The 84,884-nt window shown below is 67.3% G+C and carries 68 protein-coding genes and 2 pseudogenes; 45 read left to right on the top strand and 25 right to left on the bottom strand.

Annotated features, from left to right (window positions below; all coding sequences use genetic code 11):
* Nucleotides 1-111 precede the first annotated feature (111 nt).
* Both AC07PA_RS29695 and AC07PA_RS29690 read right to left on the bottom strand, forming a co-directional pair.
* Nucleotides 112-969, bottom strand: a complete 858-nt coding sequence (locus AC07PA_RS29695) for a type IV pili methyl-accepting chemotaxis transducer N-terminal domain-containing protein (protein WP_494609610.1) — start codon at nucleotides 967-969, stop codon at nucleotides 112-114.
* A gap of 68 nt (nucleotides 970-1,037) precedes the next feature.
* A pseudogene (locus AC07PA_RS29690) lies at nucleotides 1,038-2,249 on the bottom strand (NAD(P)/FAD-dependent oxidoreductase); the annotation flags it as partial.
* A gap of 373 nt (nucleotides 2,250-2,622) precedes the next feature.
* Between AC07PA_RS29690 and AC07PA_RS29685 the strand changes: the two are divergent.
* Nucleotides 2,623-4,380 (top strand): bifunctional protein-serine/threonine kinase/phosphatase, encoded by a 1,758-nt coding sequence (locus tag AC07PA_RS29685; protein WP_494609611.1) that lies wholly within the window; start codon nucleotides 2,623-2,625, stop codon nucleotides 4,378-4,380.
* A gap of 165 nt (nucleotides 4,381-4,545) precedes the next feature.
* Here the strand turns inward: AC07PA_RS29685 and AC07PA_RS29680 are convergent, their stop codons facing one another.
* Nucleotides 4,546-5,760: an MFS transporter gene (locus tag AC07PA_RS29680; protein WP_494609612.1), complete on the bottom strand. Its 1,215-nt coding sequence runs from the start codon at nucleotides 5,758-5,760 to the stop codon at nucleotides 4,546-4,548.
* Between the two features lie 554 nt (nucleotides 5,761-6,314).
* Here AC07PA_RS29680 and AC07PA_RS29675 point away from each other — a divergent pair.
* Nucleotides 6,315-7,964, top strand: coding sequence for a methyl-accepting chemotaxis protein (locus AC07PA_RS29675; RefSeq protein ID WP_145695416.1), 1,650 nt, complete (start codon nucleotides 6,315-6,317; stop codon nucleotides 7,962-7,964).
* A 385-nt stretch (nucleotides 7,965-8,349) separates the two neighbouring features.
* On the opposite strand, the gene AC07PA_RS29670 is transcribed toward AC07PA_RS29675, so the two are convergent.
* Entirely contained in the window at nucleotides 8,350-8,502 is a 153-nt protein-coding gene (locus AC07PA_RS29670) for a hypothetical protein (RefSeq protein WP_494609613.1), read from the bottom strand.
* Here AC07PA_RS29670 and AC07PA_RS29665 point away from each other — a divergent pair.
* Nucleotides 8,501-9,448, top strand: coding sequence for a DUF6279 family lipoprotein (locus tag AC07PA_RS29665; RefSeq protein WP_494609614.1), 948 nt, complete (start codon nucleotides 8,501-8,503; stop codon nucleotides 9,446-9,448). The two genes, AC07PA_RS29670 and AC07PA_RS29665, sit on opposite strands and share 2 nt — an antisense overlap.
* A 133-nt stretch (nucleotides 9,449-9,581) precedes the next feature.
* Here the strand turns inward: AC07PA_RS29665 and gntR are convergent, their stop codons facing one another.
* Complete coding sequence (gene gntR / locus AC07PA_RS29660; protein ID WP_007855914.1) at nucleotides 9,582-10,607, bottom strand: HTH-type transcriptional regulator GntR; 1,026 nt, start codon at nucleotides 10,605-10,607, stop codon at nucleotides 9,582-9,584.
* Between the two features lie 204 nt (nucleotides 10,608-10,811).
* On the opposite strand from gntR, the gene AC07PA_RS29655 reads away from it, so the two are divergent.
* The 4 genes from AC07PA_RS29655 to AC07PA_RS29640 are packed head-to-tail and all read left to right on the top strand — an operon-like array spanning nucleotide 10,812 to nucleotide 14,210.
* Entirely contained in the window at nucleotides 10,812-11,306 is a 495-nt protein-coding gene (locus AC07PA_RS29655) for a gluconokinase (protein ID WP_494609659.1), read from the top strand.
* Nucleotides 11,303-11,836, top strand: a complete 534-nt coding sequence (locus AC07PA_RS29650; RefSeq protein ID WP_494609615.1) for a TRAP transporter small permease — start codon at nucleotides 11,303-11,305, stop codon at nucleotides 11,834-11,836. Before AC07PA_RS29655 ends, AC07PA_RS29650 begins: the two co-directional genes overlap by 4 nt.
* Before the next feature lie 5 nt (nucleotides 11,837-11,841).
* Nucleotides 11,842-13,137 (top strand): TRAP transporter large permease, encoded by a 1,296-nt coding sequence (locus tag AC07PA_RS29645; RefSeq protein ID WP_007855909.1) that lies wholly within the window; start codon nucleotides 11,842-11,844, stop codon nucleotides 13,135-13,137.
* 59 nt (nucleotides 13,138-13,196) lie between these two features.
* Nucleotides 13,197-14,210, top strand: coding sequence for a TRAP transporter substrate-binding protein (locus AC07PA_RS29640; RefSeq protein WP_494609616.1), 1,014 nt, complete (start codon nucleotides 13,197-13,199; stop codon nucleotides 14,208-14,210).
* 98 nt (nucleotides 14,211-14,308) lie between these two features.
* Here AC07PA_RS29640 and AC07PA_RS29635 read toward each other — a convergent pair whose 3' ends face one another.
* The 3 genes from AC07PA_RS29635 to AC07PA_RS29625 form a co-directional block, all read right to left on the bottom strand.
* Entirely contained in the window at nucleotides 14,309-14,602 is a 294-nt protein-coding gene (locus AC07PA_RS29635; protein ID WP_494609617.1) for a DUF4148 domain-containing protein, read from the bottom strand.
* Nucleotides 14,603-14,679: 77 nt separating this feature from the next.
* Nucleotides 14,680-14,973 (bottom strand): DUF4148 domain-containing protein, encoded by a 294-nt coding sequence (locus AC07PA_RS29630; RefSeq protein WP_494609618.1) that lies wholly within the window; start codon nucleotides 14,971-14,973, stop codon nucleotides 14,680-14,682.
* Between the two features lie 30 nt (nucleotides 14,974-15,003).
* Nucleotides 15,004-15,222 carry a hypothetical protein gene (locus AC07PA_RS29625; protein WP_494655409.1) on the bottom strand — a complete coding sequence of 73 codons (219 nt, stop codon included), beginning with the start codon at nucleotides 15,220-15,222 and terminating at the stop codon, nucleotides 15,004-15,006.
* 198 nt (nucleotides 15,223-15,420) lie between these two features.
* On the opposite strand from AC07PA_RS29625, the gene AC07PA_RS29620 reads away from it, so the two are divergent.
* Entirely contained in the window at nucleotides 15,421-15,858 is a 438-nt protein-coding gene (locus AC07PA_RS29620) for a CBS domain-containing protein (RefSeq protein ID WP_494609619.1), read from the top strand.
* Nucleotides 15,859-15,929: 71 nt separating this feature from the next.
* Here AC07PA_RS29620 and AC07PA_RS29615 read toward each other — a convergent pair whose 3' ends face one another.
* The 4 genes from AC07PA_RS29615 to AC07PA_RS29600 form a co-directional block, all read right to left on the bottom strand.
* The gene (locus AC07PA_RS29615; RefSeq protein ID WP_145695422.1) at nucleotides 15,930-16,751 is read right to left on the bottom strand and encodes an ABC transporter ATP-binding protein; all 822 of its coding nucleotides are present in this window, start codon (nucleotides 16,749-16,751) and stop codon (nucleotides 15,930-15,932) included.
* Entirely contained in the window at nucleotides 16,748-17,680 is a 933-nt protein-coding gene (ntrB, locus tag AC07PA_RS29610) for a nitrate ABC transporter permease (protein WP_145695423.1), read from the bottom strand. The genes AC07PA_RS29615 and ntrB overlap by 4 nt, the downstream gene beginning before the upstream one ends.
* Before the next feature lie 51 nt (nucleotides 17,681-17,731).
* Entirely contained in the window at nucleotides 17,732-18,976 is a 1,245-nt protein-coding gene (locus AC07PA_RS29605) for a CmpA/NrtA family ABC transporter substrate-binding protein (protein WP_007855897.1), read from the bottom strand.
* Nucleotides 18,977-19,414: 438 nt separating this feature from the next.
* Nucleotides 19,415-20,041, bottom strand: a complete 627-nt coding sequence (locus AC07PA_RS29600; RefSeq protein ID WP_007855895.1) for an ANTAR domain-containing response regulator — start codon at nucleotides 20,039-20,041, stop codon at nucleotides 19,415-19,417.
* A gap of 206 nt (nucleotides 20,042-20,247) precedes the next feature.
* Between AC07PA_RS29600 and AC07PA_RS29595 the strand changes: the two genes are divergently transcribed.
* From AC07PA_RS29595 to AC07PA_RS29580, 4 genes are all read left to right on the top strand, one after another.
* On the top strand, nucleotides 20,248-21,408 hold the full coding sequence (locus AC07PA_RS29595; protein WP_007855894.1) for a branched-chain amino acid ABC transporter substrate-binding protein: 1,161 nt from the start codon (nucleotides 20,248-20,250) through the stop codon (nucleotides 21,406-21,408).
* A gap of 61 nt (nucleotides 21,409-21,469) precedes the next feature.
* On the top strand, nucleotides 21,470-22,006 hold the full coding sequence (cysC, locus tag AC07PA_RS29590; protein WP_494609620.1) for an adenylyl-sulfate kinase: 537 nt from the start codon (nucleotides 21,470-21,472) through the stop codon (nucleotides 22,004-22,006).
* A 128-nt stretch (nucleotides 22,007-22,134) separates the two neighbouring features.
* The gene (locus tag AC07PA_RS29585; RefSeq protein WP_494609621.1) at nucleotides 22,135-23,997 is read left to right on the top strand and encodes a fibronectin type III domain-containing protein; all 1,863 of its coding nucleotides are present in this window, start codon (nucleotides 22,135-22,137) and stop codon (nucleotides 23,995-23,997) included.
* Between the two features lie 309 nt (nucleotides 23,998-24,306).
* Nucleotides 24,307-25,455: a hypothetical protein gene (locus AC07PA_RS29580; protein WP_494609622.1), complete on the top strand. Its 1,149-nt coding sequence runs from the start codon at nucleotides 24,307-24,309 to the stop codon at nucleotides 25,453-25,455.
* 1 nt (nucleotide 25,456) lies between these two features.
* Here AC07PA_RS29580 and AC07PA_RS29575 read toward each other — a convergent pair whose 3' ends face one another.
* On the bottom strand, nucleotides 25,457-26,794 hold the full coding sequence (locus tag AC07PA_RS29575; protein ID WP_494609623.1) for a phenylacetate--CoA ligase family protein: 1,338 nt from the start codon (nucleotides 26,792-26,794) through the stop codon (nucleotides 25,457-25,459).
* Between the two features lie 79 nt (nucleotides 26,795-26,873).
* Between AC07PA_RS29575 and tsaD the strand changes: the two genes are divergently transcribed.
* The 10 genes from tsaD to AC07PA_RS29525 all read left to right on the top strand — a co-directional run bounded on the left by tsaD (nucleotide 26,874) and on the right by AC07PA_RS29525 (nucleotide 42,231).
* On the top strand, nucleotides 26,874-27,926 hold the full coding sequence (gene tsaD / locus AC07PA_RS29570) for a tRNA (adenosine(37)-N6)-threonylcarbamoyltransferase complex transferase subunit TsaD (RefSeq protein WP_494609624.1): 1,053 nt from the start codon (nucleotides 26,874-26,876) through the stop codon (nucleotides 27,924-27,926).
* Between the two features lie 138 nt (nucleotides 27,927-28,064).
* On the top strand, nucleotides 28,065-29,648 hold the full coding sequence (locus AC07PA_RS29565; RefSeq protein WP_494609625.1) for a bluetail domain-containing putative surface protein: 1,584 nt from the start codon (nucleotides 28,065-28,067) through the stop codon (nucleotides 29,646-29,648).
* 326 nt (nucleotides 29,649-29,974) lie between these two features.
* The gene (locus AC07PA_RS29560; protein WP_494655408.1) at nucleotides 29,975-31,492 is read left to right on the top strand and encodes a bluetail domain-containing putative surface protein; all 1,518 of its coding nucleotides are present in this window, start codon (nucleotides 29,975-29,977) and stop codon (nucleotides 31,490-31,492) included.
* Between the two features lie 22 nt (nucleotides 31,493-31,514).
* Nucleotides 31,515-33,092, top strand: a complete 1,578-nt coding sequence (locus AC07PA_RS29555; RefSeq protein WP_494609660.1) for a bluetail domain-containing putative surface protein — start codon at nucleotides 31,515-31,517, stop codon at nucleotides 33,090-33,092.
* A 21-nt stretch (nucleotides 33,093-33,113) separates the two neighbouring features.
* Nucleotides 33,114-33,332, top strand: a complete 219-nt coding sequence (locus AC07PA_RS29550) for a hypothetical protein (RefSeq protein ID WP_494609627.1) — start codon at nucleotides 33,114-33,116, stop codon at nucleotides 33,330-33,332.
* Nucleotides 33,333-33,393: 61 nt separating this feature from the next.
* Nucleotides 33,394-35,043, top strand: a complete 1,650-nt coding sequence (locus AC07PA_RS29545; RefSeq protein WP_494609628.1) for a bluetail domain-containing putative surface protein — start codon at nucleotides 33,394-33,396, stop codon at nucleotides 35,041-35,043.
* Between the two features lie 113 nt (nucleotides 35,044-35,156).
* Entirely contained in the window at nucleotides 35,157-36,728 is a 1,572-nt protein-coding gene (locus tag AC07PA_RS29540) for a bluetail domain-containing putative surface protein (protein ID WP_494609629.1), read from the top strand.
* 120 nt (nucleotides 36,729-36,848) lie between these two features.
* The gene (locus tag AC07PA_RS29535; RefSeq protein WP_494609630.1) at nucleotides 36,849-38,504 is read left to right on the top strand and encodes a bluetail domain-containing putative surface protein; all 1,656 of its coding nucleotides are present in this window, start codon (nucleotides 36,849-36,851) and stop codon (nucleotides 38,502-38,504) included.
* A 236-nt stretch (nucleotides 38,505-38,740) separates the two neighbouring features.
* Nucleotides 38,741-40,357 carry a bluetail domain-containing putative surface protein gene (locus AC07PA_RS29530; protein ID WP_494655407.1) on the top strand — a complete coding sequence of 539 codons (1,617 nt, stop codon included), beginning with the start codon at nucleotides 38,741-38,743 and terminating at the stop codon, nucleotides 40,355-40,357.
* A gap of 197 nt (nucleotides 40,358-40,554) precedes the next feature.
* The gene (locus AC07PA_RS29525) at nucleotides 40,555-42,231 is read left to right on the top strand and encodes a bluetail domain-containing putative surface protein (RefSeq protein WP_494609632.1); all 1,677 of its coding nucleotides are present in this window, start codon (nucleotides 40,555-40,557) and stop codon (nucleotides 42,229-42,231) included.
* A gap of 803 nt (nucleotides 42,232-43,034) precedes the next feature.
* On the opposite strand, the gene AC07PA_RS29520 is transcribed toward AC07PA_RS29525, so the two are convergent.
* Genes AC07PA_RS29520 through AC07PA_RS29495 form a run of 6 tightly spaced genes read right to left on the bottom strand, consistent with a single transcriptional unit; the run spans nucleotide 43,035 to nucleotide 49,025 of the window.
* The gene (locus AC07PA_RS29520) at nucleotides 43,035-44,486 is read right to left on the bottom strand and encodes an aldehyde dehydrogenase (protein ID WP_494609633.1); all 1,452 of its coding nucleotides are present in this window, start codon (nucleotides 44,484-44,486) and stop codon (nucleotides 43,035-43,037) included.
* Between the two features lie 58 nt (nucleotides 44,487-44,544).
* Nucleotides 44,545-45,255, bottom strand: coding sequence for an ABC transporter ATP-binding protein (locus AC07PA_RS29515; protein WP_494609634.1), 711 nt, complete (start codon nucleotides 45,253-45,255; stop codon nucleotides 44,545-44,547).
* Nucleotides 45,252-46,016: an ABC transporter ATP-binding protein gene (locus AC07PA_RS29510; protein WP_494609635.1), complete on the bottom strand. Its 765-nt coding sequence runs from the start codon at nucleotides 46,014-46,016 to the stop codon at nucleotides 45,252-45,254. Before AC07PA_RS29510 ends, AC07PA_RS29515 begins: the two co-directional genes overlap by 4 nt.
* A complete protein-coding gene (locus AC07PA_RS29505; protein ID WP_494609636.1) occupies nucleotides 46,009-46,950 on the bottom strand; it encodes a branched-chain amino acid ABC transporter permease in 942 nt (313 codons plus the stop codon). Before AC07PA_RS29505 ends, AC07PA_RS29510 begins: the two co-directional genes overlap by 8 nt.
* Nucleotides 46,947-47,825 (bottom strand): branched-chain amino acid ABC transporter permease, encoded by an 879-nt coding sequence (locus AC07PA_RS29500; protein ID WP_007857639.1) that lies wholly within the window; start codon nucleotides 47,823-47,825, stop codon nucleotides 46,947-46,949. The genes AC07PA_RS29505 and AC07PA_RS29500 overlap by 4 nt, the downstream gene beginning before the upstream one ends.
* 6 nt (nucleotides 47,826-47,831) lie before the next feature.
* Nucleotides 47,832-49,025, bottom strand: a complete 1,194-nt coding sequence (locus AC07PA_RS29495; RefSeq protein WP_494609637.1) for an amino acid ABC transporter substrate-binding protein — start codon at nucleotides 49,023-49,025, stop codon at nucleotides 47,832-47,834.
* A 218-nt stretch (nucleotides 49,026-49,243) separates the two neighbouring features.
* On the opposite strand from AC07PA_RS29495, the gene AC07PA_RS29490 reads away from it, so the two are divergent.
* From AC07PA_RS29490 to AC07PA_RS29445, 10 genes are all read left to right on the top strand, one after another.
* A complete protein-coding gene (locus AC07PA_RS29490) occupies nucleotides 49,244-50,224 on the top strand; it encodes an AraC-like ligand-binding domain-containing protein (RefSeq protein WP_145695440.1) in 981 nt (326 codons plus the stop codon).
* Nucleotides 50,225-50,356: 132 nt separating this feature from the next.
* The gene (locus AC07PA_RS29485; RefSeq protein WP_494609638.1) at nucleotides 50,357-51,787 is read left to right on the top strand and encodes an efflux transporter outer membrane subunit; all 1,431 of its coding nucleotides are present in this window, start codon (nucleotides 50,357-50,359) and stop codon (nucleotides 51,785-51,787) included.
* Between the two features lie 148 nt (nucleotides 51,788-51,935).
* A complete protein-coding gene (locus AC07PA_RS29480) occupies nucleotides 51,936-53,318 on the top strand; it encodes an efflux RND transporter periplasmic adaptor subunit (protein ID WP_494609639.1) in 1,383 nt (460 codons plus the stop codon).
* The gene (locus tag AC07PA_RS29475; RefSeq protein WP_494609640.1) at nucleotides 53,315-54,091 is read left to right on the top strand and encodes an ABC transporter ATP-binding protein; all 777 of its coding nucleotides are present in this window, start codon (nucleotides 53,315-53,317) and stop codon (nucleotides 54,089-54,091) included. Before AC07PA_RS29480 ends, AC07PA_RS29475 begins: the two co-directional genes overlap by 4 nt.
* Entirely contained in the window at nucleotides 54,091-55,296 is a 1,206-nt protein-coding gene (locus AC07PA_RS29470) for an ABC transporter permease (RefSeq protein ID WP_007857645.1), read from the top strand. The genes AC07PA_RS29475 and AC07PA_RS29470 overlap by 1 nt, the downstream gene beginning before the upstream one ends.
* Nucleotides 55,297-55,669: 373 nt before the next feature.
* The gene (gene nirB / locus AC07PA_RS29465) at nucleotides 55,670-58,213 is read left to right on the top strand and encodes a nitrite reductase large subunit NirB (RefSeq protein WP_494609641.1); all 2,544 of its coding nucleotides are present in this window, start codon (nucleotides 55,670-55,672) and stop codon (nucleotides 58,211-58,213) included.
* A gap of 20 nt (nucleotides 58,214-58,233) precedes the next feature.
* Nucleotides 58,234-58,593 carry a nitrite reductase small subunit NirD gene (gene nirD / locus AC07PA_RS29460; RefSeq protein WP_007857647.1) on the top strand — a complete coding sequence of 120 codons (360 nt, stop codon included), beginning with the start codon at nucleotides 58,234-58,236 and terminating at the stop codon, nucleotides 58,591-58,593.
* 61 nt (nucleotides 58,594-58,654) lie between these two features.
* Nucleotides 58,655-59,968, top strand: a complete 1,314-nt coding sequence (locus tag AC07PA_RS29455; protein ID WP_494609642.1) for a nitrate- and nitrite sensing domain-containing protein — start codon at nucleotides 58,655-58,657, stop codon at nucleotides 59,966-59,968.
* 342 nt (nucleotides 59,969-60,310) lie between these two features.
* Nucleotides 60,311-61,123, top strand: coding sequence for a formate/nitrite transporter family protein (locus tag AC07PA_RS29450; RefSeq protein WP_494609643.1), 813 nt, complete (start codon nucleotides 60,311-60,313; stop codon nucleotides 61,121-61,123).
* 178 nt (nucleotides 61,124-61,301) lie between these two features.
* Nucleotides 61,302-63,047 carry a bifunctional protein-serine/threonine kinase/phosphatase gene (locus tag AC07PA_RS29445; protein WP_494609644.1) on the top strand — a complete coding sequence of 582 codons (1,746 nt, stop codon included), beginning with the start codon at nucleotides 61,302-61,304 and terminating at the stop codon, nucleotides 63,045-63,047.
* Between the two features lie 150 nt (nucleotides 63,048-63,197).
* On the opposite strand, the gene AC07PA_RS29440 is transcribed toward AC07PA_RS29445, so the two are convergent.
* A complete protein-coding gene (locus AC07PA_RS29440; RefSeq protein ID WP_494609645.1) occupies nucleotides 63,198-63,584 on the bottom strand; it encodes an Hsp20/alpha crystallin family protein in 387 nt (128 codons plus the stop codon).
* Nucleotides 63,585-63,679: 95 nt separating this feature from the next.
* On the opposite strand from AC07PA_RS29440, the gene AC07PA_RS29435 reads away from it, so the two are divergent.
* The 9 genes from AC07PA_RS29435 to AC07PA_RS29395 all read left to right on the top strand — a co-directional run bounded on the left by AC07PA_RS29435 (nucleotide 63,680) and on the right by AC07PA_RS29395 (nucleotide 74,410).
* On the top strand, nucleotides 63,680-65,026 hold the full coding sequence (locus tag AC07PA_RS29435; protein ID WP_494609646.1) for a branched-chain amino acid ABC transporter substrate-binding protein: 1,347 nt from the start codon (nucleotides 63,680-63,682) through the stop codon (nucleotides 65,024-65,026).
* Nucleotides 65,027-65,180: 154 nt separating this feature from the next.
* Nucleotides 65,181-66,182 (top strand): LLM class flavin-dependent oxidoreductase, encoded by a 1,002-nt coding sequence (locus tag AC07PA_RS29430; RefSeq protein WP_494609647.1) that lies wholly within the window; start codon nucleotides 65,181-65,183, stop codon nucleotides 66,180-66,182.
* A gap of 25 nt (nucleotides 66,183-66,207) precedes the next feature.
* Nucleotides 66,208-67,569, top strand: a complete 1,362-nt coding sequence (locus AC07PA_RS29425) for an LLM class flavin-dependent oxidoreductase (RefSeq protein ID WP_494609648.1) — start codon at nucleotides 66,208-66,210, stop codon at nucleotides 67,567-67,569.
* Nucleotides 67,569-68,774: a M20 aminoacylase family protein gene (locus AC07PA_RS29420; protein WP_494609649.1), complete on the top strand. Its 1,206-nt coding sequence runs from the start codon at nucleotides 67,569-67,571 to the stop codon at nucleotides 68,772-68,774. Before AC07PA_RS29425 ends, AC07PA_RS29420 begins: the two co-directional genes overlap by 1 nt.
* Before the next feature lie 40 nt (nucleotides 68,775-68,814).
* The gene (locus AC07PA_RS29415) at nucleotides 68,815-69,330 is read left to right on the top strand and encodes a GNAT family N-acetyltransferase (protein ID WP_145695450.1); all 516 of its coding nucleotides are present in this window, start codon (nucleotides 68,815-68,817) and stop codon (nucleotides 69,328-69,330) included.
* Between the two features lie 28 nt (nucleotides 69,331-69,358).
* Nucleotides 69,359-71,212 carry an amino acid ABC transporter permease/ATP-binding protein gene (locus tag AC07PA_RS29410; protein WP_494609650.1) on the top strand — a complete coding sequence of 618 codons (1,854 nt, stop codon included), beginning with the start codon at nucleotides 69,359-69,361 and terminating at the stop codon, nucleotides 71,210-71,212.
* A gap of 103 nt (nucleotides 71,213-71,315) precedes the next feature.
* Nucleotides 71,316-72,245: an ABC transporter substrate-binding protein gene (locus AC07PA_RS29405; RefSeq protein WP_494609651.1), complete on the top strand. Its 930-nt coding sequence runs from the start codon at nucleotides 71,316-71,318 to the stop codon at nucleotides 72,243-72,245.
* Nucleotides 72,246-72,253: 8 nt separating this feature from the next.
* Complete coding sequence (locus AC07PA_RS29400) at nucleotides 72,254-73,189, top strand: ABC transporter substrate-binding protein (RefSeq protein WP_494609652.1); 936 nt, start codon at nucleotides 72,254-72,256, stop codon at nucleotides 73,187-73,189.
* Nucleotides 73,190-73,345: 156 nt separating this feature from the next.
* Nucleotides 73,346-74,410 (top strand): LLM class flavin-dependent oxidoreductase, encoded by a 1,065-nt coding sequence (locus tag AC07PA_RS29395; RefSeq protein WP_494609653.1) that lies wholly within the window; start codon nucleotides 73,346-73,348, stop codon nucleotides 74,408-74,410.
* A gap of 24 nt (nucleotides 74,411-74,434) precedes the next feature.
* Here AC07PA_RS29395 and AC07PA_RS29390 read toward each other — a convergent pair whose 3' ends face one another.
* The 5 genes from AC07PA_RS29390 to AC07PA_RS29370 form a co-directional block, all read right to left on the bottom strand.
* Complete coding sequence (locus tag AC07PA_RS29390; protein ID WP_494609655.1) at nucleotides 74,435-75,484, bottom strand: DUF2059 domain-containing protein; 1,050 nt, start codon at nucleotides 75,482-75,484, stop codon at nucleotides 74,435-74,437.
* Nucleotides 75,485-75,538: 54 nt separating this feature from the next.
* Nucleotides 75,539-76,615: a lytic murein transglycosylase B gene (gene mltB, locus AC07PA_RS29385; protein WP_007857663.1), complete on the bottom strand. Its 1,077-nt coding sequence runs from the start codon at nucleotides 76,613-76,615 to the stop codon at nucleotides 75,539-75,541.
* A 10-nt stretch (nucleotides 76,616-76,625) separates the two neighbouring features.
* Nucleotides 76,626-78,662: a transglutaminase TgpA family protein gene (locus AC07PA_RS29380; protein WP_494609656.1), complete on the bottom strand. Its 2,037-nt coding sequence runs from the start codon at nucleotides 78,660-78,662 to the stop codon at nucleotides 76,626-76,628.
* A 70-nt stretch (nucleotides 78,663-78,732) separates the two neighbouring features.
* Complete coding sequence (locus AC07PA_RS29375) at nucleotides 78,733-79,782, bottom strand: DUF58 domain-containing protein (protein WP_494609657.1); 1,050 nt, start codon at nucleotides 79,780-79,782, stop codon at nucleotides 78,733-78,735.
* A gap of 11 nt (nucleotides 79,783-79,793) precedes the next feature.
* Entirely contained in the window at nucleotides 79,794-80,714 is a 921-nt protein-coding gene (locus AC07PA_RS29370) for an AAA family ATPase (RefSeq protein ID WP_035205112.1), read from the bottom strand.
* A gap of 48 nt (nucleotides 80,715-80,762) precedes the next feature.
* Between AC07PA_RS29370 and AC07PA_RS29365 the strand changes: the two genes are divergently transcribed.
* The 4 genes and pseudogenes from AC07PA_RS29365 to AC07PA_RS29350 form a co-directional block, all read left to right on the top strand.
* Nucleotides 80,763-81,716 carry a histone deacetylase family protein gene (locus tag AC07PA_RS29365; protein ID WP_035205114.1) on the top strand — a complete coding sequence of 318 codons (954 nt, stop codon included), beginning with the start codon at nucleotides 80,763-80,765 and terminating at the stop codon, nucleotides 81,714-81,716.
* 19 nt (nucleotides 81,717-81,735) lie between these two features.
* A complete protein-coding gene (locus tag AC07PA_RS29360) occupies nucleotides 81,736-82,521 on the top strand; it encodes an enoyl-CoA hydratase (RefSeq protein WP_494609658.1) in 786 nt (261 codons plus the stop codon).
* Nucleotides 82,522-83,342: 821 nt separating this feature from the next.
* On the top strand, nucleotides 83,343-84,653 hold the full coding sequence (locus AC07PA_RS29355) for a mechanosensitive ion channel family protein (protein ID WP_494609661.1): 1,311 nt from the start codon (nucleotides 83,343-83,345) through the stop codon (nucleotides 84,651-84,653).
* Nucleotides 84,654-84,789: 136 nt separating this feature from the next.
* Nucleotides 84,790-84,884, top strand: a pseudogene (locus AC07PA_RS29350) (electron transfer flavoprotein subunit beta/FixA family protein); the annotation flags it as partial.

Here is an 84,884-nt window from a genome sequence, read left to right as displayed (position 1 = left end):
TTTCTTTGCCTTCTTTCTTTTGGCGACGCAAAAGAAAGAAGGTGCGCCGCCGGGCGCACATCCCGGCCTCCGCCCTCGGCAAAGCAAATGAAGCAACCAGGCACAGCGACCTCAACCTGCCAGAGCCGCATAAAGCCCCGTCACCCGATCCATGCTCGACAGCAAATTCTCACTCGCCACAAACACCTCCGACACCTGCCGCGCCGTGCTGCCAGCCACCCCACCCGCCTGCATCCGCTGCAAGGCCGCATCAAAGAACACCCACTGCCCGTCGGCCAGCAGCAACTCCTGCCGGATCCGGTCATTCGCCTCAGGCGCCTTGCGCAGCACCTCGGTCGCTGCGACGAACTCCGTGCGCGCCTTGGCAATCTCGGCTGCGGCCACAGCCGCATCCACCGGCAGCTGCGCGGCCAGGTAGAACTTGGCCATGCGCTGGCTCAGCATGCGCTGGCGGCCGGCCACGTTGACCAGGTGGCCCACGGGCTTGCCCGAGGCCGACTCGTACTGCACCGTGCCCTGGTGGGCCAGGGCCAGCACCTTGGCGTCGGCCTGCAGCATCGCGGTGGCGCCGGCCAGGGCGGGCGTGCCGCCGAGCAGCGTGGCCTTGTGCGTGGCCCAGGCGGCGTCGAGCTGGCCGTAGGTATCGCGGATGCCGGCATTGGGCGCGTACGACTTGAGCTCGGCGAGCTGGCGCTCGAACAGGGCCACGGACTGCTCCAGCACCTGGCGCGCGGCCGGCTCCTGCACCTTGTGGGCCAGGGCCAGCCAGGCCTTGCCCATGCGCTGGCTCAGCATGCGCTGGCGTCCGGCCTTGTTGATGGCATCGTTGAGGTTGGCCACCTGGGCGTGGGCCGGCCGGGCCGCCACCAGGGCCAGGGTGCCGGCCACGGTGGCGGCGCCTGCGGCGGCACCGGCCTTCAGCAGCAAGGCCCTGCGCTGCAGGGCGGGCGACAAGGTCGTGGTGGTCATGGGCGTGTCCTTTCTGGTGGTCATGGCTGCTGCTGCTGAAACAGGTTCATTCATTCGGTGGCGGCCGGGCCGAACATCAGCTGGTCGCGGATCTCGTCCACCGTGCGGCCTTCGCGCAGCAGCTCGAAGTACCAGCTGCCGTCCACCGTGTCGCCGTAGAGGCAGGCGCCCACGAGCTTGTCGTCCTTGATCACGAGCTTCTTGTACGAGCCGGTCACCGGGTCGCTCATGACGATCTCCTCGGTGCCCTCGCCACCCTGGAAATCGCCGGCGCTGAACAGGTCGATGCCCGTCACCTTGAGCTTGGTGGAGGTGAGCGAGCCCTGATAGCGGTCGATGCCCATCTCGGCCAGGTGGTTGGCCAGCACCTTGCCCTGCTCGAACAGCGGGGCCACCAGGCCGTAGGCGATGCCGCGGTGCGCGGCGCACTCGCCCACGGCGTAGATGCGTGCGTCGGTGATGGTCTGCAGCGTGTCGCTGACCACGATGCCCCGGTTCACATGCAGGCGCATCTTCTCGGCCAGCGCCGTGTTCGGGCGGATGCCCACGGCCATCACCACCAGGTCGGCCGGCACTTCGCTGCCGTCCTTGAACTTCACGGCGGTCACGCGGCCCGCGGGGCCGCCCACCAGTTCCGCGGTCTGGGCGTTGAGCAGGAACTGCATGCCGCGCTCCTGCAGCGACTGCTGCAGCATGCCGCCCGCCACCTCGTCGAGCTGGCGCTCCATGAGCGTGTTACCCACATGCACCACGCTCACCTGCATGCCGCGCTTGACGAGGCCGTTGGCCACCTCCAGCCCCAGCAGGCCTCCGCCGATGACCACCGCATGCCGGTAGGTGGCCGCGGCGGCGATCATGGCCTCGGTGTCGGCGATGTCGCGGTAGGCGAGCACGCCCTCGAGGTCCTTGCCCGGCACGGGCAGGATGAAGGGGTTGGAGCCCGTGGCCAGGATCAGGCGGTCGTACTCGGTGCTGATGGTCTCGCCGGTCGCGCTGGTGGCATGCACCACGCGGCGCACGCGGTCCACGTCCGTCACGGTGAAGCCGGTGTGCAGCGTGATCTGGTGGTCTTCGTACCAGGACCAGTCGTTGAGGATGATCTCGTCGATGGTCTGCTCGCCCGCCAGCACGGGCGACAGCAGGATGCGGTTGTAGTTGGGGTGTGGCTCGGCACCGAACACCGTGATGTCGTAGAGGTCCGGGGCGATCTTGAGCAGCTCTTCCAGGGTGCGCACGCCGGCCATGCCATTGCCCACCATCACCAGCCTGGATTTTTTCATCGCAGCCCCCCACAGCACTTGTCGAAACACAAAACAAAAAAGGCGCCCACACCATGCTGCATCGAGAAAATCGCTCGACACCGCATGTGGGGACGCCTTCGTCCTTGCCGGCCGGGGTGCGCCATTGCACCGGGGGCCCGCGGGGCCCTTGCGGGCCGTGCTGTCGAATAAGCAATGCGTGTGCCAACGCGGCGCCCCGATCCGGGGCACGCCTGCCGGTGGGCGCGTTCGTGGGGGCGGCCCCAGGGCGGTGCCCGTTGCACCATGCTGCACCGCACCATAATGGGGATGGAAAGCGGTATCGCCTTGCGGGAGTGCATGGGCAGGCCTGGTTTGCACCAGCTTGGGCATGAAAGATGCTTGCCCGTGGTGCATGAGCTTTGAACTGGATTTCGGCTGCGTTTCGCAGGCCGGCCGCAAGGACGGCAACGAGGATTTCGCCGCCCTGGTCGAGGGCCGTGGGCGTGACCATGCGCGCGGCGCGATCGCGGCCCTGGCCGATGGCGTGAGCGCCGGGGGCAATGGGCGCGAAGCGGCGCAGACCACGGTGCGCACGCTGCTGTCCGACTACTTCGCCACGCCCGAGACCTGGGACACCACGGTGGCCCTGGACCGCATCCTCTGCGCCCACAACGCCTGGCTGGCGGCCATGAACCGGCGGCGCCAGCCCGCCGTGGGCCTGACCACGCTCACGGCCCTGGTGCTGCGCGGCCAGTCCTTCACCGTGGCCCACGTGGGCGATACGCGCGCCTACCTGCTGCGCGACGGGCGGCTGCAGCAGCTCACGGCCGACCACGTGATCGCGCAGCGCGACCTGGCCCACCAGCTCACGCGCGCCCTGGGGCTCGACGACCATGTGGTGGTGGACTACAGCCAGGGGGAGCTGCAGACCGGTGACCTATTTTTGCTGCTGTCCGACGGCGTGCATGGCAGCCTGCCCGAGCGTGAACTGCGCAGCCTGATGCGCCAGGGCCCGGCGCCGCAGGCGCTGTGCGAAGAACTGGTGCGCACCGCCTTGCGCCGGGGCAGCAGCGACAACGTGACCGCGATGGCGGTGCAGGTGCGCGGCGTGCTCGAGGCCACCTTGCAGGACGAGTCGCGGCGCGCGCAGGAACTGCCGGTGCTGCCCCTGCTCAAGGTGGGCGACGCGGTCGATGGCCTGGTGGTCACGGCGCTGGTGGCCGACAGCGGCATCCACCGCATCTACCAGGTGCGCGACCCCGGCACCCAGCGCCTGTACGCCCTCAAGACCCTGAACCCGCAGCGTGCCCACGATGCCGAGGAGCGCGCCACGCTGGCACACGAGGCCTGGGTGGCGCGGCGCATGCAGTCGGGCAGCGCTGCGGCCCACCTGGCCTGCCTGAACGACTGGCCTGCCGCATCCTCGGGTGCCAGCAGCAGCTTCTTTTACCTGCTCTACGACTGGCACCGCGGCGAAACCCTGGGCCAGCAGCTGCGCCGGCGCCAGCCCTTTGGCGTGGCGCGCACGGTGGGCGTGGTCACCCAGGCCGTGCGCGTGCTGGGCCTGCTGCACCGCCAGGGCGTGGTGCACCGTGACATCAAGCCCGACAACCTGCACCTGGGGGACGATGGCGTGCTGCGCGTACTCGACCTGGGCGTGGCGCTGAGCGGCCGTGAACCCGAGGCCACGCGCCAGCTGCATGCCGGCACGCCGAGCTACATGAATCCCGAGCAATGGCCCGGCTACGAGCGCGCTGCCGACGGCGAGACGGGGCAGTTGCCCGATGCCGGCAGCGATCTGTTCGCGCTGGGGGTGACCCTGTACCAGTTGCTCAGCCACGGCCGCCTGCCCTATGGCGAGGTGGTGCCCTACCAGATCGGGCGCTACCACCGCGATCCCGTGGCCCCCAGCCGCCACAACCCCGAGGTGCCGATCTGGCTGGACCAGATTGCCTTGAAGGCCGTGGCGCGCCAGCGCGCCCAGCGCTTCGAGACGGCCGAGGAACTGCTGCTGGCGCTGGAGCGGGGCGCCTCGCGGCCCCTGCATGCACACGCACCGCTGGCACCGCTGATGCAACGCGATGCCACGGCGATCTGGAAGATCGCGCTGGCGGTGAGCGTGCTGGTGAATCTGCTGCTGGTGTATTGGGTGTTGTTCTTGCCGAGGTAGGGGGCAAGCCTTGGCAGGTCGGGCGGCCTACGCGCACGACCGCCCTTTTAGCTGCAGCGAGGGCAACGCTGCGCGTTGGTTGGCTCGCGCCAACTCAGGCGCTGCGCGCCACCTCTCTTTCGCTGGAAATGGGGCAAGCGCTGACGCGCTTACCGGCTACGCCGGTCACGCGCTGCGCGCGCGGCCCCCTTTCTCTGCCCACGTGCGTGTCCAGCGGATCTGCATCACGCGCAGCAGCACCAGCATGGCCGCGGCGCAGACGGCGATGGAGACGAAGCCCCAGAGGTAGGTGCCGCTGTACTGGCGCGACAGGCCCATGGCATTGGGGATCAGGCCGCCGCCCAGGGCGCCGATCTCGCCGATCATCGAGCCGGCCACGGCGGTGGACAGGGGCCAGCGCAGCGGCACCAGCTGGAACAGTGCGCCGTTGCCCGCGCCCAGTGCGGCAAAGCAGACCAGGAACAGCAGCATGGTGACCGGCAGGGACTTCTCGGCCAGGCCGCACAGCACCAGGCTGACGGTGGTGATGGCCAGCACGCCGGTGAGCGTGTTCACGCCGCCCCACAGGTCCGACAGCCAGCCGCCGAGCACGCGCAGCGCGGCGCCCAGGAAGGCGGCCATCATGGTCAGCTGGCCGGCCTGCACCTTGCTCACGCCGAACTGGTCGTAGAAGTAGGTGGGCATGAAGGCGATGAGGCCGATGAAGCCGCCGAAGGTGACCGCGTAGATCAGGCTGAAGGCCCAGCCGTCCTTCTCGAACAGGCAGGCGATGTGCTCGCGGAAGGAGGCGTGGGGCGCCCGGTCGGGTGGCTCCTTGGCGTAGACGGCCATCACGATGGCGGGCAGGGCCACGCCCACGGCGGCAAAGCCGTAGACCGACTGCCAGCCGAACTTCTGCGCCAGCACCGGGGCCAGCAGGGCGGACACGGCCGTGCCCACATTGCCGGCGCCCACGATGCCCATGGCCAGGCCCTTGTAGCGCGGCGGGAAGGACCCCGAGCCCAGCGACAGCGCCACGCCGAAGCTGGCCCCCGCCACGCCCAGCAGCACGCCCATGGCCAGCAGGTCGTTGTAGTCGTTGACGAACAGGTAGCCGAAGCCCATGGCGATGAAGATGCCGGCCATCTCCACCAGCGTGGCGTTCTTGCGCCCGATGTACTGGGCCAGTATGCCCAGCGGGAAGCGCATCAGCGCGCCTGCGAAGATCGGGATGGACAGCATGATCCCCATCTGCGTGGGGGTGAGTTTCAGGCTCTCGGTGATGAACGGCGCCATCGCACCGTTGATGACCCACACGGCGCACGAAAAGGCGAAGTAGAGGAACGCGGACCACAGCGTGGGGGCGTGGCCGGATTTGAGGAAGTCCCGAAATTGAAGCATGGATGTCTCGCGTGGAATAGGGCGTTGGCAGGCAGGGGCGGCGGGGCCGGCCTGCCCGCAGCGCTGCTCTGTACCGTGGCTTGCTGCGCAAAAATGGAAAAACAAAAAGGCGTCCGCACGGAGTGCGCCGGCCGATGGGCCAACGACTCTCCATGGGGACGCCTGCGTCCTGTGCCCGCCGGATGCGCCTTTGCATCTGGCAACACGAACGGCCAACTTCGGCCGTGCTCCACTTTCCAAGCAAGGCGTGTGCCAAATGTTGGTGCGTCGGGTCTGGCATGCGGGAATCGCCCGCAAGTGGCCGAATTCATTGCGCTGGGCGCTATGAAATTTGAATGCTGTGCAGAGCCTGTGGGCCGCCATGGTGCGCTGCAATGCCTCCCGTGTGCCGGCATGCACCAGGGCCTGCACCAGGCTGGGGATGCCCGCATTGCGCAAATGTTGTTTGCGCGATCGGGACATTCTTCCTAGGATGTTTTTACCGCTGCAGGCCATGCGCCTGGTTCCACGGCCGAAGACAGCGGGGACGAGATGCCATCCTTGGAGGGATTCCCATGCGCGTGAATCTGCCGGTCAGCACCCAAGAGTACGTTTTTCCCAAAGGCGAAACCCTGGTCTCCACGACCGATCTCAAGGGCCGCATCCTCTACTGCAACCCGATGTTCATCGAGGTCAGTGGTTACGAGAGAGAGGAACTCCTAGGCCAGCCCCACAACATGATCCGCCACCCGGAGATGCCCGAGGAGGCCTTTCGCGACATGTGGGAGACCATCGGCAACGGCCACCCGTGGTCGGCTGCGGTCAAGAACCGGCGAAAGGACGGCAGCTTCTACTGGGTGATGGCCAACGTCACGCCGCTGATGCAGGGCGACCATCCCACGGGCTACATGTCGGTGCGCACCGAGGCCACGCGCGAGCAGATCCAGGCGGCCGACCGGCTCTACGCCACCATGCGTGCCGAAAAGGAGCGCGGCAGCCTGGTGCACGTGCTGCGCAACGGGCGCCTGGTCAGGAACACCGCCTGGGGGGCGCTGGCCTCGCGGTTCAAGCTCGGCCCGCTGGGCAAGATGTGCATGTGCCTGCTGGTGCTGGTGCTGGCGGCCTGGGGCGCTGCCGACCTGGGCGGGCATGATTTCTCATTCGGCTCGGGCCTGGCCTGGGTGGGTGTGCTGGCACTGGCCATGGGCATGGCCTGGTACCTGCACAGTGCCACGGTGGCGCCGCTGTTCCAGATGCTGGGCTGGGCCAACCGCATGGCGGCGGGCGACCTCACGCAGAAGATCGAGGTCTCGCGCGACGACACCGTGGGCAACCTGCAGAAGGCGCTGTCGCAGCTCAACGTGAACCTGCTGTCCATCGTGCGCGATGCGCGCCAGGAGAGCGAGCGCATGCAGGTCTCCACGCGCGAGATCGCGCAGGGCAACCAGGACCTTTCCTCGCGCACCGAGACCCAGGCCAGCAACCTGCAGCAGACGGCGGCATCGATGGAGGAGATCACCGGCACCGTCAAGCACACGGCCGAATCGGCGCGCCAGGCCACGGTGCTGGCCACGCAGGCGACTTCGGTGGCCGAGCGCAGCAACCAGGCGGTGGACGGCGTGGCCGAGACCATGAAGCAGATCCAGACCGCCTCGGGCCGCATCGGCGAGATCACGCAGCTCATCGACAGCATCGCCTTCCAGACCAACATCCTGGCGCTCAATGCCGCCGTGGAGGCGGCGCGCGCAGGCGACCAGGGGCGGGGCTTCGCGGTGGTGGCCTCCGAGGTGCGCAGCCTCTCGCACCGCACGCTGTCGGCCGCCAAGGAGATCCGCCAGCTCATCGACGACTCGGCCACCAAGGTGGAAGAGGGCCACCAGAAGACCGACACGGCGCAAAAGACCATGAGCGAATCGCTGGAGCTGGTGCGCCGCGTGAACACGCTGATCGGCGAGATCCACAACGCCTCCAACGAGCAACTCACGGGCATCTCGCAGGTCAATGCCGCCGTGGCCCAGCTCGACACCATCACCCAGCAGAACGCTGCGCTGGTGGAGGAGAACGCGGCCTCGGCCATGGAGCTGCAGGGCCAGGCCCAGTCCGTCACCGAGACGGTGGCGGTGTTCCGCCTCGATGCGTCGGCGCCCGCCCAGGCCCAGGACGCGGTGGCCTTGCGCAAGGCCATGAAGTCGTCGTCTTCGCAAAGGGCGCTCGCCTCGGCTTAAAGCGACGAGAAAAACTGCCGCACCTTTGTCAACTCGCGTGTTGGCCGCCTGAGCTACCGGATATTCCACCAGCGCGGCCTGCATGATCTTTTGCGGGGTCAGTTGGGTTTTTTGGCGGGTAGCCAAGCGCACAGGTTGGGCGATCGGCTCGTCTGGCGGCCCTATTGTGGCGTCCACTCATGTTTGCCCCCTTCCCGTCTTGGGATGCGGGCCGCTTTGGTGTCAGCGCGCGGGCCAGGCGCTGCATTGCGCCTACGGGCTCGGCGCACGCGCTGCGGCAGTTGCAAGATCGGAGACTTGCATTTATGTCAACAACGGCGCAGCACCATGGCCGGGATCGTGCTTCGACCTTGCAAGCCGCCGGAACTCACGCGCGTCAACCTGGTCAGAAAGTAAAGCCACCGGGCTCATCAGCGTAGGTTGTATTTTTTGCCTGCAGCGAGGCGGTGGCATCGAACGCACGTTGCAGCTGGCCGGGTGAATCGGAGGCCATGCGGGTTTCCTGGCCCGCAGCCACCAGGACCATGTGGAGAATCATGCGCGAATCGTTCTGTGTAATGCCATTGCGAATGGGGGCGCGGATAGTCGGCGCAAGCCTGCTGGCACTCGCTCTCGCCGGCTGCACTGTGGTGCGGCTGGCCTACAACCAGGCCCCGAACTGGGCCTCCGTGTGGATCGACAACTACGCCGACCTGGACGACGAGCAGGGCCCCCGCACCCGCGACGCCGTCGGCGCCTGGTTCCGCTGGCACCGCAGCACGCAACTTTCGGAGTATGCAGGGATGTTGGCACGCATGCAGGCGCAGGTGATGGACAACACCACCGGCGCCGCGCTGTGCCGCTGGGAGCCCGAATTTCTCCTGCGGACCGAGGCCGCGCTGGCGCAAGCTGTGGTGCCCGCGACCGAGCTGGTGGTGTCGCTGAGGCCACAGCAACTGCGCCATATCGAGAAGCGCTACGAGCGCAGCAACAAGGAGTTCCGCGACGATTACCTGCAGCCCGACCTGAATGAGCGCCGAGAGGAGCGGCACAAGCGTACCGTCGAGCGGCTTGAAACGCTCTATGGCCGGCTGGACGATGCGCAACGAGAGCGCTTGTCCAAGGCGCTGGCCGCGTCGCCCTACGACGCTGAGGTGTGGCAGCAGGAGCGCCTGGCCCGCCAGCGTGACACGCTGCAAACGCTGCGTTCGCTCACCGGTGACGGTCGCGCCTTGGCGGCGTCGGTCGCCCAGGCGCAGGTCAAGGCCTTGATGGGCAGCTGGCTGCGCTCGCCGCGTCCGGCTTATGCAGCCTATCAGCGCAAGGTGGTGGAGAACAACTGCGCCTGGCTGGCCGAGCTGCACAACAGCACCACACCCGAGCAACGCCGCCATGCTCGCGACAAACTGCGCGGCTGGGAGGCCGACGCCAGAGCGCTGGGGGCTGCAACCAGCGCTGTCTCGGCAGGTCCTGAAACTTCGGCATCGCCTTCCACGAGTCGCTGAATGCGACCAGGCTTGTCGACGCAGTCGTCTCATCCATCTCACGTGTAGAAACTCTGTCCAGGAGGCAGTTGGGCTTGAGGCGTGTCGGCTGCAAAACCGCCGCAGCGGTCCATTTTCACCGTCTTTTGGTCCTTCAGGTGCTCTCGCGCACGGTCAGCTCGAACCCCAGGTTCACCGAGTTGTGCTCGGGCGCCTCGCCGCGCATCAGCGCCAGCAGCATGCGCGCGCTGGCCTCGCCGATGGATGAGCGCGGGGTGCGCACCGTGGTCAGTGTGGGCAGCATCTGGTCGCTGCCCGCCAGATCGTTGAAACCCGCCACCGCCACCTGGGCGGGCACGGCCACCCCCAGGCGCTGCGCGGCCAGCAGGCCGCCCTGGGCCAGGTCGTCGTTGCAAAAGAAGATCGCGTCCACGTCGGGCTGGGTGCGCAGCACCTGCTCGAACAACTCGGCCCCCAGGCGGATGGACGAGGGCTGGGCGCTCAGCAGCTCCAGGCGGGGGTCGTGCAGGCCGGCTTCCTTGAGGCAGCGGCGGTAGCCCTCGGCACGCTGCATGGTGCGCGGATCGAGCTGTGCGGCGACGAAGGCCACGCGGCGGCGGCCGCGTTCCAGCAGGTGGGCGGTGATGTGGTGGCCCGCGTCCTGCTGTGAAAAGCCGACGCAGTACACGCCGGGCGCCGTGGTCATCTCCATCAGGTGCACGCAGGGCACGCCGCTGGCGGCAATCATCTGGCGTGCGGATTCCGTGCGGTCGAAGCCCGTGACCAGCAGGCCCGCCGGGCGGTGCGCGAGGTAGGTGCGCAGCAACTGCTCCTCTTCATCGGGGTCGTAGTGGGTCACGCCGATCAGGGCCTGGTAGCCATGCGGGAACAAGGTGCGGTGCACGGCATCGAGCACGTCCACGAACAGGGCGTTGGACAACAGGGGCACCAGCACCGGCACCTGCACACTGCGCTGCGAGGCCAGGGCGCGGGCCGCGGGATCGGGCACATAGCCCAGCTGCGCGGCGGCGGCCTTCACGCGCTGCACCAGCTCGTCGGCCACGCCGCGCTCGCCACGCAGTGCGCGCGACGCGGTGATGGGGCTCACGCTGGCCGCCTCGGCAACATGGCTGAGCGTCACGCGGCCGCTGGAACGGCGCCGGGGTTCGGATCTGGACAAGGGTTTTCCCTCGGGTGGTTGCGGCCTGATGGATTTAGGATAGCGCTGTCCAGAAGCCGAGGCAAGGCCAGCATGCGCAATAGTGTGGCATTTTCCTCTGTGCTGGCTGAATTTTCCCCTCATCCCGCCGGGATGTTTTTTTGAAATTTGTTGGATAGCGCTACCAATATGAACCGTCCACCGTCACCGGTATTCCTCGTGGTCATGGGCGTGGCCGGCTGCGGCAAGTCCAGCCTGGGCGCCGCCGTGGCACAGGCCCAGGCCCTGCCCCTGATCGAAGGGGACGACCACCACAGTCCCGCCAGCCGCGAGAAGATGCGCCAGGGCATTGCCCTGACCGACGCCGACCGCGAAGGCTGGCTGGCCACGCTGGGCCAGTTGCTGCAGGACCACCCCGAGGGCGCGGTGCTCACCTGCTCGGCCCTCAAGAAGGCCTACCGCGAGCGCCTGCGCACTGCCTGCCCCGGCGTGCGCTTCGCCTTTCTGGAGATCGACCGGGCCCATGCCGGCGAGCGCGTGGCGGCCCGGGTGAACACCCACTTCTTTTCCACCACACTGGTGGACAGCCAGTTCGCCACGCTGGAATCGCCCGTGGGCGAGCCCGGCGTGCTGCGCCTCGATGCGCTGCTGCCCATCGCCACCCTGCAGGACCAGGTCTGTGCCTGGCTTGCCGCCGCCCACCAGGAAACCACCCCATGAGCGCCGACAACTCCCTTCCCGATCCCCAGCCCGGTGGCGATGCTGCCAAGGGCGGTCTTGAACGCACGGCCGAGATGCTGATGGCCGCCTGCCTGGGCGTGATGGCCGTGGCCGTGTTCGTCAACGTGGTGCTGCGCTATGGCTTTGGCAGCGGCGTGGCCGCCAGCGAGGAACTCTCGCGCCTGCTCTTCGTCTGGATGGTGTTCATCGGTGCCGCCGCGGCCTACCCGCGCGGCGAGCACATGGCCTTCACCACGCTGGCCGGCATGCTGGCCAAGCGGCCGCTGGCCTTCGGCCTGCTCACAGCCCTGATCCGCCTGCTGGTGATCGCCGCCTGCGGCATGCTGGCCTGGGGCGCCTGGCAGCAGGTGGTGGTGGGCATGGACAGCCACTCCGTGGTGCTCGGCTACTCGTCGGCGCTGCTGCCGCTGCCGGCCCTGCTGTGCTCGGCCGCCATCGCCGTGATGGCGCTGGTGGAACTGGTTCGCCGCACGCCGCTGGACCTCGGCCACGGCGCGGAACTGGAGTGATGGCCATGGGTGCAGAAGCGCAAGCCTTCCTCGTCTTTTCCGTCGGCATGCTGGCCCTCATGGCCACCGGCATGAACATGGGCCTGGCCCTGGTGCTCACCGGGGCCGGCATGGCCTGGGTGCTCGATTTCTGGGACACGCAGTTGCTGGCCCAGAACCTCGTGGCCGGTGTCGACAGCTTTCCGCTGCTGGCCGTGCCGTTCTTCATCCTCGCGGGCGAGTTGATGAACACCGGCGGCATCAGCCGGCGCATCATCGACATGGCGCAGGCCTGGGTGGGCCACATCCGCGGCGGCCTGGGCTATGTGGCCATCGGCGCAGCGGTGCTGCTGTCGGCCATGTCGGGATCGGCGCTGGCCGATGCCGCGGCCATGTCCTCGATCCTGCTGCCCATGATGCGCAAGAACGGCTACCCGGTGGATTCATCGGCCGGCCTGATCGCCGCGGGCAGCGTGATCGGGCCCATCATCCCGCCGTCCATGGCCTTCGTGATCTACGGCGTGACCACCAACACCTCGATCTCGGCGCTGTTCGTCTCGGGCGTGGTACCCGGGCTCATCATGGGCGCGGGCCTCATCGTCGCCTGGCGCTGGGTGCTGCGCGGCATGGAGCTGCCCCCCGGGCCCGCACCGTTGCCCATGCGCGAGAAGTTGCGTACCACGGGCAAGGCCTTCTGGGCGCTGCTCATGCCGGTGATCATCATTGGCGGCATGAAGTCGGGCATCTTCACGCCCACCGAAGCCGCCGTCGTGGCCGCCTTCTATGCCCTGGTGGTGGCGCTGTTCGTGCACCGCGAGATCCGCGTTGCCGACATCTACGGCGTGCTGGTGCGCGCCGCCAAGACCACGGCCATCGTGATGTTCCTGTGCGCCGGTGCCCAGGTGGCCAGCTACATGATCACGCTGGCCGACCTGCCCAGCGTGCTGACCGGCTGGCTCGGCCCGCTGGTGGAGAACCCGCGCCTCTTGATGACGGTGATGATGGTCGTGCTGGTCCTCATCGGCACGGCGCTGGACCTCACGCCCACCATCCTGATCTTCGCGCCGGTGATGCTGCCCATCGCCGTCAAGGCGGGGATCGATCCGGTCTACTTCGGCCTGATGTTCGTGCTCAACGGCTCCATCGGCCTGGTCACGCCGCCCGTGGGCACCGTGCTCAACGTGGTGGCCGGCGTGGGGCGCATCTCCATGCCCACGGTGATCCGCGGCGTGAACCCGTTCCTCTTGACCTATGTGCTGATCATGGCGCTGCTGGTGGTGTTCCCGCAGATCGTGACGGCCCCTGTGGCCTGGATGCGCTGACCCGGCATCCCACATCCCTTTTCCCCGTGCCTTTCATTCCCTTGCCAATGGAGACAACCATGAAGACTTTCCGCCGTACCCTGCTGGCCGCCCTGTCGGTCGCCGCTGTCGCCGCCTCGTTCCAGGCCGCCGCCCAGGACTTCAAGCCGCGCATCATCCGCTTCGGCTATGGCCTCAACGAGGTGTCCAACCAGGGCCGCGCCACCAAGCTGTTCGCCCAGGAGGTCGAAAAGGCCTCGGGTGGCAAGATGAAGGTGCGCGCCATCGGCGCCGCCGCGCTGGGCTCGGACCTGCAGATGCAGCAGGCGCTGATCGGTGGCGCGCAGGAGATGATGGTCGGCTCCACCGCCACGCTGGTGGGCATCACCAAGGAAATGGCGATCTGGGACACGCCCTTCCTGTTCAACAACGCCAAGGAGGCCGACGTGGTGCTCGACGGCCCCGTGGGCCAGAAGGTGATGGACAAGCTGCAGGAAAAAGGCCTGGTGGGCCTGGTGTACTGGGAGAACGGTTTTCGCAACCTGACCAACAGCAAGCGCCCCGTGGCCAAGCTCGAGGACATGAACGGCATCAAGCTGCGCGTGATGCAGAACAACGTGTTCCTCGACAGCTTCAAGACCCTGGGCGCCAATGCCGTGCCGCTGCCGTTCTCGGAGCTGTTCTCGGCCCTGGAGACCAACACCGTGGACGGCCAGGAGAACCCCTACAACACCATCCTGTCGAGCAAGTTCTACGAGGTGCAGAAGTACCTCACCGTGACGAACCACGTCTACAGCCCCTGGATCGTGCTGGTCAGCAAGAAGTACTGGGATGGCCTCTCGAAGGCCGAGCAGAAGGTGCTGCTCGATGCCGCCAGGAAGAGCCGCGACTTCGAGCGCCAGGACACGCGTGACGAAGCCGCCAAGGCGCTGGCCGACCTCAAGGCCAAGGGCATGCAGGTCAACGAACTGTCGTCCGCCGAAGCCGGCCGCATGCGCGAAAAGCTCGGCGCGGTGAACGCCAGCATCGCCGCCAATGTTGGCGAGGACCTGTGGAAGGAAGTGCAGGGCGCGGTGGCCGCGGCGCGCAAGTAGGCGAGCAGCCCCATGGCAAAAGGCCGGGGTCCCTTGCGGGGCCCCGGCCTTTTTGGGCTGGGGCGGCCGTGCGGTCGGCAGCCCCTTCGCCTGGCAGATTACAGCGAGCCGAGTTCGCCCGACGAGATCTTGCCCGTGCGCACGGCGTCAGCAGCCTGGGCCTGCACGGCAGCGCGGTCGGCGGTCGATTGGTAGGACACCACGCGCGAGCCAGCGGGCTCGGTGCTGCGGGTCTTGGCCACGGTGGCGGCGTCGGCCATCACTTCGACACGGGTGCGGTTGGTCTCGAACTTGGTGGCGAATTGCGAAGCATCGGCTTCGTCAGCCTGGGCACCGAAGGAAGCGAAAGCGGCAACAGCGGCGATAGAGAGGAAACGTGCAGTGGTGTTCATGGTGAAACTCCTGTGAAACTTGAAAAATGAGGATGAGGTACTGGGAAATACGGGGCAATTCGCCAACTGGATGCGAATTACAGAGCGCCGATTTCGCCAAAAGAGATCTGGCCGGTGCGCACAGCGTCAGCAGCCTGGGCACGCACGGCAGCGCGGTCGGCCGTGGACTTGTAGGTCACGACACGCGACCCGGCAGGCTCGATGCTGCGGGTCTGGGCCACGGTGGCGGCTTCAGCGGCCACTTCGGCGCGGGTGCGGTTGGTTTCGAACTTGGTGGCGAATTGCGAAGCGTCGGCTTCGTCGGCGTAGGCACCGAAGGAAGCGAAAGCGGCAACAGCGGTGATGGAGAGGAAGCGTGCGGTCGTGTTCATGATGAAAAATCCTTAAAGTGAAAAAGCGTCTCAAAAAAACCGGAACGGCTGCGATACGAACAAGCTGCTGAACCGGGTTCGGTGAGTCGCCTTGCGGGTTCGGCTCATCGATGGGTTGAACTGTACGCCTGGGGTGCTCAGAGAAAAACCAACCAGTCGCAAATTAACTGTTCCGGTATCAGAAACAATCCACATAGTTCCTGCGGTGTCCACCAGGCTTGTTCCCGAGAGAGCCAGCGCGTTGAACATGGGTGTATCGTGCCGGGTTAACCCCTAACGGGGGTCTCGACGCGGTTTCGTTTCTTTTCGATTTGTTTCGGCCGCAGGGCAATGCAACAGCGCAGAAACATCAGTGGTCGGCCGCATGCTGCTTAGCGGTTGCACTCGGGCAGCAGATGGGCTGAAATGACCGTGTGCCCGATCCACGTCTCTCAGAGGGAGGTTTCCATGACCGTCGTAGCCAAGATTCTTCAGTCCAAGCCTGACGCCACCGTGCACACCATCCGGCCCACGGATTCCGTGCTGTCTGCCCTGCAGCTCATGGCCGACAAGGGCATCGGCGCCCTGGTGGTCACCGAAGGGGATGCCATCGTGGGCATCTTCACCGAGCGCGACTATGCGCGAAAGATTGCCCTCCTGGGCCGCACCTCCGCCGCCACGCTGGCGCGCGACGTGATGACCTCGGCCGTGCGCTTCGTGCGGCCCGACCAGACCAGCGAGCAGTGCATGCAGATGATGAGCACAGGCCGCCTGCGCCACCTGCCGGTGGTGGACAACGGCAAGCTCGTGGGCATGATCTCCATCGGTGACCTGGTCAAGGACATCATCTCCGAGCAGAAATTCATCATCGAACAGCTGGAGCAGTACATCACCGGTACGCACTGAGCCTGAAAAAAAGGCGCTGACCGGGATCGGTCAGCGCCTGGGCGTGTTGCCGCGCCTTGCGGCGCGGGGCTTCATGCTGCCTTCTCGACGTGCCCCTGGCGCGTGTAGAGAAAATCGATCACCGCCTTGCGGTAGTGCACGTATCGCGGGTCTTCGGCCAGCTCCACGCGCTTGCGCGGGCGGGGCAGGTCGACCTGCAGCACCTCGCCGATGGTGGCTGCCGGGCCGTTGGTCATCATCACGATCTTGTCGGACAGCAGCACCGCCTCGTCCACATCGTGCGTCACCATGACCACGGTGCTCTGCGTGCGCGCCACGATGTCCAGCAACTCGTCCTGCAGCTTGGCGCGCGTGAGGGCATCCAGGGCGCCGAAGGGCTCGTCCATCAGCAGCACCTGGGGCTCCATCGACAGGGCGCGGGCGATGCCCACGCGCTGCTTCATGCCGCCCGAGATTTCGCCGGGGCGCTTCTGGCCCGCATGCGTCAGCCCCACCAGGGCCAGTGCCGCATCGGTGCGGGCCTTGAGCTGGGCCTTGGTTTCGCGTGCGCCGAACACGCGCTCCACCGCCAGGTAGACGTTGTCGAAGCAGGTCAGCCAGGGCAGCAGCGAGTGGTTCTGGAACACCACGGCGCGCTCGGGGCCGGGGCCCTTGATCTCCTTGTTGGCGCACAGCAGCGCCCCTGCCGTGGGCGTGGTCAGGCCTGCGATCAGGTTCAGGAGCGTGGACTTGCCGCAGCCCGAGTGGCCGATGAGGGCCACGAACTCGCCCTTGGCGATGGTCAGGTGGATGTCCCGGAGTGCCGGGAACAGGCCCTTGGTGGTCTTGAAGGTCTGTTCGACCCCTTGCACCTGGATGAACTTGGCGGATTGCGATGCGGTAGCGGTAGTCATGCTTTCACCTCTTCGAATGTGAATGCGGTGGCCAGCTTGATGAGCGCGAACTCCAGCGCCAGCCCCACGATGCCGATCACGAAGATCGCGATGATGATGTTCTTGACGTTCAGGTTGTTCCACTCGTCCCAGACCCAGAAGCCGATGCCCACGCCGCCGGTCAGCATCTCGGCGGCGACGATCACCAGCCAGGCCGTGCCCACGGCCAAGCGCACGCCGGTCAGCATGTAGGGCAGCACGGCGGGGAACAGGATCTTGGTGGCGATCTTCCACTCCGAGAGGTTGAGCACGCGGGCCACGTTCATGTAGTCCTGCGGCACACGCTGCACCCCCACCGCGGTGTTGATGACCATGGGCCAGATGGAGCAGATGAAGATGGTCCAGATGGCGGCCGGGTTGGCACCCTTGAACACCAGCAGGCCGATGGGCAGCCAGGCCAGCGGCGACACCGGGCGCAGCAGGCTGATCAGCGGATTGAACATGCGCGAGAGGAAGTTGAAGCGCCCGATCACGAAGCCTGCAGGGATGCCGACCAGCGCCGCCAGGCCGAAGCCCACGGCCACGCGCTCCAGCGACATCAGCACGTTCCAGCCCACGCCCTGGTCATTGGGGCCGTTGCGGTAGAACGGGTTGCTGAAGATGTCCAGTGCCTGGGCCCAGGTGGCGAGCGGGCTGGGGATGTTGCCGCCGGTGGTGGTGGACACCACCGCCCACAGGCCGATGAGCAGGCCCAGGCCGCACAGCGGCGGCAGCACGGCCATCCAGAAGCTGCGCGAAAGCGCGGCCCAGTCGCGCGGGGCGCGGGGCGCGGGCACGCTGGCGGGGGGCTCCTTGCGGGCCTCGGCCTGGGTGGCCGCGCCGCGGGCGGGCGCTGCCGGTGCATCGGCCGGCAGCGCGGCGGGAGGGGAGTGGAAAACGGCACTGACCATGGTGGATCTCCTGTGCGGGTGGGAACGTGGGGCGTACGGGGGAAGGGGCTGTCAGGCCTTGAGCTTGAAACCGTCGGCGTACTTCGCGGGGTCCTTGCCATCCCAGACCACGCCGTCCACGAGCTTGTGCGTGCGCATCTCGCTCTTGGGCAGCGGGGTCTTGGAGGCGGTGGCCGCCTGCTTGTAGACATCGGTGCGGTTGATGGCCTTGGCCACGCCGGCGTAGTCGGGGTGGTCCTTGAGCAGGCCCCAGCGTTTGTGCTGGGTCAGGAACCACATGCCGTCCGACAGGTAGGGGAAGTTCACCGCACCGTCGTTGTAGAACTTCATGTGGTTGGGGTCGTCCCAGGTCTTGCCCATGCCGTCCTGGTAGCGGCCCAGGATGCGCTGGTTGATGGCGTCCACGCCGGTGTTCACGTAGGCCTTGCCGGCGATGGTCTCGGCCATCTTGTTCTTGTTGCCCAGGCTCTCGTCGATCCAGCGACCGGCTTCCAGGATGGCGGCCGTCACGGCGCGGGCCGTGTTGGGGTACTTCTGCACGAACTCCGAGGTCGTGCCCAGCACCTTCTCGGGGTGGTCCTTCCAGATGTCCTGTGTGGTGGTGGCGGTCACCCCGATGCCGTCCATGATGGCGCGGTGGTTCCAGGGCTCGCCCACGCAGAAGCCGTCCATGTTGCCCACGCGCATGTTGGCCACCATCTGCGGTGGCGGCACGGTGATGACCTTGGCATCCTTCATCGGGTCGATGCCATGCGCGGCCAGCCAGTAGTACAGCCACATGGCATGCGTGCCGGTGGGGAAGGTCTGGGCGAATGTGTACTCGCGCTTCTCGCTGGCCATGAGCTTGGCCAGGCCGGCGCCGTTGACGGCGCCCTTGTCGGCCAGCTTCTTGGACAGCGTGATGGCCTGGCCGTTGTGGTTCAGGTTCATCAGCACGGCCATGTCCTTCTTGGGGCCGGCGATGCCCAGATGCACGCCGTAGACGAGGCCGTAGAGCACGTGGGCGAAGTCCAGCTCGCCGTTGACCAGCTTGTCGCGCACGCCGGCCCAACTCGCCTCCTTGGTGGGGATGATGGTCACGCCGTACTTCTTGTCGATGCCCAGCACCGAGGCCATCACCACGCTGGCGCAATCGGTCAGCGGGATGAAGCCGATCTTCACTTCCTTCTTCTCGGGGGCGTCCGAGCCCTGTGCGTGGACAAGGGCGCGCAGGGCGGGGCTCACGCCCACGGCACCCACGGTGGCGGCCTGCAGCACGGTGCGGCGGTTGAGACTGGTTTTGAGCAGATCGGTCATGGTGCTTCCCTGGTGGCTTGAAAAACAAAAAAGGCGTCCCCCTCGGCGCATGGGCTGCTGCAACTTCCAAAAGAAAGTCACGCAGCGCCAAGCGCGGGTGGGGACGCCTCTGTCCGGTGGCGAGGGGTACCCGCCCGCCATTGGATGGATACCGCTCATCGAAGACCTCCGTTGGTCTTGTCCAGGTAATGCAAACCCTGTGCCAACCTGTTCGACAGCCTGTCAGCTCTTTTTTTGATAGCGACACATTCAATCGACAAAAGGAGACTGGCCACATGCACCACGACAAGGCGCCGGCCTTGCACCGTGTTCGACTGCACAGGTGTTGTGCGCTGCACCATCGCGGGCCGTGGTGGGCAGGGCGGGGGGCGGGAGTGGTGCGCCGCGTGTGCTGGCGGCGCTGCATGCTGGCCCTGCGGCGTGCGCCGCCGGGGTCTGTCAGCTCAGGAGATCGGCCACGTCGAGCATGCGCTGGGCAACGTCGACCAGCTTGAGGCCCTTGTCCATGGCCGTCTTGCGCAGCTTCTCGTATGCGGCCTGCTCGGTAAGGCCCTGGCGCTCCATCAGCAGGCCCTTGGCGCGGTCGATGGTCTTGCGGTCCTTGAGCTCGGTCTTGGCGTCGGCCAGCTCGGCGCGCAGCGCCTGCTCGTGCTGGAAGCGCGCCATCGCCACGTCCAGGATGGGCCGGATGCGCTGGGGCGACAGGCCGGCCACGATGTAAGCCGACACACCGGCCGCCACGGCCGCCTTCACGTGCGAGGTGTCCTCGTCATTGGTGAACATGACGATGGGGCGGCGCTCGTCGCGCGTGGCCATGACCACATGCTCCAGCGCATCGCGTGCCTCGCTTTCGGCGTCCACGATGATGAGGTCGGGCTGCAGCTGGGCCAGGCGCTCGCTCAGGTACACGTCCGACGGCAGCGTGGCCACCAGGTTGAAGTTGTTTTCCAGCAGGCCGATGCGCAGCGCCCGCGAGCGCTCTGCCTGCAGCAGGGCGTGCTCGTCGTTGGGGTCGGTGACCGCCAGATCGGGGGCGACCACCACTATGCGCAAGGCCTCGTTCATACTGTCAGCATAGCAAGATTTGCGCCATAAATTGGTGCGCCGGGCTGGTGCAGGCAGGGGTCTACCCTGGTTTTGGCGGGTCCATGGCGGCGAGGGCCTGAAACTTGCTAATAGAGTGAGTATTGGGAGGGCATACCCGATAGCGCCTCTTTGCGGCGTCGCATATACATCCGGTCACATTGACATACTGATATGGAGCTTCCTGCATGAACCTGCCCATCGACCGGCGCCGATTTTCGGCCAGCCTGGCCTTGACCGCTGTGGCCGCCACCGCCTTGTTGGCGGGTTGCGGCAAAGTGCCCGACACCATCAAAATCGGGGTCGCCCAGCCCCTGAGCGGCCCCCTGGCCGCCTTGGGGCAGGACCTGCTCAACGGCGTGAACCTGGCCGTGGCCGAGCTCAACAAGGGCGGCTACACCGTGGACGGCAAGCGCGTGAAGCTGGAGGTCGTGCCCGTGGACGATCGGGCTGACGCCGCCACCGGCAAGACCGTGGCCCAGCAACTGGTGGATGCCGGCGTGGTGGCGGTCATCGGCCACCTGAACTCGGGCGTGAGCATCGAGACCGCCCCCATCTACGCGGCCAAGGACATCCCGCAGATCGCCATCTCCACCAACCCCAAGTTCACGCAGCTGGGCTTTCCCACCACCTTCCGCATGGTGGCCAACGACACCCTGCAGGCGCGCGCCATCGGCTCGTTCGCTGCCACCCAGCTGGGCGCCAGCCGCTATGCTGCGCTCGACGACGGCACCCCTTACGGCAAGGGCCTGGCCGACGGTGCGGCCGAGCAGCTCAAGGCCGAGAAGAAGGAAGTCGTGGTGCGCAAGTCCTTCGACGACAAGACCACGGCCTTCGATGCGCTGGCCGGCGAGCTCAAGGCCGCCCGGGTCGAGGTGATCGTCTCCACGCTCAACGACTTCCAGGCCATTGCCCTGCTGGAGGCCCTCAAGAAGGTCGATCACACCAAGGTGCGCCTGCTGGGCGGTGACACCATCAAGACCACCGACATGGCCAAGGGCGTCGGCATCGTGGAAGGCATCTATGCCACCTCGCCCGTGCTGGAGGCCAAGGAGTTCACCACCGGCAAGCCCTTCCTCGAGAAGTACGTGGCCGAGTTCAAGAAGGCCCCGGCCTATGGCGGCCACTACAGCTACGACAGCACCTATGTGCTGTCCGCTGCGATCCAGAAGGCCAAGTCCGCCGACCCCAAGGCCATCACCAAGGCCATGCACAGCATCAACGGCTATGCGCCGGTGATCGGCACCATGACCTGGGACGACAAGGGCGAGCAGCGCTATGGCGCCGTGGGCGTGTACGAGCTGCGCGGCGGCGGGTGGGAGCTGCGCATGCGCTCGGACCGCTGGTAAGAACGCCAGGCCGGCAGGCCGCTGGCTGGTTTACAGTCGGTGCACTTCCCCTGTGCCGCCCATGCTGGAACCCCGTCTGAACCCCATCGTCTATTGGATCACCGGCCTGCCCGCCGCCGGCAAGACCACCCTGGCCACCGCGTTAGCCAGTGCCATCAACCAGGCTGGTGGCCGGGCAGGCGTGCTCGATGGCGACGAGCTGCGCAAGGGCCTGTGCTCCGACCTGGGGCTGTCGGCCGCCGATCGGGCCGAGAACATCCGGCGCGCCGGCGAAGTGGCGCGCTTGATGGCCCACAACGGCCTGACCGTGGTGTGCGCCTTTGTCTCCCCTTTCGAGGCCGACCGCCAGCGGGTGCGCGCCCTGTTCGCCCCCGGCGAGTTCCATGAGATCCACCTGAGCACGCCCGTGGAGGAATGTGCCCGCCGCGACCCCAAGGGCCTGTATGCGCGCGCCCGGGCCGGGTTGATCACCGGCCTGACCGGCTGGGACGGCGCCTACGAGGTGCCCCGTGCCCCCGAGTCGCGGTACGACACCCAGACCACCACGGTGGCCGCCATGGTGCAGCAGCTGCTGGCGGCGCGCACGCAGCGCCGCTGAGCCTGCGCCTGGGCGCGGCGTTGCGGCGCGCCGTTCTTTCCCGTATCGTCGGGCGCTTTCCGATACCCGCCAACCCCCGGGCACCGTGCCTTGCGCCCACGCACACCAGCGCCGCCATGAAAAACGCCGTGAAACACCGCACCAGCGCCCGCACGCGCGGGGTACCTGCCGCCTGGCGGGGCCGCCTGGCCCTGGGAGCCCTGGCCAGCGCATTCAGCCTCCTCGCCAGCGCTGCACCCGTGGGCAATGCGAGCACTTGCTTTCACCAGAGCGAGGGCCTGCAGTTGCGCTTCGACCTGGACCTCGCCCAGGACAGTGTGGACGCGGGCTACGACGTGTACCTGGTCGCAGCCTATGCCGGGCACTGGTTCTATCGCAATGCTGCCGGGGGGTGGGCCGCCCACCAGCCCGGCACCTGGCCGGCGCCGGCACTGCGCAATGTGGCGCATCCGCAGAAATCCGCCACGGCCCCCGGCAACGCCCTGCACCAGAGCATCGCCGAGCCGGCCGTGCGCAGCGCCGCGGGGCTCGCGGGTCTGCAGCTCTTTGCCGGCTTTGGCAAGAGCGGCCCCGGCAGTTTCGAGGACCTGCTGGCACGCCAGCGCTTCGGCGCCGTGGGGGCTATCGCGGGCAACGAAGCGGTGGTGGCCGCCTGCCCGGCCACACCCCAGGGCACAGGGCCCGGCGGAACACGCCCAGGCGTCCCTGATGCCACGCCGCCCAGTGCGCCCACGGACCTGCGTGTCGTGCAGGCCACCAGCACCAGCCTGCGCCTGCAATGGCAGGCCAGCACCGACAACGTGGCCGTGGCGGCCTACGCGGTCTACCTCGACGGCGTGCTCCAGGACAAGGTCTCCACCACCACCCATACCCTCACCGGCCTGGCCCCCGCCACCAGCTATGCGCTGCGGGTGCATGCGCTGGACGCGGCCGGCAACGCATCGGCTGCCAGCGGCGTGGTGCAGGGCCCCACGCAGGCCGCCACCAGCCCCGCCCATGGCCGGCCGTACAGCATCATCGGCAGCAGCCTGGGCAGCAAGGCCGACCACAATGCGGGCGGCTACACCTTCTTCGGCCAGCGCCATCTGCTGGCGCGCTTCACGGACTTCGGCAGCGCCACGGGCCAGGCGCCTGCCGCCAACACCAAGGCCGCATGGCGCACGCACCTCGACGGCATCTACCCCATTCTGACCTCCACGGACTTCAACGCGCAGGCCACGGAGTCCGGCGCCACGCTGGAGCTGTCGGGCGGTACCACGCCCTCGGGCCGCTGGCTCAAGCGCAGCATCACCCAGGCCACGCGCGACAGGTACCCGAGCAGCTACCGCCTGCGCAACTGGAACCTGTGGGATACCAATGCCTACTACCCGCAGATGTACTACACGGGCTACATCAACCTGTCCACGATCGACGCGCCGGGCAAGTACTTGCGCTTTTACTGGACCGATTCGAGCAACCCCAACCGCAACGTCTGGACCGCCAAGGAGGGCGGCTCGCTCACGGCCCGCGCCGAAGGGGCGAACACCGGCGTGCCCGGCATCTACTCGGATGCGCCCGTCCGGTACACGGACAGCACCTGGATGCGCTACGAGATCCTGGCCGACTTTGCCAACGACAAGGTGGCGTTCTATGCCAACGGCAAGCTGCTCACCGATGTGTCGCGCAACTACACCGGCGAGAACACCGGCTGGCTGGGCGTGGGCGGCAAGCTCGACTATTTCCTGCTCAACAACACGGTGGAGATGAACGGCGACCTGGGCGAATTCATCGGCCACGCCATGCCCTACCTGGACTTCAGCTTCCGGCGCATCGAGCTGGCCGACGCGCCCCAGTGGGAGCAGCGCACCGATGCGGTCGCCCAGGTCCCCACGCGGTGGGACAACGGCCAGGTGGACATCGTCATCAACCAGGGGCGCTTTCCCGACCTGAACCACAAGCACCTGTTCCTGCTCAACGGCATGCAGGCGACCTACCTCGGGCCGCTGCAGTGAGCAGGGGCCAGGATTGCGTTGCAAATCCTCGCGATCGTTACCGCCGCCGCGGTGGGGCAGTGGGCCAGGTGTAACACCCCTGTCTTTACAGGAACTTCCGTTCTGGCAGCCCCTCTGAGCCTCGCCCCGTGCGCCAGATGGCATGGGGCAAGGCTGTGCGTGCCGCTTCGGGCCCGTACGGAGTGCTTGCATAAGGTTATTCAAAATAACTGAATGATGGCCGCCCCTGGTGGGCGCGGCGAGGCCAGGCCTCGCGGCGCCCGCGGGGCGCTTTTTTCTGCCTGTCTGTTTGTCCTGGAGTGGTTTTCAATGCGGTTTCTGGTTGTCCTGTGTCTTTCTGCGCTGGCCTCGCTGGCCCACGCTGCCAATTTCGTTTCGCTTCACCAATCGGCGCTCAAGATCGCGCTGCCCCCTGCCGCCGGCACCTACGACTACACCTTCACGACCAAGACCGGTTTCAAGCAGCAGTACGCTCCCGAGGGCGTCACGGGCTGCGCCATCGGCTACGCCACGGGCGGCTGCGCGTTCCCCGGTGGGGGTTCGCTGGCGCTGCCCGAGTTCACCGGCTACCAGCTGCAGTACAAGGAATTCAGGATCTACATCCCCGCAGGCACCCGTTCGTTCATGTTCTCGGGCTATGCGCCCCAGCGCACCGAATCCGCGTTCGTGCTGCGCTACGGGTCGGCACCGGTCCGTGAGGCGGCCCTGGGCACCGCAGAGTACGCCAACGTGCAGGCCACCGAGCACATCGACACCACGTTCTCGCGCCTGGTCAACGAGCCCGGCGCCGACCACCTCGTGGTGCACGATGGCGGAGGCACGGTGCGCTTCGTGGGCGGCCAGCTCGACGCCAGCAAGGGCAGCACCAGCCAGGGCAACTGGCTCTACATCCGCCAGATCAACGGCAGCCCGCTGTACGACGTGCAGGGCGCCATCGACGTGGACATGGCCAAGTACGCTGCCGGGTACGCAGCGATCAGCTGGACCGCCACAACCACCCCCGATCCGGTGGAGGGCCCGAGCCCGGCCGTGGGCACCGCCAGCAGCACGGACCAGCAGGCGACCACCCAGGCCTCGGCGGCCGCAACGGTTGCGACGGCGGTGCTGTCCACGGCCAGCCAGCCGCTGCAACTGGGCATCACCCTGGCGCAGACGGCAGCCGACGTGGCTGCCAACCCGAAGATCAGCGCCTGGGTGGCGGCCCGCATTCCGGCCCAGGGCTCTGCACCGGACCTGTGGTTCTTCCGCAAGGGCGATGGCACCTGGACCAGCCAGGTGCCGGCGGACGCCGAGGGCATTGCCTTCGCGAGCCAGGTGACCAACGCCGCCACGCTGCAGTTCAAGCCGCAGCTGGACTTCACCGAAGCGGAGATGCGGGCAGCGAATGTCGAGGTCCACTTCGGCTACCGGGCTGGCAGCGGTGCCTTTGTGAACAAGGGCAAGGTCTGGCCGCAGTGAACTAGGGAGAGGGTTCGAATGCGCGGTCCACGCGCTCGAACTCCTCGCGCTTGCGCCCGGCCGGCCAGTCGATGCGGGCCAGCTCCTCCACATGCAGGGGCAGGTCCGCCAAGGCGTTGGCCGCAAACACGGCGCGCACGGCAGCATGTTCTTCGGCGGTGAGCGCGCGCGGCACCTCCAGCTGCAACTGCAGCGTGCCGTCCGCATACTGCCGCATGCGAAATGCGCGGATGGGTTCGATGCGGCCCAGCTCATCGCCCAGGAAGGGCATGGGCAGCGGGCCCCGGCCGGTCTGCACCAGGTGCCGGGTGCGGCCCCCCATGCGCGCGATCACGGGCAGGGCCATGCCACAGCCGCAGGGCGGGCCCCATTCGGCGATGTCGCCCAGCTCGTAGCGCAGGATGGGCATGGCAAAGCTGTGCAGGCTGGTCACCAGCACCCGTCCCGGCACGCCCACGGGGCAGGGCTGGCCCTCCCCATCGACGATCTCCATGAACGTGGTGGCGCCCAGCAGGTGCAGGTGCTCGTGCATGGGGCACTGCAGCGCAAGCCAGCCGGTCTCCTCGCAGGAATAGCGGTCCACGATGGTCGCGCCAAACGCCTGGCGGCACAGGGCGCGCTGGGCGGGCGTGACGCGCTCGGACTGCGAGATCACCTGCCGGATGGCCAGCTGCACGCCGCGCGCGAGGGCCATGCGTGCCAGTTCGGCTGCCGCGAAGGGGCTGCACTTGAGGTAGTCGGGTTGCTCCTGCAGCAGCCAGTCCAGGTGCGAGTCCATGCCATGCTGGCTGATGTTGCGCAGCACGCAGGGGCCGCGCAGGCCCATGGCGGAGTACATGTCGCCCCAGGTGTCCTGCGTTCCATCCGTGAGGCCCGTGCCCAGCACGGCGATCTTGCGCCGGGCATCGCGCTGGTGCCACTGGGCTTCGAGCCAGGAAATGGCGGCATACAGGGGCGAGTACATGGCGCTGGCCTTTTCCACGCGCACCGGCTCGCCGGTGGAGCCCGAGGTGACGGACGTGGCCACGCCCTCGTCCTGGAGCCCAGGCCAGCGCGCACGGGCCTGGGCGAAGTGCGCCTGCAGGTCGGCGCGCGTGAGCACCGGCAGGTGGGCGAGCACCGTGTGCGGCGATGCTGCCCCGGCCGGCCATCCCGCCGTTTCGAGCCGCTGGCGCCAGAAGGGCGAATGCTGGTGCGCATGGCGCATCAGCGTGTGCAGCTGGCGCTGCTGCAGGGCCTGGTACTCGGCAGGTGCCACGCGCTCCCAGGCGCGTACCTGCTGGGCCAAAAGCAGCATCTGCGCCGTCTGGGGCGAGTGGAAGTGGAGGGCGTCGGCCATGGCAGGGGAGGCGTGCAGTGCGTGGGGTTGTCCGATTGTGGCGCCTCGCGGCGGGCGCAGGCCCTCTACACTTGGGGGCATGACGCTGCTGATACTGGGTATTGAATCTTCGTGCGATGAAACCGGCGTGGCCCTGGTGGAAACGCGCGCGCAAGGGCAGGTACCCGCATTGCTTTCCCACGCCCTGCACAGCCAGATCGAGATGCACCAGGCCTATGGCGGCGTGGTGCCCGAGCTGGCCAGCCGCGACCACATCCGCCGCGTGCTGCCCCTGGCGACCCAGGTGCTGGGCGAGTCCGGCAAGACCCTGGCCGACGTGGACGTGGTGGCCTACACGCGCGGCCCCGGCCTGGCCGGAGCGCTGCTGGTGGGTGCGGGCGTGGCCTGCGCCCTGGGCGCGGCGCTGGGCAAGCCGGTGCTGGGCGTGCACCACCTCGAAGGGCACCTGCTCTCGCCCTTCCTGAGCGCCGACCCACCGGAGTTCCCCTTCGTGGCGCTGCTGGTGTCCGGCGGCCACACGCAGCTCATGCGCGTGGACGGCGTGGGCCGCTACGAAATCCTGGGCGAGACCATCGACGACGCGGCCGGCGAGGCCTTCGACAAGTCGGCCAAGCTCATGGGCCTGGGCTACCCCGGCGGCCCGGCGCTGTCGCGCCTGGCCGAGCAGGGCGATCCTGCGGCCTTTAAGCTGCCGCGCCCGCTGCTGCACAGCGGCGACCTCGATTTCTCGTTCGCGGGGCTCAAGACCGCCGTGCTCACCCAGGCGAAAAAGCTCGGCGACGACCTGGAGCCGCGCAAGGCCGACCTGGCCGCCAGCACTGAGGCCGCCATCGTCGAGGTGCTGGTGAAGAAGACCCTGGCCGCCTTGAAGCAGACGGGCATGAAGCGCGTGGTCGTGGCCGGCGGCGTGGGCGCCAACCGCCACCTGCGCAAGCAGCTCAACGAAGCCTGCGCCAAGAACAAGGTGCGCGTGCACTACCCCGAGCTGCACCTGTGCACCGACAACGGCGCCATGATCGCCATGGCCGCGGCGATGCGCCTCGAATCGGGGCAGCAGCAGGCCTCGGCCGAGTACGCCTTCGACGTGAAGCCGCGCTGGCCGCTGGATTCGATTGCGCCGACGGTAGCCTGAGCGGGCAACTCCTCAGTTCTGCAGCGGTGGGCGCGTGGGCACGCGTAGGTTTCAAAATGTTCGTTTGTGACGGCTGACACACCGGTTGCTCAGGCCTGCCCCTACGCTTCGCGCATCCTTGTTGCCACGGAGTTCGCGATGCCCAAGACCATCTGGCCTTTTTACGAGCCTGTCCTCATGCTGAACCGTGCGTTCAACAACCAGGCTCCGTCGAACGCGTCATTTAGTAGCCAGCTGGTTGCTGCTGGCACGACCCCTGAAAGCAACGCAGCCTTTGCACTCCAGTTCGGTGCCAGCTTTGCCAACCTGACGGAGGAAGAACTCTCCACCAAGATCTTGGGCAATCTGGGCGTGCTGCCGAATGCAGGCCTGCAAACCGCAGTCAAAAACTATTTGGTTGAAGTGGGCAAGGTCAATGTGGGCATCGTCGCACTGCAGCTGGGGACGATCCTGTCGGGCCTTGAGAATGCCACGGGCGATCAGGCCGCCTACAGTGGGGCTGCCGTTGCATGGAACAACGAGCTGGCGGCCTCGTACAACTACTCCGCTAACCCCGCCAACATCGAGCCCTCGCCTGTCGGCCCCATCGGCCCCAGCTTGCCAGGCGTGACGCTTCTGCTGACCTCCGGCGATGATGCGATATCGCCTGCAGCCGCAGAAGCCAAATTCAAGACCACGGCCTTCAGCGACACCGTTCTTGCGCCCACCGCGGGCTTTCTTTCGACGGCGGATGTGATCGATGGTGCTGCGGGTATCGACACCCTGAGAGCGACGCTGGATGCTGCAGCGGTGGCGTCTCCCACGCTGATAAGCGTCGAAAACGTCTTCATCAAGGCGGGTGCGGGGGCGCAATTCAGCGCCTCGGGCGCGACCGGCCTGATGGACCTGCGGATGGAGGAAGCTGCAGGCCCTGCCACGTTCTCAAGCGTGAACCTGGCCACCACCGTCGGCATCCAGAACTCTGGCGCAGGGGGCGCCCTGACCGTGAAGTTTGCCGGTGCTTCGGGCCCCACCGACTCGGCGAACCTGGTGTTTGCCGACGCCACGGGCCATGACGAAATCATGGTTGCGGACATCGAAACCCTGAATGTGCTCAGCGCTGCGGGTCTGGTGGCGGAGACCACCACCAACCAGGCCAGGATCACCGCTCCCCATGCGGAAAAAATCACCCTCTCCGGCGGCCAGGCGCTGACCACCACGGTGACGGGCGCCAAGCTGTCCTTGATCGATGCATCAGGGCTCAGGGAAGCCCTGGACCTGACGCTTGCAGGTACCTCAGGCGTCTCCATCTCGCTCAATGCCATGGCGGTGCACAGCGTTGCTCTGGGGGACGGGGCCGACAAGGTGCTCATCACCGGACTGGCAGGCGTTGCGGCACGGAACCTGGACATCCGTACCGCCACCTCGCTGGAGGCATCGGCCATGAAGGTGGCCGGCTTCGTGGGTGGTACGGATGCGATCCAGCTGACCAGCGCCAACCCCGCGACCAAGGCTGCACCCGGCAGCGGCGAACTGGCAAGCATCGCCGCGTCGTCCTCGCTGCTGGCCGCTGCAACACTGGCCGCCACCACGGCGGGCGCCAACAAGGCGATTGCCTTCCGCTACGGGGCCGACACCTACATCCTCGTGAACGACGGTGCCGCGGCATTGGGTGAGAACGACAGCCTCGTCAAGCTGACCGGCGTGGCGGCGCTGGCCGACGCATCGTGGGCGGTGGGCTGAAATACTTTGTATTGCGAGTTTTGCGGTCTCGCTGCAGGAGGTAGCTTCGGCCGCCCAGATCTCGTCGTGTCAGTTGCAACCTCACTATCCTGCGCCAAGTGTTCAACGGCGCGCCCCATCGAATGCCCCACCGACGGGCGCATTGTGCAAGCAGGTAATTCCGCGCTGTCCTGCGCGCGCAGGCGTACAGCGGGTTTCAAAATGTTTTCTTGTGACGGCTGGCACATGGGTTGGCCGGGTAGCCCAGATACGCTCAACGCACCTTTATTGTGCTGGAGCTGGTGATGCCAAAAGTCGTCGGAACGTATCTGTACGAAGTCGTAGACATGCTGAACCGCGCTTTCTACGATGCGTCTCCGTCCAACGCGTCGTACAACAACCAGGTAATGGAGCACACCTCGATTGGAAGGAAGGCGTTTGCTCTGCAATTTGGCGCCAGCTTCGCCAGCCTGACAGAGGACGAGCTGTCCGCCAAGATCCTGGGCAACCTGGGGGTGCTGCCCAATGCAGGCCTGCAAGCCGCGTTGAAGGACTACTTGGTGTCAGTGGGCAAAGCCAATGTCGGCATCGTGGCCCTGCAACTGGGCGAGATACTGTCGGGCCTTGAGAACGCCACGGGCGACATGGCCGTATACAAGGCCGCGGCGGTGGCGTGGAATGCCGAGTTGAACGCTTCATTCCTGTATTCAGCCAATCCCGCCAACACCGTCCCTTCACCCGCTGGCTCCCTTGGCGATTTTGGCCTGACCTTGTCGCTGACGGCCGGTGATGACGCCCTATCTTCCGCGCAAACCAGCAACTGGGGTGACACGATCCTGGCCCCCGTCAGCGGCATATTGTCCAGTGCCGACGCCGTCGACGGCGGTTTGGGCATCGACACCCTCAAGGCGACTCTGGCGGCAGGTGCGGTGGTGGCGCCCACGCTCAAGAGCGTCGAAAAGGTGTTCATCATCGCAGGTGCAGGGGCCGAGTTCAGCGCGGCTGGCGCGACCGGCCTGGCGGAACTGCGGGTCGAAGCAGCGGCAGGTCCCGCCGCATTCTCCGGGGTGGGGCTGGCCACCACCGTCGGTATCCAGAACTCCGGCGCAGGGGGCGCCCTGACCGTGAAGTTTGCCGGTGCCGGCGGACCCGCCGACTCCGTCAATCTGGTGTTCGCGGACGCTGCAGGCGATGACGAAATCATCGTCGCAGGTGTCGAAACCCTGGTCGTGCAGAGCGCGCCGGGCACCGTGGCTGCCACCACGGTCAACCATGCCCGCATCACCGCTGCCCAGGCGGAGAAGATCGTCATTGGTGGCGGCCAGGCACTGACCACTACCGTGACGGGCAACAAGCTGTCCGTGATCGACGCATCGGCCATCTTCAGTGCGAAACTGGACCTGGCGCTTGCAGGTACGCAGGGTGTTTCCATCGCCCTGAACGCCCAGGCCGCACACAAAGTCACCCTGGGCGCCGGCGCCGATACGGTGTCCATCTCCGGCCTGGCAGGCATGGCGGCCCAGAACATGGACATCAGCACGGCGGCCACGCTGGCCGCTTCGGCCATCGAAGTGGCCGGCTTCGTGAGCGGTACCGATGCGATCCAGCTGAGCAGCGCCAACCCGGCGGCCAAGGCCGCACCCGGCAGCAGCGATGTGGCCAGCATCGCCGCATCCTCCTCGCTGCTGGCCGCTGCAACCTTGGCCGCCACCACGGCCGGCGCCAACAAGGCCATCGCCTTCCGGTATGGAGCAGATACCTACATCCTCGTGAACGATGGCGCCGCCGCGCTGGGCGAGAACGACAGCCTGGTCAAGCTGACCGGCGTGACGGCCTTGGCCGATGCCTCGTGGACCTCGGTCTGATCGGCCTTTTACGGAGCTTTTGATGACACAGAATTTTCTCGACGAGCCCTACGTCGTCACGACGATCCTAAACCGGGCGTTCAATGACCAGTCGCCTTCCTACCCCGTTTTCACCAACCAGGTGACCATGGCCGCGGCGAATGGTGCCCAGGCGTTTGCCCTGTCTTTCGGAGCGGCCCATGCCGGCAGGACGGAAGAGCAACTCTCCACCAGGCTCCTGAACAACCTGGGCCTGCTGCCCAACGCGGGCCTGCAGACCGCCTTGCGGGACTACCTCGAAGTGGTGGGCAAGGCCAATATCGGCATCGTCGCCCTGCAACTGGGCCAGATCCTCTCTGGGCTGGAACAGGCCACGGGCGAGCTGGCGGCGTTCAATGCCGCGGCTGTGGTATGGAACAAGGAACTGGTGGCTTCCTACAATTACTCCAGCAATCCCGACAACACAGGCTCCAACGGGGGGGAGCCTGAGATGCCTGTCACGGGCATCACCATTTCTCTGACGTCTGGCGACGACGCGGTATCGCCTGCAGCGGCTGAGGCGAAATTCAAGACCACGGCCAACAACGACACCATTCTTGCGCGCACGGCGGGGCTTCTTTCGACGGCCGACGTGATCGATGGCGCTGCGGGCGCCGACACGCTGATCGCGACCCTGGCCGCTGGCGGCACGGTGGCTCCACAGCTGCGCAACATCGAGAAAATCTTCATCACCGCAGGATCGGGGGCCGCATTTGATGCCCGCAGTGCCTTCGGCCTGCAGGAACTCCGGATCGATGCTGCCGAGGGCCCGGCCACGTTCTCGGATGTCCAACTGGACACCGTCGTAGGCATCCAGAACTCCCTGGCTGGCGGTGCCTTGACAGTGAACTTCACCGGCGCTTCAGGCCCGGCGGAGTCCGCCCATATCGTGCTGGCCGATGCCACGGGCAATGACGAGATCATCGTGGCGAACATCGAATTCCTGACCGTGAGAAGCACTGCCGGCACGGTGGCCGCCACCACGGCCAACGAGGCCAAGATCAGTGCGGCCCAGGCGCAAGGGATCGTCATCCTCGGCGACCAGGCCTTGACCACCACGGTGACCGGCACCCAGGTGTCCGGGGTCGATGCAACGGCACTGACCAAAGCCCTGGGGCTGACGCTCGCAAGCACGAATGGCGTAGTCGTGTCGTTCAACGCCCAGGCCGCGCACAAGATCAACCTCGGTGCCGGCGCCGACACCGTGAAAATCATCGGCCTGGCAGGCACTGAGGCCAAAGACCTCAACCTCAGCACGGCGGCCACGCTGGCTGCTTCGGCCATCGAAGTGTCCGGCTTTGCCGGCGGCACCGACTCGATCAGGCTGGATGGCGCCAAGGCAACGGCCAAGGCGGCACCCGGTGCCACGGACCTTGCCAGCATTGCTGCAGCGGCCTCGCTGCTGGAGGCAACGGCTCTGGCCGCCACCGCGGCGGGCGCCAACAAGGCCATTGCCTTTCGCTACGGCGCGGACACCTACATTCTGGTGAACGACTCCGCGGCTGCACTGGGTGTGAACGACAGTCTGGTTAAGCTGACCGGTGTGACGGCGCTGGCCGATGCCTCTTGGACCCCGGCCTGATGGCCGTTTGCGGAGCACGTGATGGCACAGAACTTTCTTGATGATCCCCTCGTTGTCACGACGATCCTGAACCGGGTGTTCAACGACCAATCGCCTTCCTACGCGGTGTACAACAACCAGGTCGCAAAGGCCACGTCGGTGGGCGTCAACGCGTTTGCCCTGTCGTTTGGCGCCAGCTTTACGCCGATGCGTCACGGGGCATGGCATGACTATCTGGTCAACAGATGCCGTTTGACGTGACGACGGCTTGCCGCGTATTGCAAACCCTTTTGCTCATCCATCACTGAACCCTAAGGCCTCTATGCCCGCACAAGTTTTCGGCATCCATGCAGACCTCACAATGCTGCATCGGGCGATATCCAATCAAACGCAAAGTTACAACGTTTACACCAACCAGATTGCCGCGTTTTCCTCGAAGGGAATCGTAGAGCTGGCGCGGCTGTACAGCTTTGGCAGCCTGTCCGAAGACGCGTTGTCGACCATGGTGCTGACGAATCTCGGGTTGCTGCCCAATGCAGGTCTGCAGGTGGCGTTGAAGGACTACCTAGTCGCCATCGGCAAGGACAACGTCGGTGTTGTAGCAATGCAATTGGGACAGATACTGTCCGGTCTGGAAAATGGCACCGGTGACCTGGCTATCTACTCGGCTGCTGCGGTGCGTTGGAACAATGAGGTGACCGCCTCGCATGCCTACTCCAGCAACCCAGCCAATCGTGTCGACGGTATCGTAATTACGGACTTCGAGGTGGGGACGGGGGTCACTCGCTTGCTGACCAGTGGGGTGGACGTTCTGACAGGCACCTTGTATGACGATGTCTTCCTGGCTCCCGCGCCTGGCTTGCTGGGTTCTGCCGACATTCTCCGCGGCGGCAGCGATAGCGAGCGCGGCGACACGCTGAAGGCCGTACTTGGTGCCGGTGAAGTGGTGGCTCCCAAGATGAATAGCATTGAAAGGGTCATCATCACCGCAGGCGAATCCGCCCAGTTCAGTTCTGCCAATGCGACCGACATCAGGATGTTGTGGGGGGATGGGGCTACGCGCCCAGCCACGTTTGCAGACGTCAGCCTGAACACCACCGTGGGCGTGCAGAACTCCCTGTCCGGCGGACCGCTCACCGTGAAGTTCGCGGGCGCCTCCGGCACCCTGGACTCCGCCAGCATCGTGTTGGCCGATGCGACGGGACTCGACGAGGTGATCGCGCCGGGCATCGAGCTACTGTCGGTCCGTAGCTCTGCCGGCAATGTGGCAACCACCACCAACAACACCGCCAGGATCACGGCTGATGCTGCCGAGGAAATACGGATCTGGGGTGACCAGGCGCTGAGCACCACCGTGACCGGCGTCCATGTAGAGGTCATCAATGCAACCGGGCTGACAGGGGCCCTGGACCTGGCATTCAACACCACGGGAAGCACGCCGGTTGGCATCATCGGTGGCACAGCGGGCGACCGGATCAACGTCAACGAGGCTTCCGGTGGCAGAGTGGCCATTGATGCGGGTGCTGGTGACGATACCGTCATTGTCGGAGCCGCCAATGCCCACGAGGTCACCCTGGGCCGTGGAAGCGATACGTTGACGATCGCGGGTTTGGCGGGCGCCACCGCCCGCGATCTGGACACCAGTTCGGACGCTGCGCTGGGCCGGTCGTTCATTCGTGTGACGGATTTCGAAAGCGGGGTCGATCTAATCCGTCTGTTCGGTTCTGACTCGACGGCCAAGGCAGCCCCTGCTCCTGCGCAACTGGCCGGCATTGCGGCGGCGTCCTCGCTGCTAGACGGAACGGTCCTGGCCGCTACCACGGCAGGTGCCAACAAGGCCATTGCCTTCCGCTTTGGTGCGGACACCTATATCTTGGTCAATGACGCCACGGCGGCGCTGGGTGCGAATGACAGCCTCATCAAGCTGACGGGTGTGGCGGCGCTGGCCGATGCCTCCTGGACCTCGGCCTGACGGCCCGCCCAAGCCACCTTGGCCGCGCGGTGCCGCCATGCGCTGGCCTGAATTCTGAACCGCAGGGCTTCACCCCGTACTGCTCACCTGTTTGATTTTTTTGGAAGCTCTTGATGGCACAGACCTTTCTCGATGAACCCTATGTCGTCACGACGATTTTGAACCGGGTCTTCAACGACCAATCGCCTGCCCACGCGGTATACAACAACCAGGTGGCAAGGGCCACGTCGGTGGGCATCAACACTTTTGCCCTCTCTTTTGGCGCCAGCTTTACCAGCCTGACCGAGGACCAGTTGTCTACCAAGCTGCTTGGCAACCTGGGCTTGTTGCCGAATGCCGGCCTGCAGACTGCTTTGCGGGACTACCTGGTGTCCGTGGGCAAGGCCAGCGTGGGCGTCGTCGCCATGCAGCTCGGGCAGATCCTTTCGGGGCTGGAGCAGGCCACGGGTGACCAGGCAGCATTCAATGCCGCTGCCGTGGCATGGAACAAGGAGCTGGTGGATTCCTACAAATACTCCATCGACCCTTACGGCGTCATCGCAGGGCCTAACGTTCCTGTCACGGGCGTCACCCTTTCGCTGACGTCCGGCGACGATGCGATATCGCCTGCCGCGGCAGATGCCAGGTTCAAGACCACGGCCGACAAGGACACGATCCTGGCAAGCACCGCGGGCTTTCTCTCGACGGCGGATGTGATCGATGGCGCCGAGGGTCTCGATACCCTCAGGGCGACCCTTGCAGCCGCAAGCAAGGTCGCCCCTGGGTTGCGCAGCGTCGAGAAGGTTTACATCACCGCAGGCGCAGGGGCCGAATTGGGTGCCGGGGATACCGCCGGTCTGCAGGAACTGTGGGTCTATGCCGCAGAGGGTGCGGCCACATTCTCGGACGTGAAATTGGCCACCTCCGTCGGCATCCAGAACTCCGTCACGGGTGGTGTCCTGACCGTGAATTTCACCGGCGTCTCTGGCCCGATGGATTCGGCCAACATTGTGTTCGCCGATGCAGTGGGCCGTGACGAAATCGTCGTTGCCAATATTGAGCACCTGAACGTCTGGAGTAAGGCCGGCACGGTCGCCGCCACCACGGTCAACGGCGCCAAAATCAGTGCGGCCCAGGCGGAAAAAATCGTCATCCTGGGTGACCAGGCCCTGGTTAGCACCGTGACCGGTGCCAGGGTGTCCGTTGTCGACGCCTCGGCATTCAACTCGGCGCTGGACCTGGCGCTGGCCGGCACCGCAGGGGGCGTTGCCATCACCGCTAACGCCCAGGCCCGCCACAAGGTCACCCTGGGCGATGGGCCCGACACGCTGACCATCACCGGGCTGGCAGGTGCTGCGGCCAAGGACATCGATCTCGGCACGCCCGCCACGCTGGCCGCGTCAGCCATCGAGGTGAGGGGCTTTGCGAGTGGCACCAACGTGATCCGGTTGGATGCTGCGAAGGTCGCGGCGAAGGCGGTACCCGGCGCCGCAGAACTTGCCAGCATTGCTGCATCGGCTTCGTTGCTGGATGCAACGGCCCTGGCTGCCACCACGGCAGGCGCCAACAAGGCCATTGCCTTTCGCTACGGTGCGGACACCTACATCCTGGTCAGCGACGACGTGGCTGCACTGAATGCCAATGACAGCCTCATCAAGCTCAGCGGGTTGAGCACACTGGCGAACTCATCCTGGAGTGTCGCCTGACCCACCAATCAACCATTGCCGCTGTGTCGGCGTCTACGTCTGCGTAGCGGACCTTCCCTCTAAGCGCGACTGCGGTGGACCTTGTGATTTTATTGCCCCTCAAAGGGGCTGGAGCTTGAGATGGCCTTGCAACTTTCCAACAACCAGGCGGGTGTCCTGGCGCTGAACCGGGGGCTCAGCGACCGGTCGCCACACTACGACGCCTACAACAACATGCTTGCTGCTGCGCAAGAGAATGGGCTCGATGGATTTGCATTGCAGTGGGGCAGCGGGTACAGCGGTTGGTCGGAAGATCTGATGTCCACCCGGTTGCTGACCAATCTAGGACTGCTGCCAAATGCTGGCCTGCAGTCCGCGTTGAGGGACTACCTGGTCGTCGTGGGCAAGACCAACGTGGGCATTGTCGCCGTGCAATTGGGGAGCATACTTTCGGGGCTGGAAGGCGCCACAGGCGACCTAGCCATCTATGCGGCCGCAGCGATGCGATGGAACAGCGAACTTGCTGCTTCGCATGCCTATTCCAGCAACCCCGCAAACGGAATGGGACCTATCGGAAATCCCTACTTCAATGTGGGTACAGGCACCACGCTGACATTGACCAACGGCGTGGATGTCCTGAGCGGCACCTTGTATGACGACGTTTTTCTGGCTCCTGCACCTGGGCTGCTGGGCTCCCCGGACATACTCAACGGTGGGGGGGATGGCGGACGCGGGGACATCCTCATGGCCACGCTGGGTGGGGGTGAGGCCGTGGCGCCCAAGCTCTATGGCATTGAAAGGGTCATCATCACCGCAGGCGAATCCGCCCAGTTCAGTTCTGCCAATGCGACCGACATCAGGATGTTGTGGGGGGATGGGGCTACGCGCCCAGCCACGTTTGCAGACGTCAGCCTGAACACCACCGTGGGCGTGCAGAACTCCCTGTCCGGCGGACCGCTCACCGTGAAGTTCGCGGGCGCCTCCGGCACCCTGGACTCCGCCAGCATCGTGTTGGCCGATGCGACGGGACTCGACGAGGTGATCGCGCCGGGCATCGAGCTACTGTTGGTCCGTAGCTCTGCCGGCAATGTGGCAACCACCACCAACAACACCGCCAGGATCACGGCCGATGCTGCCGAGGAAATACGGATCTGGGGTGACCAGGCGCTGAGCACCACCGTGACCGGCTCCCATGTGGAGGTCATCAATGCAACCGGGCTGACAGGGGCCCTGGACCTGGCGTTCACCACCACGGGAAGCACGCCGGTGGGCATCATCGGTGGCACTGCGGGCGACCGGATCAACGTCAACGAGGCTTCCGGTGGCAGAGTGGCCATTGACGCGGGTGCTGGTGACGATACCGTCATTGTCGGAGCCGCCAATGCCCACGAGGTCACCCTGGGCCGTGGAAGCGACACGTTGACGATTGTGGGTTTGGCGGGCGCCACCGCCCGCGATCTGGACACCAGTTCGGACGCTGCGCTGGGTCGGTCGTTCATTCGCGTGACGGATTTCGAAAGCGGGGTCGATCTAATCCGTCTGTTCGGTTCTGACTCGACGGCCAAGGCAGCCCCTGCTCCTGCGCAACTGGCCGGCATTGCGGCGGCGTCCTCGCTGCTGGACGCAACGGCCCTGGCCGCCGCCACGGCAGGTGCCAACAAGGCCATCGCTTTCCGCTACGGTGCCGACACTTACATCCTGGTGAACGATGGCGCCGCTGCGCTGGGTGCCAATGACAGCCTGGTCAAGCTCACAGGCGTGGCCACGTTGGCCGATGCTTCATGGACTTCGGCCTGATCGGGGGCCAAAGGGCTTCGGCTGCGCAACGCGATCTTTTGTGCCTGGGTTGCCGGCTTTTCTCGCTGTTCCAGCCCTCACCCTGTGAGCGGAGGCAGCTTTGGTTTCAAAAAGTTTCTTTGTGACCTCCGCCACACCTTGCTGGCAGGGCGCACATTAGGCTCACAAAGCTCACCACAACACCACGGGAGGAATGGATGCCTGTCCAAGTTTCCGGCACGTATGCCGACGTCACCATGCTGAACAAGGTGTTCAGCGACCAGTCCCCTTCGCACAATGTCTATGTCAACCAGGTGGCGGCGGTTGAACCTATCGGCATAACTGCCTTTGCCCTGCGGTTCGGCGCCGGCTTTACCGGGCTGACCGAGGATGCGCTGTCCACCAAGCTTCTGGGCAACCTGGGCGTGCTGCCCAATGATGGTTTGCAGACCGCCTTGCGGGACTATCTGGTGTCTGTCGGCAAGGCCAATGTGGGCATCGTGGCCCTTCAACTGGGGCAAATCCTTTCCGGACTGGAAAACGCCACTGGCGATCAGGCCACGTACGCGGCGGCTGCGGTGAAGTGGAATGAGGACATCTTCTCCTCGCACATCTATTCGAACAACCCGGCGAATTTCCCGCCGGCAATGCCGATAGGGGTCGGTCTCGCGGGTGTTACCTTGGCGCTGACCATGAGCGATGACTCCATCTCGCCTTCTGCCGCACTGGCCACGCTCAGGTCGACGGACTATAGGGACGCCATTGTGGCCACCACTGCGGGCCTGCTGTCCAGTGGTGACTTCATCGATGGCGGTATGGGGGGTGACGCGCTCAAGGCCACGCTGGCGGCCGATGCGACCGTCGCGCCGATGCTGCAGAACGTCGAACAGGTGTTCCTCCAGGCAGGCGCCCATTCGAAATTCATGGCGACCCACTCGACCGGCATCACGGAGCTGTGGCGAGAGGCCGCAGCAGGTCCCGCCGAGTTCCATGGCGTGGATCTGGCCACCACCGTCGGTATCCGCGACTCCGGCAGTGGCGGCGCACTGAACGTGGTTTTTGCGGGTGCCGGTGGCAGCGCAGACTCTGCGCAGCTGGCGTTCCTAGGTGCCGCTGGCGATGATGAGGTGATCGTGGATGCCATTGAGAACCTGATCATCAGGAGCCAGAAGTTCGGCACAGCCAATACGGTCAAGATCACAGCCAACGCAGCTGAAAAGGTCTCCATCATGGGTGACCAGGCCTTGATGACCACCGTGACGGGGGCCCATGTCTCAGTGATCGACGCTTCTGCTTTCACGGGTGCGCTGACCCTGGCGTTTGCGCCCGCAGGCCTGACGGCGGCCGCCATCACCGGCGGCACGCGTGGTGACATCTTCACCATCAACGACGCATCAGGGGCACGGGTTGTTGTTGAGGCAGGCCATGGCGCCGACACCATCTCCATCGGTGCCCACAACGCTCACCTGATCTCCCTGGGTGTGGGTGCCGACACGCTGAATATCAGTGGGTTGGCTGGCGCAGCAGCCAAGGACATCGATATCGGCACCTCGGCCACGCTGGCTGCTTCGGCCATGGAGGTACGGGACTTCGCAAGTGGCACCGATGAGATCCGGCTGACTGGCGCAGCCTCGACGACCAAGTCTGCTCCCGGCGGTGCAGAGCTGGCCAGCATTGCCGCAGCCCCTTCGCTGCTGGAGGCAGCGGTCCTGGCTGCTACCACGGCAGGTGCCAACAAGGCCATCGCCTTCCGCTACGGTGACGACACATACATCCTGGTGAACGATGGCGTCGCTGCGCTGGGTGCCAATGACAGCCTGGTCAAGCTCACAGGCGTGGCCACGTTGGCCGATGCTTCATGGACTTCAGCCTGATCGGGTGCCAAAGGGCTTCGGCTGCGCAACGCGATCTTTTGTGCCTGGGTTGCCGGCTTTTCTCGCTGTTCCAGCCCTGACTCTGTGAGCGGAGGCAGCTTTGGTTTCAAAAAGTTTCCTTGTGACCGCTGCCACACCTTGCTGGCGGGGCGCACCTTAGGCTCACAGGGTTCACTACAACATCAAGGGAGGAATGGATGCCTGTCCAAGTTTCCGGCACTTATGCCGACGTCACCATGCTGAACCGGGCGTTCAACGACCAGTCTCCCGTGAACGCTGTCTATGTCAACCAGGTGGCGGCGGTCGAGCCCATCGGCATCACGGCCTTTGCCCAGCGGTTCGGTGCCGGCTTTACTGCGCTGACCGAGGATGCGCTGTCCACCAAGCTGCTGATGAACCTGGGCGTGCTGCCCAATGCGTGCTTGCAGACTGCCTTGCGGGACTATCTTGTGTCTGTCGGCAAGGCCAATGTGGGCATCGTTGCACTGCAGTTGGGGCGCATCCTCTCGGGGCTTGAAAACGCCACCGGTGACCAGTCCGTCTATGCGGCGGCCGCGGTGAAGTGGAACGACGAAGTGACGGCCTCGCACGCGTATTCGAGCAACCCCGCGAATTCCGGGCCGATAGTGTCGCCCGGGCCCGATCTCCCTGTGGGTGTGACGCTGTCGCTCACCGCGGAAGCGGACGCTATATCGCCTTCGGCTGCGCAGGCCAAGTTCAAGACAACAGCCTATAACGACACCATTGTGGCAACCACCGCCGGCTTCCTGTCCAGCGCCGACTCCATCGATGGCGCAGGCGGGGTCGACACGCTCAGGGCCACGCTGGCCGCTGGTGCGACGGTGGCATCCACGCTGCAGAGTGTGGAAAAAGTGTTCATCCAGGTGGGAGCAAACTCGAAATTCGGGGTGTCCGGCGCAACCGGCATCACGGAGCTGTGGCGCGAGTCCGCAGCAGGTCCTGCCGAGTTTGATGGCGTGGACCTGGCCACCACCGTCGGTATCCGCAACATCAGTGGTAGCGGTGGCAGTGGCGCACTGACGGTGGTGTTTGCGGGTGCCCATGGCGGCGCAGATTCTGCGAACCTGGTGCTTTTAAGAGCCGCTGGCGATGACGAAGTGATCGTGGACGCCATCGAGAACCTGAACGTCACCAGCCAGAAAATCAGCTCGTTGGTTGGGGCCGCCAATGTGGCGAAGATCACCGCCAACGCGGCTGAAAAGATCGTCATCACCGGGGAACAGGCCTTGACGACCACCGTGACGGGCGCCCATGTCTCGGTGATCGATGCCTCGGCGCTCACCGGCGCGCTGTCCCTGACGTTCGCCACCACGCTGACGGCCGTCACCATCACGGGTGGCAAGGGGGCGGACACCTTCGTCATCAACGACGCTTCTGGCGCCCAGGTGATCGTTGCGGCGGGCGAGGGTGATGACACGATCACCATCGGTGCCGGCAACGCCCATAGGATCACGCTCGGCGGCGGCGCGGATACGCTGAACCTCACCGGCCTGGCGGGTGCCGCCGCCAAGGATCTGGACACGAGTTTCTCCGCCGGGCTGGGCTGGTCTGCCATCGTGGTGACCGACTTCGTGAGCGGTACCGACAGGCTGGTGTTGGCGGCCGAGACTGCGACGGCGAAGGCGACACCGACCAGCCTGCAGCTGGCTGGCATTTCCGATTCATCGTCCCTGCTGGATGCCGCAGCTCTGGCAGCCACCACGGCGGGCGCCAACAAGGCCATCGCCTTTCGTTATGGGGCCGACACCTACATCCTGGTGAATGACAGCGTGGCGGCGCTGGGTGTGAACGACAGCCTGGTCAAGCTCAGTGGTGTGTCTGCGCTGGCGGATGCTTCTTGGATCGTTGCTTGACGGAGGGCCAGGCCTCTGGTGTTTGTGGTTGCTGCATGCTTGTGCGTAGTGCGGGAGCCGGGATGTGCGCCCGGCGGCGCACCCACCTTCTTTTGCGTCGCCAAAAGAAGGTGGGCCAAGAAAAGGCGACCCCGCTGTCTGCGTCACTTCGCTTCGCTACGGGCAACCTGCGATGCTCGGATCTGGGGTGGGCGTCGATGAACTCCCTGCGCTGCCTCTGCGAGGCAGCTCCGGTCAAACAGCATCGACGAGCCAGAAGACGAAGTGCATGTGTCCTTCGGCACATGCACCCACCCCAGCTCCTGCGCTTCTCGGCGCAGCCAGAAGGGGTGGGGAGCGGGTACCACCCGGCTGCTGCTTCGCAGCTGCGCCTGGGGTCGGTTCGCGCCACGCGCTGCCGACACGCTGGGCGATCGCTTTGGCGAGCCGGGCGCAGCGAAGGACCACAGGCCGAGCGAAGCAATGGCCCGTGTTGGTATCAACCCCTTTCTGACCGTGCCGAGAAGCGCAGGAGCTGGGGTGGCGGGTGTGCCGCAGGACACACACGCTTCGTCATCTGACTCGCCGCAGATGTCTGAGCGGAGTTCGAAGAACGAAGCGAGTTGCGAGGCGCACCCCAGCTTCGAGCATCGCAGGCTGCCCCCTCGCCCCCGGGCGAGGGGGACACGGGCAGCGGGGTCGTCTTTTCTTGGCCTACCTTCTTTTGACGAAGCAAAAGAAGGTAGGTGCGCCGCCGGGCGCATATCCCGGCCTCCGCCCTCAAAGCAGGCACGCCTCCAGAAGCAGACCAGCCGAGAAGAAACTCAGAACGGATAGTGCCGAGCCGAAGTCTGCACCGTAATCCACCGCAACTCCGTGAACTCCCGCACCCCAGCCATCCCGCCAAACCGCCCCCACCCTGAATTCTTCACCCCGCCAAACGGCATCTGCCCCTCGTCGTGCACGGTAGGTCCGTTGACATGGCAGATCCCCGACTCGATGCGCGCAGCCACGTTCCAGGCACGGGCCACATCGCGGCCGAAGACGGCGGCGGACAGACCGAACTCGTTGTCGTTGGCGCAGGCCACCGCTTCCTCGACCCCGTTCACGCGCACGATGGGCTTGAGCGGGCCGAAGGACTCCTCGCGGTAGATGTCCATCGCGGGCGTCACGTGGTCCAGGATGGTGGCAGCCATCAGCGTGTTCTCGCTCTTGCCGCCGCAGACCAGCTTGGCACCCTTGGCCAGGGCGTCGTCGATCAGGGCGTTGCAGCGCTGCACGGTGGCCATGTCCACCACCGAGCCGAGCACCACCGGGCCCTTGCGCGGGTCGCCCAGCGGCAGCGCCTGGGCGCGCGCTGCGAAGCGGGCCACGAAGTCGTTGGCGATGGAGGCGTCCACCACGATGCGCTCGGTGGACATGCAGATCTGGCCCGAGTTGGCGAACGAGCCGAAGATGGCGGCATCCACGGCCGCATCCACGTCGGCATCGTCGAGCACCACCAGCGGGGCCTTGCCGCCGAGCTCCAGCACCGTGGGCTTGAGGTACTTGGCGCAGGTCTGCGCGACGATGCGGCCGACCTTGGTCGAGCCCGTGAAGTTCACGCGGCGCACGGCCGGGTGGGCCACGATGGCCTCGACCACGGCGCCGGCATCGGCCGGGGCATTGGTCACGAAATTCACCACGCCCGGGGGCAGGCCGGCCTCCTGCAGGGCCTCGATGATCAGGCCGTGCGTGGCGGGGCTCAGTTCCGACCCCTTGAGGATCACCGTGTTGCCGCAGGCCAGCGGCGTGGCGATGGCGCGCACGCCGAGGATGATGGGCGCGTTCCACGGTGCGATGCCCAGCACCACGCCCGCGGCCTGGCGCACGCCCATGGCCAGGCTGCCGGGCACGTCGGACGGGATCACCTCGCCGGCGATCTGCGTGGTCAGGGCCGCGGCCTCCTGCAGCAGGCCGGCGGCCAGGTGCACGTTGAAGCCGGCCCACAGGCCCGAGGCGCCGGTCTCGGCCGCCATGGCGGCGGCAAAGGCCTCGCCCTTGGCTTCCAGCGCCGTGGCGGCCTTGAGCAGCAGCGCACGGCGCGCATTGGGCCCCAGGGCCGACCAGGCCGGGAAGGCCTTGGCCGCAGCGTCGGCGGCGGCCTTGGCATCGGCCACCGTGGCGGCAGGCGCGGTGGTGGCCACGGAGCCGTCGAGCGGGTTGCGGCGCTCGAAGGTGGCGCCGCCTGCGGCCTGCACGCGCTCGCCGTTGATCAGCATGGAAATGGCAGTCATGGAATGTCTCCTGGATGAATAGGAAGGAAAAGTCGGATGGGGATGGGGTGTGGGACGTTCAGGCAACGCCCAGGTAGGCCTGGCGCACGGCGTCGGACTGCAGCAGCGCGGCGGCATCGCCCGAGGCCACGATGCGCCCGCGCTCCAGCACATAGCCGCGCTGGGCCACCTGCAGCGCCTTGCGCACGTTCTGCTCCACCATGAGCACGGTGACGCCCTGCGCCGCGATGCGCTGCACGATGGCCAGCAGCTCGTCCACCATGCGCGGTGCCAGGCCCAGCGAAGGCTCGTCCAGCATCAACAGGCGCGGGCCGCTCATCATGGCGCGGGCCACGGCCACCATCTGCTGCTCGCCACCGCTCATGGTGCCGGCCAGTTGCTGGGCACGCTCCTTGAGGCGCGGAAAGTCCTCGAAGGCCTGGGCCAGGCGCTCGGCGCGCACGCGCGAGGGCACCAGCCAGCCGCCGAGTTCCAGGTTCTCGGTCACCGTCATCTGCGGGAACAGCTGGCGGCCCTCGGCCACCAGGGCCAGGCCGCGCTGCACGCAGGCGGTCGCATTGAGGGCCGGCACGGCCTGGCCGTCGAGCTGCACCGTGCCCTGGCGCGGCAGCAGGCCGGCCAGGGCCTTGAGCAGCGTGGTCTTGCCGGCGCCGTTGGGGCCGACGATCACCGTGATGCCGGGCTGGGCCTCGAGCGACAGGTCCTGCAGCACCTGAAAGCCGTTGTAGCCCGTGACCAGCCCTTGTACCGTGAGGTGTGCGCCGCTCATGCCGTGGCTCCTTCGGGTGTTGTCTGGGTGCCCATCTCATCGCCCAGGTAGGCCTCGATCACCTCCGGGTTGCGTACCACCTCGGAGGGTGTGCCATCGGCGATCTTGCGGCCCTGGTGCAGCACCAGCACGCGCTCCACGTACTTGAGCAGCGTGGTCACCGCATGCTCGATCCACACCACCGTGAGGCCCCAGTCATCGCGCAGGCGGCGGATGCGCTGGGCCATGGCATCGACCTCGGCCTCGGTCAGGCCGGCGGCCACCTCGTCAAGCAGCAAGAGGCGCGGGCGCGTGCCCAGGGCCATGCCGATCTCCAGCAGGCGCTGCTGCGAGGGCGTCACATCGGCCGCGGGCCGCTCGGCCAGGGCCGACAGGCCCAGCATGGCCAGGATCTCGTCTTCGCTGCGCAGGCCCACGGGCCCCTGGCGGTGGCGGCCCGCGAACTGCATGCCGAAGCGCACGTTGTCGCGCACCGTCATGTCCGGGAACACGCGCGGCGTCTGGAAGGTGCGCGCAATGCCATGGGCCGCATAGTGGTGCGGCCCCTTGCCGGTCAGGTTGTCGGCATCGCAGTGCAGCATGCCCGAGGTCGGTGGCTGCACGCCCGAGATGGCGTTGAAGAACGTGGTCTTGCCCGCGCCGTTGGGGCCGATGATGCCGATGAGCTCGCCGGCATGCAGCGTGGCGCTCACGCCGTCCACGGCGGTCAGCCCGCCAAAGCGCACGGTCACGCTGTCGATGGTCAGCAGGGCTTCAGACATGGCCGGCCTCCGTTGCAGGCGTGGCCGCCCGCTTGCGCTGCCACAGCGTGGCCAGCCCGTTGGGCAGGTACATCACGCACAGGATCAGCAGCAGGCCCAGCACCATCATGTAGCCATAGGGCAGCTGCAGGCGCAGCGTCTCGGCCAGCAGGCTGAAGACGATGGCCGCGAGCACCGGCCCGCCGATGCTGGCCGCGCCGCCGATCAGCGCGATCAGCACCGTCTGGAAGCCGATGAAGGGGCTGAACACGGCGGCCGGCTCGATGTAGGTCCAGCGCACGGCCATGGCCGCGCCCACGGCGCCTGCAAACGCGGCCGTGATGCCGAAGCCCGCGATCTTGGCCAGGCGCGTATCCACGCCCAGGGTCTGGGCGCGCTGCTCGTCCGCGCCGATGCCTGCAAGCGCCAGACCAAAGCGGCTGCGCTTTACAGCAATCGACGTGGCAATGGCCGCCGCCGCGATCAGCAGCACCGTGAGGTACACCGTCTCGTTGCTGGGCACCACTGTGAGCACGCGGCCCACGGTGCCCGAGACCTGCTTTTCGACAAAGGTCACTGCGTGGCGGATCAGCTCCGTCATGCCGAAGGTCAGCACCGCAAAGTAGGTGCCGCGCAGGTGCAGCACCGCCGCACCCATGACCACGGCCACCACGGCGGCGATCAGCGCGCCGGCCACGATCACCAGCGGCCAGGGCAGCACTTCCAGCAGCGTGGCGCTGGCATAGGCCCCGATGCCGAAGAAGGCCGATGTGGCCAGCGAGAGGTAGCGCGTGGCGCCGCAGAACAGCGACCAGCTGGTGGCCAGCGCGATGTACATCAGGCAGCTGAGCAGCACCGAGGCCACGAACTCGGACACCAGCCAGGGCAGGGTGCCGACCACGGCCGTTCCCATGGCGAGCGCCAGCCAGGGCTTGTTGGAATGCAGAGATTTCATTTTTTGGAGAAGAGTCCGTTGGGGCGCCAGATCAGCACGCCGATGAACACCGCATAGCTCAGCAGCATCTTGAGAGACGGGCTGCTGAAGTGCATGCCCAGGGCCTCGACCACACCCAGCAGCAGGCCGCCGGCCAGGCTGCCCGCCAGGCTGCCGAAGCCGCCCAGCGTGATCACGATCAGCGCCGTCACGGTATAGGGCTCGCCCATCGAGGGAGAGATCTCGTAGGTCATCGACAGCAGGGCCCCCGCCACGCCCGACAGGCCCAGGCCAATGCCGAACATCATGGGGTGCAGGCGCCGGGTGTTGATGCCCACCAGCTGCGCCCCCGTGGGCGACTGCATCAGCGCCCGCACGGCCTTGCCCAGCAAGGTGAGCTTGAGCAGCGCGATCAGCGCGGCCGACAGCGCCAGCGCCACGCCGAACAGTACCAGCTTGTTCTCGGTGAAGCGCATGCCCGCCACTTGCACCGGGTCGGCCAGGTACTCGTAGCCACGCAGGTCGCCACCCCAGATCAAGAGGGCGGTGTTCTGCACCAGGAACATCAGGCCGAAGCCCACCATCAGGCTGCGCGCCTCGAACACGTCCACGTTCGGCGCGCGCGCCGCCAGGCGCTTGAAGCACAGCGCATGCACCGCCACCCCCAGCACGAACAGCGCGATGAAGGCGATGGGCATCAGCAGCAGCGGCGACCAGCCCCAGGCGGTGTGCGCCCACCAGGTGATGAAGGCGCCGAGCATCAGGAACTCGCCATGCGAGATGTTCATGATGCGCATCAGCCCGTATTGCAGGTTCAGGCCCATGGCCACCAGCGCATAGATGCCGCCGGTAATGAGGCCACTGGCGACCAGTTCGGCCCAGGAGGTCAGGGACATTCCGTGTTACTTCCAGGCAGGCTTGTTGGTGTTCAATTGCGCCGTGGCGCGGTCCTTGGGCCAGACCACCTCGAAGTCGCTGCCCTGCCACTGGCTCACGGTGCCGGGGATGGAGGCGTTCTCGCTGCCCGCAAAGCGGATGCCGCCCAGGATGGTCTTGAACTCGTTCTTGGCGATGTGCTCGCGCAGCGCCTTGCGGTCCAGGCCCACCTTCTCCACGGCCTGCTGCAGGATCTGCAGGCCTGCCCAGGCATGGCCGCTGGCCCAGCGGTCGGGCTCCTTGTTGAACTTCTTCACGTGGGCGTCGAAATAGGCCTTGGCCTCGGGGCTGGTCTTCACGCTCCACGAGCCCATGCCGATCACGCCCTCGGTGTTGGCCTGCATCACGTTCTTGTACAGCTGGAAGGCCGTGCCCACCGAGGCGTAGAAGAACTTGGGGTTCAGCCCCACCTCGCGCGCCTGGCGGCTGGCCAGGATGGTGTCGGGCGGGTAGGTGATGCCGATGAAGGCGTCGGGGTTCTGGTCCTTGATGCCGCGCAGCACGGGCGCCAGGTCCTTCACGCCCAGCGGGTAGCTCTTGCGCTCCACCACCTGGATGCTGGTCTTCTTGAGCGCGTTGTTCAGCGCCGCGAAGTTTTCGAGGCCAAACAGGTCGTCCATGTAGACGATGGCCACCGACTTCACGCCGTTGGCCACCAGCATGTCCACCAGCGCGCCCATCATCTTGTCGGGCTGCTGCAGCAGGGAGAAGAAGTAGGGCAGGTTCATGTCGATCAGCTTGCGCGACAGCGCCGTGGGCGCCAGCAGCGGGTAGCCGAAGCGGTTGGCCAGCGGTGCGATGGCGAAGTTGGCGCCCGATCCCCAGGGCGGCAGGATCAGGTCCACCTTGTCGCTGCCCATGAGCTTCTCGAAGGTGCGCACGCAGGTCTCGGTCTCGCTGCGGTCGTCGTAGCCGATGAGCTCGATGGGGCGCTTGGCGCCCTTGATGGCCAGGCCGCCGGCCGCGTTCACCTGCTCGGCCCAGAGCAGGTAGTTGGGCTCCTGGCTGACCTGCGCGCCCGCCGCCCAGGGGCCCGTGCGGGCGATGGCGTAGCCCACGCGCACGGGGCCCGACTGGGCCAGCAGGTGCGGGGCGACCGACATGGCGCCCACCGTGGCGGCCATGCCCTTGATCCATTGGCGTTTGGATTGTTGAACCATTTTTCTGTCTCCTCGGATGGGCGGCCCGCGCAGCGCAGGCCGTTGACCGATCGTAGGCAGGGGCGCCCGGGCCTGCTGTGCTGAGCGTGCACAAAACGCTGGTCCCAGCGTGCACGGCGCAGCGGGTTTACCCGGATTTCCGTGCTGCGCCGGGGAATAGGGCTGCGCCGGATAATCCGGGGCATACCGGCGGCGCCAGCTGCTGTACTGGAGACACCATGGCCCACCCCCTGACCGAGGTATCCACCGATACCGTGGCACCGCGCGACCGCCTGCACCTGTGGGGCGACGCGGTGTGGCGGCTCATCGGCGGGCTGGAGTCGGATGCCTTCGGCGACGAGGCCTTCGCGGGCCACATCACCTCGGGGCAGGCCGGCTACGTCAACCTGTGCCAGCTCGACGTGAGCCGCCACCGCGTGGTGCGCACCCCCAGCCTGATCCGCGGCAGCGACCGGGCCTACATCAAGGTGGTGGCACAGCTCGAAGGGCGTGCCTGCTTCGAGCAGAACGGCCGCCAGGTCTGGCTGTCCCCGGGCGAATGGAGCGTGTACGACACCACGCGCGCCTACGCGGTGAGCAACCCCGAGGCCGTGCGCCAGATGGTGCTCATGATCCCCAAGGAGCAGATGCCCGAGCGCCGGCTGCGGCTCGACGACCTCATGGTGCAGCGCTTCTCGGGCACCAGCGGCGTTTCGCGCCTGGCCTGGGACACCATGCGCGCTGCCTTCACCGAGTTGCCCACCATGTCCGACGCTGCCGCAGACGGTGTGGCCGACGTGATCACGCACCTGGTGCAGCTGTCGCTGCTGGAGCGCAACGGCCAGCACAGCGCCGTGTCGCAGCGCGAGGCCCTGCGCGACCGCATCGGCCAGTACATCGACCGCCACCTGGCCGACCCGGACCTCACCATCGACCGCATCGCCCAGGCGCTCAACTGCAGCCGCCGCCACCTGTACAACGCCATGACCGACGATGGCGACACCCTGGCCGCCACCATCCAGCAGCGCCGCCTCGAAGCCTGCCTGCGCGAGCTGCGCCACCCTGGCCATGCGCACCGCTCGGTGACGGACATCGCCATCTCCTGGGGCTTTCGCAACAGCGGCCATTTCAGCCGGGTGTTCAAGGCCCACACGGGCTGCAGCCCGAGCGAGTACCGGGCGCGGGCATCGCTGCCGGCGCCCGAACTGCAGGCGCATTGAAGAGACCGTTCCCTGCCGGGCAGAGGACATCGTGCACTGCAGCAATTCTTTACATGGGGTTGACGCGTTGGCTAACTTTGCGAAGGGTGGGGTCCGCACAATAGGGCCATCAACCCGGAGCCAACCCCTTCCATGCGCCCTTCCTCCCCGCGTTCCCTGAGCCGCCAGCGCAACTGCCGCCATGCCCTGCGCTGGCCGGTACTGGCCCTGGCTGCGGCCCTGGCCGGCTGCGCCAGCATGGCCCCGCAGGATGCGCGCCTGCCCGACACGCCCGTGCCCACCACCTGGTCCGCCGGCACCACGGCCGCCCCCGGCAGCACGGCCACCTCGCTCGCCCAGTGGTGGCAGCGCCTGGGCGATGCCCAGCTGACCGCGCTGGTCGAGCAGGCCCTGGCGGCCAATACCAGCGTGCGCACGGCCCAGGCCGCGCTGCGGCAGGCCCGTGCCCAGGTCGATGTGCAGGCCGCCGGCCTGGCGCCCCAGGTGGGTGCCTCGGCCTCGGCGCAGCGCAGCCGCTCGGGCAACAGCGGCACGGGCAACAATTTCCAGCTGGGCTTCGATGCGAGCTGGGAGCCCGATGTGTTTGGCCGCGTGCGCGCCGGGGTCAACGCCAGCGAAGCCGATGCCCGCGCCGCCGAGGCCAGCCTGGCCGACGTGCAGGTGTCGCTGGCCGCCGAGGTGGCCGTGAACTACATCGAGCTGCGCAGCCTGCAGCAGCGCCTGGTGATCGCGCGCAGCAACCTGGCCAGCCAGGGCGAGACGCTGCAGATCACGCAGTGGCGCCTGCAGGCCGGCCTCACCACCTCGCTCGTGGCCGAGCAGGCGCGTGCGGCGTCCGAGCAGACCGCCGCCCAGATCCCCGCGCTCGAAGCCAGCCTGGCCCAGTCGCGCCACAGCCTGGCCGTGCTGACCGGGCAGGCGCCGGCCGCGCTCGATGCGCAACTGGCGGCCAGCGCCGCCGTGCCCCAGCCCGGTGATGAGCTGGCCATGGCGATACCGGCCGAAACCCTGCGCCAGCGCCCCGACGTGCGCGCGGCCGAGCAGCGCATCACCGCGGCGCTGGCCCGCGTCTCGCAGGCCGACGCGGCGCGCTACCCGGACTTCGGCATCAGCGGCTCGGTGGGCCTGCGCGCCCTCACGCTGGGAGCGCTCAGCGGCGGCAGCGCCGTGGCCGCATCGCTGCTGGGCAGCGTCTCGGTGCCGCTGCTCGATGGCGGTGCCGCGCGCGCCCAGGTGCGGGCGCAGGAGGCCGGCCTGGAGCAGGCGCGCATCGCCTACCAGGCGGCCGTGCTCACGGCGCTCAAGGACGTGGAAGACGCACTCGTGTCCCTGCGCGGCAACCGCGAGCGCCTGGTGCGCCTGCGCTCCGCCGCCGATGCCGCCGGCAATGCCGAACTGCTCGCGCGCCAGCGCTACAGCAGCGGGCTGATCGACTTCCAGGCGGTGCTGGAGACCCAGCGCACGCTGCTGTCCACGCAGGAGGGCGTGGCCACCACGGTGGCCAGCCTGTCCGCCGACCATGTGCGCCTGTACAAGGCGCTCGGCGGCGGCTGGCAGCCCTGACTGAGCCCTTATTCCATCCACAGCCACCTGGAGGTCGCGGCGCACACGGCGCACGGACACCTGGCAGCCAAAGGCCATCGACCCCGCGCACGGCCTGTGCACCGGTGGTGCCGCCCCTCTTTTCCTGTCTTTTCCCGAGCCCATCGCCATGACCGACAACACCAAGGAACCGCAGCCCGGCGCTGCCACCCCCGGGGCCCGTGCCCCGGCCGACCTGCAGGCCCTGCTGGGCGGCGAGAAGCCGCGCCGCTGGTACCGGCGCACCGCGCTGTGGCTGGGCGTGGCGGCCCTGGCGCTGGCAGGCGGCGGCATCTACGCCTGGCAGCTGCAAAAGCAGGCCAGCGCCGCGCCGGTCTACGTGACCGAAGAGGTGAAGACGGGTGACCTCACGCTCTCGGTATCGGCCAATGGCACGCTGCAGCCCACGCGGCTGGTGACCATCGGCAGCGAGCTCTCGGGCACGGTGCGCCAGGTGATGGTGGACGTGAACGAGAAGGTCAAGAAAGGCCAGGTGCTGGTGGAACTCGACACTGCCAAGCTCGATGCGCAGGTGCTGCGCTCGCGCGCTTCGCTGGCGTCCGCGCAGGCGCGGCAGGCACAGGCCGCAGCCACCACCAAGGAGGCGCTGGCGGGCCTCGGGCGCCTGGAAGAGGTCGCGCGCCTGTCGGGCGGCAAGGTGCCCTCGGCGGCTGAACTGGACACCGGCCGCGCCACGCTGGACCGCGCCCGCGCCGACGAGGCCAGCGCCCGCGCCAGCGTGGACGATGCGCGTGCGGCGCTGTCCACCGACGAGACCAGCCTGTCCAAGGCCTCCATCCGCTCGCCCATCGATGGCGTGGTGCTCACCCGAACGGTGGAGCCCGGCAACGCCGTGGCCGCATCGCTGCAGGCCGTGACCCTGTTCACCGTGGCCGAGGACCTCACGCGCCTGCGCCTGGACGTGAGCGTGGACGAGGCCGACGTGGGCTCGCTGCAGGTCGGGCAGAAGGCTAGCTTCACGGTCAGCGCCTTCCCCTCGCGGCGCTACCCGGCCGCGGTCACGCGCGTGTCCTTCGGCTCCACCAAGACCGACAACGTGGTCACCTACGTCACCTGGCTGGAGGTGGACAACCGCGACATGAGCCTGCGCCCCGGCATGACGGCGGCCTCCACCATCACCTCCACCGAGCGCAAGGACGTGCTGCTGGTGCCCAACACCGCGCTGCGCTTCACGCCGGCGCAGGCGGGCGCGGCCGCTGGCGGCGGCAAGCCCGCGGCGGCGCAGCAGGGCGGCGGCATCATGGGGCAGCTCATGCCGCGCATGCCACGCCCGGGTGGCCAGGGTGGGCGTCGCCCCGCAGGCGGCGGTGCGCCGGGCGAGGACGCCGCATCGAAGATGAAGCAGGTCTGGGTGCTCAAGGACGGCGCGCCGCAGGCCCTGAAGGTGCGCGTGGGCATCAGCGACGGCCGCATGACCGAGGTGACGGGCGAGGGCATCGCCCCCGGCATGGCGGTGATCACCGACCAGCGCAGCAACGGGGCCGCGCGATGACGGCCACCCACCGCATGGACAGCACGGGCGACGACACGGCGCTGATCCGCCTGCGCGGCGTCACCAAGGTCTATGGTGAAGGCGCGCTCGCCTTCCAGGCGCTCAAGGGCGTGGACCTGGACATCGCCCAGGGCGACTTCGTGGCCATCATGGGCCCCAGCGGTTCGGGCAAGTCCACGGCCATGAACACCCTCGGGTGCCTGGACCGGCCCACCACGGGCGACTACCTGTTCAAGGGCGTGCATGTGGAGGCGCTGCAGCGCGACGAGCGCGCGCGGCTGCGCCGGCGCTACTTCGGCTTCGTCTTCCAGGGCTTCAACCTGCTGGCGCGCACCTCCGCGCAGGAGAACGTCGAGCTGCCGCTGCTGTACCGTGGCGAGCCCGCAGCGGCGCGCCATGCGGCGGCCGCGAAGGCGCTGGCCGCCGTGGGCCTCAAGGGCTGGGAGCACCACACGCCGGCCGAGCTCTCGGGCGGGCAGCAGCAGCGCGTGGCGATCGCGCGCGCCATCGTCACCGAGCCGGCCGTGCTGCTGGCCGACGAGCCCACCGGCAACCTCGACACCCAGCGCAGCCACGAGATCATGCAGCTGCTGTGGCGCCTGAACGTGGACCTGGGCATCACCGTGCTCATGGTCACGCACGAGGGCGACATGGCCGAGTACGCACGGCGCATCGTGCGCTTCGTCGATGGCGTGGTGGGCAGCGACGAGCCGAATCCGCACCCACGCGGCCTGGCCGCTCACGGTGCGGTGCTGCCGGCGGAGGTGCACTGATGTTCCTCAGTTCCATCCTGCTGGCGCTGCGCTCCATCCGGCGCAACCTCATGCGCTCGTTCCTGACCATCCTGGGCATCGTGATCGGCGTGAGCGCGGTGATCACCATGGTCACGCTGGGCAATGGCGCCACGGTGTCCATTCAGAACCAGATATCGGGCCTGGGCACCAACCTGCTGCAGGTGCGCCCGGGGCAGCGCATGGGCCCGGGCGGCGGCACTGGTGCCGCGGCCTTCAAGGACACCGACGCCGATGCCATTGCCCAGCAGATCGGCGGCATCCTGGCCGTGGCGCCCGAATCGCGCGCGGCCGCCACCGTGGTGGCCGGCGGGCGCAACTGGTCCACCAGCATCATCGGCAGCACCAACGCCTGGCTGCAGACGGGCAACTGGACGCTGCGCATCGGCCGCGCATTCAGCGACGACGAACTGCGCGCCGGTGCCGCCGTCTGCGTGATCGGCGAGACGGTGCGGCGCGAGCTCTACGGCACGCGCGACGCCGTGGGCGAGCAGCTGCGCGTGAAGGCCTTCTCGTGCGAGGTGGTGGGCGTGCTGGCCTCCAAGGGGCAGGGCGCCTTCGGCAACGACCAGGACGACACCGTGCTGGTGCCGCTGCGCACCCTGCAGCGCCGCGTGACGGGCAACACCCGCGTGAACACCCTGCTGGTGTCGATGAAGGACGGCAGCGAACCCGAGCGCGTGAAGGCCAGCCTGACCCAGCTGCTGCGCGAGCTGCGCAAGCTCTCCGATACCGACGAGGACAACTTCAACGTGCTCGACACCAAGCAGCTGGGCGAGGCACTGTCGGGCACCACCAAGGTCATGACCACGCTGCTCGGGGCGGTGGCGGCCGTGAGCCTGCTGGTGGGCGGCATCGGCATCATGAACATCATGCTGGTCAGCGTGACCGAGCGCACCCGCGAGATCGGGCTGCGCCTGGCCATCGGCGCGCTTGAGCGCGAGGTGCTGCTGCAGTTCCTGGTCGAGGCGGTGGTGCTGGCCGCGCTGGGCGGGCTCATCGGCATCGTGCTGGCCACGGCCGCGTCGCTGGGGCTGTCGGTGCTGATGGGCGTGCCCTACCTGTTCAACCCGGGCGTGAACCTGCTGTCCTTCGTGTTCTCGGCCGGCATCGGCGTGGTGTTCGGCTACTTCCCCGCGCGCCGGGCCGCGCGCATGGACCCCATCGACGCCCTGCGCCACGAGTGAGGCGCCTCCCCGGTGCCCAGGCACCGGGGCAGGGCGGGGGCTTGCCAGGGGCCCGCCCCAAATTGGTGACATGCTGCACCGCAGCGAGGCGCCCAGGGGACAAAGCCCGAACGGGTGGCGACGAACCCCCTTCAAAAGCCGGGCACGCTTATTGCTGAACACTGGCTGTCCGCCGGTAAAGCTGCCTGCGCACTGATAAACAACCCCTCCGCTAATGATGGCGGAACACCCGGGCAAGCCGCAGCGTCGCAGCGGGCTGCCTGGTAGTTCCAACCCACGCCCGTGGTTCCGCGGAGGGTGCGTTGTGCCGCAAGGCACGGCACATCCTGCACCCCTTGATGCGGTTCCCCGGGTTCTTGCAGGATGAGCAAGCATGAAAATCGTTCTCATTGGCCACGGCATGGTCGGCCACAAGTTCCTCGAAAGCCTGGCCGAGACCGGCATGACCGGCGTCGAAGTCACCGTGCTGTGCGAGGAGCCGCGCCCCGCCTACGACCGGGTGCACCTGTCGGCCTTCTTCAGCGGTACTTCGGCCGACGAGCTCTCCCTGGTCGAGCCCGGCTTCTTCGAGCGCACCGGCTACACGCTGCGCCTGGCGGCGCGGGCCGCATCGGTGGACCGCCGCATCCGCACCGTGACCACGGTGGACGGCGAAGTGCTCCACTACGACAAGCTGGTGCTGGCCACCGGCTCCAACCCCTTCGTGCCCCAGGTGCCGGGGCGCGACCGCGACCACTGCTTCGTCTACCGCACCATCGAAGACCTGGAGGCCATGCAGGCCTCGGGCGCCAAATCCAAGACCGGCGTGGTCGTGGGTGGCGGCCTGTTGGGCCTGGAATGCGCCAAGGCACTGAGCGACATGGGTCTTGAAACCCACGTGGTCGAGTTCGCCCCCCGGCTCATGGCCGTGCAGGTGGACGAGGGCGGCGGCCGCGTTCTGCGGGCCAAGATCGAGGAGCTGGGCGTGCAGGTGCACACCGGCCGGAATACGCAGGAGATCACCGATGGCGCCCGTGCGCGCCACCGCATGGTGTTTGCCGACGGCACCTACCTGGAAACCGACATGATCGTGTTCTCCGCCGGCATCCGCCCGCGCGACGAACTGGCGCGCCAGAGTCTGCTGGCCATCGGCCCGCGCGGTGGCGTGGCCATCGACAGTGCCTGCCGCACCAGCGACCACGATGTCTACGCCATCGGCGAATGCGCCTCGTGGAACGAGCAGACCTTCGGCCTGGTGGCCCCCGGCTACGACATGGCGCGCGTGGCGGCCCGCCACATCGCGGGCGAGACCGACGCGGCCTTCGTCGGTGCCGACATGAGCACCAAGCTCAAGCTCATGGGCGTGGACGTGGCCAGCATCGGCGACGCGCATGCGAAAACGCCGCACAGCCGCACCTGCCAGTACGTGGACGAGCGCCGCCAGGTCTACAAGAAGATCGTCATCAGCGAAGACGGCAAGCAGCTGCTGGGCGCCGTGCTGATCGGCGACGCCACCGAGTACGGCACGCTGCTGCAGATGGCCCTGAACGGCATCACGCTGCCCGAGGACCCCGAGTTCCTGATCTTCCCGTCCAGCGACGGCAAGGCCAAGCCCGGCCTGGGCGTGGACGCCCTGCCCGACACGGCACAGATCTGCTCGTGCAACAACGTCACCAAGGCCGGCATCTGCGAGGCCGTGGGCAACGGTGCCTGCACCATCGCCGAGATGAAGGCCTGCACCAAGGCCGGTGCCACCTGCGGCGGCTGCGTGCCCCTGGTCACCCAGGTCATGAAGGCCGAGATGGCGCGCCGCGGCATGGCCGTGAACAACCACATCTGCGAGCACTTCGCGTACTCGCGCCAGGAGATCTACCACCTGGTGCGCGTGGGCAACATCAGGAGCTTTGGCGAACTGCTGGCCCAGCATGGCAAGGGCATGGGCTGCGACATCTGCAAGCCCGTGGCGGCCAGCGTGTTCGCCTCGTGCTGGAACGAGTTCGTGCTCAAGAAGGAGCTGGCCGGCCTGCAGGACAGCAATGACTACTACCTGGGCAACATCCAGAAGGACGGCACCTACTCGGTGGTGCCGCGCATGCCCGGTGGCGAGGTCACGCCCGACGGCCTGATCGCCGTGGGCCAGGTGGCCAAGAAGTACGGCCTGTACACCAAGGTCACCGGCGGTGCGCGGGTGGACATGTTCGGTGCGCGCCTGGAGCAGCTGCCCCTGATCTGGGAGGAGCTGATCACCGCCGGGTTCGAGTCCGGCCATGCCTACGGCAAGTCGCTGCGCACGGTCAAGAGCTGCGTGGGCTCGACCTGGTGCCGCTATGGCGTGGGCGATAGCGTGGGCCTGGCCGTGGAGCTGGAGAACCGCTACAAGGGCCTGCGTGCCCCGCACAAGATCAAGTTCGGCGTCTCGGGCTGCACGCGCGAATGCGCCGAGGCGCAGGGCAAGGACATCGGCATCATCGCCACCGAAAAGGGCTGGAACCTCTACATCTGCGGCAACGGCGGCATGAAGCCGCGCCATGCCGAGCTGTTCGCCTCCGACCTGTCCAAGGAAGACCTGGTGCGCATGATCGACCGGGTGCTGATGTTCTACGTGCGCACGGCCGACCGGCTGCAGCGCACCAGCACCTGGCGCGAGAACCTAGAGGGCGGCCTCGACTACCTCAAGGATGTCCTGCAAAAGGACAGCCTGGGCCTGTGCGCCGAGCTCGAATCGCAGATGCAGCACGTGGTGGCCACCTACCAGTGCGAGTGGAAGACCGCCGTGACCGACCCCGAGACGCGCAAGCGCTTCCGCTCGTTCGTGAACAGCGACAAGGCCGACGAGAACGTGCTCTTCGTCGAGGAACGCGGCCAGATCCGCCCCGCACGCGCAGAGGAACGTGGCCAGACCCCTGCCAAGGTCATCCCCATCCACCAGGCCGCTTGAAGAAGAAGGACGAGGACAACATGAGCGCACTCCCCATGAACAGCAGCACCGACCCCCTTGCCTGGACCGACATCTGCGCGGTCGACGACATCCTGCCCAGCACCGGCGTCTGCGCCCTGGTGGCCGACCGCCATGTGGCCGTGTTCCGCACCGGCAGCGACCAGTTCTTCGCCATCGACAACGTGGACCCCAAGTCGGGCGCCAGCGTGCTCTCGCGCGGGCTGATCGGCAACCTGGGCGAGCGCGTCGTGGTCGCCTCGCCGCTGTACAAGAACCATTTCGACCTGCGCACCGGCGAATGCCTGGAGGCGCCCGAGCATTCGGTGCAGGCGCACGGCGTGCGCGCCGAGGGCGGGCGCATCAGCGTGGCCGTCGCCTGAATGCCCTGGGCGGTGTCCGGCGGGGTTAGCATCTGCGTATCCTGAATCCCGGAGTCACTGCATGCCCGATCTGGCCGCCGCGCCCCTGTCCGTTTCCAGTCTCGTGCTGCGCTCGCGCCAGCTCGAGATCGATGCGGTGCGCCACCTTGCCAGCCGGGCCGCGCTGGTGGACGTGGTCGGGCAGTTGATCGAGGGGCTGCAGCGCGAGCGTGGCGCTTCGGGCGTCTACCTGGCCTCCAAGGCCCAGCGCTTCGCCGACCTGCGGGGTCGCATCGTGCAGGAGGTCGTGGCGCTGGAGGCCCAACTGCGCGGGGAATTCGCCCAGCATGTCGAGCCTGCGCAGGGCGCCACAGCCAAGGCCCTGTCGCTGATGGCCTGGGCCCTGCTGGGCCTCGATGCGCTGCCTGCCTTGCGCAGCCAGATCGACAAGCAGGCGATGACCGCCCACGATTCGATTGCCGCGTTCAGCCACCTGATCGCCGGGCTGGTCGAGCTGGTCTTCCACGTGGCCGATGCGGCCGGGCTGCCCAGCGTCTCGCGCCAGCTCGTGGCCCTGGTGCACCTGGTGCAGGCGCAGGAAGAGGCGGGGCAGGAACGTGCCATGGGCGCGCTGCTGTTCGCCTCAGGCCAGGGCAGCGACGCCCACCAGCAGCGCGTGCTGCACCTGATCGATGCCCAGGAACGCAGCCTGCGCGCCTTTGCCGAGTTTGCCGATGTGGCGCTGCGCACCCGCTGGGAGCAGCAGCAACTGGCCCCCGGCATGGCCCAGCTGGAGCGGCTGCGGCGCACGCTGTGCGTGGTGCGGCCGGGTGCGGCGCTGGACAGCAACCTCAGCGACGCCTGGTTCGACGTGTGCACCGAGCGCATCACGGCCCTGTGGCAGTTGCAGGTGGACCTTGTGCAGCGCCTGCGCGAGGACTGCTCCGCGCACATCGTGCAGGCCCAGCAGGACCTGCAGGACTCCAAGGGCCTGTTGCGCGGCCTGCGCGACAACCCGCCGCAGCGCACGCACGCGGTGGACCGCTTCTTCGACATCGCCATCGCGCCGACCGCGGTGGAGCAGTCGGCAGCGGGAGCGCAGGGGGCCGAATCGGCCTCGCTGCTGGAGCTGCTGCAGGCCCAGTCGGCGCGCATGGCCAGCATGGAAGCCGAGCTCGAGGCGGCGCGCCGCACGCTCAATGAGCGCAAGGTGATCGAGCGCGCCAAGGGCGTGCTGATGGCGCGCCTGGGCATGAACGAGGAAGTCGCCTTCCGCGTGCTGCAAAAGACCTCGATGGACCAGAACCGCCGCCTGCTCGATGTGGCCGAGGCCACGCTGTCCCTGCCGGACCTGGCATTCGCCCACCCCGACCGCAAGGGCGACAAGCCCGCCTGACCCAGGCTGGTGCCCGGCCTGCACTGATGTGAGGCCGACGCCGCACCATGCCCCGTGAGCGTGCACGGTTTGTGGGAATTTCCCCGGCCTGGGCTGCCCCAACGAGGGTACGGAACTTGCAAGGAGGGTGGTGGAGGGCGGGCTGACGGTGGCCTGCCTGCCATCTGTCTGCGGCTCGCCGCAGGCACAGGAATCGCGCTTCCAAGGATAACGGCGTCCCTTGCGTCCCCCAGGTGTCTGGGGGGGCAGCGGACGCCGTTTTTCTTTGTCTTCTTCCTGGCGCGCTTCCTGGGGTGCATCACCCCGAGGCGCCTGTCCGTTCCCTGTTCCAAAGGAATTTCAATGGCCTACCTCGCCCCCGCCGAGTTCGTGACCAAGATGGTCGATTCCGGTGAATCCAAGCTCCTGATGTCTACCCGCGACACGCTGATCCGCTCCTTCATGGCCGGTGCCATGCTGGCACTGGGCGCCGCCTTCGCCGTCACCGTCACGGTGAACACCGGCAACGCGCTGCTGGGCGCGCTGCTCTTTCCGGGCTGCTTCATCCTGCTGTACCTGCTGGGGTATGACCTGCTGACCGGTGTCTTCACCCTGGCCCCGCTGGCCGTGCTCGACAAGCGTCCTGGCGCCACCTGGGGTGGCGTCTTTCGCAACTGGACGCTGGTGTTCTGCGGCAACTTCGCGGGTGCCTTCATGGTGGCGGTGTTCATGGCCATCATCTTCACCTTCGGGTTCAGCGAGGCGCCCAACGCCGTCGGCGTGAAGATCGGCCACATCGGCGAGGGCCGCACGGTGGGTTACTCCGCACACGGCGCCGCCGGCATGCTGACCCTGTTCATCCGCGGCGTGATGTGCAACTGGATGGTGTCCACCGGCGTGGTGGCGGCCATGATGTCCACATCGGTGTCGGGCAAGGCCATCGGCATGTGGATTCCCATCGCCCTGTTCTTCTACATGGGTTTCGAGCACAGCATCGTCAACATGTTCCTGTTCCCTTCGGGCCTGCTGCTGGGTGGCAACTTCACGGTCATGGACTACCTGGTCTGGAATGAAATCCCCACCGTGATCGGCAACCTGGTGGGCGGCCTGACCTTCGTGGGCGCGATGCTGTACTCCACGCACTACAAGACCGCCCCCAAGCGCAAGATCGCCTAAAGACGAGGCTGAACGGGTCCCTCACGCGCCGCGCACCCTGCTTTGGGCGGTCTCGGCGCAAGCAAATGCTCGCCATAGCACGGGCTATGGCTGCGCTTTGCGCCTAGCATCCCATCCCAAATCAGGGCACGCGCCATCGTGAAGACCCATTCATCCTCGCCTTCCTGCCTGCCTCCCTATGAGCGACAGCAATAGCTTGAACGTCACGCTCGGCCAGCATTCCGAGGCCGGTCACAAGGGGGTCAACCAGGACTTCCACGGCGCCATGCTGCCCGTGGGGCCGCAGCGCGGCACCAAGGGCATCGTGGTGGCGCTGGCCGACGGCATAGGCTCCAGCGCGGTGAGCCAGGAGGCCAGCGCGGCAGCGGTGCGCGGCTTCCTGGACGACTACTACGCCACCTCCGAGGCCTGGTCGGTGCGCCGCTCGGCCCAGCGCGTGCTGGGCGCCACCAATGCCTGGCTGCACGCGCAGACCATGCGCAGCCATGCGCGCTTCGACAAGGACCGCGGCTACGTCACCACCTTCAGCGCCCTGATCCTCAAGGGCCGCGAGGTGCACCTGCTGCACGTGGGCGATGCGCGCATCTACCGCGTGCACGCCACGGCCCTGGAGCAACTGACCGAGGACCACCGTGTGCACCTGTCCTCGGTCGAGTCCTTCCTGGGCCGTGCCCTGGGCATGGGCCCGAATGTGGAGATCGACTACCGCAGCCTGCCGGCCGAGGTGGGCGATGTCTACCTGCTGGCCACCGACGGGGCGTACACGCACCTGGATGTGGCGGCCGTGCAGGCTGCCATCGCGCACGCTGCGGGCGACCTGGACGCGGCCGCGCGGGCGCTGGTGGCCGCTGCCCGGGCGCGCGGCGCCACCGATGACCTGACACTGCAGTTGCTGCGCATCGATGCGCTGCCCGAGAACCGGGCCCTGGCCAGCCTGCCGGCTGCGCGCGAGGGGTTGGCCCTGCCGCCGCCGCTGTCGCCGCGCATGCAGTTCGAGGGCTACACCATCGTGCGCGAACTGCATGCGAGTTCGCGCAGCCACGTGCACCTGGCCGTGGACGACGCCACGGGCCAGCAGGTGGCGCTCAAGACCCCGTCGGTGGAGCTGGCCGCCGAGAAGGACTACCTGGACCGCCTTGTGCTCGAGGAATGGGTGGCGCGGCGCATCCACAGCCCGCATGTGCTGCGCGCCGCGGGCGACGAGCGGCCGCGCCAGCATGTCTATGTGGCCATGGAATTCGTGGAAGGCCAGACCCTGGGCCAATGGATGACCGACCACCCCCAGCCCGGCCTGGACGCCGTGCGCAGCCTGGTCGCCCAGATCGGCAAGGGCCTGCAGGCCTTCCATGCGCGCGAGATGCTGCACCAGGACCTCCGACCCGAGAACCTGCTGGTCGACCGCAGCGGCACGGTGAAGCTCATCGATTTCGGGTCGGTGCACGTGGCGGGCCTTGCCGAGGGGACGGGCGCTGCGCGCGCGGATGCCATTGCCGGCACGCTGCAGTACACCGCGCCCGAGTACTTCGTGGGCGGCGAGGGCGATGCCCGGGCGGATTTGTTCTCGCTGGCGGTGCTGACGTACCAGATGCTCACCGGCCAACTGCCTTACGGCCTGCAGGTGGTGCGCCTGCGTTCACCGGCGGAGCTCAAGCAGCTGCGCTATGTGCCCGTGCGCCACCTGCGGCCCGAATTGCCGGCCTGGCTCGATGGGGTGTTGCACAAGGCCCTGCAGCCGCAGCCGCTCAAACGCCAGGAGGCGGTCTCGGAATTCCTGCACGACCTGGAGGCGCCGGGTGCACAATTCCAGCGTCTGCGTGCGCCACCGCTGGTGGAGCGCAATCCGGTGCTGTTCTGGCAGGCCGTGTCGTGCCTGCTGGGGCTGGCGGTGTTGGTGCTGTTGGGAATGCGCGCGTACGGAAATTGAAGGAACCCTTGCGGTTCGGCGCGTGAGAAAAGCGGGGGCAAAGCCCTGACGGGATAAGGCCTTTGCCGGACTGGGGCAAAGGGAGGGGCAAAGTGCACGCACGGGTGGAGCGCGGCCGCCAGGCCACGCTCCACTGCGCCGTGTATTGACTTACTGGATGCTCAGCGTCGTGGCCTTGCTGACGGGCTCCACGCGCACCAGAGTGAGCGTGAGCACGCCGTTTTCGAGCTTGGCGCTGCTGGCCGCGGCATCGATGTCGGTGGCCAGCTCCCAGGCGCGCTGCACCTGGCGGGGAGCGCCTTCCACGCTGGACAGACGCACCACATTGCCTTCGATGGCGAGCTGCAGTTGCTCACGGGCGAGGCCGGGCACATCGAGCTGCAAGGTGGTGGCCTTGTCGTCCTGCGTGACGGTCACGCCGGCAGAGCGGGCAGGGGCGGCATTGGCAAAGCTGCCGAGCAGAAAGCGCTGCAGCGCCAGGTCGGCAGAGCGGGGTGCGTTGAAGGCGGAACGGCGGGCGACGGGGGCGAAGATCATGAAAAGGACTCCTATACACTGCGCGGCTCTCGACGTGGTCGCCGCATGGACAGAACTTGTGTACGGCCGCGCGGGTTTTCAAGGGGAAAAAGAGCATGAATAAATTGCGGTTCGCGGGCTTGAAATCAGGCGCTGCGGCATTACGTCATTCCGTTTTGGTCGTCGCTGCCACACTGGCCTGCACGCTGGCACCGGCCTCCATCAGCTGGGCGCAGGGCACAGCACCCGCTGCTGCTGCAGCACCCGCCAAGCCCGTGAAGATGGCGCTGATCGAAAGCCTCTCGGGCGCCTTTGCCAACACCGGCGAGGCCGTCTACCGCAACATCTACTGGGCCATGGAGCGCGTCAACGCTCGCGGTGGCGTGGCCCTGCCGGCCAGCGCCGGCGGCCCGCGCCTGCTGGCGCTGGAGCGCTATGACAGCAAGGGGCAGAACGAAGAGGCCCTGTCGGCCCTGCGCGCGGCCATCGACGATGGTGCGCAGGTCGTGCTGCAGGGCAATTCCTCGGCCACTGCCGCGGTGCTGATCGAGGCCATCAACAAGCACAACGAGCGCGAGCCGAACAAGCGCGTGATCTTCCTCAACTACTCGGCGGTGGACCCCATCCTCACCAACGAGAAGTGCAGCTTCTGGCACTTCCGTTTCGACGCCCATGCCGACATGCGCATGGCCGCACTCATGGAGGTGATGCGCGACGACAAGGCCTTGAAGAGCGTCTACCTGATCGGCCAGGACTACAGCTTTGGCCAGGCCGTGCTGCGCGAGGCCAAGAAGCAGCTGTCGGCCCAGCGCCCCGACGTGGCCGTGGTCGGCGAAGAGCTGCACCCCGTGGGCCGCGTGAAGGATTTTGCGCCCTACGCCGTGAAGATCAAGACCAGCGGCGCGCAGGCCGTGGTCACGGGCAACTGGGGCAACGATCTCACGCTGCTGGTCAAGGCCGCGCGCGAGGTGGGCTACGACGGCAGCTTCTACACCTTCTACGGCAATGCGCTGGGCGCGCCCGCGGCCATCGGCGATGCCGGCATCGGCAAGGTGGTGGCCGTGGCCGACTGGCTGCCCAATGTGCCGGGCGCGCAGAGCGAGGCCTTCTACCAGGCTTTCCGCGAGCGCTTTCCCAAGCCCCAGGACGACTACGTGCACATGCGCATGCAGCTCATGGTGGAGGCGCTGGCCCAGTCCATCGAGCGCGCGGGCAGCACCGATCCGGTGGCCGTGGCGCGCCAGATGGAAAAGGCCAGCGTGCAGCTCTCGGGCCAGGGCGGCAGCATGCGCGCGGCGGACCACCAGTTCCAGCAGGCGCTGGTGGTGGGCGTGATGGACAAGAAGGGGGCCAACGGCGTCAAGTTCGACGTCGAAGGCTCGGGCTACGGTTTTCGCGTGGTGCGCCAGATCGCCCCTGCAAAGGCGCAACAACCCCATACCTGCACCATGCAGCGTCCCTGACGGGCGCGCCTGCGGCGTGGCGCTCCACGCCGCGCGGACACAAGGCCGGGGTGCCTTTTGTCCGCATATCGATATGACAAGTTAGCGCAACGCGCGCCGGCCCGGGGCCACAGAATTTGCAGCATTGCTCACCCATGCGCGAATCGCCCCCACCGTGTCCTATGCCCTGTCCCTGCTCGACAAGAGCCCCGTTCCTGAAGGCTCCACCGCGGCCCAGGCGCTGCAGCGCACCGTAGCGCTGGCGCAGCGTGCCGAGCAACTGGGCTACCGGCGCTTCTGGGTGGCCGAGCACCATGGCAACCCGGGCCTGGCCAGTTCGGCACCCGAGGTGCTGGTTGCGCACCTGCTGGCGCGCACCACGCGCATCCGCGTGGGTTCGGGCGGCGTCATGCTGCAGCACTACAGCCCCTTCAAGGTGGCCGAGGCCTTCAAGCTGCTGGCTGCGCTGGCCCCGGGCCGTGTGGACCTGGGCGTGGGCAAGGCGCCCGGCGGTCTGCCGCTGTCCACCCGTGCGCTGCAGGCCGCACGCGACCCGGCGCGCAAGGCCGACTTCGCGGTGCAACTGGCCGAACTCGATGCCTTCGTCTCCAACACCCTTTCCGCCGACCACCCGCTGGCCGGTGCCGTGGCCCTGCCCGAGCCGCCGAGCCTGCCCGAGCGCTTCCTGCTCGGCGGTAGCCCCGACAGCGCCGCGCTGGCCGCGCGCCATGGCTGGCAGTTCGTCTATGCCGGGCACTTCAATGGCGACCCGGTGAACATCGAGCGCTCGGTGCAGGTCTACCGCGAGGCCGCGGGCCGCGTGCCACTGCTCGCGCTCTATGCCCTGGTCGCAGACACGCAGGAGGAGGCCGAGCGCCTGGTGGGCGCGCTGCGCATCGTCAAGCTGCACCTGTCCACCGGCCAGAGCGTGAACCTGCCCAACGAGAAAGCCGCCGCCGAGTTCGCGCGCCAGGCCGGCGTGAGCGACTACCGCCTCGAAGAAACCCGCCCGCATGTGATCGCCGGCTCGCAGGCCTTCGTGCGCGATGCGCTCGATGCACTGGCCGAGCGCTACGGCATCGAGGAGTTCGTGGTCGACACGCCCGTGACCGGCTTTGCCGAGCGCCTTGCGTCGGTGGAGCTGCTCGCCGGCGCGCTGCAGACCGCCGAGGCCTGACCCCTGCCCCCAGAAGGAAAAACACATGAGCAACCCGCCCCCCACCCGCTCCCCCATCCGCTTCGGCCTGATGCTGCACGGCGCAGGCGGCCATATGAATTCGTGGAAGCACCCCGCCGGCCCGGCCGATGCGAGCGTGAACCTGCAGTTCTACATCGACACCGCGCGCAAGGCCGAGGCCAACGGCATCGCCTTCGCCTTCGTGGCCGATGGCCTGTTCATCAACGAGAAGTCGATCCCGCACTTCCTCAACCGCTTCGAGCCCATCTCCATCCTCTCGGCGCTGGCCGTGGCCACGACGAAGATCGGCCTGGCGGGCACCATCTCCACCTCGTACAGCGACCCGTTCACGGTGGCGCGCCAGTTCGCCTCGCTGGACCTCATCAGCCAGGGCCGCGCGGGCTGGAACGTGGTGACCACGCCGCTCGAAGGCACGGCCAGCAACTACAGCCGCCAGCACCCCGACCACGCGCTGCGCTACGAGATCGCCGACGAGTACCTGGAGGTGACGCAAGGCCTGTGGGACAGCTGGGACGAGGACGCCGTGGTGCGCGACCGGGCCACCGGCCAGTTCTTCGACCCGGCCAAGCTGCACACGCTCAACCACAAGGGCCGCTTCTTCCAGGTGGCCGGGCCGCTGAACATCGGGCGCTCGGCCCAGGGCCAGCCGGTGATCTTCCAGGCCGGCTCGTCCGATGCGGGTGTGGGCCTGGCGGGCAAGTACGCCGACGCGGTGTTCACGCATTCGCCCAACCTCGAGGCCACGCGCGCCTTCCTGCGCCAGGTCAAGGCCAGCGCGGTGGCGCAGGGCCGCCAGGGCGACGACGTGAAGATCTTCCCGGGCATCGGCCCGGTGGTGGGCGCCACCCAGGAGGAGGCCGAGGCCAAGTACCAGGCCATCCGCGAACTGCTCACGGTGCAGGAAGCGCTGGCCTACCTGGGCCGCTACTTCGACCACCACGACTTCAGCCAGTACCCGCTGGACGCGCCCTTCCCCGAACTGGGCGAGATCGGGCGCAACAGCTTTCGCTCCACCACCGACCGCATCAAGGCCGATGCCAGGGAGCGCGGCCTCACGCTGCGCCAGGTGGCGCTGGAGGCGGCCACGCCACGCTCGCAGTTCGTGGGCACGGGCGAGCGGGTGGCCGACGAGATCATCCGCTGGGTGGACGAGGGCGCGGCCGACGGCTTCATCCTTGGTTTCCCGGTGCTGGCGCAGGGGCTCGAAGATTTCGTGACGCATGTGATCCCGGTGCTGGAGGCACGCGGCCGCTACGAGCGCACCTTGCCCGGCGCCACGCTGCGCGACCACCTGGGCCTGCCGCGCAAGGCCAGCCGGTATGCGGCTGCGCCAGAGCTGGGCGCTGCCGACCGGAAGGTTGCCTGATGGGCGCCGCATTGCCTATCGAAAGCTCCCAGGATGTGGCCCGGGTCGAGGAGGGAATTGCCGCCTTCATCGGCGAGTTCAAGGCCCTGCGCCAGGACCTGCACCGCCACCCGGAACTGTCCTTCCAGGAGCACCGCACGGCCGCCATCGTGGCCGAGCGTCTCGCGGCGTGGGGCTACGAGGTCACCACCGGCATTGCCGGCACGGGCGTGGTGGGCAGGCTGGTGCGCGGCAATGGCAGAGGCAAGTCCCTGGGCATCCGCGCCGACATGGACGCGCTGCCCATCACCGAGGCCACGGGCCTGCCCTATGCGAGCGAAAACGCCGGCGTGATGCATGCCTGCGGGCACGATGGCCACACCACGGTGCTGCTCGCGGCGGCGCGCTTCCTGGCCGAGTCGGGGCGCTTCGACGGCACGCTGAACCTGATCTTCCAGCCCGCCGAGGAGAACGGCGGTGGCGCCAACCGCATGATCGCCGAAGGGTTGTTCGAGCGCTTTCCCTGCGATGCGGTGTTCGGCCTGCACAACTGGCCCTGCGTAGGCGAAGGGCACTTCGGCTGCGTGACCGGGCCGGCCATGGCCTCGGTGGACCAGATCACCATCACCGTGCGCGGCAAGGGCGGCCATGGCGCTGCGCCGCACGAGACGGTGGACCCGGTGGTGGCCAGCGCCCACATCATCACGGCACTGCAGACGGTGGTGTCGCGCAACGTCGACCCGCTGGACATGGGCGTGGTCACCGTGGGCTCGATCCACGGCGGTGCCGCCCCGAATGTGATCCCCGAAAGCGTGGAGCTCAAGCTCACGGCACGGGCCTTCAAGCCCGAGGTGCGCGCCATCCTGCAGGAGCGCATTCCCGCCATCGCCCGCGCCCAGGCCGAGAGCTTCGGCGCCACGGCCGAGGTGCAGTACCGCCCGGGCTACCCCGCGGTGCTGAACCACGATGCCGAGACGGCGCTGGCGCGCAGCGTGGCTATCGACACCTTTGGCGCCGCGCGTGTGGATGCGGGGTTTCGCCCGCGCACGGCCAGCGAGGACTTCGCCTTCATGCTGCTCAAGCGGCCTGGCAGCTATGTCTTCGTGGGCAATGGCGATGGCGCCTCGCTGCACAGCCCGTACTACGACTTCAACGACGCCATCCTCGCGCCCTCGGCCACCTACTGGGTGCGCCTGGCCGAGCGTTTCCTGGCGCCGGCCGCATGACCTCCCTTCTTCCTGTTGCCTTGATGGACGCGACAACACCATGAGCGAACGATTCGTCTACACCACCCCGCTGGACCCGCTGGCGCGCCCTCTGGTCGAGGAGCTCAGCTACGAGTACGAGAGCCGCTATGGCGATTTCTACGAACGCGAGGGCGGCCCGCGCGAGATGGAGAAGTACCCGCCCGAGCTGTTCTCGCCGCCCGAAGGCGGCAATTTCGTGCTGCTGCTGCGCGATGGGGTGGCGATTGGCGGCGGCGCGTTCAAGCGCCACCCGGACCCCGGCACGGCCGAGCTCAAGCGCGTCTGGGCGCACTCGGCCCTGCGCCGCCAGGGCCTGGCGCGCCGTGTGGTCCAGGAGCTCGAAGCCCAGGCGCTGCGCCAGGGCTACACGCGCATCTACCTGACCACGGGCTTTCGCCAGCCCGAAGCCGTGGCGCTGTACCTGGGCCAGGGCTATGCGGCGCTGTTCGATCCATCGGCGCCCGAGGGCACCTACCGCTCGCTGCCGTTCGAAAAAATCCTGGTGCAGGCGCCTGCGCTGGCACGCGCCGCCTGAGTTTCCCTTTCCATTCCTACACACCACGATGTCGACCACCACCACGCTCGATGCCCATGCACTGCCCGCGGGCCCGGCGCACCATGCGGCACCCCCTGTTGCCGCGGCTGCGGCAGTCCCCGCCGCGCCGCCCGTGAAGGGCGACTATTCCCACTACAAGGTGGTGCCCGCACGCTACCGGGCACGCGCGGTGGGCACCGTGTTCGCCGCCGTGGTCATCGCGCTGGTGCTGTACTCGGTGCTCACCAACCCGCGCTGGGGCTGGGGCATTTTTGCCGAATGGTTCTTTGCCGAGCCGGTGCTGGTGGGCCTGGGCCGCACGCTGCTGCTCACGGCGCTGGGGGCGCTGTTCGGCTTCACGCTGGGCACGGCGCTGGCGCTGGCCCGGGTATCGCGCTCGCCGCTGCTGGCGGGCCTGTCGTGGACCTTTGTCTGGATCTTCCGCTCCATCCCGGTGATCGTGCTGCTGCTCATCATCAACAACCTCGGTTACCTGTACGAGTCGGTGAGCCTCTCCGTGCCGTTCACGGGCTGGACCTTCTTCTCGTACCCCACCACGCAGCTCATCAGCCCCTTCGTGGCGGCGTTGATCGGGCTCACGCTCAACCAGGCGGCCTTCGCCTCGGAGATCGTGCGCGGGGGCATCCTGTCGGTGGACCAGGGTCAGCTCGAGGCGGCCGCCGCGCTGGGCCTGCCGCGCCGGCGCCAGGCCTTTCGCATCGTGCTGCCGCAGGCCATGCGCTCCATTCTGCCCAGCGGCTTCAACGACATCATCGGTCTGGCCAAGGGCACGTCCAACGTCTACATCCTGGCACTGCCCGAGCTGTTCTACACCATCCAGATCATCTACCGGCGCAACCTGGAGGTGATCCCGCTGCTGATGGTGGCCACCGTCTGGTACCTGGTGATCCTCACGGTGCTGTCGGTCATGCAGCACTACATCGAGCGGCATTTCGCCAAGGGCGCGCTGCGCAATCCACCGCCCTCGCTGTTCACGGCCATCGCGCGGCGCCTGGGTTTCGCTCCCAAGGCGGTGCCGCTGGAGGCCCAGCCGGCCGTCGCGGCCGCGCCCCAGGCAGCACCCGCCGGCACCGTGCCGCGCTGGAGCGGCGGTCTCACGCGCGGCGGCGAGGTCACCATCCACGGCGTCTCCAAGCACTACGGCGCGCTGCAGGTGCTCAAGGACGTGACGCTCACCGTGCCGCCCGGCAGCGTGACCGTGGTGCTGGGCCAGTCGGGCTCGGGCAAGTCCACGCTGCTGCGCGCCATCAACCACCTGGAGCGGGTGGACGGCGGCTTCATCGCCATCGACGGCGAGCTCATCGGCTACCGCCAGGATGCGGACACCCTGTACGAACTGGGCGAGAAGGACATCCTCGCGCGCCGCGTGGACGTGGGCATGGTGTTCCAGAACTTCAACCTGTTCCCCCACCTCACGGTGCTGGAGAACATCATCGAGGCGCCCATCAGCGTGCGCCGCCTGCTGCGCCCCGAAGCCGAGGCCCTGGCGCAGGAACTGCTGGCCCGCGTGGGCCTGTCCGACAAGGCACACAGCTACCCGCGCCAGCTCTCGGGCGGCCAGCAGCAGCGCGTGGCGATCGCGCGGGCGCTGGCCCTCCGGCCCAAGGTGCTGTTGTTCGACGAGCCCACCTCGGCGCTCGACCCCGAGCTGGTGGGCGAGGTGCTGGCCGTGATCAAGGAACTGGCGCGCTCGGGCACCACGCTGGTCATCGTCACGCACGAGATCGGCTTTGCCCGCGAAGTGGCCGACACCGTGGTCTTCATGGAGCAGGGACAGGTGCTGGAGACCGGCACGCCCGAGCAGGTGTTCAACCACCCGCAGCACCCGCGCACCGCAGAGTTCCTGGCCAAGGTGCTCTAGCAGCCCGCCGCAGTTCTTTCCCTCCCTTGCACGCGCAGCGCCCGGCTGGGCGCCAGCGTGCCCGCATGGTCTTTTTTTCATGGCTTTTTTCAGGAACCATCCGATGAACTTCACCCGCCGCTCCACCTTCCTTGCCCTGGCGCTGGCCGCCGCGGCCATGGCTCCGCTGCAGCTCATGGCCCAGGCCGTGGACCTGAGCCCTGAACAGCCCGGGCGCCCGCGCTCGGCCAAGGTCGACGAGGCGCTCAAGCTCGTGTCCAAGGACTTCAAGTTCGCCAAGGAGGGCGTGCTCACGGTGGGCACCACCACGGGTCGCCTGCCCTTCGGCGCCTACGCCACCGACAACAAGACCCCCGTGGGCAATGCGCCCGACGTGGCGCAGCTGGTGGCCGACAGCCTGGGGCGCAAGCTCGAACTGGTGTCGGTGGCCTGGGCCGACTGGCCGCTGGGCCTGCAGTCGGGCAAGTTCGACGTGGTGATCTCCAACGTCACGGTGACCGAGGAGCGCAAGGAGAAATTCGACTTCTCCACCTACCGCAACGACCAACTGGGCATCTACGTCAAGGCCGACAGCAAGATCGCCGCGATCAAGGAACCCAAGGACGTGGCGGGCCTGAAGATCATCGTCGGCGCCAGCACCAACCAGGAGCAGATCCTCCTGCGCTGGAACCAGCAGAACGTGGCCGCGGGCCTGAAACCCGTGGAGATCCAGTACTACGACGACGATGTGGTGCTGTACCTGGCCATCCTCTCGGGCCGCGCCGACGCCTACCTTGCGCCCAACGGCATCGCCGCGCACAACGCGCGCGATGGTCGCACCAAGCTGGTCGGTGCCTTCTCGGGCGGCTGGCCGCAGAACGCCGAGATCGCCGTGACCTCGCGCAAGGGCTCGGGCATTGCCGAGGCGGTGACCGCCGCGCTCAACGCCCAGATCCAGAACGGCAACTACGCCAAGTCGCTGGAGCGCTGGAACCTGCAGTCCGAGGCCATCCAGGTCTCGCGCACCAACCCACCCGGCCTGCCCAAGAAGTGAGGCGCGCCATGACCATCTCCTCCTCACCATCCCTGCGGCGCTGGCTGGCCGCTCTGGCATTGGCTGCATTCGGCGGCGGCGCCCTGGCCCAGACCTTCGACTTCAGCCCCGAGCAGAAGGGCCGGCTGCGCACCGAGCGCAATGCCGCAGCCATTGCCGCCCTTCCCAAGGACTTCAAGTTCGTCAAGGACGGTGTGCTGACCGTGGCGATCGCGCCGTTCGCGCCCCCCATTTCCACCTATGCCACCGATGCCAAGACGGTGGTGGGTTTCGATCCCGACTACGCGCTGCTGATTGCCGATGCGCTGGGCCTCAAGCTGGAGCTGGTGCCCATCGCCTGGGCGGACTGGCCCCTGGGCCTGTCCTCGGGCAAGTACGACGCGGTGATCTCCAATGTGGGCGTGACCGAGCAGCGCAAGGAGAAGTACGACTTCTCCACCTACCGCCTGGGTCTGCACGGCTTCTACGTGCGCGCCGACAGCAAGATCGCCGCCATCAAGGAACCCAAGGACGTGGCCGGCCTCAAGGTCATCACCGCGTCGGGCACCAACCAGGAGCGCATCCTGCTCGAATGGAACAGGAAGAACCAGGCGGCAGGCCTGAAGCCGGCGGAAATCCTGTACTTCGACGACGATGCGGCGCGCCTGCTGGGCGTGGTCTCGGGCCGTGCCGATGCCAACTTCAACCCCAACGCACCCCAGGCCTACCATGCGGCCAAGGACGGCAAGATCAAGCTCGTGGGCACCGTGAACGCCGGCTGGCCGCTCAAGTCCGACGTGGGCATCACCACACGCAAGGGCAGCGGCCTGGCCGATGCGCTCACGCTCGCGGCCAATGGCCTGATCCAGGGGGGCCAGTACGGCAAGGCGCTGGCGCGCTGGAGCCTGACGGAAGAAGCGCTGCCGCGGTCGGAGACGAATCCCCCGGGCTTGCCGAAATTTTGACCCCCTGAGTCGCTTCGCGCCTTCCCTGAAAGGGGGACGCCCCCAGTGCGGCGGGGCGGCCCTTGCACGGGGGCACTGGCTTCGGCCACGCCGGTTTCGTGGCCTGCGAGCGATGTGGTGTGCCGCTGAAACCGAGATCATCCCAACTTCCACGCCATGCCCATCCGCCACCTTGCCTTCCTGTCGCCGGGCAATTTCCCTGACACCGATCCCTTCGACGGGCTGGAGCACACGCTGCAGCTGTTCGCCTATGGCGAGGCCCTGGGGTTCGACAGCGCCTGGGTGCGCCAGCGCCACCTGGAGCGCGGGGTGTCCTCGGCCGCGACCTTCCTGGCCGCTGCGAGCCAGCGCACGCTGCGCATCGGCCTGGGCACGGCCGTGGTGCAGATGGGCTACGAAAACCCGTTCCGCCTGGCCGAGGACCTGGCCACGGTGGACGTACTCGCGCGTGGGCGCCTGCACGTGGGCCTGAGTGCCGGGGCGCCGCCCTTTGGCGCATTGCTGGGCGAGCGCCTGTTCGATGGCGATGCGGGCAGCATCGATTTCTCGCACGCCCGCGTGGAGCGCCTGCGCCGCAACCTGCAGGGCGATCTGCTCGGCGACGAGGAGACCTTTGTCGAATCCCCCGCAGGCCGCCAGCGGCCGCGCCTGCAGCCGTACGCGCCGGGCCTGGCGCAGCGCCTGTGGTACGGCGGGGGCTCGCTGCGCTCGGCGCAGTGGGCGGGCGAGCAGGGCTACCACCTGCTCATCGGCAACATCAACCGGGGCGAGCAGACCGACCATTTCTTCGAGGCGCAGCGCACCCAGCTCGACCTGTTCCACGCCCGCTGGCAAGCACACCAGCCGCCGGGCAGCGTGCCGCGCGTGGCGCTGGGGCGGGTGATCGTGCCGCTGGACGGGGCCGATGCCTCCACCCGCGCGCGCTACCTGGCCTGGGCCGCCACGCGGCAGGCGCGCACCCTGGCGCCGCAGGGCGAGCGGCGCACACTGTTCGCGCGCGACCTGGTGGGCCACAGCGAGCAGATCCTGCAGTGGCTGCGCGAGGACCCGATCCTGCCCCTGGTGCAGGAGCTGCGGCTGGAGCTGCCCTACGACTTCGCGCCCGAGGAGTACCGGCAGATCCTGGAAGATACGGCGCGGCTCATTGCGCCGCAGCTGGGGTGGCGGACGGATGTCGGATCGGATGTCGCCAGCGGTGCGGTGGAGCCTTGGCACGCCTGAGGCGTCGAGGCTGCCCCGGCCAGATCAGCGCTTGACCTCGCCGCTGGCGGGCACGGCCTGGGTGCTGTCTTCGGCAGCGAGCATGGCCGCCAGCAGCGCCGGGAAGATCTCGTTGCGCAGATGTTCCTGCAAGCGGGCTTCCAGGGCATTGTCGGCTGCGGTCTCTTTGGCGCGTTGGGCTGCGCGCGCGGGGCTTCGCTCCGTCGCGAGCAGCACCTTCAGTTCGTCCTCTGAGAGGTGTTTCCTCAGTTCGGCCACGATCAGCGGCAGCACGGTGTCGAAGCGGATCTCCGAGCGGATGCGCCGGGAGATATTGGCAAACCACTGCTTTTGCTTGGCGACAAGCTCGGGTGGCAGCATTTGGCCCATCTGCGCTGCCATGGCGGATTCGAGCCGCTGCATGCGCGCGTTGAACTCCTCCTGCATCAGCAGCCGGGCCAGGTCACCAGCTGCAGCCGCATGCGCATCGGCCGCACGCCAGGGGGCCTGTCTGAGCGGGCGGGGACCATTGGTGCGGCCCTGGGCATCGCTGCTTTCGAGAATGGCGTCCAGCCGCTCGTCCATGAATTGAGAAAGCGCCAGGCTGGCCTCGATCATGGCGGGCTGCAGCTTGTCCAGATGCAGCTTGCCTGGTGCCGTCCGGTAGAAAGCCAGCAGGGCCTGGGCATCGGCTTCCGTATAGTGTGCCTGGTAGGTCTCCACGATCAGGGGGCGCAGCCTCTTCCACTCGAAATGCTGCGCCAGCACCGGCTCGGCCCTGGCGTAGGACTTGCGCTTGCGCGCGCGCTCGGCCGGGTCGGGAATGCGCTCCACGGAATCGAGCTGCGCCTGGTTCACTGCCTGCATCATCTTGCGCATGCGCTCGGGAATCTGCTCGGCATCGAAGATGGCCTGCAGGGTGGCATCGCTGACCGCTGCGGCCGATGTGCCGGAGGCTGCGGGCGGTGTTGCGGGGCGGGCCTGGCCGATGGCCTTTTCCAGAGGCGCCAGCGCGGCAATTGCAATGAGCAGGCCTGCGGCGAGGCCAGGCAGGCGGGCGTGGGGGCGGTGAGGGAACTGGGCGATGGAGGACATCGAAGTGAGACTGGAAGCGAAGGCCGCATGGTAACCGTGGTCCGGTGCCGGGTGCTACCGCGCCGCCGCCACCTCGCGCCCCAGCTCGATCACGGCCATGGCGTAGTAGCTCGACCAGTTGTAGCGGGTGATGGCATAGAAGTTCTCCGTGCCCGCCACATAGGTCGGAGCGTCGCCGCCGTTCTGCAGCTCCACCAGCGCCAGCGGGCCCGTGTGCTGCGCGCCTGCGGCGTCGAGCACCGCGCCCTTGGCCTGCATGCTGGCGGCGCTGAAGGTGGGCAGGATGTCCGGTGCCAGCAAGGTGTCGAGCTGCAGCCGTGCGGTGTCGAACTGCACGCCAAAGTGCGTGGGCATGCCGGTGGTCCAGTTGTGGCCCTTGAAGTAGTTGGCCACCGAGCCGATGGCGTCCACCGGGCTCCTGAACAGGTCGATGCGGCCGTCGCCATCGAAGTCCACCGCATAGCGCACCCAGCTCGAGGGCATGAACTGGCCCAGGCCCATGGCGCCGGCGTAGCTGCCGCGCGGCTCGAAGGGGTCGATGTTGCTGCGGTTGGCGAGGCTCAGGAACTGCTCGAGCTCGCGCTGGAAGAACTCGCGGCGCTCCTTGGCGCGCGGGTGGGCATTCGGAAAGTCGAACGACAGCGTGGCCAGCGCGTCCATCACGCGGAAGTTGCCCATCTGCTGGCCGTAGATGGTCTCCACGCCGATGATGCCGACGATGATCTCCACCGGCACGCCGTATTCGGCCTCGGCGCGTTCCAGGGCCTCGCGGTGCTCCTGCCAGAAGCGCACCCCGGCGCGGATGCGCACCGGGTCGATGAAGCGGCTGCGGTACACGCGCCAGTTCTTGGGCGTGCCCACGGGCGGTGGCAGCATCAGGCGCGGCACCTGGGACAGCAGGCGCGCCTGGCCGATGGCCTGGCGCACCCATTCGCGGTCCAGGCCGCGCCGCGCGGCCAGATCGTCGGCAAAGGCCATGGCATCGGCACGGCCCGCATAGGGCGCGCCGCCCTGTACGGTGGAGCTCGCGGCGGTGGTTTTCTGCTTGGGGGGCTTGGAGGGGCTGGCAAGGGCCGGCAGGGCACAGGCCGCCGCCACACAGGCGACGGCAACGGATTTCAGGAGGCGCATGTCGTTCGGGTCATCGGCCCCGTGCGGACGGGGGCCAGGGCAGGGTGTTGAATTCGCGGCGCAGGGCGCCGAACTGCTGGGCAGGTAGAGGGGCATAGCGTACCTGTTCCAGCCGCAGCAGCCAGGCCGCCAGGCCGCTGGCGCTGTCACCGAAGTGTGCGGTCACCTGCTGGGCCATGGAACGCGGTGGCAGGGTCTCGGGCAGCACCAGGCCAGCCTTGGCCAGGCGCTGGCGCACGCGGGCCAGCAGGCGCAGCCAGGGGTCGTGCTGGCTGCGTTCCCACAGCGTCCACAGGCCACCGCCGCTGGCAGCGATCACGATGAGTGCACCAAGCACGGTGGTCAGGTCCTGCCAACTCGGCGATTCGAATCCCAGGGCCTTGAGCAGGTCGAACTGGCGGCTCTGGCTGTAGTTGAGCACCCACTGGCTCCAGCCGTTGTTCACGGCTTCCCAGACGGCGCGCAAGGATTGCACCATTCCGGGGCTGATGGTTCCCATGGCGCTGGCAAAAGCGCCCTCGGGCGCCCGCAGCCGCTGGAACTGGCCCACGCGGCCTGGTGAAACAGCGCCCGTGGGGTCCACGCGCACCCAGCCGCGGTTTTCCATCCAGACCTCGGCCCAGGCATGGGCGTCGGCATTGCGCACGGTCCAGTAGCCATCCACGGGGTTGCGCTCGCCGCCCTGGTAGCCGGTGACGATGCGTGCCGGCACATCCAGCGCGCGCATCAGGATCACGAAGGCCGAGGAGATGTGCTCGCAGAAGCCTTCCTTGCGGTCGAACCAGAACTCATCGGCCGTGTGCTCGCCGAAGACACCCGGCTCCAGCGAGTAGCTGTAGCCGCCCGTGCGCAGGCGCTGCAGCACGGCATTCACCAGTGCCTGGGTGCCGGCCCCGGCCAGCGCGGGGTCGGCTTTCATCTGTTCGGCCAGGGCCAGGGTGCGCGGGTTGAAGCCGGGCGGCAGCTCGGTGTGCACGCGCAACTGGCGCACGGATTGCTGCGGTCCATGGCGGAATTCGGGGTAGCTCACTGCCTGGTAGCGCAACACCTCGGTGATGGGGCGCGTGGTCATCCACTGCAGGTCCTGCGTCATGTAAGCCTGCATGCCGGGCACTTCTGGTGCATCGGGCGTGGCTTCCAGCACCATTAACCAGGGTTGGCGCTGAGGTTCCAGGGTCACTTCATAGCGCAGGGCGGGCCCTTGGGGCTGCAGGTTGGCAGGTACCGCCACGCGTGCGGCCCAGACGCTGTCCTCACGAAATGGCTCCGCCACCCATTGCCGGCCATCGAAAGCCGCCATGACCGGTCCGCGGAAGTACAGCATCGATTGCGGAGGGATGTTGGTCTGGTCTCCCTCGAAGCGCAGGCGGATCGCCACGCGTTCATCGAGCGCAATCTCGGCCATGTCGCCGATCTTCATCGTGCCCGAGAGGCCGCTGCGCCCCGTGAGGTTGTCGCTGGGCATGCCCCACAGTGGCGACATGCGCGGGAACAGCATGAACAGCGCCACCATGATGGGAGCGCCCAGCAGGGCCATGGTGCCGGCCATGCGGAAGGTCTGCGCCAGCGACGGGCGCCCCACCGGCATGTGGGCATTGACCAGGGCCGTGAGCAGGCCCAGCAGCGCCACCAGCATGGCGGCGGCCGTGAGCAGCGACTGCGAGAAGAAGAAGTTGCTGAGCATCGTGAAGAAGCCCAGGAAGAAGATCACCATGGCGTCGCGGCGGGCGCGCAGCTCCAGGGTCTTGAAGGTCAGCATCATCACCATGAGGGTGACGCCGGCATCGCGCCCGAGGATGGTGCGGTGCGTGAGCAGCGTGCCCCCCACGGCCACGATGACCAGCACCGTGAGCAGCCAGCGCCCGGGCAGGGGGCGCGCCGTCCAGGCCATCCAGCCGCGCCACAGCAGCATGCCAAAGGCCATGGCGCTGGCCCAGGCGGGCAGGTTGGCCACCTGGGGCGCGATCACCCAGGCCGTGGCGAACAGCAGGAACAGCGTGTCCCGCGTGTCGCGTGGCAGGGTGGCGAGGGTCTGGCGCAGGCTCATGGAGCGTCGGTCTTCCGCGAAAAGGGAGGCAAGGGGCAATGCCTTTGGAGGGTTGGTTGGCGGTAGAAGTTCAGCACAGCGCCAGCGCTTCCAGGCAGCGGCGGCGGTGGGCGGTGCCCGTGTCGGGCGCGATCTCCACGCCCGGCAGGCGCAGGCCATAGTCCAGGCCCAGGCGGTCGGCCTGCAGCACCCAGGCCGCCAGGCGCGAGATGCGGGCTTCGGGGTCGGGCAGGGCGGCCAGGGCCGGGTCCAGCCAGAGTTCGTGGCGCTGCGCCTGCTGGGAGTCGCGGCTCACCAGGTCGTCGGTTCCCGTGCCCAGTGTCTTGGCCGCCTTCTTCCAGACCACGAGCTTGAGCGGGTCGCCGCGCCGGTAGGCGCGCACACCGTCGAACTCGCCAATGCCCTGCGAGGGGGAGCTGCCGGTGCCGGCGCCGCGAGGTTCGCCGGGGGGCAGCGGCGGCGGGGGCAGCTCGGGCGCCGGGTACACCAGCACCTGCGCCGCCGGGCGCCAGTAGGTCCATACGCGGAAGGTGCCCAACGGAAACCGCGTCTCCGCCGTGAGCACGGGCACGCGGTGCAGGCCCCGGCGCGGGGGCGAAAAGGCCACGTGCACGGTGGAACGTCCCTGTGCGGGCACATCAGTCCAGGCCCAGTGGTGCGCCTCGCCGCCGCTGCCATGCACGGCCAGGCCGATGCCATAGCGCGGCGTCTTGCGTTCGCTGGACACCTGGACCTCCACCGTGGCGCTGGTTCCCATGAAGTGCGGCTCGGGCGCCTTGAGGTGCAGCGTGATGCCGCGCAGCGTGGCGTGGCAGATGTGCATGCCGATCACGGCGCTGCCGGCCAGCAGAAAGGTCAGCAGATAGCCCAGGTTGAGCTGGTAGTTGATGGAGGCTATCAGCAGGATCAGCAGCGTGAGCGCCAGCATCCAACCCGCGCCGGTGGGCAGGATGTAGACATTGCGCTGCGTCAGCGTGAGCGTGTCGCTCAGCGGCCGGCGCACCATCCACCAGGCCTCGAAGCGCTTGCGCACGCGCGTGAGCGGGTTGAGCGTCGCCAGGGCAGCGCGCAGCCGGCCGGCCGGTGCGGCAGCTGCCGCGGGCGATGGGGTGGCGGACATTTCCCTCGTGCTCAAGGAAGAGGCACGGACTCGACCATGGCCCGCACCTGCTCCACCGCGCCGCGGCCGGCATCGCCGACCGGCACCAGGCGGTGGGCAATGGTCTGGGGCAGGATGGCCTGCACGTCGTCGGGCGCCACATAGTCGCGCCCGCTGATGAGCGCCTGCGCCTTGGCCGCGCGCACCAGGGCAATGCCGGCGCGTGGCGACAGACCCTGCAGGAACCAGCGGCCCGAGCGCGTGGCGGCGATCAGGTCCTGCACATAGTTGAGCAACGGATCGGCCGTGTGCACGGCCTGCACCTCGCGCTGCAGCTCGGCCAATTCTTCGTCCGACAGCAGGGGCAGCATGGTGTCCACCATGTCGCGGCGGTCGGCACCGGCCAGCAGCACGCGCTCGGCCGCGCGATCGGGGTAGCCGATGGAGATGCGCATCAGAAAGCGGTCCAGCTGCGACTCGGGCAGTGCAAAGGTGCCCAGCTGGTCGTGCGGGTTCTGTGTGGCGATCACGAAGAAGGGGTGGGGCAGGGCGCGCGTCTCGCCTTCTACCGACACCTGCTTTTCCTCCATGGCCTCGAGCAGCGCGCTCTGCGTCTTGGGGCTGGCGCGGTTGATTTCGTCGGCCAGCAGCACCTGGGCAAACACCGGCCCGGGGTGGAACACGAAGGCTTCCTTGCCGCGCTCGTAGACCGACACCCCCGTGAGGTCGCTGGGCATCAGGTCGGCCGTGAACTGCACGCGCGAAAACTGCAGCCCGAAGGTGCGCGACAGGGCGTGCGCCAGCGTGGTCTTGCCCACGCCCGGAACGTCTTCGATCAGCAGGTGGCCGCCGGCCAGCAGGCAGGCCACGCAGTCCTGCACCTGGGCCTTTTTGCCCACGATCACCGTGTTAAGCTGGTCCAGAAGCGATTTGATCTTGTGCTGTGCATTCATAGTCATGGCGCGACGTTATCCTAAAAGTATGAGACACGGGGATTGACTGTGAGCAAAACGGGCTATTTCACCCACCGCGATTGCTGGAAGCATGAAATGGGGCCCGGGCACCCCGAATGCCCCGAGCGGCTCGACGCCATCGAGGACCGGCTGCTGATCACCGGCGTGGGCGATGCCCTGGACCGCCGCGAGGCGCCCGAGGCATCCCTGGCCGACATCGAGCTGGCCCACGACCGCCTGCACGTGGCCGCCATGCGCGGCCTGTCCGACCGGCTCAACGAGGAGATCCTGGCCGGCGGCCCGAGCTACTCGCAGCTCGACCCCGACACCTCCATCAACGCCCATACCTGGAAGGCCTCGCTGCGCGCCGCCGGGGCCGCCCTGGCCGCTACCGATGCGGTGATGGCCGGCGAGCTGGAGAACGCCTTTTGCGCCGTGCGCCCGCCAGGCCACCACGCTACGCGCAGCAAGGCCATGGGGTTCTGCTTCTTCAACAACGTGGCCGTGGCCGCCAAGTACGCGTTGCAGCGCTACAACCTGCAGCGCGTGGCGGTGGTCGATTTCGACGTGCACCACGGCAATGGCACCGAGGACATCCTGGCCAATGACCCGCGGGCGCTGATGGTCAGCATTTTTCAGCACCCGTTCTACCCCTACAGTGGCGACCAGGATCCGGCCCCCAACATGGTCAACGTGCCGGTGCCGGCCTACACGCGCGGCATGGACATCCGCGAGATCATCGAGATGATGTGGATCCCCCGGCTCGAGGCCTTCAAGCCCGAGATGGTCTTCGTGAGTGCCGGCTTCGACGGCCACCGCGAGGACGACATGGGGCAGCTGGGCCTGACCGAGTCCGACTATGCCTGGATCACCCAGCGTGTGAAGGACATCGCGCGGCGTTACTCCAAGGGGCGCATCGTGTCCTGCCTGGAGGGTGGCTATGTGATGGGGCCGCTGGCCCGCAGCGTGGAAGCCCACCTGCGCGTGCTGGCCGATCTGTGATTTTTGGGACTGCAACGACATGACGGAAACCGAACACCAGCCCCTGCGCATTGCACGCGACGCGCGCGGCGTGGTGACCCTCACGCTCAACGACCCCGCGCGCTTCAATGCCCTGGGCGCGGAGATGCTCACGGCCCTGCAGCAGGCGCTCGACGCCGTGGCCCGCGACGAGGCGGCGCGCGTGGTGGTGCTGGCCGCCGAGGGCAAGGCCTTTTGCGCAGGCCATAACCTCAAGGACATGGCGGCCCACCCCGACCTGGCCTGGTACCAGCAGCTCTTCGCCCAGTGCAGCCGCATGATGCTCACCATCCACAAACTGCCCGTGCCGGTGATCGCGCGCGTGCAGGGCATGGCCACGGCGGCTGGCTGCCAACTGGTGGCCCAGTGCGACCTGGCAGTGGCGGCGGACAGCGCGACCTTTGCGACCAGCGGGATCCACTACGGCCTGTTCTGCGCCACGCCCAGCGTGCCGCTGGTGCGCAATGTGCCGGCCAAGCGGGCGATGGAGATGCTGCTCACGGGGGACTTCATCGATGCGGCCACTGCGTTGGAGCAGGGGCTGGTGAACCGGGTGGTGTCTGCTGCTGAGTTGGATGCCGAGGTGGAGAGGTTCGTGTCGTCCATCCTGCAGAAACCGCGTGTGGCGGTGGCCATGGGCAAGGCGCTGGTGTACCAGCAGCGGGAGCTGGGGATGGATGCGGCTTACCAGTTGGCTGGGCAGGCGATGGCGGTGAACATGATGGATGGGGCTGCGCAGGAAGGGGCCCGGGCTTTTGTCGAGAAGCGGGCTCCGGCCTGGAAATGATGGTCGACCGACATGGGTTGTTATTGCTTCAGTTCCTTTGCTGAAGGCGGAGGCCGGGTCTCGGCCCGGCGGCCGAGGTACTTGTTCTTTGCTTCGCCAAAGAAAAGTACCCAAAAGAAAGGCGACCCTGCTGTCCGTGGCCCTTCGCTTCGCTGCGGGCAACCTGCGATGCTCGAAGCTGGGGTGCGCCGAAGAACTCCCTGCGCTCCCTCTTCGAGGGAGCTACGGTCAAACAGCTTCGGCGAGCCAGACAACGATGCGCGTGTCCTTCGGCACGCGCTCACCCCAACTTCAGCGCTTCTCGGCACGTCCAGAAGGGATTGGAGGCCCCATACGGGCCATTGCTTCGCTCGGCCTGTGGTCCTTCGCTGCGCTCGGCTCGCCAGGGCGATAGCCAGGCGCGTCGGCAGCGCGCAGCGCGTAACCGACACCCGGCGTAGCTGCCAGAGCAGCAGCCGGGTGGTACCCGCTAGCCACCCCTGCTGGCTGCGCCGAGAAGCGCAGGAGCTGGGGTGGGTGCATGTGCCGCAGGACACATGCACTTCGTCTTCTGGCTCGTCGATGCTGTTTGAGCGGAGTTCGAAGAACGCAGCGAGTTCATCGACGCCCACCCCAGATCCGAGCATCGCAGGTTGCCCCCGTTCGCCCGACAGGGCGAGCGGGGGTCGCAGACTGGGGGCCGCCTTCTCTTTGGTGACTTTCTCTTGGCGGCCCAAGAGAAAGTTACTGCGCCGCCGGGCGCATATCCCGGCCCCCGCCTTTCAATCAAGCAAACAGTCACCACCGGCACCATATTGCCAAGCGTGATGGACCCCAACCGCATGGAAATCCTCGACAAACTACTGACAGACTTCAACCACTCCAGCGTCTGGCTGGAACTCGGCGTCCTGGCCGCGGCCATCGCCATCGCCCTGTTCGCTGCCCGCCTCATCGGCCGCAACCAACCCCCCGACTCGGTCTGGATCGGCCGCAACACCATCGACGGCCTGCTCTTCCCCCTGATCGCCCTGGTCCTGACTTTTGCAGGCCGCCTCGCGGTGGAGCACTACCACCCGGTCTTCGTGCTGCGCATCGCAGTCCCCATGCTGGTCTCGCTCGCGCTGATCCGCTTCATCGCCCGCGTGCTGCGCGTGGCATTCCCCGCTTCCGGCCTCGTGCGCCTGCTCGAAGGGCTGTTCTCCTGGGTCATCTGGGGCGCGGCCGTGTTGTGGATCGTGGGGCTGCTGCCCGCCGTGCGCAGCGAGCTCGACAGCATCACGCTCAACTTCGGCAAGTCCACCGTCAGCGTCGCCACGCTGATCGAGGGCGCGCTGTCGGCCAGCCTGGTGATGGTGGCCGCACTCTGGATCTCGGCCACCTTCGAGCGGCGCGTGCTCAGCACGGCCGTGACCGACCTGTCCATGCGCAAGGTCGCGGGCAACGCCGTGCGCGCCGTGCTGCTGCTGGTGGGCATGCTGTTCGCGCTGTCGGCCGTGGGGGTGGACCTCACGGCGTTGTCGGTGCTGGGCGGGGCGGTTGGCGTGGGCCTGGGTTTCGGCCTGCAGAAGCTGGCTTCGAACTACGTGAGCGGCTTCGTGATCCTGCTGGAGCGCTCGCTGCGCATCGGCGACAACGTGCGCGTCGATGGCTTCGAGGGCCGCATCACCGACATCAAGACCCGCTACACCCTGATCCGTGCAGGCAACGGGCGCGAGTCCATCGTGCCCAACGAGACCCTGATCACCCAGCGCGTGGAGAACCTGTCGGACGCCGACCGCAAGTTCAACGTCACCACCAACATCATCGTCGGCTACGACAGCGATGTGGGCCAGGTCCAGGCCATCCTGTGCGCTGCCGCGGCAGCGCAGCCCCGGGTGCTCAAGGAGCCCGAGCCCGTGGCCTTTCTCATCAACTTCGCGCCCGATGGTCTCGAGTTCAGCCTCAACTTCTGGATCAGCGACCCCTCGGCCGGCTCGCTCAACCTGCGCTCGGCCATCAACATCGCCATCCTCGACGGCCTGCGCGCGGCGAACATCGACATCCCCTATCCCCAGCGCGTGGTGCAGTTCAAGGACAGCGGTGCCGTGCCTGCATGGGCTGGCATGGCCGGTGCCTCCAGCGAGACATCGGGCGGTCCGCCAAGTGTCCTATAATCACGGAAAAGCACGATCGTTCTTTTTTATGCCCCTGCTGCCGGTGGCCCCGGCCTGCACCCTTGTGGGTGCACTGCGGCATAGAATGTTCCAGTTTACGTAAACGTCAATTCAACCAACTCTAGGAGCCGCAGCAATGAAGGTCTTGGTCCCTGTCAAGCGCGTGGTGGACTACAACGTCAAGGTCCGAGTCAAGTCGGACCAAACGGGTGTGGACATCGCCAACGTGAA

This window comes from Acidovorax sp. GW821-FHT09B03, from assembly GCF_059418305.1.
Note: the sequence above shows the minus strand (reverse complement) of the source record. Positions and strands in the feature narration are given on the sequence as shown.

What these genes read in the sequence shown, in the direction of transcription:
- AC07PA_RS29665 (WP_494609614.1), top strand. Translation starts at nt 8,501, where the DNA reads ATGCGCGAATCGTTCTGTGTAATGCCATTGCGAATGGGGGCGCGGATA.
- AC07PA_RS29495 (WP_494609637.1), bottom strand. Translation starts at nt 49,025, where the DNA reads ATGGTTCAACAATCCAAACGCCAATGGATCAAGGGCATGGCCGCCACG.
- AC07PA_RS29635 (WP_494609617.1), bottom strand. Translation starts at nt 14,602, where the DNA reads ATGAACACCACTGCACGTTTCCTCTCTATCGCCGCTGTTGCCGCTTTC.
- AC07PA_RS29615 (WP_145695422.1), bottom strand. Translation starts at nt 16,751, where the DNA reads ATGACTACCGCTACCGCATCGCAATCCGCCAAGTTCATCCAGGTGCAA.
- AC07PA_RS29515 (WP_494609634.1), bottom strand. Translation starts at nt 45,255, where the DNA reads ATGAGCGGCGCACACCTCACGGTACAAGGGCTGGTCACGGGCTACAAC.
- AC07PA_RS29675 (WP_145695416.1), top strand. Translation starts at nt 6,315, where the DNA reads ATGCGCGTGAATCTGCCGGTCAGCACCCAAGAGTACGTTTTTCCCAAA.
- AC07PA_RS29560 (WP_494655408.1), top strand. Translation starts at nt 29,975, where the DNA reads ATGCTGAACCGCGCTTTCTACGATGCGTCTCCGTCCAACGCGTCGTAC.
- nirB (WP_494609641.1), top strand. Translation starts at nt 55,670, where the DNA reads ATGAAAATCGTTCTCATTGGCCACGGCATGGTCGGCCACAAGTTCCTC.
- AC07PA_RS29375 (WP_494609657.1), bottom strand. Translation starts at nt 79,782, where the DNA reads ATGTCCGCCACCCCATCGCCCGCGGCAGCTGCCGCACCGGCCGGCCGG.
- AC07PA_RS29435 (WP_494609646.1), top strand. Translation starts at nt 63,680, where the DNA reads ATGAATAAATTGCGGTTCGCGGGCTTGAAATCAGGCGCTGCGGCATTA.
- AC07PA_RS29540 (WP_494609629.1), top strand. Translation starts at nt 35,157, where the DNA reads ATGGCACAGACCTTTCTCGATGAACCCTATGTCGTCACGACGATTTTG.
- AC07PA_RS29445 (WP_494609644.1), top strand. Translation starts at nt 61,302, where the DNA reads ATGAGCGACAGCAATAGCTTGAACGTCACGCTCGGCCAGCATTCCGAG.
- AC07PA_RS29630 (WP_494609618.1), bottom strand. Translation starts at nt 14,973, where the DNA reads ATGAACACGACCGCACGCTTCCTCTCCATCACCGCTGTTGCCGCTTTC.
- AC07PA_RS29525 (WP_494609632.1), top strand. Translation starts at nt 40,555, where the DNA reads ATGCCTGTCCAAGTTTCCGGCACTTATGCCGACGTCACCATGCTGAAC.
- AC07PA_RS29670 (WP_494609613.1), bottom strand. Translation starts at nt 8,502, where the DNA reads ATGATTCTCCACATGGTCCTGGTGGCTGCGGGCCAGGAAACCCGCATG.
- AC07PA_RS29470 (WP_007857645.1), top strand. Translation starts at nt 54,091, where the DNA reads ATGTTCCTCAGTTCCATCCTGCTGGCGCTGCGCTCCATCCGGCGCAAC.
- AC07PA_RS29440 (WP_494609645.1), bottom strand. Translation starts at nt 63,584, where the DNA reads ATGATCTTCGCCCCCGTCGCCCGCCGTTCCGCCTTCAACGCACCCCGC.
- AC07PA_RS29405 (WP_494609651.1), top strand. Translation starts at nt 71,316, where the DNA reads ATGAACTTCACCCGCCGCTCCACCTTCCTTGCCCTGGCGCTGGCCGCC.
- nirD (WP_007857647.1), top strand. Translation starts at nt 58,234, where the DNA reads ATGAGCGCACTCCCCATGAACAGCAGCACCGACCCCCTTGCCTGGACC.
- AC07PA_RS29410 (WP_494609650.1), top strand. Translation starts at nt 69,359, where the DNA reads ATGTCGACCACCACCACGCTCGATGCCCATGCACTGCCCGCGGGCCCG.
- AC07PA_RS29425 (WP_494609648.1), top strand. Translation starts at nt 66,208, where the DNA reads ATGAGCAACCCGCCCCCCACCCGCTCCCCCATCCGCTTCGGCCTGATG.
- AC07PA_RS29485 (WP_494609638.1), top strand. Translation starts at nt 50,357, where the DNA reads ATGCGCCCTTCCTCCCCGCGTTCCCTGAGCCGCCAGCGCAACTGCCGC.
- AC07PA_RS29580 (WP_494609622.1), top strand. Translation starts at nt 24,307, where the DNA reads ATGCGGTTTCTGGTTGTCCTGTGTCTTTCTGCGCTGGCCTCGCTGGCC.
- AC07PA_RS29380 (WP_494609656.1), bottom strand. Translation starts at nt 78,662, where the DNA reads ATGAGCCTGCGCCAGACCCTCGCCACCCTGCCACGCGACACGCGGGAC.
- AC07PA_RS29355 (WP_494609661.1), top strand. Translation starts at nt 83,343, where the DNA reads ATGGAAATCCTCGACAAACTACTGACAGACTTCAACCACTCCAGCGTC.
- AC07PA_RS29395 (WP_494609653.1), top strand. Translation starts at nt 73,346, where the DNA reads ATGCCCATCCGCCACCTTGCCTTCCTGTCGCCGGGCAATTTCCCTGAC.
- AC07PA_RS29505 (WP_494609636.1), bottom strand. Translation starts at nt 46,950, where the DNA reads ATGAAATCTCTGCATTCCAACAAGCCCTGGCTGGCGCTCGCCATGGGA.
- AC07PA_RS29390 (WP_494609655.1), bottom strand. Translation starts at nt 75,484, where the DNA reads ATGTCCTCCATCGCCCAGTTCCCTCACCGCCCCCACGCCCGCCTGCCT.
- tsaD (WP_494609624.1), top strand. Translation starts at nt 26,874, where the DNA reads ATGACGCTGCTGATACTGGGTATTGAATCTTCGTGCGATGAAACCGGC.
- AC07PA_RS29645 (WP_007855909.1), top strand. Translation starts at nt 11,842, where the DNA reads ATGGGTGCAGAAGCGCAAGCCTTCCTCGTCTTTTCCGTCGGCATGCTG.
- AC07PA_RS29455 (WP_494609642.1), top strand. Translation starts at nt 58,655, where the DNA reads ATGCCCGATCTGGCCGCCGCGCCCCTGTCCGTTTCCAGTCTCGTGCTG.
- AC07PA_RS29520 (WP_494609633.1), bottom strand. Translation starts at nt 44,486, where the DNA reads ATGACTGCCATTTCCATGCTGATCAACGGCGAGCGCGTGCAGGCCGCA.
- AC07PA_RS29695 (WP_494609610.1), bottom strand. Translation starts at nt 969, where the DNA reads ATGACCACCACGACCTTGTCGCCCGCCCTGCAGCGCAGGGCCTTGCTG.
- AC07PA_RS29600 (WP_007855895.1), bottom strand. Translation starts at nt 20,041, where the DNA reads ATGAACGAGGCCTTGCGCATAGTGGTGGTCGCCCCCGATCTGGCGGTC.
- AC07PA_RS29555 (WP_494609660.1), top strand. Translation starts at nt 31,515, where the DNA reads ATGACACAGAATTTTCTCGACGAGCCCTACGTCGTCACGACGATCCTA.
- AC07PA_RS29490 (WP_145695440.1), top strand. Translation starts at nt 49,244, where the DNA reads ATGGCCCACCCCCTGACCGAGGTATCCACCGATACCGTGGCACCGCGC.
- AC07PA_RS29500 (WP_007857639.1), bottom strand. Translation starts at nt 47,825, where the DNA reads ATGTCCCTGACCTCCTGGGCCGAACTGGTCGCCAGTGGCCTCATTACC.
- AC07PA_RS29650 (WP_494609615.1), top strand. Translation starts at nt 11,303, where the DNA reads ATGAGCGCCGACAACTCCCTTCCCGATCCCCAGCCCGGTGGCGATGCT.
- AC07PA_RS29550 (WP_494609627.1), top strand. Translation starts at nt 33,114, where the DNA reads ATGGCACAGAACTTTCTTGATGATCCCCTCGTTGTCACGACGATCCTG.
- AC07PA_RS29400 (WP_494609652.1), top strand. Translation starts at nt 72,254, where the DNA reads ATGACCATCTCCTCCTCACCATCCCTGCGGCGCTGGCTGGCCGCTCTG.
- AC07PA_RS29450 (WP_494609643.1), top strand. Translation starts at nt 60,311, where the DNA reads ATGGCCTACCTCGCCCCCGCCGAGTTCGTGACCAAGATGGTCGATTCC.
- AC07PA_RS29625 (WP_494655409.1), bottom strand. Translation starts at nt 15,222, where the DNA reads ATGTTCAACGCGCTGGCTCTCTCGGGAACAAGCCTGGTGGACACCGCA.
- AC07PA_RS29530 (WP_494655407.1), top strand. Translation starts at nt 38,741, where the DNA reads ATGCTGAACAAGGTGTTCAGCGACCAGTCCCCTTCGCACAATGTCTAT.
- AC07PA_RS29360 (WP_494609658.1), top strand. Translation starts at nt 81,736, where the DNA reads ATGACGGAAACCGAACACCAGCCCCTGCGCATTGCACGCGACGCGCGC.
- AC07PA_RS29545 (WP_494609628.1), top strand. Translation starts at nt 33,394, where the DNA reads ATGCCCGCACAAGTTTTCGGCATCCATGCAGACCTCACAATGCTGCAT.
- AC07PA_RS29480 (WP_494609639.1), top strand. Translation starts at nt 51,936, where the DNA reads ATGACCGACAACACCAAGGAACCGCAGCCCGGCGCTGCCACCCCCGGG.
- ntrB (WP_145695423.1), bottom strand. Translation starts at nt 17,680, where the DNA reads ATGGTCAGTGCCGTTTTCCACTCCCCTCCCGCCGCGCTGCCGGCCGAT.
- AC07PA_RS29510 (WP_494609635.1), bottom strand. Translation starts at nt 46,016, where the DNA reads ATGTCTGAAGCCCTGCTGACCATCGACAGCGTGACCGTGCGCTTTGGC.
- AC07PA_RS29575 (WP_494609623.1), bottom strand. Translation starts at nt 26,794, where the DNA reads ATGGCCGACGCCCTCCACTTCCACTCGCCCCAGACGGCGCAGATGCTG.
- AC07PA_RS29680 (WP_494609612.1), bottom strand. Translation starts at nt 5,760, where the DNA reads ATGCTTCAATTTCGGGACTTCCTCAAATCCGGCCACGCCCCCACGCTG.
- AC07PA_RS29420 (WP_494609649.1), top strand. Translation starts at nt 67,569, where the DNA reads ATGGGCGCCGCATTGCCTATCGAAAGCTCCCAGGATGTGGCCCGGGTC.
- AC07PA_RS29595 (WP_007855894.1), top strand. Translation starts at nt 20,248, where the DNA reads ATGAACCTGCCCATCGACCGGCGCCGATTTTCGGCCAGCCTGGCCTTG.
- mltB (WP_007857663.1), bottom strand. Translation starts at nt 76,615, where the DNA reads ATGCGCCTCCTGAAATCCGTTGCCGTCGCCTGTGTGGCGGCGGCCTGT.
- AC07PA_RS29655 (WP_494609659.1), top strand. Translation starts at nt 10,812, where the DNA reads ATGGGCGTGGCCGGCTGCGGCAAGTCCAGCCTGGGCGCCGCCGTGGCA.
- cysC (WP_494609620.1), top strand. Translation starts at nt 21,470, where the DNA reads ATGCTGGAACCCCGTCTGAACCCCATCGTCTATTGGATCACCGGCCTG.
- AC07PA_RS29605 (WP_007855897.1), bottom strand. Translation starts at nt 18,976, where the DNA reads ATGACCGATCTGCTCAAAACCAGTCTCAACCGCCGCACCGTGCTGCAG.
- AC07PA_RS29535 (WP_494609630.1), top strand. Translation starts at nt 36,849, where the DNA reads ATGGCCTTGCAACTTTCCAACAACCAGGCGGGTGTCCTGGCGCTGAAC.
- AC07PA_RS29565 (WP_494609625.1), top strand. Translation starts at nt 28,065, where the DNA reads ATGCCCAAGACCATCTGGCCTTTTTACGAGCCTGTCCTCATGCTGAAC.
- AC07PA_RS29370 (WP_035205112.1), bottom strand. Translation starts at nt 80,714, where the DNA reads ATGAATGCACAGCACAAGATCAAATCGCTTCTGGACCAGCTTAACACG.
- AC07PA_RS29685 (WP_494609611.1), top strand. Translation starts at nt 2,623, where the DNA reads ATGAGCTTTGAACTGGATTTCGGCTGCGTTTCGCAGGCCGGCCGCAAG.
- AC07PA_RS29475 (WP_494609640.1), top strand. Translation starts at nt 53,315, where the DNA reads ATGACGGCCACCCACCGCATGGACAGCACGGGCGACGACACGGCGCTG.
- AC07PA_RS29620 (WP_494609619.1), top strand. Translation starts at nt 15,421, where the DNA reads ATGACCGTCGTAGCCAAGATTCTTCAGTCCAAGCCTGACGCCACCGTG.
- AC07PA_RS29640 (WP_494609616.1), top strand. Translation starts at nt 13,197, where the DNA reads ATGAAGACTTTCCGCCGTACCCTGCTGGCCGCCCTGTCGGTCGCCGCT.
- AC07PA_RS29415 (WP_145695450.1), top strand. Translation starts at nt 68,815, where the DNA reads ATGAGCGAACGATTCGTCTACACCACCCCGCTGGACCCGCTGGCGCGC.